The sequence below is a fragment of the Bradyrhizobium sp. 930_D9_N1_4 genome, from assembly GCF_052076015.1.
Lineage (GTDB): Bacteria > Pseudomonadota > Alphaproteobacteria > Rhizobiales > Xanthobacteraceae > Bradyrhizobium.
The window spans coordinates 3,483,590-3,593,131 of record NZ_CP197236.1; the positions used below are offsets into that span (position 1 = coordinate 3,483,590).

A 109,542-nucleotide genomic window follows, 5' to 3' on the forward strand; every position below is an offset into this window, starting at 1 on the left:
CGGGCAGGACCAGCGTCGCGCCGAGCGCATAGGCTTGCGAAATGCCGACGTGAGACGTGTGCTCGAGCAGGAAGATTCGCTTCCTGGCTTTCGCCAGCTTGCCGGCGCGCTTCTTGATGGCGGCGATGTTGTCGACGTTACGCAACTCGGCGCGGATGACGATGGCGGACGGCACCTGCGCGAGCTTGGCGTCCGCGTCGAGCCGTTCGCCCGCGACGGTGAATTTCTCTTCGAGAATCGAGCGAACGCCCGACAGCTTGTCGGACGTGTCCGCCAGCACCTGCACGAGTGGGCGGGCCGCCTCTTTCTCCCGGATGCCGCCGTCGCGATTGACGGGGCTCTGCATGGTTCGCGCGTTCTGCACTGGATTACACTGTACTGGAGTTCAATGCGTGGGTTGGATCCGGATCTACTTGCTCTGCTCGGCCACAGCCTGCACTTTCGGCCTCTTCTTGCCGTCCGCGCTGATGAAATGAACGCCGGCCATGGTGCCGTCGATCCACACCAGCTCGCAGCGCCGGTAGGCAAGGCCCGTCGACGACAGCACCAGGAAGAACTCCTTGGCCTGGAGCACGTCGAGAGTGCCCTCGACCTCGATCTTGGCACCGCTTTGCGATACGTCGAGCAGGACGCAGCTGCGTCGCCATGTGCCGTCCGAGCCCATGAGATTGACAGACTGCCTGTGGTCCATCTTCACGCGAGATGTTTTTCGACCATCGAACTTCATCGGCTAACCCCCATTTTCGCGCCGCGATGTCCCTGATCGCTTGTGTTGGCGCTTGCGATTTCCCCCCAGCGCACCGTCCATTGGCTGGTCGACAGAAGCAGTGTCTCGAAGATGTGTTGGGCGCGTTCGCGCTCGACAAAGGAGAGCCGCGTGCCGCTACGATTGCTCAGGATCGCGAGTGTGGTCTGCCAGTTCAGCCGCGACGCGCGGCAGGCCATCACCAGGCCTTCGCAATCCTGATCGGTCATGATGTGCTCAGCGATCTCGATCGGCGCGCCCGAGAGCACCGACAGTGCCGTGAACAGATTGGCGGTCTCGCCGCGGATCGCGAAGCGGTTCACCGTGGAATCGTTGAGCTTGCCGACGCGATTGAGCGCGACGATCTCCGGCCGGGCGCTCGCATAGTCGGCCGCGCAAGGTCGCGCTGGCGGCGCGGGCTCCGCGGCCTGTGCAGGCGGAAGAGCGGGTGCATTGGGCTTGGCCGGGCTCCGTTCGCGGGGCGAGGCGGAGAGCAGCTGTCGCACGACCAAATCAGGCGTGCCGGGCCGCAACGCCAGGGCCTTCATGATCTCGCCGTCCTGCGCGGCCCTGGCGACCAGCGCGGCATAGGCCGCGTCGGAGAACTGGGCGCCCGGGTTCCTGATCAGCGCCAGGCAGATCGGGTCGCCGCGCGCGATCAGCTCCTCGGTCACAACGGGTTCGATCGCGCTGCGCGCGGCGATCGCCCTTTGATGCCGCTCGCCGCACGAGGCCGCGATCGCGGCAAGATCGGTCGCAGGCAGTGCCTGGGATTTGAGCAAGACGGGACAAGCCACGTCCGGATTGTCATGCGAGGCGAGACGCCGCAATGTCTCCGGCGGAGCCACGCCAAGCCCGGCCAGCGCGGTGCCGAGTTGGATCAGCGCACCGGTCTCGACCCGCTCCGTCAATCGCAGCAGAACGCCGTCGACGGCATTGCAGAGCAATTGCGGCGACCGGTCGCGGCTGCCGGCGAGCAGCTGCACGATGCCTTCGAGGATGCGGGCGCAGCGGTCCAGCGGACAGGTTGCGACCGCGTCTTCCAGTTCAATCAGAATATCGGCAGGCGAATTTGCCATCATGGCAGGGGCCTGTACTCAAAATGAATTTCAACTAAGCAACGCCCTTCATTCCGCCCCAGAGGCGTTAATTTGAAATTTAGACCGCACTGCGCCGGGTATGAATGCACCTCCGACATCGCTGGAAACGATATCGAAATTTGGCGAGGCTTGATGCGGCGTCTTGTCCTTTGAACGGGACGCCCGCCAACTGATTGACACGAACCAGGATGATTCTTTCGGTCTAACGGGACACCGAAAGGGGGGAATCGGACCGGCATCGCCGCCGGACGCGCGTCCGTTTCGACGCGACGTTTCACATTGCCATGAACAGTATTGATGACGCGCCCGCCTTGGCGCCCAAAGTATTTCGCTTCTCCGACGTCGATGAATTTCGAAATGCCATACGCGGCCTGAACTTCGAATTCACGCCTTTCGTACGGAGGATTTCGGCTGAGCAGACCATTCTGTCGCTGCCCGGCTGCGATGTGAATGTGACGCGCGCGTTTCCCCGCGTGGTCGACGCGCAGCTCGTCGAGAACTGCACCGCCGTCGGATTCACGATGGACGATCTCAACGTGCCGATCCGCTTCAATGGCTCGCAGCGCGCCCGTCCTGTCATCGTCATCGGCAGCGGTGGCGCCGCTTACACCACGATCGAGGAGGTGCAGCGACAAATTGCCTCGGTGGTGTTCAGGCCGGAGGTGATGATCGCGGTTGGCCGCACGCGGTATCGAGCTTCAAGATTTTTGAAACGACGGCGGCGGGCCTGAACAGGCTGCGCAGCGTGGTCCGGGAAGTATTGGCTGCTGCGTCGGAACCCGTCGGTGGGCCGGACCTGTCGTTGAAGGCTGCGGCCATGAAGGAGTCCTTGCTGGGCGCCGTCGACGCGGCATTTGAAGGCGTGGTTCCCGCGCGCTGGACCCTGCGGCCCAACGACGAGCGGAATTTCAAGATCTTCCAGGAGGTCCGCGCACTTCTCGCCGACGATCTCTCGCAGCCGATCTACAGCGAGGAGATCGCGCGCAAGCTCGGTCTGTCCGTCCGCACCATGCACGACGTCGTCCGCCGCTATCGCGGCATGAGCCTGCATCGTTACTTGCGGCTGCGCCGCTTGTGGCTGGTGCGCCGGCGCTTGCTGGCCGGCGCCGACAGCGTCAAGGCCGTCGCGCTGGCGTTTGGTTTCTGGCATCTCAGCGATTTCTCCAGGAGCTATCGCGATCAGTTCGGCGAAACACCGTCGCAGACGCTGGAGCGTGGCCGGGGCCGCTAGCGAAGGGATGGGGCCGAGCCCTCGTTTCGTGCTAGCCTGCCGGCCATGAGCAATCGCATCCTCGTCCTCTACGGATCCTACCGGTCCGACCGCATGGGCATCCGCCTTGCCGATTTCGTCATCAATCGCTTGCGCTCGCGCGGCGAGGAGGTCGAGTTCATCGACGCCAAGGCAATCGGCCTGCCGATGCTGGATCGCATGTACAAGGAATATCCCAAGGGCACCGCGCCCGAGGCGCTGGAGAAGCTGGCGGGACAGATCCGCGGCGCCGACGGTTTCGTGTTCGTCACGGGCGAATACAATTGGGGCATCCAGCCGGGCTTGAAGAACCTTACCGACCACTTTCTGGAAGAATGGTTCTGGCGGCCGGCCGCGATCGTGAGTTACTCCGCCGGCCGCCTCTCCGGTGCGCGGGCTTCGACGGCGTGGCACGGCACGCTGTCGGAGATGGGCATGGTCGTGGTGTCCAGCACCATCGGCGTCGGCCCGATCGCGCAGACGCTGTCGGAGGCCGGCGAGCCGACCGGTGACGGCGGCAAGGCGCTGGAGCGGTCGTTCCCGCGCTTCGCCGATGATCTCAATTGGTGGATCGAGGCCGCGAAAGAGCAGCGGGCGCGCAAGGCGCCGCCTTACTGAGTGCTTTCACCGCACCCGTAGCCCCGGATTGCGCTGCGCTACATCCGGGCTACGAAGCAGGGTAAAGTTACGCCGCCCTGACTTCGCCGAGGAAGCGGTCGAACTGTCCGGCGAGGTCGCGCGACTGGTTCGAGAGCTGCTCGGCTGCGCCCAGCACTTCCCTTGCGGCCGTGCCAGTGTCATCGGCGGCGCGCTGCACGCCTGAAATGTTGGTGTTGACCTCCTGGGTGCCGCGGGCGGCTTCCTGGACGCTGCGGGCGATCTCCTTGGTGGCGGAGCCCTGTTCCTCGATCGCGGCGGCAATCGCGGTGCCGATCTGGTCGATCTCGCCGATGACGTCGGCGACGTTGCGGATCGCGGTCACGGTCTCGTCGCTGGCGGCCTGGATGGCGGTGATCTGCTCGGAGATTTCGGTGGTGGCCTTGGCGGTCTGGCCGGCCAGTGATTTCACTTCCGATGCGACGACCGCAAAGCCGCGGCCGGCGTCGCCGGCGCGGGCGGCTTCGATGGTCGCGTTCAGCGCCAGCAAATTGGTCTGCTCGGCAATGCTCTGGATCAGCGTGACGACGTCGCCGATCTTCTGGGCGCCCTCGGCGAGCGCGCGTGCGGTGTCGCCGGTGCGGCGGGCGTTGTCGACGGCGCGGGCCGCGATCTCGGTCGACTGTGCGACCTGACGGCCGATCTCGGCGATCGAGGAGGTCAGCTCTTCCGTCGCGCTGGCGACCGTCTGCACGTTGGTCGAGGTCTGCTGCGAGGCGGCGGCGACGACCGCGGCCTGGCTGTTGGTCTGGGCTGCCGTCGAGGTCATCGACTGCGCCGTGCTTTCCATGGTGGAGGAGGCGCTCGACAGGCCGCCGACCAGTTCGGTGACCTTGGCCTCGAAGGAGCGGGTGAGGCCGTCGAGCGCTTGGGCGCGGCGCATCTTGCCGTCGTTCTCGGCCTGTTTCTCGGCTGCGAGGCGGTCGGCGCGGATCATGTTGTCCTTGAACACCTGGACGGCGGCCGCCATCGCGCCGATCTCATCGGAGCGCTCGGCGCCGGGGATCTCTTGGGCAACGTCGCCGTCGGCCAGCCGCGACATCCGGCTCGTCAGATTGACGATCGGGGCGCAGACGCGGCGGCGCACCATGACGATGAGGCCGGCGCTGGCGACCAGCACCGCGAGGAGGCCTGCGAGTGCGATGGTGAAGCTGGTGCGCGCGGCGGAGGAGGCGCCGGCGAGAATCTGCTCGGCGTTGTCATAGAGCGCGTCGCGAACGCCGATGATGGAGCCGAGCCCCTTCTGCGATGCCGCATAGTAGGTATCGACGTCGTGCTCATACTTGCCGCTGACGGCACCGTCCTTGACCATCTTGAGCTCGCGGCCGAACTCCTCGACGTAACGTGAATTCATCGTTTCCAGCGCGGCGCCGACATTGGCCGGGGTGGCGGGATTGCCGCGCATCTCCATCAGCGACATCACGATCTGGTCGCTACGGCCCTGCATGCGGGCGACGTCGGCCTTCTCGGCATCCGTCCCCACTTTCTTGCCGCCGACGAGGTTCTTGTGCACGCTGGCATTGAGGCCGCCGATGTCGCGCAGCGTCATGGCGATATTGGCGTTGTTGGCCTGGCGGTAAGCATCGCCGTTCAGGATGGCCATGCGGCGGACCTGCTCGTTGAGCAGCGCGGTGACGCCGGCGTTGAGCACGGCATTGTCGGCGACGACCTTCCTGGCGGCATCCTTGCGGGCATCCGCAGGTCCTGCGATCGCCTTGTCGATGGCCTCGCGGAGAGCGGTGAATTTCGCATTGATGGCATCGATGTTGCTGCCGATGGTGTTGCCGTCATCGAGCGAGCCGGGCAGCTCCTTGCGCAGCGCGTTCATCTTGTCGCGGGCGCCGTCGGTCTGCTTGCGCAGCTTGTCGTGCTCGGTGAGCTGCGCCGGATCGACGGTTGCGGGCCCATAGAGGATGTTGGTGGCGAAGCCGCGCTCGGGATTGAGGTAGCGCGGGATGTCGCTGGCGGCGCGGACAATCGCGAGCCGGCCCTGCGCCTCGCTGATCCGGTCCATGGTCTGGTACCTCGTGACGGCGACGTAAACGGCGAGGCCGCCGCCGACGGTCGAGAGCGAGACGATGGCGGTGGTCAGCAGCGTACCGATTTTCATGATCTGTCCGGCAATTGCATGGAGAAAGATATTCTCCGGACGATATGGAGCCGGTGTTAATCCGGGGTTTACGCTGCCGGCCGCCATGCCCTTCCTGCATGCGTCCATTCGTCTAGGCGTAGGTCGAAGCTAGCACGTCGCCTGATCGAGCCTGGCCAAAATCTCCAGCGTCGCGCCATCGCGCTCGCCGGCGAAATAGCGGTCGAGTGCCTCGCCGAAAACGGGCTTGTCGGAGACCGCGCCGAACAGCGTCATCGACGAGCGGAATTTGGCATCGTCGGGCGCGCCGAGGATGGCGTTGATGGTCCGTCCCTCGAGGGCGAGCACGAGCTTCGTGCATTCGATCAGGCGCGGGCCGAGGACGGGGTGGGCGAGGTAGGCCTCGGCCTCCGCCCTTGAGCCGATGGCATAGCGCTGCGACATGGCGCTGAGGCCGAGGCCGGCGATCTGCGGGAAGACGAACCACATCCAGTGAGTCTGCTTCCGGCCCCGGGCCAGCTCCCCCTCGACGGCGCGAAAAACCGGATTTTGGGCGTGGACGAACCGGTCTAGGTCGAAAGGATCGGTCATTTGATACCTCGGCGGGGCTTTCCGGACCCTTGCCGGCCGCGATTATGCCTAACTTTTGGCTCCCAATGTGGTTTCTGGTATAGAGTCTCCGGGTGGGGGTTGGGTACCCCCGGGGGTCGATTTTGGGGATCTGATGGTTTCCGACCGCGCACGCGCCGAGAGGCTGTTGTCGCGCCGCCGTATCGGGCGAGCGGAAACGATTCTGCTGTCCTTGGCGGCCTTCGCCTTGGCGTTGGGCGCTGCCGCCTGGGTCACCGATATGGGCGACTCGGCTCCCCTGGTCACGGCTGCACTGCCGCCGGCCAATTCCCCGTCATTCGACGATCGCTTCGCTTCGACATCCGGCAACCCGCCCGCCCGCGAGCTTGGCCTGCGGACGATGGAGCGCTCCGCACTGAGCGCGGTGCAGCTCAAGCTGCGCGACGCCAAGGCGATGCTGGCCGAGAAACTCCAGGGCAACGAGTGGCGCTCGACGCTGACCGATGACGACCGGCATGTGGTCGACGAGACCAGACCCGCGCAGCGCGCCGACGGCATCCCCATGCCGCGCTCGCGCCCGGCGCAGGCGGACTTCTCCGCCCAGATCGCGTCCAGCCAGGCCTATGCCGAGACCAACCCGCGGGTCGACAACCGCAACTTCTTCGAGAAATTCACCGACAAGATCAAGCTGGCCTCGCTGACGCCTGGCGACGGCCTGCTTGGCAGGGGGCCTGATCTCATGGCCCTCGGCTACGATTCGCGCACGGCGGTCTACGACATCAAGGCCAAGGCGCTTTACCTGCCGAGCGGTGTCGCGCTGGAGGCCCATTCGGGCATGGGCGCGCTGATGGACGACCCTGATCATGTCGACCAGCGCATGGTCGGTGCGACCCCGCCCGCGACCTACGATCTGAAGCCGCGCGAAAGACTGTTCCACGGCGTCCGCGCACTGCGCCTGACGCCCACGGATGGCACCAGCGCGCTCGGCCGCGTCGGTCTTCTCACCCACAATTACATGCTCGGGCCGCGCGGCGATTCCAACGGCTGCGTCTCGATCAAGGATTATGATCGCTTCCTCAAGTCCTGGGACAATGGCGAGTTCAACCGCCTCGTCGTGGTGCCGAGCCTGAGCGGATCGGCGATTGCCGCGCAGCGCGCGAGCACCGATTCCTGATATTTGCCGAACGGCGGGGCTGCCGTTTTCCCTTCGTTAAGCCGTCGTCGTCCAGAAGCAGCCCATGAGTGATCCCCAAAGCTCCGAGACCCCGCTCCGCACGACGTTCAAGATCAAGCTGAACGGTGACACGCTGGCGATTGCGACCGTCGGTCAGGCCTATCAATTCCTCACCAACTTCAAATCCGTCGAGTGGATGGAATTCCGCTCGCTGCACGAGGACGCGGTCGCGGCGCTCGAGGGCGCGGCCGACAATGCCATGCTCGCGGTGCAGGCGACCAACGCCGTGCGCGCGCTGTTCGTGAGCGCGAAGCTGCTCTGACGGGCTACGGACTCATCAACGGCTTCGAACCCGTTCGGATGCGGCCGCGACCAAGCTTGGCGCGTTTGGCGCCGAGGAGCAGGATCGCATGGACATTGCGGAATTCATCTCAGGCGTTGATCGCGCCGGCACGAAACAACCGACCGAAGCTGCGCTCGAGGCCTTCGAAAAATCCATCGGCTGCCGATTGCCGGACGCGTATCGCCGATTCCTGCTGACCTGCGCCGGCGGCTATCATCAGGGTTCGGCCGAATTCAACTGGCCGCAAGGGCACTGGGCCGGTGCGATCCAGGAGGTGCTGGGATTGCGCGGCGACGTCTGCTCACTGGTGCAGACGCGCAAGACGCCGCAATGGCCGACGGTCGATGAGCTGCTGTGGATCATGAGCGACCACGGCGGCAACCCGATCTGCATGACGATCGAGCAGACGCATTTCGGCAAGATCTGGTTCGTCGACCACGAGGTCGCCGAGTACGAGAAGCCCTGGACGCTCGCTGAGGCGATGTCGGACCAATGGGGCTATGTCCTGCCGCTTGCGCCGACGTTCAGCGATTTCATCGCCGGCGTCTACGAGGAAGCCGCGGCCGCGTGAGCGGGGCTGGCGATCATTTGCCGGGGTATCCCTCCTTTATCCTGGCTTGAACTGAATGGCAGGAACGGGCAAACGGTCCGGGACGACCGTGGCCGCGGTCAATTGATCCCGCCACCCATTTCAAGCCTGACTCAAGGGAGAGATACATGAAACGCCGTACATTCCTCAAAGGCGGCGCGGTCGCCGGGGCGACCACGCTGGTTGCTGCACCTGCAATTGCGCAAGCCGCACCCGAGATCAAATGGCGCCTGACATCGAGCTTTCCGAAGTCGCTCGACACCATCTACGGCACCGCGCAGACCTTCGCGAAATACGTGGCTGAAGCCACTGACAACAAATTCCAGATCCAGACTTTTGCGGCCGGCGAGCTTGTCCCGGGCCTGCAGGCGCTCGATGCCGTCAGCGTCGCCACCGTCGAGATGGCGCAGACGCCGCTCTATTTCTACATCGGCAAGGAGCCGGCGCTGGCTTACGCCACCGGCGCGCCGTTCGGCATGAACCATCGTCACCAGGAATCCTGGTGGCATTTCGGCGGCGGCGCCGACCTCACCAACGAGGCGCTGAAGCCGTTCAAGACGCACGCCATCCTGTGCGGCAATTCCGGCACCCAGATGGGCGGCTGGTTCCGCAAGGAGATCAAGACCGTCGACGATCTCAAGGGCCTCAAATTCCGTATCGCCGGCATGGGCGGCCACGTGCTCGCCAAGCTCGGCATCGTGCCGCAGCAGCTCGCCGGCGGCGACGTCTATGCGGCGCTGGAGAAGGGGTCGATCGACGCCGCGGAGTTCGTCGGTCCCTATGACGACGAGAAGCTCGGCTTCCAGAAGGTCGCCAAATACTATTACTTCCCCGGCTGGTGGGAGGGCGGCGCCATGCTGCACATGATCGTCAACGACGAGAAATGGGCGAGCCTGCCGAAGCAGTACCAGGCGATCGTCAACCAGGCCGCGTCCGCGGCCGGCGCCTGGATGCTGGAAAAGTACGACAGCGTGAATCCGGCGGCGTTGAAGCGGCTGATCGCCAACGGCGCGGAACTGAAGGCGTTCCCGCAGCCGGTGATGGAAGCCTGCTACAACGCGACACAGGAGCATCTGAACGAGCTCGCCGCCAAGAGCGACCTGTTCAAGCGCACCAAGGAAAGCCACGATGCCTATATGAAGGAGCTGCTGTTCTACACGCAGATCGCGGAAAATTATTACGACAACTATCTGCTCAGCAAGATGCGTAACAAGACCTGATTGTGAGGAGGGCGCGGTGTCACGCCGCGCCCCGCTTCATCCGGGCTACGGGACTGCCAGCGATGCATCGCGGCAACAGCCTGCCGGAAAAAGATAAGCAGATGCGGCGCGCCATGCTTCTTCAACCGTACGGTTGATGTGCGCTTCCCCCCATTCCTCCAGACCTTGCAGCAAGCAGGGAATGGAGTCGAAAATGACCTTACTGAACAGCATTTTGAAGGCCGCTGACGGGAACGCTCGCCCGATCGCGCCCCTTTTGGCCCTTTTCCTCGCGACCACATTCCTCCACACCGGTTCCGCGCTGGCCGCCGACTATTCGGCCGGCGGTGGCGTCAACAACGCGCCATCCGGCTTTGCCACCGCGGTGGGACCGACCGCGACGACACAGGGTGTCTTCGCCTCTGCCTATGGCTACTCGTCCGACGCAAACGGCAATGCTGCGGTTGCGATAGGCGCCTTGTCCGGCGCGACCGGCGACCAGGCGATCGCGATCGGCAACGGCACGACCGCCACCGGCCTGTCGGCCAGCGCGTTCGGTGACAATGCAACTGCCACCGGTCTGGGCGCCACGGCAACTGGCTCACACGCGACCGCCAATGGTGCCAGCGCGACTGCCACCGGCCAATCGTCGTTCGCGAGCGGGGCGACCGCCACTGCTGTGGGCGCGAGCAGCCTCGCCTCCGGCACGGCCGCGACCGCAACAGGCGCGAACGCCACCGCCGCCGGCAACAATGCAACTGCGACCGGTGCCAACAGTTTTGCCAGCGGTGATTTCGCGACCGCCACCGGACAGGACAGCCGGGCGAACGGTCAGTTCGCAACCGCGACCGGTGCCGGCAGCCGCGCGACCGGTGCCGCTGCGACGGCCTACGGTCAGGGCAGCAACGCAAATGGCGCCAACGCCGCGGCCATCGGTGCCAGCAGCGCCGCCACAGGTAATTTGGCGACCGCGATTGGCAACAACGCAGGGGCCACCGGCACCGCCGCGACCGCGGTCGGCACCTTCGCCTTTGCGACCGGTGAGGGGACCGTCTCGCTCGGAACGTCCGCCAACGCAAATGCGACCAACGCGACCGCGCTCGGCGCGGGCGCGACCGTATCGGGAACCAATTCGGTCGCGATCGGCGCAGGCTCGGTCGCAACCGCTGCCAACACCGTGTCGTTCGGCTCGGCCGGCAACGAGCGGCGTCTCACCAATGTCGCGGCGGGCGTCAACCCGACCGATGCCGTCAACGTGAGCCAGCTTACCGGCATCACCTCCGGGTTCCAGTCGCAGATCGGCTCGCTCCAGGCGCAGATCGGCAACAACCAGACCGAGGCGCGGCGCGGTATCGCCGCCGCAGTCGCAGCGGCCAGCGCGCCGATGCCGTCCGCGCCGGGCAAGACCACCTGGCAGGTGCGCGGCTCGGCCTTCCGTGGTGAAGGCGGCTTCGGTGTCGGCTTTGCGCATCGGCTTAACACCGCGATGCCGCTCACCGTCGTCGGCGGTTACGGCAATGGCGGCGGCACCGAGCACACGGCCTATGTCGGCGTCGGCGGCGAGTTTTGAGCGCGCGTCACGCTGTGGTTCTGTAGGGTGGGCAAAGGCGCTCTTGCGCCGTGCCCACGTCTTTTCCAGCCGTTGGCCAACGTGGGCACGCTTCGCTTTGCCCACCCTACGAGACCTACGAACTCAGTCCCAGCTTGGCATAGATCCGCCGTGCATAGGCGCCGAATGCGTCCGTGGTCTTGAGCGGCAGGTCGCGCGGGAAGGGCAGGTCGATCGGGAAATAGTCGGCCATCTTTGCGGGGCCCGCGGTGAGCACGGCGCAGTGCGAGGACAGGAAGACGGCTTCTTGGATCGAATGCGTGACGAAGATGATGGTCTTGCCGCTCTCGCGCCAGATCCGCAGCATCTCCAGATTCATCTGCTCGCGGGTCAGCGCGTCTAGCGCGCCGAACGGCTCGTCCATCAGGATCAGTTTTGGATCGTGAATGAAGGCGCGCGCGATGGCGGTGCGCTGCTGCATGCCGCCGGAGAGTTCCCGCGGATATTTCTGCTCGTAGCCGGCAAGGCCGACGAGCTTGAGCAGGTCGCGCGCCCGCTCGCGTGCGGCCTTCATCGGCATGCCGACGATCTCGGCTGGCAGCAGCACGTTGTCCAGGATGGTGCGCCACTTCAACAGCAGCGCCTGCTGGAACACCATGCCGATGTCGCGGGAGGGATCGAACGGGCTTTCGGCGTTGCCGATCTTCACCGTGCCGCCGTCGGCGCCGTGTAACCCCGCAAGAATCTTCATCACCGTGGTCTTGCCGCAGCCGGACGGGCCGACCAGCGAGACCAGCTCGCCTTCCTGCACGTCCATGGTGACGTCGGACACCGCGAGAAATTCGGCGCCACCGCTGCGATAGACTTTTCGGACACCTTGCAGGCTGATGAAGGGTTTTGCGCTCATGCCAGCCATTTGCTCAAGTTGGCGGCGACGAAGGTATCGTCGCTGAGGTCGGCGTGCTCGCGCGTGACGCGGTCGATCTCCTCTTTCTGGCCGGGGCTGAGGCCCTCGTTCGGATCGAGGCACCACAGGCCCTTCATCAGGCCCTGGCGCCGGAGGATCTCGTGGCAGCCGGCGATGCAGCCGTGGAAATTGTTGGCGACGTCGAAGAAGGCGCTGTTGCAATCGGTGACGCGAGCATCGAGCGCGAGCAGATCGGCCGGCACGCTGTCCTGGTGACGCGCTTGCTTGCAGCGCTCGAATTGCTTGATGGCGCTCGCCGTCCACACCGACCAGTGGCCGAGCAGGCCGCCTTTGAAGTAGGTGCGCGTGGTGACGCCCTGGTCGCGCAGGTCGAACGGCAGCACCAAATCGAGCAGGATGTGATCGTCATTGCCGGTGTAGATGGCGACGCGGTCGAGCGCGCCGGCCGCCGCGACGCCACGCAGGACGTCGAGCGTCCTGTAGCGGTTGAACGGCGCGATCTTGATCGCGATGACATTGTCGATCGAGGCAAAGCGCTGCCAGAACCGGCTCGACAGGATGACGCCGCCCACGGCCGGCTGGAGATAGAAGCCGACCAGCGGGATCTCGGCGGCCACCGCCGTGCAGTGCGCGATGATCTCGTCCTCGGAGGCGCTCTTCATCGCGGCGAGGCTGAGGAGGCCTGCGTGATACCCGATGTCGCGCGCGGTGCGGGCCTCACGCGTTGCCTGCTGGGTCGGGCCGGCAAGGCCCGCGACCATCGCCAGCGGACGTTTTGTCCAGCTCGCCGCGGTCTCGGCAGCGAGCTCGAGCACCGGCCGATACAAGCCGACGTCGCGGATCGCGAATTGCGTGGTGTGGACGCCAACCGCAAGGCCGCCCGAGCCTGCGTCGATGTAATAGCGCGTCAGCGCGCGCTGATGCTGTTTGTCGAGCTGGCGCTCGGCGGTGAGGGCGAGGGGATGCGCCGGAATGACGGTGCCCTCAGTGATCAGCTTGCGGATGTCGGCGTCGATCTGGCTGTGGTGCATGATGTCCTATCCGAATTCGGGGCCGGCGACGGCGAAGGGCGTTTCCTCGGCCGCGGCGGTGGCGGGGCCGAACCGCATGCGCTGGAACGGCCGTTCGATGGTCCAGCCGGACGTCGTCAATCCTTCCAGGAACGCAGCCTGCGAGGCGACGGCGTCGAGCAGCAGAGGGCCGGTCTCGGAGTGCGCGATCGTATCAACCATGGCCAGCGCTGCCGCGGCATTGTCGGCGAGCAACGGGCCGATATGGCGGGCGGTCCGGCCGTCGCGAACCAGCGCGATGGCGCCGCTCGCGGAAACGATGCGCGAGCCGAAGCGCTGTGCGAAGGCGGAGAGCAGCGCGGTCCGGTCGAAGCCGGTCGCGCGCCGGTCCCGCGCACGAAGCGCAGCGATGCTCGCGGATGAGGAGGGTGGCGCGTCGGCTCGCGCGGGCCTCACCAGCCTGAGCCGGCGCAATTGCAGCGTCGGCGTGAAGCCGAGCGGGCCGTAGACGGCGACACCGTCGGGCGTGGCATCGAGCCAGCTCGTCAGGCCGTTCTTGCGCGCGGTCTCCAGGCAGGCATCGACCAGGCGCGTGGCGAGGCCGCGGCGGCGGTGCGTGCCTGACACCAGCACCATGCTGATCCAGGCGTTGTTGCCGGAGTAGGGGAGCAGGGCTGCGGTCGCGACCAGCCGCATGCCGTCGCGGATGCCGAACACGATTCCGTCGTGCAGGAAGATGCGCCAGTCCTCTTCGGTCTGGTTCCAGTGCGCCTCGGTCGACAGCACGAGGCCTGCGATCGCATCCTCGACGCCGAGCTTGAGGATCGGCGGGCCGTCAGTAGCGTCCATCGCGCACCTCGTATTTGGTGGGCTTGCCGAGGCTCGGCATGGAACGGGAGACCCAGTCCGCTGTCCAGGCGATCAGCTGCTCGGTATCGACGATTGGCAGGCCGAACAGCTCGACGGCTCTGGACGTGTCGGTAAGCCACGCCGTGGGCTGTTCCTCGCCTGATAGCACCGGCGCGCGGCCGAAACGGGCGCCGAATTTTTGCGCGAGATCGCGAACGGCGAGAATTTCGTGGCCGCTGACATTGATCGGCGCGGTCGGGGCCGTGCAATGCGCCAGGCACCGCAGTGCCTGCGCGGAGGCGTCGCCCTGCCAGATGAAATTGACGTGACTGATGCTGACGTCGATCGGCTTGCCCGTGAGCACTTTCGTGGCGATGTCGTGCAGGACGCCGTAGCGCATGTCGATCGCGTAGTTGAGGCGGAACAGGCGGCCGGGCGTTTCGAACTTGCGCGAAAAATACTCGAACATGCGCTCGCGGCCGACGCAGGACTGGGCGTATTCGCCGGGCGGGTTCGGCGCCATGTCCTCGGTCGCGCCGTTGCCGTCGACGGGCACGAACGGGTAGATGCAGCCGGTCGAGAACGCCACGATGCGCGACGAGGGGAAGGCCTGCGCGACCAGCGCGGGGACATGCGCGTTCATCGCCCAGGTCAGCGACAGATCGCCTTCGGCGCCGAACTTGCGGCCGGCCATGAAGATGATGTTCGGAGCTTTCGGCAGCGACTGAATGGCGGTCTCGTCCATCAGGTCGCAATTGATGGTCTCGACGCCGCGCGCGTGGAGCCATTCCTTGACACCGGCTTCGCTGAAGCGGGCGACGCCGATGACGCGGCGATCCGGCACGGCGGCTTTCGCCAGCCCCGCCAGCGTCGGGCCCATCTTGCCGCCGACGCCGAGGATCATGATGTCGCCCTCGACCGTGGCGAGGTCGTCGATCAGCGCCTGCGTCGGGCGGCACAGCAGATCGTCGAGCGCTGCGATATCCGGAATGGTCTTCGGCAGGTTCTGGCGGGAGAGCAGCATGGAGCGGTCCTTGGTTTTGCGGTCTCTAGGTCTCTCTGGCGTCGCCGACCACGAACATGCGTTCGAGGACGAGGACCAGGCCGTAGAGAGCGACGCCGAGCAGCGTCAGCAGCACGACGGCCATCACCATCGCAGGCGTGTCGAGCGAGGACTGCACCTGGATCATGAGGTAGCCGAGGCCGCGCTCGGAGGCGATGAACTCGCCGACGATGGCGCCGGCGACCGCGAGGATGGCGCCGACCTTCATGCCGGAGAACACGTAAGGCAGCGATCCCGGCAGTTGGATCTTGCGGAACAGCGTCCAGCGCGAGCCGCGCAGCGATTTGACGAGGTCGAGCAGGTCAGGCTCGACCTCGCGCAGGCCGCGCGCTGTCGTAAGCAGGATCGGGAAGAAGCAGATGCTGAAGGCGATCAGAATGTTCGGCACGATGCCGTAGGAAAACCAGACGATCAGCAGCGGGCCGAGCGCGACCTTCGGGATCATGTTCATTGTGACGAACAGCGGCAGCAGCGCCATGCTCAGCAGCGGCGCCCAGCTGAAGATGACGGCGAGCGCAACGCCGACGACCGCGCCGAGCGCGAAACCGCCGAGGATCTCGATGGCGGTGACCAGCGTATTGGATCCCCAGGAATAGCTCGCGGTGCCCAGCGTCTGCACGGTCGCGAGCGGAGAGGGCAGGATGAATTTCGGCACGTGGAAGGCGTCGACCGCGACCTGCCACAACACGAGCACGGCGAGGTGCACGATCAGGATGATCGCAAAGCTGCGCGAGGTGCGGGCTGCGTCTCCTGTCACCATTTGCTCCCTGTTGCCGGCAGCCGCCTTGCCGCCGGCGTTCAGCTTAACCGTCCTCGCGGGAAGTTTCAACCAGTTGGTTGATTAGGGCCGGAGCGAATGCAGCAGGAGGTCGGCGACGTGCCGGCGGCGGGCGCGCCGCGCGGCCCGGCTCGACAGGTCCTTGCCGAAGATCGCCGACAGTGTCGGCGTGTTGGACAGATAGAAATAGCTGAGGCCGGCGATGGAGATATAGAGCTGGATCGGGTCGATCCCCTTGCGGAACACGCCGGCGCGGACACCCTCGTGCAGGATGTGGGAGACGCTCTTCACCAGCGGCGAGTGCATCGCCTCCAGCCGCGTCGAGCCGCGGACATGGCGGGCGCCGCCGCGGTTCTCGTCGTTCAGGAGTACGATGAAATCAGGGTTGGTGGCGAGGTAATCGAACGAGGACTCGATCAGCTTGCGGATCGCCTTTTCCGGCGGCAGACCCTCGAGATTGAGCTGGCGCTCCTGTTCGCGGATGTCGGCGTAAACCCATTCGAGCACGGCAAGATAGAGCGCGTCCTTGTCGCCGAAGTAATGGTAGACGAGCTGCTTGTTGACGCCGGCCCGCTCGGCGATCTCGTCGACGCGGGCACCGGCAAAGCCGTGCTTCGCGAACTCCAGGCGCGCCGCGGTCAACAGCTTCTTGCGGGTGGCGACGGGGTCGCGCCGCTGCGGCACGGTGTCGCCTGAACGTTTTGCGGGCATTTCCAACCAAACAGTTGACAAGTGGAAGGCGGGCTTGTTGCATTGGTATCCTCACACGGGGAGAGCGACAAGCCGGGTCGCTGGCATAGGGAGAGATGCGATGAAGCGTTTGCAGGCGGCTGTTGTGGCTCTGGGGCTCGGTTTCGCGGCGCCGGCGAGCGCGGGCGAGGCGGTCAATCTGATCCTGAACTGGACGCCGACGGCCGACCATTCGCCGTTCTATTACGCCAAGGCGCAGGGCTGGTACGAGAAGGCGGGCATCGACCTGACCATCGAGGTCGGCAAGGGCTCGGGCGTCTCCGCCGCCAAGGTCGGCGCCGGCGGCTCGGCCTTCGGCATCGCCGATCTCGCCACCATGCTGGTCGCCAAGAGCAAAGGCGCCGACGACGTCGCGCTGATGAGCATCTACGCCAACACCGGCCAGACGTTCTACTGGCTGAAGAGCTACGGCGTGAACGGGGTGAAGGATTTCCCGAACCACAAGATCGGCAACCCGCCCGGCGATGCCTCGCGCGTGATGTGGCCGGCGTTTGCCAAGGCCGCAGGTATCGCGCCTGATGCCGTCAGCTTCGTCAATATCGGGCCGACCGCAAAGATCGCAGGCCTCAAGAGCCACACCGTCGACATCATCAGCGATTTCTACAACGAGCACGATCTCAAGGTGATCGAGTTCGGTCCCGACCTCGGCTACGTCAACTGGAAGGACATCGGGCTCAATCCCTACGGCAATTCGCTGATCGTCAACGGCGCCTACCTCCAGAAGAACCCCAAGATCGCCGAGGAGTTCGTCCGCATCTCGCAAAAGGCGTTTGCAGCCTGCGTCGCCGACGCCGAGCCCTGCCTGAAGGCGCTGCTCGACCAGGTCTCCGGCCTCGACAAGGCGAACCAGGAGCGCCAGTGGGAGCGCATCAAATATCTGATGACCGACGAGTTCACCACGACCAAAGGTCTCGGCTGGATCGACGGCGAGCGGATGAAGAAGGACTACGAGCTGGTCCAGACCTATCTCGGCATGGAGAAGCCGTTCGATGTCTCGACGGCGTTCACGACCAAGATGCTGGATCCCGCGATCAAGATGGATGCGAGCAAGGTGAAGAAGTAGGGGCGCTCTTTCACGCCGTCATTGCGAGCGCAGCGAAGCAATCCAGAGTCGTCCCGCGGCGGCAGACTGGATTGCTTCGCTGCGCTCGCAATGACGGTGTTGATGCAGTGGCGCACCAATCCATCTCCGTCACCCTGAGGTGGCCGCTTCTTTAGCTGCCCTCGAAGGGCGACGGCCCGGCTCCTTCCGCGCGGCTCGCTGTTCGGCCGTGCATCCTTCGAGGCTCCCGGCGCGATGCATTTGCATCGCGCCACTCGCGCCTCAGGATCACGGGGTGAGATGGGTGCCCGGCGGGTGCAGGCCCCGCCGAGCCACCCACCCCCACGTAACCCACGGAGAAATTAACCAGCCATTAACCATATCGGCGGCATCGTTAACCATTCAATAACAGGGAACGAGTCGGCCGCTATGGAGGCTGCAGCAAAAGTCCAACGCCAAATGGTGCGCCTGCGCGGGCGCTCCTATGTGGCCTTCGTGTTCGTACCGACGGTTCCGATCCAGGATTGGCTCCAGGAAATCGACACCACCATCGCCCGCTCGCCGGGCTTCTTTGCCGGCCGGCCCGTGGTGATCGACCTGTCCTCGGTCGATCTCAGCCAGTCCGGCATCGGCCATCTGCTGACCAGTCTTCAGGACCGCAACATCCGCGTGCTCGGCATCGAGGGTGTGGACGAGGGCCGTCTGACCCCGATGATGCCGCCGCTGCTCTCGGGCGGGCGCAGCTGCGTGGTCGAGCCGACGGCGCCGAAAAAGGCTGAGGCGAAGGTCGAGGCCAAGCCGACCTCGCTGCTGCTCGAGACCCCCGTGCGCTCCGGCCAGACCGTGATCTTCCCGGAGGGCGACGTCACCATTCTCGGTTCGGTCGGGTCCGGCGCGGAAGTCGTCGCCGGCGGCTCCATCCATATTTACGGCGCGCTGCGCGGCCGCGCCATGGCGGGCGTGAACGGTCACACCAGCGCACGCATCTATTGCCAGAAGATCGAGGCCGAACTGCTTGCGATCGATGGGTTTTACCAGACCGCCGACGATATCGACGCGGCCTTGCGCGGCAAGCCGGCCCAGGCCTGGCTGCAAGGCAACACCATGCGAATTACTGCGCTGAACTGACCAGAAGGAGATATTTGAGATGGCCAAGGTACTGGTCGTGACATCAGGCAAGGGGGGCGTCGGCAAGACGACGACGACCGCCGCACTGGGGGCTGCGCTGGCGCAACGCGGCGACAAGGTCGTCGTCGTGGATTTCGACGTCGGCTTGCGCAACCTCGACCTCGTGATGGGAGCCGAACGCCGCGTCGTGTTCGACCTCATCAACGTGGTGCAGGGCGTCGCGAAACTCCCGCAGGCCCTGATCAAGGACAAGCGGCTTGAGAATCTCTGGCTGCTGCCGGCCTCGCAAACCCGCGACAAGGACGCGCTGACCGAAGAGGGCGTGGGCAAGGTTATCGACGATCTGCGCAGCCGTTTCGACTGGGTGATCTGCGACAGCCCGGCCGGCATCGAGCGCGGCGCCTCCATGGCGATGCGCTTTGCCGACGAGGCCGTGATCGTCACCAATCCCGAAGTGTCCTCGGTGCGCGATTCCGACCGCATCATCGGCATGCTCGATTCCAAGACCGTGCGGGCCGAGAAGGGCGAGCGCGTCGAGAAGCACATTCTCATCACCCGCTATGATCCGTCGCGCGCCGCGCGCGGCGAGATGCTGACGATCGAAGACATCCTCGAAATCCTCGCAACGCCTCTGCTCGGCATCATCCCCGAGAGTCAGGACGTGCTGCGCGCCTCCAACGTCGGCACGCCGGTGACGCTGTCGAACGCGGAAGGCGCACCTGCGCGGGCCTATATCGACGCGGCGCGCCGGCTGTGCGGCGACACCGTGCCGATGCAGGTGCCGACTGAGCGCAAGGGCTTCATGGATCGTCTGCTGCGACGGAGGGCTGCATGAGCATGGGTCTGCTTCGGCTTCTCCGCGGCAACAAGGCGTCCGCACCCGTCGCTCGCGAACGGTTGCAGATCCTGCTGGCCCATGAGCGCGGCATGCGCGGCCAGCCTGATCTGCTGAGTGTGCTGCGCGAGGAAATTCTCGCGGTCGTGTCCAGGCACGTCACGCTGGACCCGACCAAGGTCATCGTGCGGCTCGACCGCGGCGACGAGGTCTCGACCCTCGAGGTCGACATCGAGGTGCCGAACGATTTCGAGCGCAAGAAAGCGGCGGTCGCGTAGGGGACGCGACTGACGACATCCAGCTTTGGGGTGGGTGAGAAGGCGGTCCGCCGGGCACGGCGGGCCGCCTTCATCGTTTGGGGGCTGGTTCCTGAAGCCCGATGTGATCGGCGCAGGCGGAACGGGGCGCGCAGCGAGATCGTTGTCCGGGAGCCGCGGAGCGCCGAGCCGGGCGCCGCGGTTTCCTTCAAAATGGGAGAGCGCCCATGATGTCCGAGGTTCAGGTCCACACCGTCGCGCGGCAGATGCTGGAACAACACGGCTTTGCGGCAATCGCGAAGGCTGCGGAACAGGCGCAGGCCTGCGAGGGCCGCGGCGAGGCCGACGAGGCCAAGGAATGGCGTCACCTCGCGGATGCCATGAAGATCATGCGCGGGCCGGGCCACAGCTGACGCGCTTCAACTCCGCCCGGTTCCATCCTTGATCATGTCGAGGACGCGGCTTGCCAGCGTCTCGACCACGAATGGTTTTGTCAGCACCTGCATGCCGGGCGAGAGCTGGCCGTTGCCGATGATGGCGTTCTCGGCATAGCCGGTGATGAACAGGACCTTCAACGCGGGCCGCGTGATGCGTGCGGCGTCGGCGAGCTGGCGGCCGTTCATGCCGTTGGGCAGGCCGACATCCGTCACGAGCAGTTCGATGGTGGCGTCCGACTGAAGAATCTTCAGGCCGGTGGGGCCATCGTGCGCTTCCCGCACGCTGAAACCCATCTCCTCCAGCGCGTCCGTCAGCAGCATGCGGATCGAGGGCTCGTCGTCGACGACGAGGATGGTGTGATCCGCCTGCGGGCGTGCTGCCGCTTTGGTCGCGACGGCCGCAGGCTTGTCAGCGTCCTTGCCATAATGGCGCGGCAGATAGAGGCACATCGTCGTGCCCTGGTTGACCTCGGAATAGATGCGGACCTGTCCGCCGGACTGACGGACGAAGCCGTAGACCATGGAGAGGCCGAGGCCGGTGCCCTGGCCGATCGGCTTGGTGGTGAAAAACGGATCGAAGGCGCGTTCGACCACCTCGGGCGTCATGCCAGTGCCGGTGTCGGTGACGCAGAGCGAGACGTACTGGCCGGGCGTGAGATCGCGCTCGCCAGCGGCGTGCTCGTCGAGCCAGCGGTTGGCGGTCTCGATCGTGATGCGTCCGCCCTTTGGCATCGCGTCGCGGGCGTTGATGCAGAGGTTGAGGAGGGCGTTCTCGAGCTGGGAGGCATCGATCAGCGTCGGCCACAAGCCGCCGGCCGTGACCACCTCGACCGCGATCTCCGGACCGACGGTGCGACGCACCAGCTCCTCCATGCCCATGACGAGCCTGTTCAGATCAATCGGCCTGGGATCGAGCGTCTGCCGCCGCGAGAAGGCCAGCAGCCGGTGCGTCAACGCTGCCGCGCGCCTGGCGGCGCCCTGCGCCACCGTCACGTAGCGGTCGATCTCCTTGACCCGGCCCTGGCCGAGTCGCGTCTGCAGCAATTCCAGCGAGCCCATGATGCCGGTGAGCAGATTGTTGAAGTCGTGGGCAATGCCGCCGGTGAGCTGGCCGACGGCCTCCATCTTCTGCGACTGGCGCAGCGCTTCCTCGGCCTCGCGCAGCCGATCCTGCTCCCGCAGGCGCTCGGTGACGTCATAGGAATATTGATAGGCACCGAGGAGCTTGCCGTTGCCGTCGCGCAGGCCATTGAACCGCATCTCGTAGGAGCGGCGGGTGCGCCCGGGCTCGCCGAACGCGGCAATTTCGACGAACACCTCCCCGGCAAGGGCCCGGGACCAGACCGCCCGGACGGCGTCGCGATGCTCCGGTTGACCTTCAAGCAGCTCCAGCATGTTGTCACCGACCTTCGGCAAGATGCCGTAGATGCGGTGAAATTCCCGGGCCGACGCGCCGTTGATGGCGAGCCAGCGGAAGTCGGGACCGACGACCTGGACGAAGGCATCGGTGCCCTCGACGAGATCGGCAAACACGTTGCGCTCGGCCACGGCCGCGGCCACGCGTGCCTCCAGCGTCTCATTGAGGCGCTGGAGCTCCCGTTCGGTGCGCTTGCGCGCCGTGATGTCCTGGAACAGCACCGCGACCTGGTTGCGGCTGGCGGGCTCGACGCGGAAGGCGGCGAGCTCGAGGTAGCGGCCGGTCGCGACCAGCTCGCGCTCGAAGCGGATCGGCTGGCCGGTGCGCAGCACGCCGCCATAGAGCTCGACCCAGCCGTCGGCCTCATCAGGGACCATCTCGCGGAGTTTCTGGCCGACGACGTCAGGGATGCCGGCGTGCTGGGTGTAGGCGGGATTGGCTTCAACGTGGACGTAGTCGCTGAGCGGCCCGTGCGGGCCGTCGAAGAATTCGATGATGCAGAAGCCTTCGTCGATCGAGTTGAACAGCGTCCGGTAACGCTCCTCGCTTTCGGCCAGCGCGGATTCCGCCCGCCGGCTACGCTCAGCGAGATCGGCGATCCCGAGCGCCTTGAGGCGTGCGTTTTCCTGCTCCAGCGCCTTCAGGCGGCGTTGAAGATCCTCGAACTCGTTCGAATCCACAAAGGCTCGCGGAGTTGGCGTTGGCTGGCGCGGTCGTCTTCCGCCCTGCCAGCGGGCCTATATACCCGCGATAAGGCGCGCGGATCAACGCCGTGGGAACTCGCGGGTTCCCGTCATGGGTGCGGTTCAGCGCTCGCCCTGATCGGCGCCCTGCGTGCCTGATTTATGCTGGGTCTGCGGCTGGCCTCGTTCGCCGGTCTCCTTGCAGGGGAGCTGTTCCCACGATCCATCAGGTGCCTGCTGATAGGCGCTGCATGACGATGGTGAGGTCGATTTGTCCTCGCCCTTCTGGGCGTCGGCGTTCTTCGCCAGTGCGGGGGCGGTCAGTATGGCGCCGGTCGCGAGCACGCCGGCGAAAACGAGATGGACAATCCGCATGGGGGTCTCCTGTTCTTGGAGAACCGCATGCTGGCGAGGAATGTGACGGATATTTGCCGCAAGGCCGGTTCCGTCGCGGTGTGCTTTAGGCCGAAAGCTAGCCGCCCTTGGCGCGGATCAGGCCGGCGAGGTTGACCTTCTGGGCTTCGCACCAGCTGGGCATGCCGAGACGGCGCTGGTTGAGATCGGTCGCCTGGGTGGCCACCGCGACCTCGGCCATCAGATCGTCGTCCTGCTTCTCGCCCATCTTGCCGCCGGTGTGCATCCAGGCAATCGCCTTGCGCACCTTCTCGGTGGTGCCTTCGGGAAGCTGCATCTGCTCCGCTTTCTGCACCAGATCCTGGTAGGCGACGTCCGTGCCCGGACATTCGACCTTGGTGGCGAAGGCCTGCAAGACCAGCGTGACATAGGTCGAACGTCGATGGTCCTCGGCCTGGGCCGATGATGTGGCGACCAGCAACAGGCCTGCCATCAGGAAATGGGTGCGCATCCTTGGGTAACCTCCTCGTTTTTTGAGAGGCTAGCGTCAGCCGCGCCGCTTCGCAATGGTGCCGGGAGCCATTTGTCGCTTCGCGCCGCGCTGGGCTATCGTGGCCGCTGTTCAGCCCCGGAGCGCGACATGAGCCTGTTCAGCACGCCGTTCGATCCCGCAACCGACACGGCGCTCGTCACCGGCGCGGGCAACGGTATCGGGCGCGCGATCGCGCAGGCGCTGGTCGGCGAGGGCGTCCGGACCGTGTTCGCCGATATCAGTGCGGAGCGCGTCAGCGCCGCGATCGGCGCGAGCAGCAAGCCCGAGCTGGCGGTGCCGTGGGTCGGCGATCTCGCGCGGCTGGAGGCTTGCGACGAGCTGCTGGCGGCCGCACATGCTGCGCTCGGTGATGTCTCTCATTTCGTGCACAGCGCCTCGCCGCCGCGGCGCGAGGCCGATCATGCGCTCGCGGTCGATCGCAGGACCTGGCAGGAGATGCACGCCGTCAATCTCGACGCCGGATTTCATCTGTCACGCGAGATCGCGAAACGGCTGATCGCTTCGAAGCGCCCCGGCTCGTTCCTGTTTCTGACGTCGCTGCACGCGGGCACGCCGCGCAACCTGCCGCATTATTCGACGGCGAAGGCTGGAATGGCGATGCTGGTGAAGGAGTTGGCGAAGACGTTCGGGCGTCACGGCATCCGCGTCAACGCGCTGGTGCCCGGCGCGATCGCCGCCGGCGGCTTCGTCGCGGATGCTTCGCTGGCGAAGCACATTCCGCTTGGGCGTCTCGGCGTGGCCGACGATCTCGCGCCGATGGCGCTTGCGGTGCTGTCGAACAAGATCTCGGGCTACGTCACCGGCGCAGCCTTCGTCGTCGACGGCGGGCTGTCGCTGACGAACTGGTTCGAAGCGCCGATATTAGGCGAGTAGCTTAGCGCTGCCAGGCCGGCACGGGATCGAGCGGCGTGCGATAGACCTCGTTCTCATCGCGATCCGTGACGCGCACTGCGCAACCCTTCTGTTGCAGCTCCGGCTTCACCTGCGACAGCTCGGTGGCCAGTTGAACGGCGCGATCGGAAGCGACCTCGATGTCTTCGAGGATGATTCCACCCTGGTTCTTGAACTCTTCACCAACCACGAGATCGAAGGAGTAGTAAGGCATCCGAATTCCCCGGTGTGACGACCAAATTTCTAAGAGAAGCCTTCAACACGAAGTCTTCAAAACATGAGGGATCATACCACCGAGTCGATATCTATCCGATGAACAGACCGCGCAATCTCTGTGCTTATGGCGCAGAAATGATGTGCAGCGTGCGGACGCCTTAAGGTTTTATTAAATATGTCGGCCTGATCATAAGGCATGGAATTGCAGCAGAACCGGACTCCGGGAACCGGCAGCTGCAAGAGAAGGCCGGCGGCATAGATCCCGACGGCCTTTTCTCTTGGGAAGCCGATCGACGGATCGCTTGCCCGTAGTAGCCCGGACTCTGCACATCACATCGACTCGGGACAACTTGCGCGACGTTGCGACAGCGATGCTGTGTTGTTGCTCTAGCGCAGCGGCATCGGCGGACGCACGACGGGTCCGTCGTCGTCGGCAACCGCTTGCGTCGTCGTCACGGGCGCTGCTGGCGGCGGCACCGCGGCCGCCTGTGAAGGCGGCGGAGGTGCAAGCGGCGCGGGCGAATAAGCCGGCACGTAAGTGTGCGACACGACCGGCTTCGGCTTGCGAACCGGCGGCGGTGCCGGCACGCCTGCGCGCTGCGCGAGCCCGGACACGCGCCCGCGCGGATCGATCGGCGGCTTCGCGTCGACGACCGGCTTCGGCGCAGGGGGCTTCGCCATCTCGCGCGCCATCTGCTCCTGTCCGGCCTTCAGTTCGGCGATGTTGGCCTTGAGCGCTTCGATCTGCTGCGCCATCAAACCGAGATCGCGCGTCAACGATTGCACGGTATCGGGTTGCGTTGCTGCGGGTGCGGCGGCCACCTGAACTGGAGGCGGTGTCGCGGGCTGAGCGGTCGCTTGCACCGCAGGCTGATCGACCGGCTGATCCGTTGCTGCTTGCTGCGTGGGCGGTGCTGCCTGTGCGGCGGCAACCGGTGCGGTCTGCGATGCCGCAGGCAGCAGCGCGGCCAATGCCGGCGTCCATTGCGCAAGCATCGGCTTGACGGTGTCGCCGTGCTTCTCCCAGGCGATCGTCGCAGCCGCGCTGCCACCCGCAAACAGGAACGTGACGAACGCACCGCGCAACCACTTGCCTGCGGCAGATCGCTTCGGCCTGACGGGACCATCGCTGGCCGCGACGCGCACGGCGGTGTCGACCGAGGGCGTTGCCGCCTGCGGCTCCGCGACCGCACTGAACTTCGGCTCCGGATTGATCTCCGGTTTGATCTCCGTTTTGATCTTGGACTCGGGTGCGAATTTCGGCTCCGGACGTGCCGTGATCTCAGGTGCCAGCGCAGGCGCAACGCTGATCGGGCGCGAGGCCAGCACCATGTCGGGCGATATCTGCACGGCGTCGTGCGGGTCGTTGTCCCTGACCGTGTCCTTCACGATCGCATCGACGATTTGACTGCTGTTCAGCGTCGCGAGCATCGCAGCTCCTTAAGTCTCATCGTCCGCATTGCCGCGAGCCGATCTGTTGAAGTGAGGCCCGTCCAAAATCCGACGGGCAAGTCCCATGTCGCACGAGTCCAGCCGGGTTTGACCAAAGCAAGGCGAGGGGATGGAGATGATGCGACGCTTGTCCGCCGTTTGTGGTGATGGAACCTGTTTCCGCCCTACACGCGGTCGTGTTCCAAATTGCCTTGCTTTCAGCACGATTTGGGCAACATGTCGCGTTGCTGGGGGCGCTGCCATTCGCTATCGGGGGCCGGTGGTGCCAAGATTCTTATTTGCCTTATTCGTCGTTGCTCTGCTGCCGCTCGGGGGCTGCATGCAGACGACGCTTTCGCCATCGACGGATGCGAGCATGACGGCGCGCGACCGTCAGTTGCTGGCGCATGCGCCTTACGCGAAGGCCGAAGTGCCTGAGCAGTTTCTCCGCCACGTTGTCGATTATCCGCGCAAGGAGCAGCCGGGCACGATCCTGGTCGATACCGATGCGCGCTATCTCTATTTCGTGCTGCCGGACGGCAAGGCGATCCGCTACGGCGTCGCGGTCGGCGAGGAAGCGATGGCGTTCTCCGGCGTGGCGCGCGTCGGCCGTCTGGCGGAATGGCCGGACTGGGTTCCGACCGCCGACATCCAGGCGCGGCTCGGGCCGTATCCGGCACGCGTGACCGGCGGCCCTGCCAATCCGCTGGGTGCGCGCGGCATATATCTCTACACCGGCAACAAGGACACGCTGTACCGTATCCACGGCACCAACCAGCCCGAATATATCGGGCAGGCGATCTCGTCGGGCTGCATCCGGATGCGCAACGAGGACGTGATCGATCTCTACGACCGCGTGAAGGTCAACTCGATGGTCGTGGTGCTGCCGCCCGGTCAGAGCGCGCGAGTCGACGCGGGGTCGAGCTGGCGCGGGTAAAGGCGCTCGGGCGTGAATTGCCCGGCGCGCTTGTCGACAATTCGATCTGTTGACTTGCGCCGACGCGGTCCGTTCTCGACTTACTCCGCGGGCTGGGCAACGCGCCATTGCAGCGTCATGGCGGTGCCGTTGACATCGCCCGGCGCCTTGTCGGCGGGTGAGGTGTAGAGCGGGCGGTAGCGATAGGCCCACATCTTGCTGCCGTCGTCGCGGTTGATCACGGTGAAGTCGCCAACGGCCCTGGCGTCGGCTGTTGCGGCCAGCGGGATCCAGCTCTCGGCGCACTTGCCGTTGCAGCTCGACGTCTTCCCGGTGGTGTCGCGCTCGTAATAATAGAGCGTCATTCCCTTGAGATCGACGAGCTTGGGACCTTTTTTGGTCAGGACCACCTTTGCCGGTGCGACCGGAGCCTCAACCTTCGGCGGTGCGGGTTCGCCGCCGCCATGGCCGTTCGCGAATGCAGGCACAGTCGAGAGCGCGATGACCGCTGCGACAATCATGAACCTGGACATTCGAAACTCCCGAACCGGCAAAGGTTAATCGCGCGTTAAGCGCAGAATGTCGGCGAGGCTAGCAGCCGAAGGTTAGTTCCAGGTTTCGCAGCTCAGCGAAACATACCGATAGAACTACGGGGATACGGGGTCTTGTCCGATGCGTTTTCCTGATGCTCGAAAACGCTTCAGGCCTCGCGCAGGGGAGCGCGGCTGAGCTCGTTGCCGGCGGCAATGGCCTTGCGCAACAGCCGCATCAGCTCCTCGCCTTCCTTTGCGGTGAGACCGCGCAGCATGGTGCGCTGGGCCGTCTCCACGGCCGGTGTGACCTTGCGGAGCGTGCGCCGGCCCTCGTCGGTGATCTCGAGCTCGCGGGCGCGGCGATCGCGGCTCGAGGCGCGGCGCTCGATGAGGCTCTTCTGGACGAGACGATCGATCACGCCGGTGATGGTGGTGCGGTCGTACGCGATCAGGCCTGCGAGGGTCACCTGATCGAGCCCCGGATTGGCCTTGATGGTCGCGAGTGCGGCATATTGCACCGGCGTGAGGTCAAAGCCGGCGTCGTCCACCTCGGCCAGAAACACCGCCACCGCGATCTGCTGGAACCGGCGCGCCAGATGGCCGGGCATGTCGTTGGGGTCGCTCACCGAATTCTCCTTTGGGGAAAGGGAGGGGCGTGATCGTTGACAAGTATACTGATAGTCAGCATACTGATCAATATCAAAGCAAGACGTTAACGGGAGAGCTGCGCATGCAATTCCATCTCAATGGATTCCAGCCGGGCGATCCTGAAATCGCCGATCCCGCCGAACGCGTTCAGGCATCGGGTGCAGCCGGCGCCGTGCCTGCGAAGGTCGACGTTCTCATCGTCGGCTGCGGGCCGGCCGGCCTCACGCTTGCAGCCCAGCTTGCACAATTCCCTGACATCAAGACCTGCATCGTCGAGCAGAAGCCGGGCCGCCTGCTGGTTGGCCAGGCCGACGGCATTGCCTGCCGCACCATGGAGATGTTTCACGCTTTTGGCTTCAGCGAGCGCGTGCTGAAGGAGGCCTGTTGGGTCAACGAGACGACGTTCTGGAAGCCGGACGAGCGGGCGCCGGACAAGATCGTCCGCAGCGGCCGGGTGCAGGACGTCGAGGACGGGCTGTCGGAGTTCCCGCATGTCATCCTCAACCAGGCGCGCATCCATGACGGCTTTCTCGATGTCATGCGCAAATCCCCGACGAAGCTCGAGCCCCATTACAGCCGCCGCCTGCTGGACCTCGAGGTCGATCCTGCCGCAGGGCCTTTCGATCATGCCGTGACTGTGCGCCTCGAACGCGGCGATGCCGGCAACGAGGGCAAGGTCGAAACGGTGCGGGCGCGCTATGTCGTCGGTTGCGATGGCGCGCGCAGCGCGGTGCGCAAATCGATCGGCCGTGAGCTCCATGGCGATTCCGCCAACCACGCCTGGGGCGTGATGGACGTGCTGGCGGTGACCGACTTTCCCGACATCCGCTTCAAGGCCCTGATCCAGTCGGCAAAGGACGGCAGCCTGCTGATCATTCCGCGTGAAGGCGGCTACATGGTGCGCCTCTATGTCGAACTGGCAAAGCTCGATGTCGGCGAGCGCGTCGCCAACCGCAACATCACGGCCGAGGACGTCATTGCGAAAGCGCAGCGGATTTTGGCGCCGCATACGCTTGATGTGAAGGAGATCGCGTGGTGGTCGGTGTACGAGATCGGCCAGCGCCTGACCGACAAGTTCGACGACGTGCCGGAGGCCGAGATCGCCTCGCGGCTGCCGCGCATCTTCATCGCCGGCGACGCCTGTCATACCCACAGCCCGAAGGCAGGGCAGGGCATGAACGTGTCGATGCAGGATGCCTTCAATCTGGGCTGGAAGCTCGCGGCCGTGCTGCGCAAGCAGTGCGCGCCGGGCCTGCTGCATTCCTATTCGGCCGAGCGACAGGCGGTGGCGAAAGAGCTGATCGATTTCGATCGCGAATGGGCGGGAATCCTGGCGTCCGCCGCAAAAGCCGGCGGGGCCGATGCCGCGAAGACGCAGGATTATTTCGTCCGGCACGGGCGCTATACGGCAGGCACGGCGACGCATTATGCCGGCCCATCGGTCCTCACCGGCGCGACGTCGCATCAGCATCTCGCCGAAGGCCTGGTCATCGGCACGCGTTTCCATTCCGCGCCGGTTATTCGGCTTGGGGACGCCAAGCCGGTTCATCTCGGCCACGCGTCGCAGGCCGACGGCCGCTTCCGCATCTACGCGTTCTCGCCCGCGGAAGATCCAACGGCCTCCGGCTCGGCCATTCGCCTACTTTGCAATTTCCTCGCTGAAGCCGGGGAGTCACCGATCCGCCGATATACGCCGAGACAGGGCGACATCGACGGCGTGATCGATCTGCGCGCGATCTTCCAGCAGGATCATCGCGAGCTTGCGATCGAGGCGATGCCGCCGGTGCTGCTTCCGTCCAAGGGCCGTTACGGGCTGTACGACTACGAGAAAATGTTCTGTCCGGACCTCAAGAGCGGCCAGGACGTGTTTGCGATGCGCGGCATCGATCGCAAGGCGGGCTGCATGGTTGTGGTGCGGCCCGACCAGTACGTCGCGACCGTGCTGCCACTCAACGATTACGCTGCGCTTGCGTCGTACTTCGACGGCTTCATGCTGCAGGTGAAATGACGAGCCCCTACGCTGGCGCGTGTGGAAACGTCTTCTGAGTTCTCGAGAGTTCCCGGCGCGTCCAATTTGAGAAAGTTCTTCGCGGGCAGATTTCATCGATCGTAATATGTCTACTCAAAGCTGTAAGCATTCACTCGGGGCAGCGGGGCTACGGGAGGATGAGATGAGACAGAGCCAGGCGGACTCGCGCCGCCAAAATGTCGCGAAGCGGTCGATGACCAAAGAGGCGAAACAGCTGTCCGGCCTGATTGCCGGACTACGCAGATCCCTCGACGGGATTCACAAGGAGCGGACGGCTACGAAACTCACCGGTGCCGAGATGGGCATTCTCGACGAGCGCCGCAACAATCTGCTGCTCACCATCGCAGCCCTGGACGATCGCCTCTCCGCGGTTCAGGGGCTGATCGATCTCGGCCGTCCGCACGTCATCCGCGTGCACTAGGCCCAGGTGCTAGCGGTTCCGTCGCGGCGGCGATGGACCCGGGCCCGGCTGGCGGCTCTGCATGGCATAGGGGTTGGCGTAGCACACGGCGGATTGCCCGGATGCGCTCGCGGCGCACTGCGCCATCGTCGTAAAGCTGCAATCGATGTTGCTGCCGTCGATGCTGTAGACCTCGATGCAGACGGGGTAGCGCGGATCGTACGTCTGCGCTCGCGCAGGTACGGCGAAAATCAGCGCCACACCAAGCAAGCCCGCGACAAGCAGAATCGCATTCTTGATGCGTTGCACGTTCAATCTCCTTCGCTCGGCCGGAACCAAAGCACAATGCTGCCGCGGATGGCACCAAATTGCCGCACTCCCGGCGAATTGCCGCCAAAGCCCGCTGCCACGAGGGGAATGGGTGCAGGCAACGCAAGGGGACGCGCATTGGCCTATAAGATGATCGCAGAACGCGACAATGAAAAGTGCAGTTTTGCCCGCGAGAGCCGGTTGCTCATCGTGGCGAAGGCAAAGGTGTGGGCGAGCGAGGGGTGGCAGGTCGTCATCACCGACCAGGACGGCAAGGCCTACACGCCGCCCGAGTTCGATCAGTTGCTGGCGGCGTGACCGCGCGACTGCCTTAGGGACGAGATTTGATCTAGCTGTTTGGTTGGGGCGCGATGGCATCGCGCCCCTGATGATTCCCGCAGCCGCTGAGGCGCGCGACGATCAAAGGCGCGTCCATCATTTCAATCATGAATAGAATGATTGTCGAGGCCGCCTTCAGGTGGTATTAAACTTGAAGTAGTTATATTTCGACAGGCAACCGAGGCGTCCCGTCGGGCAGCTCTCGATTTGGTCGCACATCATATTTTGAGCTCAGGCGAGGGCGGGGCGGTTGAGCTCGCATCCGGTGAGGACCTCCCATGAAGCACTGGCAGTTTTTGGCCGTGATGCCGCTGGCGTTCGCCGCGGCGATGCTGGCAGCGCCGTCACGGCCGGGCGCGCAGGCGCAAACGCCGCAATCGCAAGTGGCCGCACCTCCTTATATTCCGCAGGCGAAGTTCTGCGCCAATGGCACCAGCGGGCTGTGCTCGATCGTGCCGGCCTATATCGGGCCCGATCCCGGCCTGAAGCAAACCCAGGGCTATAACGGCCTCTACGGCCAGCCGCCCCAGAACGAGACGGCGGACGTGCAATCGCCGTTCGACAACATGTCCTGGCAGATGTTCGTGGCGCTCAACTGGGTGGCTGGTGGCGTCAAGGAGCCGGCGGCGCAGGGATTGACGCAGCCGGGCCGGCGCGTCTGGCAGACCTATCCGACGGTGTCCTCGCTGTTCGGCAATGCGCCCGTCATCGCCGGCTGCACCCAGGCGCTGGCTTTGCCGATCTTCCATATCGGCTCGGACGGCAAGGGCCAGCCGAAGCCGAACAACGAGGAATATCTGCAGGCCGCGACCAACAAGCCGCTGATCGACGTCAACGGCAACTGGACGCTGTTCGAGCGGCGTGTCAACGAAATCGAGGCGCAATATCTGCGTGCGCCCGGCGGCCAGAAATCGCAGACGCTGACCACGAAAGCCGGTCAGCTCAACTTCATCAAGAACAATCCCGGTGGCGCCGCATTTACGTCGTCGGCCACGGTGCCTGACGGCGCCAATGGGGCGATCGAGATCAAGGCGTCCTGGCGCATCCTCGACTCCTCGAAGGACAATCCGTCGAAATTCTTCACGCAGAACATCCTGCTTGCGGTGTCAGGCGATCTCGTGCGCGACGGCCGGCCGTTCTGCCGCAGCGAGCGGGTGGGGCTCGTCGGCATGCACATCCTCCAGCGCAATCCGGTGGACAAGGCCAATCCGGCGCTGCGACCGCAATGGATCTGGTCGACGTTCGAGCATGTCGACAACGCGCCGCTGGCAAAGGCTCCGTGCAACGTCGCGGATGGCTGCGGCACCGACAAGGCCACGGACTGGATCAACCAGCCGAGCTGCGGACCGGCAACGCCGGCGCCCGGATCGCATTTCGTTCTTCAACAGCGGCGCGCCGTCGACCCTCGGCACCAATATCGCGCCGCAATCGCCCGGCATCGGCAAGACGACATTCCCGTGGAATTCGCGCAAGCCCTATGCGCTGGGCGGCACGACCAGTGCGACGGCGCAGCCGCAAGCGGTGCGCTGCTGGCGAATCTACCCGACCACGAGCACCCTCAACGAGCAATGGCGGATGGCGCTGGGTTCGCTCAAGAGCGTATTCCAGAACTACATGCTGGTCGGCACCCAATGGGGCGGCAATGTCGAACCGCCGACTCCGCCCAATCCGGTTCCGTCCAACGCCGTGCCGGGCATGCTCTCCAACATGACGCTTGAAACCTACATCCAGAACTATCTGAGCAATGGCGCCGCAGGTCCCGGCTCATGTGTGAGTTGCCACGCCTTCGCGACGCTCGCGGACGGCAAGACCTCGGCGAATTTCAGCTTCCTGCCCGGTATCGTGGATTCGAATTCGCTGCGCGCCAAGATCAAGACGGCGCCGTAGTTCGTAGCCCGGATGGAGCGCAGCGACTCCGGGCTACGAAACACCGGGCAACGACCTATCGCCGGTAAGTCTGCGCAATCAGCCGCGCGTGCACGGCGCGCAGATCCGCACTCATGCGCGTCTGTCCTGTCGTGACAAAGGACAGCCAGGCGCCGTCGGCGGCGAGGCGCACGATATGAAGCTCGGGCGCCGCGTCGCTGGCACGATGGCGCTTCAGGCGCGCCTTCATCCAGTCGTTCCAGAGCCGGCGCAGTGACGTATCGGTGACCACGACCATGCTGAGCGCCGCCCACGGCGTGGCGAAGCCGAAGGCCTTGCCGGTGAACACCGCATTCACATAGGCGCGTGTGAAGCTGCCGCGTGGCTTGGGATCGGCCTCGATGGCGGCGTCGATCTCGGCATCGACGCGGGCGAGCAGATCGGCGAACAGGCCTTCGATCAGCGCCTGCTTGCTGCCGAAATGATGAAACAGCCCGCCCTTGGTGACGCCGGCCGCCGCGGCAACCGCCTGCACCGTGACGCCTGATACGCCGTGGTCCATCGCGATCGCCGCAGCATGGTCGAGCAGGGCGCGCCGCACCTGCGCGGGCTGCTTGGCGCGGGTATAGGCATTGGCCGGCATCAGTGTGCCGTCGTCTGCGAGAACAGGTTGATGACCACGACCCCGGATACGATCAGCCCGATCCCGACGAAGGCCGCGGCGTCCAGCATCTGGCGGAACAGCACGAAGGAGACGGTCGCGGTCAGGATGATGCCGACCCCACCCCAGATCGCATAGGCAATGCTCAGGGGAATGACCCGGATCGCCACCGACAGCGCGTAGAACGAGGCGACATAGAACAGCACCATGGCGAGCGTCGGCCACGGCCGCGTGAATTGCGCGGATTGCTGGAGGAACGCGGACGCCGTCACCTCGAGAACGATGGCGAGGGCAAGCGCGGCGTAGGCATTGAAGGCGGAGGTCATGGCAAGCTCGGGCACGATGCGCGAAGATACCGCGCGGTAGGTATGTTTAGCATACGGAGTATGGCTTTTGCCGGGAGGAGATATCACGTGTGAGTGACGAGCCTGCGACAGGGCGGAACCGGCTACCATGGATTGCCGAGGTTTCGCGGTGCCGGCAACACAAAGCTGCCGCGCGATGACACGCGCGGCGGCTTCGTCTTGCAACGGTTCGATGGCTTTAGTTGATCCGCACGGACAGTTCGACGTCCTCGGCAAAGGGCGTCGACATGTAGCCGCTTCCAGGCGCGCGTACGCGCGCAAGATAGTCGGGGCTGTCGTCCGCATTGTCGGCGATGATGACGGCCCCCGGCCTGAGATGACCCTCGACCAGATCCAGGATCTCCGGGTACAGAGCCTTGGCGCCGTCGAGCAGCACGAGATCGATCTGATCGGGCAGGTCGGCGCTGAGCGTTTTCAGTGCATCACCCTCGCGGATGTCGACGAGATCGATCAGTCCGCCGGCCGAGAGGTTCTCCCGCGCCCGCGCCGCCTTGGACGGCTCGAACTCGCTGGTGATGAGGCGGCCGCCGCCATTGTCGCGCAGGCCTGCCGCAAGGTGCAGGGTCGAGATGCCGAACGACGTCCCGAACTCGACGATCGCCTTGGCCCGCGAGCTGCGCGTCAGCATGTAGAGCAGATGACCGGTCTCGCGCGAGACCGCGAGCGGTGCGTCCTTCAGGCGGCCATAGAGGTCGCGGTAGTCGGTCTTGCTCCGCATCATCCGCGCGCGATCGGCATCGGACAGGTCGGCGACGGCGGCGTGCGTTGCGCTCCATGATGCTTCCGCCTCGACGAACAGGCGATCCAGAAGCGGCGCAAGCGATGTGATGGTCGGGGTGGTCATATGTCAGGTCTCCAGGCTTCGCGGCAAAGCGCCGTACTTGCGTGCGGAGTGAAATACGACTAATTCGTCGCATTTCCTATTCGCGTTCCCGGGATGCGTCATGGCCGACCGCCGAAGCCGTTCAGTTTCCTCACGAAAACACCCCAAGCAGGCTCGCTCCAGCGATCTGGTGGCGGCCATTCTGGATGCCGCTGTTCAGGTTCTGGCGACGGAAGGAGCGCAGCGTTTCACCACGGCACGGGTGGCGGAACGGGCCGGCGTGAGCGTCGGATCGCTCTACCAGTATTTTCCGAACAAGGCCGCGATCCTGTTTCGTCTCCAGAGCGACGAGTGGCGGCGCACGAGCGAACTGTTGCGCGGCATTCTCGAGAACCAGGCGGAGCCGCCTCTGGCGAGGCTGCGCGCGCTGGTCCATGCGTTCATTCGCTCCGAGTGCGAGGAGGCTGCGATCCGCGGAGCGCTCGACGACGCTGCGCCGCTCTATCGTGACGCGCCCGAAGCGCAGGATGCGCGCGCGGCCGGCGAGGGGATCATTGCGGCCTTCATGCGGGAAGTATTGCCGAAAGCCTCGGATGCAACGCGCGACCTCGCCGGCGAGCTGATCACGACGACGCTGAGTGAGGTCGGCAAGAGTTATTCGGAGGAGCCGCGGAGCGTAGTGGAGATTGCAGCCTATGCCGATGCCATGGCCGACATGTTCTGCGCCTATCTTGCGAGGCTGGCGCGGCGCTGAGGCATTGCTGACATCGGCGTTTGCAAGCCGATTGTCCTTCAGGTTTCGCCGGATCATGGGTTAGCCTTCGCTCGCCGTCCCGTATCCAGCCATCGAGCGCCGCGCCATGCATGTCCTTCGACCGCAGTTTCAGATCGAGGAGCAGCGCGCGCTGGAATTTGCCGGGCGTCGCGGCTTTGGCGTGATCGTGGCGGCGGATGATCGCGGCCCGCGGGCCTCTCACGTGCCGTTCGTGTTGAGCGAGCGCGATGGCCGCACTGTCGTGCAGATCCATTTCACGGCCAAGAACCCGCTCGTTGCGCTCGCGGATGGCGCGCGGCGCTTTCTGCTGATCGTTGCCGGCGACGATGCCTACATCTCGAACGACTGGTATTCCTCGCGCGATAACGTCTCGACCTGGCTCTACGAGGCCGTGCATCTGTCGGGCGTGGCGCAGCTGCGCGAGCTGGACGAGAACCGCAGGCACGGGGATGAGCTGCTCGCGGTCTCCGAGGCGCGGTTGCCGAAACGGCCCTGGGACCTTGCGCAGATGGAGGCCGCCAAGCGTGAAAGCATGCTGGCTGCGATCCGTGTCGTCGATCTCGTGGTGGATAATGTCGAGGGACAGGCCAAGCTCAATCAGCACAAGAGCGATGCCGACCATGTTGCGGTGGCCGGCAAGCTGGCGCGGTCGGACGAGAGCGGGCACCGGCGGTTGGCGCGGAAGATGCAGGCGCTGCGGCCGGGGCTGGGGTATGAAACCTTCTGATCTCGGCTACGCTTGCCACACCTGACGTTTGACCTTACGGACCTCCGCATGCTCGTCATCTCCATTCAAAGCCAGGTGGTCCACGGCCATGTCGGCAACAGCGCGGCCGCCTATGCCATGCAAGCGGAGGGGGTAAACGTCGCGGCGGTACCGACGACGCTGCTGTCAAATCATCCGCGCTATCCGACGTTGCGCGGGCGGGTGCTGGAGACCGAGCTCGTCGCCGATCTGCTGAGGGGCGTCGAGGAGCGCGGTCTCGTCGACGAGGCAACCGTGCTCGTCACCGGCTATCTCGGCTCGCCCGGCAATGCCGCCGTAATTGCCGATTTCGTCGAGCGGGCGCTGACGCGGAATTCGAAGCTGGTCTATCTCTGCGATCCCGTGATCGGCGATGACGGCCGCGTCTATGTCGCCGAGGGCATTCTGGACGTGGTCCGGCACCGGCTGCTGCCGGCCGCGAACCTGACCACGCCGAACCAGTTCGAGCTCGAGCTGCTCTCCGGCGTCACGATCGTGGACACGCAGGGCTTGCGCGCGGCGTGCGCGGCACTGGCGGGCCCCGGCCGCATCGATGTCGTCGCGACCGGCTGCACGCTTGCCGATACGGCCGAGGGGCAGGTGGAAACGATCCTCTGCGCTGATGGACAGTTGTCACGCTTCGCGACGCCGCGCTTGCCGATCCGACCCTCAGGCACCGGCGATCTCCTCACCGGCCTGATCGCGGCGCACTTGGCCAAGGGCAAGGCGATGGAGGCGGCGGTGCGGCTCGCGGTCGAGACCATCTTCGCGGTGCTGGTGCGCACGCAGGAGGCAGGATCGGCCGAGATGCGTCTCGTGCCGTTGCCGGAGCGGAACGCGTAACCGATCAGGTCGCGCGCTTGGCGGCCGATTGCGCCGACTTCTGCGGCTTTGACAAAACCTTGTGCTCCCGCGCGGCCTGCACCTTCGCGGGCTTTGCGTGAGCCGCGGCCCGCACCGCCTTTTTGGACTTCACGCTCGCGACGTCCCTGCGGTCTCCCGTGCCACGCTTCGAGACATATTCCGGACCGTCGACCGGGCCGACATGCGGCGGATCGCGGCCGAGATAGGGCCGGCCGATGCCGAGCGGCTTGCCGTTGGCGTCGACCCACTTCCACAGGATCTCGGTCGAGACCCAGCGCTGTGCGCGGTTGTTGCCCTGGGTGCTGACGATGTCGGCCGCCATGCCGTGGCCGTAGCCGCCGCGCGTGCTGCCGCCGTGATAGGAGCGGTCGGAGGCGGCCTTCAGGCCGCTCGCGATCGACTGGCGATAGTCGTCGCGGAACGCACTGGTGATGCCCGGCGAGAGGCCGGCGGCTTCGGCGGCGAGCAGCGTGCGAAACAGTTTTCTCTTGAAGCTCTTGTCCATGCCGCCGATGACGTAATCCATCATCGACATGCCGGCGCGCTCGGCCGCTTTCGGATCCTTCCAGCCAAAATCCTGGTCGACCAGCTTTGTGAAACTGCGCATCACCGTGACCATCTTGCCCTTGCGCTTGATGGTGACGGCGCGGCGCTCCTCGACCTTGAGCGAGTCTTCCTTGGCCGTGCGCTGGTAAAGCGCCCAAAGATAGCGGTCGATGCAGGCGTCCATGACGAAGCACTCGTCGAGCACGGCAACCGTGTCGGCCGGCGGCGAGGCCTTGCTCGGGGCAGGCGCGGGGCCGGTCGCGATCGCTGCAGGCGAGAGCTCATCGGTGACCACGATCTCGGAGGGGTCGGCGGATGCGAGTTTGACCGGCTCCGGCGCCGGTGCGGCTTCTGCCGGAGCAGCTTCGCTCACGGCGGGTGTGAGCGCAGGTGAAATTGGCAGCGCGAACGGCGCTTCCGTCGGCAAGATCAGCGCCGGATCGGCCGAAGCGAGCTTGATCGCAGGAGCGGGCTGCTCGGGCGTTGCAGCTTCGGCCGCCATGAGCGGCGGAGTTGCAGCGACAGCCGCCGCGATGTCGGCGGTCAAGGTCACGCCGTCCTCGATCGTCGCGGCGCGCGGGACGTCGGCGAGCTCGAGGCGGCTGACGTCTTTCGCACGCGAGACGGCAGCGGCATTGGCGCCGCTGTTCTCGATGAGAGCGGGAGCATAGGCGGAGAGGGAGAGCGCCAGCCAGCCGGCCATGACAGCCGAGGGGCACGAGACCGCCACCAGAAGAGACCGCCGATCGTTCATGATCCCTGCCTCCAAACGGTTCTGTTCGAACCAATCTTGTCGGACCAGATTTGCACAGCCAGGCACGCAGCACGTCAATTGTTCGGAGGACGGTGTGGCGGCGCAATGGCGCAATTCAACGAAAAAGGGCTTTTCGGGCGGGTGTTGCCGGAGCGCAACGCGAGTTCCCGGGCGGTTCCAGTGGCCTGCCGAGGCCTGCAATGCAACATTGATTGTCGTCAAATTCAGGGCCGTGAATTTACTCAATCTTGGATTGCGATGGTGCATTCCTCCCGCACCGGCAACGTCCGGTAGAGTTGGGAAGGACACGATCGTGACATTGAAACGCCTGCTGGCCGAATTCGCCGCCGATGAATCCGGCGCCACGGCAATCGAATACGGCCTGATCGCAGCGGCCATCGCGCTCGCCATCATCGAAGTGATTTACGCGCTCGGCACCAATCTCGTCGCCAAGCTGCAGGCGCTGGCGACAGCCCTGAAATAGGGCGTTTATCGGTCCGCTGATGCTCCGGACGCGCTGCAACGCCCCTGCGTTGCAGGAGCGTCCGCGAATCGTTGTGACAGTTAACCATCGCGTCCATGCGTGGCACGCGATGTTGCGATGCAGCAATGCATATCGCAATGCAGCAAATCAGCATTAGATGTGCTCCGAACCATCCTCCAGGAGCATCACCAATGAACAAGAAGACTTTGTCGATCGCAGCCGCCCTCGTCATCGCGGGCACGACTGCCACTTTCGCCGCCGAGCTGCCGGCCTATCAGGCGGACGGCATTCCGGCCTCGCCCATGCAGGTCCGCGTGCTCGGTGCCGCCCATGTCGAGCAGCAGGTGACGGCGCCCGCGACCAGCCTGACGGCGCTTCAGGCCAGCGTGCTGACGCCGCGCAAGATGAAGACCGCGACCGTGACCACGGGCTCCGCCCGCTAACATCGAGCCTCAAGCGACGGTCACGATGACGTGTGCATCGTGCCTATCGCAGGATTCGGGTTTTTAGAAGTCCTCGTTTCGCATTCGAGCCGCGTTCCCTCCGGGGAGCGCGGCTTTTTTTGTCGCCCGTGCGCGGATCGAGAAGCAGATACCGAAAAAGAATCGCTTGGGACCTTCGTTGTGTACCGCCGTTCAAGACGAGTGTGATCTCTTTAATAGTTGCTTTGCAGATCGCGGCGCTTGATGCGGGCGCCGCTCATCGCGGCCAATAATCGTTTTCATAATGGAGGGCCGTCATGCCCGTTGCGCAAAAAACTGTTGTCGTCGCCACCTCGCCGCGTGACTTCATCGTTCGTCATCTCGCGATGTTCGCAGCCGCCGCGTTGTTCGTGTTCGTGTTGAGCCTGACCTACGGGCTCGATCTCAGCCCCGGATTTTTCTGAGCTCCACACGCTTCGATGAGCGCAGGCTCGAGGGCGATCTTCCGTAGAGCTCGGCGAACGCGGCGTTGAATCGGCGCAGGCTGCCGAAGCCTGACTGGAACGCGATGTCCGTCATGGTGTGATCGCCGGCATCGAGCAGGCGCTTTGCGCGCTGGACGCGCAGCGTTTTCGCAAGCTGCTGGGGCGTGGCGCCGACATGGCGCTCGAACAAGCGCGCCAGATGGCGCGAGGAGATGCCGAGCCGCATCGCAAGCGTCACCACGGACCCCTCGTCGAGCGCGCCGTCATTGATCAGCTTGACCGCGCGCGCGACCGTCGAGCGCGTGCCGTTCCAGGCCGGGCAGAACGGCGCGGTCTCGGGGCGGCAGCGCAGACACGGCCGGAAGCCCGCCGCTTCGGCCGCGGCTGCCGTCGGATGATAGACGACGTTGCGCGTCAGCGGCTGCTTGGCCGGACAGACCGGGCGGCAATAGATCCCCGTGGTCCTCACCGCCGTGAAGAAACGGCCGTCATAGCGGGGATCCCGGCGTAGCCGCGCGGCGTTGCAAGTCTCGAAGCTCAAAGTCTCGAAGCTGAGCATGGCGAGATGATAGCGCATGTCGTCGCGAACGGAAGGCCTGCGGGATGACCGAGTCCGATTGTGGCGAGCAGCACACGCGCCGCGCGGCCTAGAACACGCCTCCCCATTCCACGCCGGAGAGCGCATCGTGACCAGCCCGAAAGACATCGTCCTCAACGCCTGGAAAACCTTCGCATCGCGCGATGCGGACCGCATCGCGGCGCTGTTCACGGACGATGCCGAATGGATCGCCCCGAAGGGCAATGCCACCGCGGTCGCGCTCGATCACACCGATCACATGGTGGGATCGCAAGCGATCGCGCGCTTCATCGCGCAGGAGATGCAGAAACTGTTTTCAGAGGTCGAGATCACCTTTCGCGGCGTCCATGCCGACGGCGATGTCGTGATCGTGGAGGAGCGGATGCGCGCGACGCTTCCCGGCGGCAAGCCCTACGAGAACGACTATTGCTTCGTGTTCACGGTCGCCGGCGATAAAATCCGCGAGGTCCGGGAATACATGGATACGCGCAAGGGATGGCGCATGGTGTTCGGCGAGGAGGCACGTTGAGCCGGCGCGTGCCAGCCCTGCACCCAAATGGGTTGAGCCTCCGCGCACGCTGACATAGAGCATTTCCCATGGATCAGCGAACGAGCGGCGCTGACGCTCTCACCCAAAAGAACGACGCGGCACCGGCGCTTCTCGGCGTCGTCTGCGGGCTGTCGGCGGCGCTGTTCTGGGCGCTCGGCTTTGCCGCCACGCGGCATGGCCTGAAGGCCGGCTTCACGCCGGTCGATCTGCTGGTGCATCGCTATGTCTGGTCGGGGATCGCGTTCCTGCCGCTGGTGATGCGTGCGGGGATCTCCGATCTCTGCGGCATCGGCTGGGGCAGGGGCCTCGTGCTGATGGTGCTCGGCGGCCCCGTGATGTCGCTGATCTCCTACATCGGCTTCCTGTTCGTGCCGCTCGGCCATGGCAGCGTGATCCAGCCGTCCTGCGCGACGCTCGGCGGCCTGCTGCTCGCAGCTCTCGTGCTGAAGGAACACATCTCGGCCTCGCGGCTTGCCGGCGCCATCGTCATCGTCGGCGGGCTCTGCGTGATCGGTGCGGAATCGATCGGCCATATCGGCGCTGACGGTGTGCAGGGCGATCTGATCTTCGTGCTGACAGGATTCATGTTCGCCGGCTTCGGCGCGGCGCTCCGCCATTGGCGCGTTTCCGCGGTGTCGGCCGCGCTCGTCATCAACGTGCTGTCGCTGCTGCTGCTGCCGGCTTATCTCGCGACCGTGGGTCTTGGCCATGTCGCGGCGCTCGGCTGGCACGAGAACGCCCTTCAGGCGCTGGCGCAGGGCGTGCTCGCCGGTCCCGCCGCGCTTTATCTGTTCGCCGTCTCGGTGCAGCGCCTCGGCGTCGCCCGCGCCGCGGTGTTCCCGGCCTGCGTGCCGGCGCTGACGCTGCTCACCGGCTGGCTGCTGCTCGGCGAGCAGCCGACGCTGTTGCAGGCGGCGGGATTGGTGACGGTGCTGTGCGGGTTTTATCTGGCGCAACGGCAGCGGTGATGTCGCTGCAGGACCGTGGTTCCATCCCTATATGATCGGGATGTCAGAACAGCTCAACAAATCCGCCGCACCGATGCTCGTGCGCCCGCGTCGCGCGGCGCCGGTTTTGGTGTGCAAAAAATGCCTCAAGCGCAGCGACGAAGGGCGCGATGTCAGGCGCGCGCTGAAGTCGGAATTGAAGGCGGCGAGGCGCGAAGGAACAAAGCCCGCGAAGCTGGTGATGACCGGCTGCTTGGGCCTGTGTCCGAAAAAATCGATCGTGCTCGCGAGCGGTGCGAGCCTCAAGCGACAGGAATATGTGCTGGTCGAGGCAAGCGATCAGGTCCCGCGGGCACTGGAAATGTTGGCGGACGAGTGACCCCGGGTGCGGCACCATCCCGGATTGCGCTTCGCGCCGTCCGGACTACGCTGCCCTTCATGTCAGTCCTGCTCAACATCGACGTTCCCGACGTCGCCGCCGCCACCACCTTCTACACATCAGCATTCGGCCTCACGGTCGGGCGCCGCTTCGGCACGGACTTCGTCGAGCTGCTCGGCTGGCCCGCGCCGGTGTATCTGCTGACCAAGCAGGCCGGCACGGTGGGCGCGGGCGAAGACCGCCGCCGCTATCAGCGGCACTGGACGCCGCTGCATCTCGACGTCGTCGTCGACGATGTCGATGCCGCGGTCACGCGGGCACTTGCCGCCGGCGCGGTGCTCGAGATGCTGGCGCGCGATGCGCCATATGGGCGGATCGCGATGCTGGCCGATCCGTTCGGGCACGGCTTCTGTCTGCTGGCGTTCAGCGCGAAGGGGTATGACGCGCTGCTCGGTGCGTAGGGCGGATTAGCGTAGCGTAATCCGCCACCTTGCCGCGCCGTTGGTGGATTACGCCTGCGGCTAATCCACCCTACGAAGCTTCGCTTGGCTCACGCCTTCTTCACGAACTCCGACTTCAAATTCATCGCGCCGATCCCGTCGATCTTGCAGGCGATGTTGTGGCCGTCGGTGGCGTCCTGGAGGCGGATGTTGCGGACCTTGGTGCCGCCCTTGACGACCGATGACGAGCCCTTGACCTTGAGGTCCTTCATCACGATGACGCTGTCGCCATCAGCGAGCGCATTGCCATGGGCGTCGCGCACGCCGGCCTCCTGCGCCACCGGCGCGGCCGCATCGCCAGCCGCGCTCCATTCATGGGCGCATTCCGGGCAGATCCAGAGATCGCGGTCCTGGTAGGCGTGTTCGGATTGGCAGTTCGGGCATGTCATCGGTTCGGTCATCGCTCGCCTGGTTTTGGAGCAAATCCTTTACCATGGCGGCCGGTCCCGTTTGAAGCGCTGGAACCTTAGCAATTCGGGAAAAATTCCGCGGTATCCATGTCCTGACATCAGGGAGCGTACGAGCATGAGCGATCATCGCGCAGCCGCCAGGCATCACACGTTGCGGACCGGCATCGTCGCGTTCGACAACGGCACCGGCAGCACCATCAGCGTGCCCTGCACGATCCGCGACGTCTCGGCGTCAGGCGCGCGGCTTCAGCTCAACAGCTCGGCCTGGGTGCCGGAACAGTTTGCGGTGATCTTCGGAAGCGGCCTGCGCAAGGACTGCCGGCTGGCCTGGCGCCGGGAGAGACTGATCGGCGGCGCGTTCGCGGACGGCTATGCCAGCGCGGAGGAGCAGGCCGCGATGATGACCGCGGACGAGCAGTCGCGACATCGGCTCGGCATTGGTGCCCGCGTCAAGGCCGCGCGCGAGAGCCGCGGCTATACCGAGACGCAGCTCGCCGAGCGCATCGGCGTCACGTCCGGCTTCGTGGCGCAGGCCGAGCAGGGCGAGGCGGACATTCCGCTGTACCAACTCATGCACATCGCCGATTTGCTGATGGTCGGTCTCGACGGGCTCGTGGCGGGGCCGGTGCCGGAGGACGTCGACGCGGCGTAGGGGACTGCAAAAACAAAAAAGTCGAAAACAACCCCATGCACAGTAGAAATCGCGTGCGATTTCAATGGTTCTGTAAAACCGAAGTGTGACTTGCGCCGTCGGGCAAAACAGGAGTAGGGTGGCATCATCGGCAGGCGTCGGTTTCGAGGGCCGGTGGCCCGCCGGCCAAACCTATTTCTGCACCATTGTCTGTGCGCCTGAGGAGGCCGGGGCAGGCTCCCATGGTGCCGGCAGGATCACGCGCACCGGGCGCGCCTCGCCGCTCGTGCTCACGGCGACCCTCGCGGGCTGGTCCTGCGCGCCTTCGGCGGCCGCCACGGCGATGGACGCCAGGATGAAACTCGCCGCGATCACCGCGGCCCGCAAATCAAACACCATCGTCGCGGTCCTCCATTGCTACAGAGAACGACCGATCGCCGAGAAAGTTCAGGGAAAAAGGTGCAATAAAATTGTCCGCGATCGCGCGGTGGCCGCAGGCGCCCGGAGCCGACAGCGGTCATTCAAGCAAGGCTAGCGCGAATTTGGCTTGCCTTGGCTTGAGTCCTTTTGCACTCTTCCAGCAAAGGAGATCAACGCATGAAGATCATGACCGTCGCATGTGCGCTTGGAACCGCGCTGGTGCTGTCCGGCCTCGGGACGTCGGGTGCCGACGCCCGGCCGCGGAGGGCGCAGGTCGTTGCGCAGGATCGGCTCATCGTCACGGCGCCCGTGCTCCGGCCGACGCCGTGGGATTACAACGTCGTTCCCCGCTATCGCTATCGCCCCGAAGACGACCGCGTCGATCCCTACGCCCCGCCGCCGGTGCCGTCCTATGTGCGCTACGAGGGATGGCGTTGGCCGTATTGGTGGTAGCGGTTGACAACGCGTAGGGTGGGCAAAGCGACAGCGTGCCCACGCATCATTCGTGATCGAGAGAAGTGGTGGGCACGGCGCAAGTGCGCCTTTGCCCACCCTACGGCCTTGCGGATCATCCCCGGCAAGCGGCACGAACTGTCGCTTCATCGCGTTAGCTGAGCGATCGATCGGGCGCATCCGGTTGCGCCAGTTATGGCGGGCCGTCGGACGCGGCTAAAAAAACGCCGCAGCGCTCAAATTCCCTTCAGAGATGCCCGCTTTTCATGAGATCTCGGGACCTGATTGCCTAGAAGACAGTATTGAATTTTTGTCTGAATACCGGAATAGTTCGGACATGGATCAGATACGTGCGGCGATGGCAGTTGCGACCGATGGGTTGAGCGGGTTCGCTGCGAAGGCAGCGCCATGACGCTGAATCTTGCGGGCGATGAACTGCTGTATTTGTCGCAGGCGGATGTCGTCGCATGCGATGCGCAGGTCGGCGAGTTGGAGGCCGCCCTCCGGCATGCCTTCCTTCGCCGCGCGGAAGGCGGGGTCTGGTCGCATCCCAAGGTCACCATCAGCGCAGGCGGGGCCAACATCTTCCGCGGCAAAGGCGCGGTGATGGATCGCCCGGGCTATGCGGCTTTCAAATGGTTCGGCTATTTCCCCGGCAACAGCAATGGTGTGCCGGACTTCATGCCGCTGATCGTTCTCAACGAGATCGAGACCGGACGGCCGGTGGCCATCATGGACGGGGTCTGGATTTCGGCGATCCGCACCGCGCTCATCTCGCTCGTCGCGGCGCGCGCCATGGCGCGCTCTGACGCGGGCACGATCGGTTTTCTTGCGTGTGGCGCCCAGGCGCGAAGCCATCTCGACATGTTTGCCGCGGCGTTTCCCTTGACCAAGGTCGTTGCGTTCAGCCGCCGCCTCGAGACGGCGGAGGCATTCGCCGCCAAAGCCCGCGAGAAAGGCCTGCAAGCTCGCGCCGTGTCCGATCCGCGCGCGGCGATCAAAGGCTGCGACATCGTCATCAGCTCCATTCCGCATGGTTCGGCAGACAACAGACAACTCGACGCCAACTGGGTCGAGCCGGGCACCTTCGTGTCTTCGGTGGATCTCGGCTTCGGCTGGAAGCGCGACACTCTTGCCGCCTTCGATCGCACCGTGACCGATGACCGCGAGCAGAGCACCGCCGGCCCAAACGGAGTCCTGAATTACGACGGACCGTTCGCCGGCGATATCGCCGATCTCGTGTCCGGTCGCATCGCCGGGCGCACCAGTCGCGACGAGCGCAATGCATTGATCTTTTCGGGCGCGGGCCTCGCGGATCTCGCCGCTGCGGCTTTCATCTATGAAGCGGCACGCGCCAAGGGCTTAGGCACGAGATTGCCGCGTTGAACTGATATCGACGCGTGTCGCACGCGTCACGGAATGGAGCGTAGGATGAGCAAGAAATCGTCGCCTGGACAGCAGATACAATCTGTCAATTCCCAGAAGACCATGATCGGCCGCCGACGGTTCATAGGGCTCGTCGGTGGCTCCGCGGCGCTCTTGGCAGCGCCGCGGATCGCATCGGCGCAGGCCTATCCTGATCGTCCGGTTCGCGCCATCGTCACCTTCGCGCCCGGCGGCACCGCCGATGTCTATGCGCGCCTGGCCTGCCAGTATCTTTCGGAAAAGCTTGGGCAGCGCTTCGTGGTGGAGAACATTGCGGGGGCGACCGGCAACCGCGGAACGGTCCAGGCTGCGCGGTCGACGCCTGACGGCTACACGATCCTGTTCGCGCTGAGCACGCACGCGGTCAACGCGTCGGTCTTCAGCAACATCCCATATGATCCGATCGCGGATTTCGTCGCTATCAACCTGTCGGTCTCCTCGACGCACGTGGTCTCCGTCAATCCCTCGATAGCAGTCAAGGATGCGAAGGAACTGGTGGCTTACCTGAAAGCGCGGTCCAATCAGAATTATGCGCATGGCGGGGTCGGTACCCAGGCGCATCTTCTCGCGGAGCGATTCAGGGTGACGCAGAAGCTCGATATCGTCGGCGTGCCGTTTCCAGGCGCAGGCCCGGCGGTTCAGGCCGTGGTCGGCAACCATGTGCCGATCGGGTGGAGCACCATGGCATCCGCCGGACCGATGATTGCGGGGCGGCAACTCAACGCGCTCGCGGTCACCGGAAAGACGCGCTCGAAACTGCTGCCCGATGTTCCGACGATGATCGAGCAGGGCTTCCCGGAGATCCAGGGTGACACCTGGGTCGGCGTCATGGCGCCGAAGGGGACGCCGGACAGCGTGGTCGGGATCATCAACACTGCGATCAGCGAGTTCCTGCAACAGCCGGCGGCGCAGCAGCGCCTTGCCGAGGTCGGCTTCGACGTCGTGAACAAGGGCCCGGCCGAATTTTCCCGCATCCTGGTCGAAGAGACCGGGTTCTGGAAAAAAATTGTGGAAGAGACGGGTGTGAAGGTCGAATAGGTCATCGATGGGCCCGGCCGTATTGGTTGGTAGAGGCCAACGGCGGACGCGGGATAAAGTCTTGTAGGATGGGTAGAGCGAAGCGAAACCCATCAACGCCCGTCGTGGAATGATGGGTTTCGCTTCGCTCTACCCATCCTACGCGCTGGCACCGAGATTCCGGAGCCGACAATCAATAGCGGCCGCCGCTGCCCTTTTGCTGCGTGATCCAATCCGACAATGATTGCCGTGCCGATCCCGCAGTCCGCCCCGGCGATGCCTTCGGAGTGTCGCGAACGCCTTTCGTCGGACGGGTGCGCGCCGCTTCCGTTGCGCCAGCGCTCTTCAAGGCTGCCGTCGATGCCTCCGCGGCTTCCTTCTCCAGGCGCAACTGCTTCAATCGCGCCATCTTGACGCGCTCCGCCTCGACTTCAGGTCGTTCGGCGAGCTGCGGCTTGGGTTGAGCAAGCTCGGCCGGGACCAAGACGCCGAGAATGGTGGTCTCGCCGAGCGCCTTGCAGGCCTCTAACCGATGCAGTCCCTCGACCAGAACGAGGCGGTCGCCGTCGAGCCGAACGGAAATGGGCTCCTGTTGCCCGATGTCCAGCATACTTTCCGCGATCTCCGCGACGGTCTCGGGCTTGATGGCCTTCTTCTGCTTCGTGGGAACGAAGATCTTCTCGATCGGGAAGCTTTCCGGTTTGGGCATAACTCGACTCTGGTTCTAGCGGGCCCGTCGGAACCCATGCCGGTGGGGTTGGGAGTTTAGGAGGGAAGGGCGCGACTGCAAAGGTAATTCAGCTCGTGGGATGGGTTGAGCTCTTGCGAAACCCATCATGTTTGTTGATTAGTTGGTGATGAGTATCGGTTCGCTCCGCCCAAGGAGGCGAGAAATGTCCAAATATGATCCGCTTAAAAGCCGATTGACCGCATTCCGGGAAGACTCACTGGCTCTATCGTTCGAGGAAATCGAAGGCTTGATTGGGCAACCGCTTCCGCCCTCTTCTCGTGACTATGACGAGTGGTGGAGCAACGAAGATCCTAAGAAAACGACTCACTCGCAAAGCAAGGCCTGGGTAACCGCCGGTTTCACTGCAGAGGTCGATCGATTGCGCAGACATGTAACATTCCGGCGCAAATAGCGAGCGAGTGATGACGCGCACGGTTAAGCCATCGGTTGAGGCCTATAGCGAGGCGCCGGTGTAGAGAGAAAGTCTCTCGCGAGTTGATCTCCATGCTCGTCAACGATCGCTCGAGCGGCGGGGATAAGTTCCGTGAGAGATCTACGGAAGTCATTAAGGGCAATCGGTTCGGCTGGGAATGGCGGATCGATGCGCCGAACGGCCGCTGGGCTCAGTAGAAGTCGTGCTTGGTTGGTCGCAGACAAGGATTGCAAGCGCATCGCTGCGAAGATCACATCGTTCCAGGCTAGTTTACCACCTGAATTCAGTTGTGCTTCTGAGACAATGTATGGGTCGTCGCCGCAACCTATGCTCAGCACATCGATCTGATCGCGTTCAAGATTAAAGCAAATCAGAGCCTCAACAACCGCCAGCATAATGGGATTGTTAGCCCACACACCTCCGTCTACGAGCGTGTAGCCCTCGTGCTCTAAGGGGCGAAAGAAGGTAGGTGCAGCGGAGGTTGCTAGGGCAACCTTCACCATAGGCTCTAAGCGATCTACCCTATAGTCGGCGTGGTGTGGTGTCTTGAATACGAAGACTTCGCTGTCCCTCCCTTCAAAAGCGGGAATGCAAAGACGGACAATTGAATCTCCAAGGAGCTTCGCCCCCAAAACATCCAGTAGAACGTTCTCCAAGGCATTTCGTTCATAGTAATAGTGAACAAGATTTCGCAACGCTTGCAGAGTTTTGCGAACGCTGCCGCGTTCCGGAAAAATCTCGGCGCCGCGGTGTGAGTACATTTCGGCGAGTTCTGACGCCCTCAGGCCGGCTCCAAGGCCGAGCGCGATAATTCCCCCGGTCGACGTGCCGGTCACCAAATCAAAATGCTTGGTGATTGGCTGGCCGCCCAGAAACCGCTGTTCGAGCTCGGAGAGAACAGTCGCAGAGAACAGGCCTTTAATGCCGCCCCCATCCAGAGATAAGATCCGAAAACGCCGACCTTTCGGCCAATCCTGTGGAATTCGCCGTTGCGGAATCGCGCCCTTCGAGCGTGGGTCTCCGGGTCCGAATAAGTGGGCAGGTTTAGGCATTCTTTACGTCTCCTCGGCGGGTGTCGGCCAGGCCCCAAGAATTCGCCGGATATCTGCCAGTACTCGAAAAACAGCAACCATTCCGAGGTCCACGGGATGATCGTCTTCGCGATGGACATCTCCGGCGTCCAGAACATCTCAGCCGGATCCCACAAGCACAGCGCTGGCCAAGCAGGATTGCGATCATTCCAATAAATGTGCGGCAGAAGCTTCTCGTTCGCCAACATCTCCGCGCCGATGAGGGGATCGACCACGTGGACGGTCACGTAGTCGTTTGCGAGAATCCATCCGGTGAAGATCGTCCTCCTAAAGTGGACGATGCGGACGCGGTAGCTCTTCGAGGCCGGTTTGAGCGGCCCTTCCCATACGGCGATCCAATCGGCATGTGCAGTCAGCCGGAAGTCGGGAAAGACGCGCCGGATCTCGCCGTCTTGCTCATTGATGCTTCGGTAAGTCATCGGGGTGATCGCCGAAGAATCGGTGCGGCGGCGCCGACAAGGCGACGCTCGGTGCCGCTGCGCCGCCGGCCACGGCGGCTGAGATAGTCGCCTTGCCCGGCATGAAGCGGCTGCCGCTCGAGCCGACGTCCTTGCCGACGCGCAAAACGTGGTCCTTCACCGCCGATCGCGCTGGCTTCTCGCCGAACAGATCCTCAAGGATTTGCTGCATCTCGGGCAGGCCGATTTCGCCGCTGAGCCGTCGTAGCTTGACGGTGAGGTCGCCTAGTTCGCGAATGAAGATAGCTTGGTCGCTCAGGTCGGCGGGCCAGCGGTCCGTGAGGATGTCAGCGTTACACATCGGGTTGCTGGCGAAGACCTTCTCGCCGCGGTCGTGCGCCTTCCCAACGATGGCCAGCATGCTCTCGGCCTGGAAACTGAGCTCCTCCACCAGCGACTTCGCCCGATTGGCATGATTGGCCACGTAATAGGCGAGCAACACCGAAGGCGGCAGCCGCCGATTCGGGTGCCGCTTGTCGTAGGCCAGGTTGCGCCAGCGTTTGATTAACTGCAGCGCGATGACGGCACGCGACTTCTGGTATGCCGGACACTGCTCTGGCACGGGGTCCGCGTCTGCGCGCTTTGAAAGGATCGCGCGCTCGCGATCGTAGTCCAGTGACCGTCGCTCGAAGAAGTTGCCGAAATCCTGATCCGGCGGGGTCCTGGACATGAACCACTGCGCGAAACCATGCGGGTTCGCGAACAGGGACTTCTTCGCCCACGGCTCCTCAGGCTTCGAGTGGAAGATAAGTCCCGTCTTTTCGATAGTGCCCGGGAGGCGAACGGTGGGGGTCACGTCGAGATGCATGCCGTCGTAATTGACGGTGCTACAGCGAGTCTTCCGGTCGGTCTTGAGGTAGTAGCGAGAGCCAAGCTCGCCGCGGATTGCATCGTGGAGGATCGCTAGCGCATCTTCAGGATCGACGTCGACGCGGTAAGCAAGGTCGGCCATAACGTCGATGTCAAATTCGTCGTCGCTAGAGTGGCGCGCGACAGTGGCGCCGATCGCGAAGCCACCCTGCGTGTAGAAGTCGCGAATGTAGCCCTTGAGTGGGCTATCCTCGCGCTCAAGCCAATCGTTGATGGCGTGGTAGTGGTCGACGGCTAACTGGTAGTCGGTCGGACTAAGCTGAATCCGGATCGCGACGTCGGCTAGCATGACATCAATTGTGGAGTAGCTCGCGATCTGACGCAGATAGCGATCGGAATAGTTCATATCGACGCTCCTCTACAACTCTAGCTTCAATTCCCGTTTCGTTCCTTCCACCATTTTCCGGCGGTCGTTGGCGACCGCCGGAAATATGCCTTTAGTGTTGAAATGCGCAGCCTACCGTTGTGTCATCTTACTCGGAATTATCAACTACACCCCGTCGTGCTGCCGCACGTATCGCACTTCATACAGGTCCCATTCCGCACCAGCGTGAAGTTGCCGCACTCCGAGCACATCTCGCCTTCGTAGCCTTTTGCTTTCGCTTCCGCGCGGCGTTCGGCCTTGGAGGGCACCAGGGTTTGGGCTGAGCCCGACTTGCTCCACTGGAGGGCTTCGAGCTTCTCCGTGGGGGAGAGGTCGTGGGCCACTTCCTGCTTCAGCGCGACCGCGCCTTCCAGGACATCGCCGACCCGTGCGCTGGCGCCGTGCCCGGCGAGAGCGGTGACCTTGCTGCCGCCGGTCGGTGCGCTGTCATTGCCCTGGGCGACCGCGGCCGAGCCGCCGCGCATCACCACGAGGTTGTCGGTGCGGGAGCGGGTGAGGCCGCGGGACACCAGCTTGGAGGCGCGGTGGCCGTGATCATCAGGCTCCTTGCCTTCCTCGACGCCCTTGCCGAGCACGTCGAACCCGGTCTCGCTGGGATCGACATGGGCGAGGTCGAAGCGGCTGAGGTAGCTCACCGCCAGTTCGCGGAAGACGTAGTCGAGGATCGAGGTCGCGTACTTGATGCTGTCGTTGCCCTGCACGGGGCCCGCCGGCTCGAAGCGGGTGAAGGTGAAGGCGTCGACATATTCGTCGAGCGGCACGCCGTATTGCAGACCGAGGGAGACCGCGATCGCAAAATTGTTGATGAAGGAGCGGAGCGCGGCGCCTTCCTTGTGCATGTCGATGAAGATCTCGCCGATGCGGCCGTCGTCATACTCGCCGGTGCGCAGATACACCTTATGCCCGCCGACGACCGCCTTCTGGGTGTAGCCCTTGCGTCGGTCCGGCATCTTCTCGCGCTCGCGCATCACGATGATGCGCTCGACCAGCTTCTCGACGATCTTTTCCGAGACCTGGGCGGTGCGCGCCGCCATCGGCTTGTCGTAGAGGCTCTCGACCGCATCGTCCTCGTCCTCATCATCGCTGATGAGCTGCGAGTTGAGCGGCTGGCTGAGCTTGGAGCCGTCGCGATAGAGCGCGTTGGCCTTCAGCGCCAGCTTCCACGACAGCATGTAGGCGGACTTGCAGTCCTCCACCGTGGCGTCGTTCGGCATGTTGATGGTCTTGGAGATCGCACCCGAGATGAAGGGCTGCGCCGCCGCCATCATGCGGATGTGGCTCTCGACCGACAAATAGCGCTTGCCGATCTTGCCGCAGGGATTGGCGCAATCGAACACGGAGTAATGTTCCGCCTTCAGATGCGGGGCACCTTCGACAGTCATCGCGCCGCAGATGTGGACGTTGGCCGCCTCGATCTCGCGTTTTGTAAATCCGACCGCCTGGAGGAGGTCGAAGCCCGGCGCGGCAATGGCTTCAGCGCCGATTCCCAACTGGTCGCGAATAAAATCCTCGCCAAAGGTCCACTTGTTGAAGGCGAACTTGATGTCGAAGGCGGTCGGCAGGGCTTTCTCGACCTTGGCAATCGCCTCGTCCGTAAAACCCTTGGACTTCAGGGTCGAGGCGTTGATGCCGGGGGCGTTGGAGAGCGAGCCGTGGCCGACGGCGTAGGCTTCGATCTCCGCGATATCGGCTTCGCGATAGCCGAGCGCGCGAAGTGCTGCGGGGACCGCGCGGTTGATGATCTTGAAGTAGCCGCCGCCGGCAAGCTTCTTGAACTTCACCAGCGCGAAGTCAGGCTCGATGCCGGTGGTGTCGCAATCCATGACGAGGCCGATCGTGCCGGTCGGCGCGATCACCGTGGTCTGGGCGTTGCGATAGCCGTGCTTCTCGCCGAGCTCGAGCGCCGCATCCCAGGCCGCCTGGGCGTGGGTGACGAGGTCTCCCTGCGGGCACGACACGAGATCCATCGGCACCGGGTTGACGCTGAGCGCCTCGTAGCCGGAGGTCTCGCCATGCGCGGCGCGGCGGTGGTTGCGGATGACGCGCAGCATGTGCGCGGCGTTCTTCTTGTAGCCGGGGAAGGTGCCGAGCTCGGCCGCCATCTCCGCCGAGGTCTTGTAGGTGATGCCGGTCATCACGGCGGTCAGCGCGCCGGCGATCGCACGGCCTTCCTTCGAGTCATACGACAGACCCATGGTCATCAGCAGGCCGCCGATATTGGCATAGCCGAGGCCGAGCGTGCGGAACTCATAGGAGAGCTCGGCGATCGACCTCGACGGGAACTGCGCCATCATCACGGAGATTTCGAGCACGATGGTCCAGAGCCGGCAGAGGTGCTCGTAGCCCTCGACGTCGAACCGCCTGGTCTCGGTGTTGTAGAAGGTCAGCAGGTTCGCCGAGGCGAGGTTGCAGGCCGTGTCGTCCAGGAACATGTATTCCGAGCACGGATTGGACGCGCGGATGTCGCCGGACGCCTTGCAGGTGTGCCAGTCGTTCATGGTGGTGTTGAAGTGCAGGCCCGGGTCGGCCGACGCCCAGGCGGCGTAGCCGATTTTCTCCCAGAGGTCGCGCGCCTTCAGGGTCTTGGTCACCTTTTTGGTGGTGCGGCCGATCAGATTCCAGTCGCCATCGGTTTCGACCGAGCGCAGGAAGTCGTCCTTGAGCGAGACCGAGTTGTTGGAGTTCTGGCCGGAGACCGTGAGATAGGCTTCGCTGTCCCAGTCGGTGTCGTAGATGTCGAACTGGATGTCCTTGTAGCCCTGCTTCGCAAACTGGATCACGCGCTTGATGTAATTGTCAGGCACGAGGCTGCGGCGCGCGAGCTTGATCTCGCGGCGCAGCGCCGGGTTCTTCTCGGGGTCGAAGCAATCGTCGCCGGAGCCTTCGCAATTCACGCAGGCTTTCAGCACCGCCTTGAGGTGCTTCTGGTTGATCTTGGATCCCGTGACGAGGGCCGCGACCTTCTGCTCCTCCTTCACCTTCCAGTCGATATAGGTCTCGATATCGGGATGGTCGGCGTCGACGACGACCATCTTGGCCGCGCGGCGCGTGGTGCCGCCGCTCTTGATGGCGCCCGCCGCGCGGTCGCCGATCTTGAGGAAGCTCATCAGGCCGGACGAGCGGCCGCCGCCGGACAGGCGCTCGCCTTCGCCGCGCAGGCGCGAGAAGTTGGAGCCGGTGCCGGAGCCGTATTTGAACAGGCGGGCTTCGCGGACCCAGAGGTCCATGATGCCGCCTTCGTTGACGAGGTCGTCACCGACGCCCTGGATGAAGCAGGCGTGCGGCTGCGGATGCTCGTAGGAGGACTTCGAGCGGGTCAGCTTGGCCGTGAAGGGGTCGACGTAATAATGGCCCTGGCCGGGACCGTCGATGCCATAGGCCCAATGCAGGCCGGTGTTGAACCATTGCGGCGAGTTCGGCGCGACCATCTGCATGGTCAGCATGTAGCGGAGCTCGTCGTAGAAGGTCTGCGCGTCCTCGTCGGAGGAGAAGTACTTGCCCTTCCAGCCCCAATAGGTCCAGCAGCCGGCGAGACGGTCGAACACCTGCTTGGCCGAGAGCTCGCTGACATAGCGCTCCTTCTCGGGCAGGAGGGCGAGCGCCTCGGTGTCGGGCACGGAGCGCCACAGGAAGGAGGGGACGGATTCTTCCTCAACCTTCTTCAGGCGCGCGGCGACGCCCGCTTTACGGAAATACTTCTGGGCGAGCACGTCGGAGGCGACCTGCGACCATTCGGTCGGGACCTCGACGCCGTCCAGTTTGAACACGACCGAGCCGTCGGGATTGCGAATCTCCGACGTGGTCTGCCGGAATTCAATCCCAGCGTAAGGTGACTGTCCTGCCGTGGTGTGGCGCCGCTCAATCCGCATGGTCTTGCCCCGTCCTTTTTATGCCGGACTGCCTCCGCAAGGCGCCCGGGTCGCTATTTCATTTCGCGAATCCGTCCGGCCGGCTGGCCTTGAGGCTTCGCAGTTCAGGCCGGTGGATCCGGCTCAGTGTCTCCCGGCGGTGGTTCGGTGCGAACACCTTCACCGTCCGGCATGCCCAGACCCATCCGCCCCCAAGGGGATGAGCCCGACATGCGTTCAACGCCCCACAACGCCACTTCAACCAATTGCCATCCGAGCCTGTTGCCGGCCCGTTCTGGCGCCCTGGAAGTCCGCGTCACCGGGCAGACAAGCCCTCATCCCGCTGCCTTCGTCTGGCTTGGCGGAGTGCAGTTTTGCGAGACCCTTTGGGGGAGTGCCGGCGGGACGCAAACTCACTCGCGCCGAACGGATCGAAAACTAGGACTCTCCATTGCGCCCGTCAAGAACTAGTGCGAGTTCCTGAATCAAATACTAAATATGGTGGATTGCGGGGGATAACAGGGGGCATGCCCGCGCCTGTTGTGGGGCCAAGTATCAGTGAGTCCTCAGGGATTCCCAACCGAAAAAATTTGTATCCCGTGGTGTTCCGGAGGCTTCATCCCGCTGTTCACAGGGCAGGTATATTTTTGACCGCCGGGCTTGCGCGGGCGGGACTCACGTAGGGGTACGGAAGGTGAGGGCAGGCATGCCCGCCGGGGTGGTGGTGGGGGAGCCGAATCCGCGCCAAGCTGAGCCCGATTTTGCCGGATACCCACATGCTTGATTCGACTCGGCCGGTGCAGCGACCGCGCATCGCCCCGGCCGGCCTGATGTTCCTCGCGATCACCTCGATCGGCTGGGGCTTCAATTGGCCGGTGACCAAATTCCTGCTCTCCGAGCTGCCGCCGCTGACGCTCCGCGGGGTGACCGGCGTGCTGGGCGCTCTGCTGCTCGCCGCGCTGGCACTGATCAGCCGGCAGAGCCTGAAGGTGCAGCCGGGTATCTGGCCGCGCCTGATCATCGCCGCCATGCTCAACGTCACCGGCTGGATGGTGCTGATGGGCCTGGCGCTACTGTGGCTGCCGGCCAGCGAGGCGGCGCTGATCGCCTACACCATGCCGGTCTGGGCCTCGCTGATTGCCTGGCCGGTGCTGGGCGAGCGGCCGACGCTGCTGCGCACGCTGGGGCTGGTGATGGCCTTTGTCGGGCTCGGCTCGATCATGGGCGGCAACGGCATCGCCGCCAGCGCCGAGAAGCTGCCCGGCATCGTCATGGCGCTGGGCGGCGCCATCGGCTTTGCCGTCGGCACCGTGTTCTCGAAGAAATACCCGATCCATCTGCCGCCGATCACGGCCGCGGCCTGGCAGATCGGGATCGGCTGCCTGCCGATCTCGATCATCGGCCTGCTGGTCGAGACCACGCATCTGGACAAGGTGACGCCGGTCGGCTGGTGGCTGCTGGTCTATTCGACCGTGGTGCAGTTCTGCATCGCCTATGTCAGCTGGTTCGCAGCGCTGGCTCGCCTGCCGGCGTCCGTGGCCGCGATCGGGACGATGGCCGTGCCGGTGATCGGTGTCGTGGCGTCAGCGCTGGCGCTGGGCGAGCCGCTCGGACCGGGCCAGATCGCCGCGCTGGTGTTCACGCTCGCGGCCGTGGTGCTGGCGACGCGCTAGCTCTCGGTCCCGCCGCCATTCAGCGCCTTCCGGATCATCTCCGCGAGCCGGTTGCGCCGGTATGGCTTGGTCAGCAGCAGCACGCCGTCATCCAGCTTGCCGTGGTGGACGATGGCGTTGTCGGTGTAGCCGGAGGTGTAGAGCACCTTGAGGCCCGGCCGCAGCTTCGCCACCTCGTCGGCGAGCTCGCGCCCGCTCATGCCGCCGGGGATGACGACGTCGGTGAACAGCAGGTCGAAGGCCTGGCCGGCCCCGATCAATTGCAGCGCGGCGCGGCTGTCGGCGGCGGCAACGGTGTTGTAACCGAGGCTCTGGAGCTGCGCGGTGACGAAGTTGCGCACTAGCGTGTCGTCCTCGACCACGAAAATGGTCTCGGCGCCGCCTTCGGCCTGCGGTGTCGTGGGGGCGGCCGCCTCGGCCATGCCTTCGCCCGGCGGCAGATAGAGCTTGATCGTGGTGCCGTGGCCTTGCTCGCTGTAGATCTTGATATGGCCGCCGGACTGCTTGACGAAGCCGTAGACCATGGAGAGGCCGAGGCCCGAGCCCTTGCCAACCTCCTTGGTGGTGAAGAACGGCTCGAACGCCTTCTGCTGGATGTCCGCCGACATGCCGGTGCCGGTGTCGCTGACCGCGAGCATCACGTAGGGACCCGGCCGCACCTCCGCATTGGCCTGCGCATAGGCTTCATCCAGCACCACGCGATGGGTCTCAAGCAGCAGCTTGCCGCCGTTGGGCATCGCATCGCGCGCGTTGATCGCCATGTTGAGCACGGCGTTGGTGAGGGTGGACGGATCGATATGCGCCGTCATCGGTCCCTGTTCGAGCACGGTCTCGATCTGGATCTGCTCGCCGAGGGTGGGGCGTAGCAGTTTTGCGACGTCGGCGATCGCGCCGTTGATCTCGACATTGCGCGGCCGGAGCGGTTGCTTGCGCGCGAAGGCGAGCAGATGCTGGATCAGCTCGGCGCAGCGCTCGGCGGCCTCGTCGATCAGGCGTGCCACGCGCTGGAGCTCGGGCTGCTGCTTGAGGCTTGCGACCAGCGTCTCGGTGTTGCCGGAGATCACGGTCAGCATGTTGTTGAAGTCGTGCGCGACGCCGCCGGTGAGCTTGCCGATCGCATCGAGCTTTTGCGACTGGTGCAACTGCCGCTCGGTGTCCCGCGACACGGTCGCGTCGTGATAGACCAGCACCGCGCCGGAGACGGCACCTTGCGCATCGCGCATCGGCCGGCCGCTGATCATGAGATGGCGCGGAGGGCCGCCGCTGTGCGGGCGGACGATCATCTCCAGGTTTTCGAACTGCTCACCGCGCAGCACGCGCACCGAAGGCATCTCGTCGGCCTTGAGCGGCGTCGCGCCGTCGCCGTGAAATACGTCGGACAGCGTGCGCAGATTGCGCAGGCTCATGCCTGTCCGGTGCAGCAGCATGCGCTCCGCCGCCGGATTGGACAGCAGGACCGTGCCCTCGGAATCGATGACGAGCACCGCCTCGGCCATGCTGTGGAACGTGCTCTGGAGCACGTTGACCGACAGCCGCAGCTCGTCATGGGCGTTGACGAGATGCTCGGTGCGCTCGGCCACCGCGGCCTCGAGCTGATGTTTCTCCGCCGTGGTCTCCAGCAGCGTGCTTTTCAGTGCGACCTGGGTGCGCTGGCTCTCGCGCATCGTCATCAACACCAGCAGCAGGATCACCAGCGCGCCGGCGACGTCGATGCCGAGCAGGACGATGCCGGTGCGGCGCGAATCCTGCGAGCGCGCGGCGAGCTGGCGTTCCTCCTCCGAACTCAAACGATCGAGATTGCCCATCACCTTGTCCATCAGGCCGCGGCCTTCGCCCTTGCCCTGGAGCGCGGCAATGCCGTCCGGGTCGTTGGCGGCGCGCAGGCGCATCGCCTCCGCGGCGATCTCGAGCCGGCGCAGCGCCAGCGGCTCGGTGCCCTCCAGCAACGCGACCTGATCCGGACTATCGCCCACGCGTCGCTTGAGATCGGCAAGCGCTGGCGCGATCTCGGCCTGCATCGCATGGAATTCGTCGTTGAAGGCCGGGCTGCGGTAGATCTCGTAGCCGCGCGCGGCGCTCTCGGCCCGGCGCAACAGCACCCGCAGATCGGAGATCTTCTTCAGCACCTGGACGGTGTGGTTGACCCATGCCGTATCGGACCGCGACTTGACGTCGAGGCCGATCGAGGCTGCCGTGATGATCAGGAGGATGGCAAGTCCAGCACCGAGAATGACGCGCTGCGTTGGGATCAAGGTGCTTCTTTCTTGTCCTTCGGCATTGCGTCCTCGCCGAGGCATTCCCGGATCGTGGTCAGCAGCGCGTCCGGCGTGAATGGCTTGCGCAGGCAGCGCGTCGCCCCGAGCTCCAGCGCCATGCGGAGGAAATCGGGGGAGGGCGAAGCGGACGAGGCAAACGCGTAGCCGGACATCGCGATCAGCGGGATCGCCGGCGCACGCTCGTGAAAGATGCGGATGGATTCGAAGCCGCGCATGTGCGGCATGAAGATGTCGACCAGCATTGCGTCAAAGGTCTGCGCCTCAAGCGCAGCCAGCCCCGTTTCTCCGCCATCGGCCATCGTGACATCGAAGCCCTGACGTTGGAGGAGGACTTCGATGGTCGCGCCGACCATCGGATCGTCGTCTACCACGAGGATACGCGGCATGACATTTCCCAGTAATCGAAGTCCCCACACCGGTGATATAGGCGAATCGCGCGATGGGTCAATTTGGGATTGGATCATTGTAGATATGCACGGTGTAGTGAATTCGGGTCCATTTGCGCTCAAATTGTAAAGATGTCGCAAGCGATGCGCGCGGCACGTGCGAAACGGGCGGTGAACGCGTGACAAACGAAAGAGGCGCCACATCGCTGCGACGCCTCCTTCTTCAAACCTTGCCGATCGGCTTACGGACAGGGATGACGCTGGCCGTCATAGCCGAGATACGTACCCGAGGCCGGGTCGTATGACTTGAAGCGCTGCGCGCAATAGCCCGACGAGTCGCCGCCGCCGTCTTGCACGACCGCGACCGAAGGCTCGTCATAATAGCTGTCGTCGCCATAGTAGTACGGGTCGTTGTAATATCCGCCACCGTAATAGGCGTACGAGCCGAGGCCGCCGATCGCGGCGCCCGCCGCGACGCCCGGCCAGAAGCCGCCACCGTGACGGCGACCGCCGCCGTGCCAGTGACCGCCGCCGCCACGCCAGTTGTTACCCGCGGCTGCGAAGTCGCGGCCACCGCCGCCGCCAAATGCCGCTCCGCCACCCGGACGCATTGCTGGGCCGGCTGCGAAGTTGCGGCCACCGCCGCCGTTGAAGGCGGCTCCGCCGCCCGGACGCACCGCCGCGCCGGCCGCGAAGTTGCCGCCGCCACCGCCCATCCGTGCGCCGCCGCCGAATCCGCCGCCACCCATGCGCGGGCCACCGCCGCCGCCGCCGATATGGGCACCGCCGCCACCGCCGCCGCCATGCCCACCGCCGCCGCGGCCGCCAGGGCCCTGCGCAAAGCTCGGGGTTGTCAACGGAAGAACCAGCGCCACGGCTGCAACGGCGCCTAAAACTCTCAGACTTTTCATGATCAAACTCCTTTTCCCGGAAGCAAACCCTTTGAAAGGCATGCAGTTCCTGGGTTCACGCGGCTGTGCGCGCGTGCGGTGAGATTTCCACGCAGCCGCTGTACCCGGCATGAACGGATCGCGCCCGATTTGCGGCGGCGTTCGCGAGGTGAGGGCACATTTGCGTGGGGCACGGCCGCACCCGCCGAACTGGACATTTCGCCGCCCGGATGGCATCAGGGCCTCACGAAGCAGGGCCCTTGCCGCATGAAACAATTCTTCCTCAAGTTCTTCACCTGGTGGAGTGGCCAGACGTTTGGCACCCAGCTCTGGACCAAGCGCTACGGCGAGCTGGTCGGCCAGGACGAGCAGGGCAACCTCTATTATCGCACCCGCGGCGGGGCGATCGATCCGACGCTGGGTTTCGAGCGGCGCTGGGTCATCTATAACGGCTATGCTGAAGCGAGCCGCATCCCGCCGTCCTGGCACGGGTGGATGCATCACACCGTCGACGTGCCGCCGACCGAGGACAACTACCGGCCGCGCGAGTGGGAAAAGCCGCACCAGCCGAATCTCACAGGTACGGCCAACGCCTATCGCCCCTCCGGCTCGACGCTCGCCAGCGGCAAGCGTCCGAAGGCGACGGGCGACTATCAGCCCTGGACGCCTGGCTAGGCCTGCTGCGAGACCCTCATGGTGAGGAGCGCGGAACGCGCGTCTCGAACCATGAAAGCCCGGCTTCAACCGCGCATCCTTCGAGACGCCCGCTTCGCGGGCCCTCAGGCTGAGGTCGGAGTGTGTTGATGCACCCGCATCCGCCTCATGCTGCTGTGGACAACGGGAACAGCGGGGATGATTCCTGCGCGGGCGTTGCCTTCGCGTGAGCGATGCGGCTCAATGGTCCCATCTTACGGAGATGGGAGACCATCGCGTTCGGTTCGGGCAACAGTTCGCGACTGTCCCGAGATGCAGCGGCCGCCGACCAGGACTCGATCGGGAGATAGGCCCCCGGTCTGGAAGCTCCGAAATCGCCCGATGAAATGTGCAGCCGCCGTAAGACAGGAAAGGCCGCTCGGGAAACCGGGCGGCCTTTTTCTTTTGTGTGATGCTGAATGTCTCGTGCCCCGGACGCTGCGCAGCGCTTCTTCAGCGATGCGCTGCAGAGCCGGGGTCCATGCTGCAGCGATCCATGCGGCCTCCTGGGTTCCGGCTCAGCGCAGCAGCGTTGCACGCTGCAGCGCGTCCGGGACACGGGAGTGGGGTCTGCCCCTCCACATTCCGTCATTGCGAGCGCAGCGAAGCAATCCAGACTGCCACCGCGGAAAGATTCTGGATTGCTTCGCTGCGCTCGCAATGACGGTGTTGATGTAGCTCGCGTCAAACGCCGATCTCGCGCTCCGGCGCGGCCCAGCGTTGCACGCTGCACCGCGTCCGGGACGCGAGCTACGCCATCCTCTCTGCCGCGCGCTTCACCGCCTCCAGCCGCCGCGCCTGATTTTGCGCGCCGCGCTCCCTGAGCAGCGCCAGCACCTCGGCCGGCGCGGTGTCGGGCGAGCCTGAATTGAACGGCGGGGCCGGGTTGTATTCCATCTGGAGCTGGATCGCCTCCGCCGTCGTGCGATCGACCATGATCGACACCAGCGTCAGCGCGAAATCGATCCCTGCGGTGACGCCGCCGCCGGTGATGCGGTTGCGGTCGACGCAGACGCGCGTCCTGGTCGGCGTCGCACCGAACTGGCTGAGCATCTCCATCGCGCTCCAATGGGTCGCGGCGCGATAGCCTTTGAGAAGGCCGGCAGCGCCGAGCGCCAGCGAACCCGTGCAAACGGAGGTGACGTACTTCGCGCCGTCCGCCTGCTTGCGCAGGAAATCCAGCACTTCCTCGTCGTTGAGCAGATCGTTGGTGCCGCCGCCGCCGGGCACGCAAAGCACGTCGAGCTGCGGGCAGTCGGCGAATGTCGTGGTCGGCGTCAGCGTCATCACGGAATCGCTCGGCACCGGCTCGATCCGCTTCCAGATCAGGTGCAGCTTTGCGCCGGGAAGCATGGCGAACACCTGCAAGGGGCCGGTGAAGTCGAGCTGGGTGACGCGCGGAAACACCAACAGACCGATCTGGAGCGGTGACGACATGAGCAGGTCCTCCGAAGATGAGCTTGCAAAGATAAGCTTGACGAAGGCAGCCTGTCATGATGCCCTTCCGTCCAAAATGGCGTATTTCCCTCACTTTCGGACATGACCATGATCGGCATCCTGATCTTCCCTGATTTCCAATTGCTCGATGCGGCCGGCCCGATCTCGGTGTTCGAGGTCGCGGCGCGCTGCGCGGGCAAGACCACGACCGGAATCCGCGTGCTCGCGCTCAACGCGGGGCCCGTGCGCAGCTCGTCCGGCGTGGAAATGATAGCGCGCGATTTCAAGTCGGCGAATGCGATCACCACGCTGGTCATCGCGGGCGGCGCCGGCGTGACGGACGCCGCGCGCTGCGAGGTCACGCGCGCCTTCGTGCAGCGGCTGGCGCGGCGCGGCGTCAGGATCGCCAGCGTCTGCTCGGGCGCCTATGTGCTGGCCGAGGCGGGCCTGCTCGACGGCCGCCGCGCCACCACGCATTGGGGCCGGACGCGCGATTTCGTCGCGCGCTATCCCAAGGTGAAGTTCGAGCCGGACCAGATCTTCACGCATGACGGCAACGTCTGGACGTCGGCGGGCATCACCGCCGGCATCGACCTCGCGCTCGCGATGGTGACCGAGGACCATGGCGAGGAGATCGCGCAACAGGCGGCGCGGCAGCTCGTGCTCTATCATCGCCGCAGCGGCGGCCAGTCGCAGTTTTCCTCGCTGCTGGAACTGAAGACGCCGAACGGCCGGTTCGGCGCGCTGCTGTCCTGGGCACGTGAAAATCTCGACGCCCGATTGACGGTCGAAGATCTCGCCGATCGCGCCGGCATGAGCGCACGGCACTTTGCCCGCGCCTTTGCCGCCGAGACCGGCACGACGCCGTCGAAAGCCATCGAGCGGCTGCGCATCGAGGTCGCGCGCGAGCGCGTGCAGTCCTCGCGCGAGGCGATCGAGCTCGTCGCAGAGGCGACCGGCTTCGGTGATCCCGAGCGCATGCGGCGCGCCTTCATCCGCGCCTTCGGCCAGCCGCCGCAGGCGCTGCGGCGTGCGGCGCGTGCCGGCTAGGGGGTATGCGTCAAACCGGCGCGCGCTCGTGGAAGGGCGAGATCTGCGCGGCTTCATCGAACGCATGAGCGAGTGTCAGCCGCGATGGTTCCCGCCAGGAACCGCAATAAACCCCTCGCTACCGGGCGGATTAAGGCGCACTGTGGCACTGCCACCGAGCGGCCCCCAGCATCTATCGGTGGTGTGAACGCGCGTAGCGCTCCCGCTCAACACTGCAGCGGAGCATGAACATGACGGCTCGACGACCCCCCGAACCATCAGAGACGTTCGAATATCGCCTGGCGCAAGAGGCGATCCATTTGCGCCAACAGGCGAAAGAAATGCCCGTGGGTGTGCGCCGCACGGAGCTTCTGCAAAAAGCGCGACAGATCGACGTTGCCGGCGAGGTCAGCAAATGGCTGACGTCGCCCGGATTGCAGCCGCCATCCTGAACCCGGGTGGGGCGTCTCGACGGATAACGAAACCTGTCCGATGTGACGATTGGCGTGCGGTCGGCCGCTGGTTTGCGAGCCCGTGCCGTGCGGGCGAGGAACGCGCATCATGCGGCGGCGTTGTCGAGCATGATACGCGTCAGCGCGCTTGAGGAATCCTTCGACATCGCCTGGAGCTTTCTGGAGAAGTCCGGCGAGTTGAGAGAGGCGGCGGAGTCCGCGAACATCATACTGGATTGCATAGAGCAGCAGGTGCTTGCGGGCGAGCGACGGACGCTCATGCTCGCCAACAGAGCCATTTCCGCCTATCGGGCGCACGTTAGCAAAGCCCCTGCCGGGGATCATTCTGTCGCGGCAGTTCGCAAGGAATTGAACAGGTGAAGCCGGGCCGGAGCGCTACTGTCGGGCTGCTCGTCGGCCTGGCGACGAAAATTTCAAAGCCTTCCCGCGGCCGTGTCGCGCAGCGGGAAGATGCACAGCCCCCGGAGGTCATATGATCAAGACCGACGCAAATGCCCGCCGCATGCGGGAAGCCAACAATGCCTTCAAGTCCGTCAGCAACGTCAAGCCAATGACCGACTATGCGAAAGCGGAGAAATCCATCCAGGACAATCGCGAGCGCTTGAAAGCAGAGCGTCTGGCACGAGAAGCCGATGCGAAGGAGTCCTCGGAGTAGGCCCGTTATCTTCGGCCCGCCTCGTATTTCCGGGGCCGGATTCTACAGCATCGAGAGCATGACGATTCCGTCTTCGAGCTCTCCCGAGGCAAGGCGCGCCCGCGCGATCCGCTCGAACTCCGTCCGATATCTGTGAAGATAGCTGAAGGCCTGCTTGTCGGTCGCAAACGTCGTCGTAAGCCGGCAGATCTGTCGCGCGGCGCCGAGTGCGAGCGTGAAGGTGATCGTTCCGCCGCCGTCTGATTTCGCTCTGGGCACGATCGACACTTTCCGGGTTGTGACTCGGTCCTCGACGGATACAACGTCGGTCGTTGGCACTCGCTATTGCGGCGCCTTTCGTGTTCGCTTCTTTGGTGCAGGCGGCGGCAGGGTTGCTGCGAGAGCCGCGTCCGCGACTTCCTTGGCCTTACGCAACTCGCGCAGCCGCGCCATGTTCTTGCGGACCTCGACCGCCTGCCGCTCGACATCCGCGATCGCCCGTACGCCTTCTTCGGCAGCCAGGCGCTGACGATCGGCGCGCGCGATCGCTTCAGCTGACGGTACTGCCGATTTCCTGGCGCTCATCCTTCACCCCGTTCGCAACAGACAAAACCCGCTCAATCCTTGGATCGAGCGGGCAGCATAGCCGTTCCAGTACATCCGTGAAACGGCGCTACGAGATCAGGCCAGCGAGAGGTTCTCTGCGCTGACTTTACCGCGCATCTTGTCGGTCTTGAGCTCGTAATTGACCTTCTGGCCCTCGGCCAGACCGGAAAGACCGGCGCGCTCGACCGCACTGATGTGAACGAACACATCGCTGCTGCCATCGTTCGGCTGGATGAATCCAAAGCCCTTTTGGCCATTGAACCACTTCACGGTACCTGTCGTCATTGTCTTCTCCAAAGCGCGCAAGCGCATACCGCGCGAGAAATCACGCGCTGATTTCAACTTCGTCGATGTCTTTGGAAAAGGAGCCCGCGGGCGCGTTCAACAAGGCACAGCGGCTAATCGAATAAAGTCAATATACACAATCCTCGTTGTTTTACAAGGAAGGCGGCCATTTGTTTTGGGCGCGACGATTTTGGCGCACGGCTCCGCGCGCAGTTCCAGATGCGATGCAGGCGCCGGCGAGGGCCTTTATCGATTGACTTGGCCGGGCGGCGGTGGTCACGTCGCCTCCACTGAACCGCATTGCCGTGACGAGCCGAGCTTGCTCGTTCGAAGCCGGTAAACAAAGATCCGGTTCCCTCATTTTCCCTCATGCAACGAGTCTCCTGCGCAACTGGCAGCGTGCAGGACCGCCGCATTTCGCAGCCCAGCGAGGAGTTTCAATTGCAGGTTCTTGTTCGCGACAACAATGTCGATCAGGCGCTTCGCGTCCTCAAGAAGAAGATGCAGCGCGAAGGCGTGTTCCGCGAGATGAAGCAGCGTCGCGCCTATGAAAAGCCTTCGGAGAAGAAGGCGCGTGAAAAGTCCGAAGCCATTCGCCGGGCCCGCAAGCTCGCTCGCAAGCAGGCGATCAGGGAAGGCTTGCTGCCGGCGCCCCCGAAGAAGAAGCTTCCGGAACGCAAGCCGGGCTTGCCGCAGGCCGCTCGGCCCGCGGGCTGACCGGCAGGACGTCGCGGTCGAAGTGCGGACCGGGACCAGGCCGTGTTTCAGGCCGCGATGATTTTCAGCAGCTGCAGACCGGCGCAGTGAATCCGACGAAGCTTGCGTTGGCAGGCTCGCCCCGGATCGCGCCGCCCGCGATTGTCGCGGACGCGTCCGCGCGCCGTCGCCTGCATGTGTATCCCTTGATCTACATCAACCCTGAAGTGTGCGGCTGCATTCTGTCTGGGCCTCGGACATGATCGAGTTGTCATTCGACATGTCAGCACGTCTGTCATTGTAGCAGCGAGGCTCTCATCATGAAGATCACCAAGGCGCTGTTCCTGCTTACGACCATATCCGTTGCGGCCATGACCTCCGCACCGGTGGTCGCGCAACAGCAGCAAAGACCCAACATCGTGATCATCTGGGGCGATGATATCGGACAGTCGAATGTCAGCGCTTATTCACGTGGGATGATGGGCTATCAAACGCCCAATATCGACCGCCTCGCAAACGAAGGCGTGATGTTCACGGACTACTACGCGGAACAAAGTTGTACCGCCGGACGGTGCTCGTTCCTCACGGGCCAGTCCGGCTTGCGGACCGGGATGACCAAGGTCGGGCTGCCTGGCGCCACGCTTGGGCTTCAGAAGGAAGATCCGACCGTAGCCGAGTTGCTCAAGCCGCTCGGCTACGTCACCGGCCAGTTCGGCAAGAACCACCTCGGCGACCGCAACGAATTCCTGCCGACAGTGCACGGCTTCGACGAATTCTACGGCAATCTCTACCACCTGAATGCCGAGGAGGAGCCGGAGTTGCCCGACTATCCGAAGGATCCAGCCTTCAAGGCCAAATATGGGCCACGGGGCGTTCTGGATTGCAAAGCCTCGGACATGGACGATGCGACCATCGACCCGCGCTTCGGCAAGGTCGGCAAGCAGGTGTGCAAAGACACCGGCCCGTTGACCAAGAAGCGGATGGAGACCGTCGACGACGATATCGCGGATCGCGCCACGGATTTCATCAAGCGGCAGAAAAGTGCGAACAAGCCGTTCTTCGTCTGGGTAAACTTCACCCACATGCACACGCGTACGCACACGAAGCCTGAAAGCCTCGGCCAGGCTGGCCGTTGGCAGAGCCCTTATCACGACGCGATGATGGATCACGACAAGAACGTGGGGACGGTTCTCAAGGCGCTGGACGATCTCGGCATCGCCCAGGACACCTTCGTCATGTATGGGACCGACAACGGCCCGCACATGAATACCTGGCCGGATGCCGGAATGACGCCGTTCCGCAGCGAAAAGAACACGAACTGGGAAGGCGCTTACCGGGTGCCTGCGATCCTACGATGGCCCGGCAAGATCAAGGCGGGCCAGGTGTCGAACGAGATCACCGCGCACCACGACATGCTTCCGACCATTCTGGGCGTCGCCGGCGAACCCCAGGTGACGGAAAAGCTGAGCGCCGGTCACAAGATTGGTGACATGACCTACAAGGTACATCTCGATGGATACAATCTCGTCCCGTACCTGACCGGGCAGGTTGCGAAGAGTCCGCGACAGTCGTTCCTCTATGTCAACGACGACCAGCAATTGGTTGCATTGCGCTATGACAATTGGAAGGTCGTGTTCATGGAGCAGCGCGCCAATGGGCAGTTTCTGCTTTGGGCCAATCCCTTCACCACCCTGCGCGTTCCAAAGATATTCAACCTCCGCACCGATCCCTATGAGCGGGCGGACGTCACCTCGAACACGTACTACGACTGGTTGTTCGATCACGTGTATCTGTTCGTGCCGGCGCAGGACTATGTCGGCCAATTCCTGGCAACGTTCAAGGACTACCCGCAGCGGCAGAAAGCTGCGAGCTTCAACCTGGACGAAGTCATGGAGAAGCTGAAAGAGCCGAAGTAACCGGTCGCCTCATTCTCTACGGGCCGACGATCGCGCGCCATCGTCGGCCCGTAATCGCGTATTTCGCCTTGAGGTCCTTGCGCGTGCGCGACTAGCTCGTGCTGTTCGCGGCTGCGGTCGATGTCTGCGCGCGCGCGGTGAAGCGCCGCGCGATTGGCGTCAGCATGTACGGCGCGAGGTGGATCGGAAACTGCGTCATGGCGAAATAGAGCCAGGTGGTCGCCGGCAGCGCGCCGGCGGTCGCGGCCAGCATCAGGCCGAGATTACGCTGCGACACCATCAGCCCGAGCGCCAGCGCGCGCTCGTAGCCGATGCGGCGGAACAGCAGCGTGGTGATCGCGAGCAGCGTGAAATAGATCGCGAAAGAGAGCGCCGCGAGGCTGATGGTGAACACCGGCTGCGCCAGCAGGTCGCTCACGACGTCGCCCATGATCGCGGCTGCGAAGATCAGCAGGATGACGATGTTGAAGCCGTCGATCGGTTGCTTGTGACGCTGGATCGCAGCGGCGCCGAAGACCCATCGGATGACCGTCGCCGCCAGCAGTGATGCGGCGAGGATGCCGAGCAGCTTCAGGCCGAGCGTGGCCGGCGCGACGCTGAGCATGCCGTCGAGGAAGAGGCTTGCGAACAGGGACGCCGTAAAGGGCACCAGCGCGGTCGAGGTCACCAGCGTGACCAGCACCAGCGTGGCATCGAGGCCCATCAGCGCGGCGAGGGCCGGCGAGGCCATCATCGGCGAGGCCATGCTCTGGAGCATCAAGGCGAGTGACAGCCCGGGTGAGTGCGCCGTGAGCCCGGTTGCGTGGACAATCAGCCCGACGATCAACGGCACGCCGATCGTGGTCCAGGCCGTGGCGGTCGCGACCAGTGCCGGGCGGCGCAGATGGCTGTAGAGCGCGGCCAGATCGACCCGCATGAAGGAGATGCAGAGCAACCCGAAGATCGCCTCGGTGACGTAGGGCCGCAGCAGCAGGCCGAGCGGCGGCACCGCGGCCGCGATGAACACCACGGCGGCCACCGCACGCGTGCCCTGGCTGCCGAGCCAGGTCAGTGCGCGCAGGGGGAGGGCGAAGAGGTTTTGGAGAGCGGGAGCCATGCGGGAGGATGCGCGTCAGCCCAATTCCTTCAGCCACGCGCCGATCTCGCGCACGGCGACGTTGGCCTGCTGGAGCAATTTGCCCATCGTGAAGAAGCCGTGGAATTGGCCGGGATAGTGCTTGTACGCCACGGGCACGCCGGCCTGCTTCAGGCGCGCGGCATATTCGTCGCCTTCGTCGCGCAGCGGATCGGCGCCGGCAGTCAGCACGTAGGCCGGCGGCAGGCCGGCGAGATGTGTCGCGCGCGCGGGCGAGGCGCGCCAGTCGTGGATGTCGGCGGCGGCATTGAGATAATGGTCGCGAAACCAGCGGATCACCGTATGCGTCAGCAGCACGCTGGTCTCGGGCTCACTGTGCGAGCCGTGCGTCATGGCGAAATCGGTCGCGGGATAGATCAGCACCTGGCCAGCGATTTTTGGACCGTTGCCGTCGCGCGCCGCGAGCGCGACCACAGCGGTGAGATTGCCGCCGGCGCTGTCGCCGCCGATGCAGAGACGCGAGGCGTCGATGCCGAGCTCGCTTGCGTTTGCGGCAATCCATTTGGTCGCGGCAATCGCGTCGTCGATGGCGGCGGGAAACTTGTGCTCGGGCGCGAGGCGGTAGTCGACCGAGATCACGATCAGGGCTCCGGCGTCGGCAAGCTGGCGGCAGGCGACATCGTGGGAGTCGAGGTCGCCGATCACCCAGCCGCCGCCATGGAAGAACACCAGAGCAGGCGACAGCCCGTTCCGGAGGCGCGGCTGCTTCGGAACGTAAATGCGGGCGGGGATCGTCCCGTGCGGCGCCGGGATCGTGAGCGGCGCGACGCGCGCCAGTTCCGGCGGCTCGGGGTTGGTCGCAAAGCGCGCCTGTGCGTAATAGGCGCGGGCCTCCGGCGCGGTCAGGCTCTCGTAAGCGGGGCGGCCAGCCTCCTGGAAGGCCTTGTAGACGGCGGCGGCATCGGGATCGAGCACGACGGGCATGGGGCGGGACCCTTGGGGTTCTGGTTCTTGGAGTTCTGGTTCTTGGGGTTCTGGTTATCGTTGGAAGGTATTTTCGAGGGCGATGCCCGCTTCGGCCCGGGGAAAGCCTCCAACTATCCCATTCGGACGCCGGCCTGTCACGCTGGCGCCGGGCAGGGCAGGAATGCCGCCCTTTCCCCGCCGTATTCGGCGTGTTAACCGGATGGCCTGCGAGCGGCGGTATCCCCTGTAGAATGTCCAACAAGCCCGATTCGCTGTTGAAGCCGCGCGAGATGTTCAAAACCTTTTCCCTGACAGGCCTTGCGGTGCTGCTGGCCGCTACCGCGCTGACGGTCGCGACGCCCGCGCAGGCGCAGATCGGCACGATCTTCTCCGATCCGCCGCCGCGGCCGCCGGGGGCTATCCCGCGCGGCCAGCCGCAGCCGCAGATGCCCGACGACGACGACGAGGAAGTGCCCGCGCTGCCGCCGCAGGGTCGCGTGCTGCCGTCGCGCCCGATGCCGCCGCCGCAAGGCCGGCAGGGTAACGTGATGCCGGGACCGGTCGAGAGCCAGCCCTTGGCGCCCCCGCCGGGCTCGCCTGCCGCGCCGCCGAACCAGCCGCCGCCGGTGGCGGCCGTCCCGCCCAATCAGCCGGGCGCGCCCGGTCAGCGCCAGCCGCAGCAGAAGGGCGGCCCCGTCCCGCAGACGCCGGCGAGCCTCCAGCCGGGCGACGAGGTCGTCACCGAGCCGCCGGCCCAGAAGATCGTGAACAAGAAGGCGACCTTCTCGGGTCTCGACAAGATCACCGGGCGCATCATCAATTTCGACGAGGAGATCGGCGAGACCGTCCAGTTCGGTGCGCTCAGGGTCAAGACCAACGCCTGCTACACGCGGCCGGCGACGGAAGCCACCAACACCGACGCCTTCGTCGAGGTCGACGAGATCACCTTGCAGGGCGAGGTGAAGCGCATCTTCTCGGGCTGGATGTATGCGGCAAGCCCCGGCCTGCACGGCGTCGAGCATCCGATCTACGATATCTGGCTGACCGACTGCAAAGAGCCGCAGCAGACCATTGCGACCGCCGCACCGGATCCCGCGAGCAAGCCGGCCGCGCCGCCGCCGGCCGCGCAGAAGAAGGCCGCGCCAAAACAGGTGCAGCAGCGCCCGCCGCAGCCTCTGCCGCCGATCCAGCAGCAGCAACCGGCGCCGCCACCTCCGCCGCCGCCACAGCAGCAGCCGGGTCTGTTCGGGATTCCGGGGTTTGGGCGTTAGACCAAATCCCCCGGGTTCGGCCGGCAATAGATCTGCTTATTGCTTCGAGCCGATGATCTCGAGCGCGCGTGCGCCCGGGATCGCGTTGCCGGGTGACAGCCTCAGGAAATCGCCGGGGTCGCCGGCCAGCGCCTTGTCGAGCAGCGCGGTGTAGCGCCGCCGCGAAATCTCGACCGCGCCGAAGCTCTTCAGATGCTCGGTGACATATTGCGTATCGAGCAGCTCGAAGCCGCCATGGATCAGGCGCGCGACCAGATGCACCAGCGCGACCTTCGAGGCGTCGCGCGCGGTGTGAAACATGCTCTCGCCGAAGAAGGCGCGTCCCAGGCTCACGCCGTAGAGGCCGCCGACGAGATCGTCGCCCTGCCAGGCCTCGACGCTGTGGCAATGGCCGAGCTCGTGGAGGCCGCCATAGAGGTCGCGGATGCGCTTGTTGATCCAGGTGTCCTCGCGCCCTTCCTGCGGCGCGGCGCAGCCGGCGATGGTCGCCTTGAACGCGGTGTTGACGGTAATGCGAAGGGCGTCCGAACGCACGGTGCGCGCGAGGCGCGAGGTCACGCGAAAACCTTCGAGCGGGATGACGCCGCGCAGTTCCGGCTCGACCCAGAACAGGGTCGGGTCGTCGGCACTCTCGGCCATCGGAAAGATGCCGCAGGCATAGGCGCGCAGCAGTACGGCCGGCGTGATTTCAGACGAAGCGGAGTCGCGCGAAGTCATGGTTCGCAACAATAGCAGGATCACGATGCGCGTGCGATGGGGAGAAGGCCCCGTGCAATCGCGGGTCAGCCCGCGGCAGCGCTGTTGGCGTTGCCGGGCGCGGCAGGGACGCGGCGGAACCTCAGCATGATCCGCGTTCCGGAATGGGTGGGATCGCGCTCGACGGTGGCGTCCAGCTTGGTCGCCATCGCCGCGACGATGCGCTGGCCCATGCCGGTGGAGCGCGGATCCGCCTTGACCTTGTCGCCGACACCATCGTCGCTGATCGCCAGCAGGAGATCGTCGCCTTTCGAGGTCAGCTCGACATGGATGGGACCTGCGCCATCGGGGTAGGCGTACTTCACCGCGTTCATCACCAGCTCGTTGACGATGATGCCGACGGCGACGGCGCGGTCGGGATCGATCTCGATGGCTTCCGCCTTCACCGTCAGGCGCGACATCCGGTTGCCTTCGGCCGAGCGGCGGAGATCCTCGAGCAGCGAGTCCAGATACTGGTTCAGCACCACGCTCTTGAGGTCCTGCGAGGTGTAGAGGCGGCGGTGCACCTGCGCGACCGCGGCGACGCGGCCCATTGCATTGGTCAGCGCCGCCTTGACCTCTTCCTCGCTGGCGGAGCTCGCCTGGAGATGCAGCAGCGAGGCGATGATCTGGAGCGAGTTGCCGACGCGGTGATTGACCTCGCGCAGCAACAGCTCACGCTCGGCGGCAAGCGCCGCATAGCGGTCGCGCGAGGCGTGGATCTCGGCCTCGGCCTCCTCGCGCGCCTTCTGCAATGCGGCCTGCCGCAGCGCGCCGTCGGCGGCGACGTGGAGCAGCGGGATGAAGTCGCCCTTGACGTCCTTGACGAGATAATCGGCCGCGCCTGCTTTCAGCGCGGTGACGGCGATGCTGGAATCCTGCGACGCGGTGACGAACACCACGGGCGGCGCGCCCGGGATCGCCATGATCTGCTCGAGCGTCTCCAGCCCGTCGAGGCCGGGCATGTACTGGTCAAGCGCCACGACGTCGATGCCGCCGTCGGTCTTCGCACGACGGATGCGCTCCAGGCCTTCCTCGCCGCTCGCGGCATGAACGACCCTGTAGCCGCGCCGCGTCAGGCCGCGATCGACCAGGCGTGCGAGGCCTGCGTCATCGTCGATGTAGAGCAGTGTTGGCGTGTGCTGGTTCATGAGGCGGCAGGCGGGACCTGGATGACCGAGAAGAACAGGCCGAGCTGCCGGATGGCGTTGGCGAAATTCTCGTAGTTGACGGGCTTGGTGATGTAGACGTTGCAGCCGAGCTCGTAGCAGCGCTTGATTTCCTGGCTGTCGTCGGTGGTCGTCAGCACCACCACCGGCGAGGCCTTCAGATATTTGTTTTCCTTGATCTGCTTCAGGATATCGATCCCGGTCATGTCGGGCAGGTTGAGATCGAGCAGGATCAGCAGCGCGTTGCCCTTCTGCGCAAGGCCGGAGCCGTCGGCCCCGAACAGGTGCTTCATCGCATCCGTGCCGTTGGTGAAGGAAATGATTTCGTTGTTGACGCCGGAACGGCGGATGTTGCGCTCGATCAGCCGCGCATGTCCCTCGTCGTCCTCGATCATGATAATGCTGACAGGCAAAGTCATTTGTCCGAATTCCGGTTACTGGCGTTCCAGGTGATGGGCAGCGTGACGGTGAAGGTGCTGCCCGCGTTCAGTTCCGATGATACCGACATCGTGCCTCCGAGGCGGCGCACAAGTGCACGCACATGCGCAAGACCTATGCCCTGACCCTGCTTGTCCTGGGTTCCCGCGCGGCGGAACAGGTCGAAAATCCGCTGGTGATCCCGAGCGTCGATACCACGGCCGTTATCGCTGATCTCGAAGATAGCGTATCCGAGCTTGGTGCGCCCGCGGATTTTGATTTCGCCCGGAACACCGGTTTTGAGATACTTAACCGCGTTATCGATCAGATTGGAGAAGATCTGCTCCAGCGCAAGGCGGTCGCTGACGATATCCGGCAGCGGTTCGACGTGGATTTCGGCCTGCGCTTCGGCGGCCTGATGCGCCAGCGTCGACACGATGGTCTCGACGAACTCGCGGGTGTCGATCTTCACCGGCACGAATTCGCGCCGGCCTTCGCGGGTGAGGTTGAGGATCGCCGAGATCAGGCGATCCATCTTGGCAATCGAGGATTTGATGAAGCCGAGGGCTTCGGAAAAATCCGCCGACAGCTGCTGGTCGGGACCTTCGAGCGCGATCTCGCCGGCCGCCGGCGGCGGTCCGCCTGCGGCTTCGTGGGTCAGGCTGCCGATACGGCGAAACATGTCGCCGCTGAGTTCCTCGAGCTCGCTGGTAAAGCCCATGATGTTCACCAATGGCGAACGCAGATCGTGGCTGACGATATAGGCAAAGCGCTGGATCTCGTCGTTGGCTTCGCGCAGGTCTGCCGTGCGCTCGTCGACCGTGGCCTCGAGGTTGAGGTTGGCGTCGCGCAGCCGGTTTTCGGCCAGGTCCCGGGCCCGCGAGGACTGGCGAACCAGCAGGACCGAGCCGAAGGCCAGCGCCAGGACCATCCCCGAGCCCGCAATGGTCACGGAGGAGGCGAGCTTCTGGGTCCGGTCTGCGGTCTCGGTCCGCTCCCTGAACAGACGATCCTCTTCGGTCCGCATGTCGCGGCCCACCTGGCCGATGGTCTCGACCGCTCCCGTCGAGGTGCCGTTGCGCAGCGCGGTCACGGCGGTCGCGACATCGTTGTTCGTCACGCGGTCGACGCCACGGGCAAATTCCGACAGGCGCTGCTCGACCGCCTTGCGCAGCCTGGCGGCGTTGGCGACCTGTGCCGGATTGTCCCGGGTCAGTTTTTCCAGATGATCCAGGGCCGGCAGGATACCGCTGGCGGCGGCCTGGTATTCGGTCAGGAATTGCGGGGCGGCGGACAGCAGATAGGCCCGGGTCGCGCTTTCCGCGCGGCGGATCTCGAGCAGGACGGTTGAGATCTGGTTCTCGGCCTCGACCGAGTGCACGACCCAGGAATTGTCCTCGCGGGATTTATTAACCAGCAGGACCGAGGCCGCGCTGATCGCGACCAGAACCAGAAAGCCCGCCGAGAGCAGCAGGGTCTGCAACATCGCGCGCCGGCGCTGTGCGTCAGCGGTCACGATGGCTCACCTTTGGCACGCGGAGTGGAGTTACGCTGAGTGAAGTGCAAAATAGCCCCTTGGAACAAGTCCCCAACCGTCCAGAACGCGATAGGGGCCAAGGGGTTCCACGGGGCAGGCGAATTATTTCCCCGCCGGTTCCGTCTTACCAGCGAGATACTGTTCCAGCCAGTGGATGTGGTAGTCGCCGTTGATGATGTCGTCCTGGCGTACGAGGTCGCGGAACAGCGGCAGCGTCGTCTCGATGCCCTCGACCACCATTTCGTCCAGCGCGCGGCGCAAGCGCATCAGGCACTCGGCGCGGGTCTTGCCGTGCACGATCAGCTTGCCGACCAGTGAGTCGTAATAAGGCGGGATCGTGTAGCCCTGATACACTGCGGAATCGATGCGGACGCCGAGGCCGCCGGGCGGATGGTACTGCGTGATGCGGCCGGGTGAGGGCCGGAAGGTCTGCGGGTTCTCCGCGTTGATCCGGCACTCGATGGCGTGGCCGATGATCTGCACCTCGCTCTGCTTCGCCGGCAGTTCGCCGCCGGCGGCGATCCGGATCTGCTCCAGCACGAGGTCGATGTCGGTGATGCTCTCGGTGACGGGGTGCTCGACCTGGATGCGGGTGTTCATCTCGATGAAGTAGAACTCGCCGTCCTCGAACAGGAATTCGATGGTGCCGACGCCGAGATATTTCATCTCGCGCATCGCTTTCGCACAGGTCTCGCCGATTTTGGCGCGCGCAGCGGCAGCGAGGACGGGCGAGGGACCTTCCTCCCAGACCTTCTGGTGGCGGCGTTGCAGCGAGCAGTCGCGCTCGCCGAGATGAATCGCGCCGCCGCGGCCGTCGCCGAGAATCTGAATCTCGATGTGGCGCGGCTTCTGGAGGTATTTTTCGAGATAAACGGACGCGTCGCCAAAGGCCGACTTGGCTTCGTTGGCGGCCGTCGACAGCGCGATCTGGAGGTCAGCCTCGCTCTGCGCGACCTTCATGCCGCGGCCACCGCCGCCGGCTGCCGCCTTCACCAGCACGGGGAAGCCGATCTGCTTCGCGATCGCCATCGCGTCGTCCTCGGGGCCGACCCCGCCGTCGGAGCCGGGCACCACGGGGATGCCGAGCCGCTTCGCGGTCTTCTTGGCCTCGATCTTGTCGCCCATCAGGCGGATGTGCTCGGCCTTGGGGCCGATGAAATGCAGATTGTGCTCACCGAGGATTTCCGCGAAGCGCGCATTCTCGGACAGGAATCCGTAGCCGGGATGCACGGCATCCGCGCCGGTGATCTCGCAGGCCGCGAGCAGCGCGGGCACGTTGAGATAGCTGTCCTTGGACGGCGGCGGCCCGATGCAGACGCTCTCGTCCGACAGGCGCACATGCATGGCGTCGGCGTCGGCGGTGGAGTGCACGGCGACGGTCGCGATCCCCAGCTCCTTGCAGGCGCGCAGGATGCGAAGGGCGATCTCGCCGCGATTGGCTATGAGGATCTTGTCGAACATGGTGTCCTTTGGGGACTGGCGCGCGAAAATCGGGGAGGGCGGGCTGGCCGCCTCAACCGTTACTCAATGATGACAAGCGGCTCCCCGAACTCGACCGGCTGGCCGTCTTCGATCAGGATCTGTGTCACAGTGCCGGCGCGCGGCGAGGGGATCTGGTTCATGGTCTTCATGGCTTCGATGATCAGCAGCGTCTGGCCGACCGAGACCTTGGCTCCGACCTCGATGAACGGCTTGGCGCCGGGCTCCGGCGACCAATAGGCGGTGCCGACCATCGGCGAGGTCACCGCACCCGGATGCTTCGACAGGTCCGGAGCGGCCGCCGCAGGTGCGGCGGCGGCAATGGCGACCGGCGCGTGGGCCGCATGCGCCATCGCCACCGGCATGGTCGCGGCGACGCTGATGTTGCGGGCGACCCGCAGGCGCAGGCCGGCGCGTTCGATCTCGATCTCGGTCAGGCTGGTCTCATCGAGCAGCAGAGCGAGCTCGCGGACGAGCGCGGAATCCTCGCTGGAAAACTTTGCGGCTGCTTTGTCGTCTGGCTGGCGCGCCATGTTCTTTGATCCGAATGTTCTGTGTGAAGAGGGAGCGTCAGGCTTTGGGCTTGATGCCGAGCTTGGCGGCAAGGCCCTGGATGGCGAGGCGGTAGCCCTCGATGCCGAAACCGCAGAGCGAGGCGAAGGCCGCGCGTGCGGTGTAGGAGTGGTGACGAAAATTCTCGCGGGCGTGGATGTTGGTCACGTGCACTTCGACCGTCGGGATCTGCGCCGCGAGCAGCGCGTCGTGGAGCGCGATCGAGGTGTGCGAATAGCCGCCGGCATTGATGATGATGCCCTTCATCTTGCGCCCATGCGCCTCGTGGATGAAGTCGATCAGCTCGCCTTCGCGGTTGGACTGTCGGCAGTCGGCCTTGAGGCCGAAGCTCGCCGCCGTCTCCCGGCACAGGGTCTCGACGTCGGCCAGCGTGGCGTGGCCGTACTTCTCGGGCTCGCGCGTCCCCAACATGTTGAGGTTCGGCCCGTTGAGAACGAGGATCGTGTCGGTTGCTGGTTCGGCCATTCCTATCCCGGGCAGGTGTTTCGGCGTGGCGGGGTTATAGGTAACAAAGCGCGTGAGGGGAAGCCTTGAAGGACTTCCCAAGGGGCCTCAGGTCCCTCATCCGGGATGCAAAAACCTGTGCGGAAGCTACGGAAATTGCTTGTTAACCAGGTCTAATCGTGGCTGCCGGACGGGATGGGTAGGAGAGACCCCCTCAACAGGCGAAAAGCCCCTGCCGATCTCTCGGCAAGGGCTCATTCGGGCTTCAGCGAGGCGGCTTAGCCTTCGATGATGTAGACGATCTCGCGCGTCTGCGGACGCACGATGACGTACTGGCCGCGGACGAAGATCACTTCATAACCGCGCCACTGCGGGTAGATCTCGACGATCCGGGGCGGCAGCGGGTGGAAGTGGACGGACGCCGGGATCGAGGTGCCGACCGAGATATTGAAGTTGACGTTCGTGGTCTCCTGGATCTTGGTCGACTTGATCGCCGTCGAGATCTCGGTCCGCTTCTCGGCAGGCGGTGCGGAAGCGGTCGCAGAGGCGTTGCCGGTCGTGGTCTGGGACTTGGTGTCGGTGCTGCCGGGACGGTTTTCGGCATTGTTGCTCTTTGCGGCATCGCCGGCCTTGTTGTCCTCGGCCTTCATGTCCTTCGCGCCGGACTTGGTGGAGTCAGGCTTGGCGGTTGAATCCGAGCTCATGCTCTTCGACTTGTCCTGAGCGGACTTGTCTTGAGCGGACTTGTCCTGGGTGCCCTTCGCGCCCGCCTTGTCGTCAGCAGCGTTCTTGTTCATCGCGCCGGACTTGTCCATTCCGCCGGATTTTTCCGCAGCGCCGGATTTTTCCATCGCGCCGGACGACTTGTCGGCGGCACCGCCAGCCTGGCCCATCGTGCCCTTCTCGGGCGCTGCCGATTCGCGGCCCATCGAGCCGCCGCGCTCAGCGGCGCCGCCGGAGGGCTGCGAGTTCTGCATCTGCGCGCCACCGGCGCTGCCGCCGCCGTCGCGGCCCGTACCCTGTGCGTTTGCAAGACCGGTGCCGGCGATGAGTGCGACCGCGGCGACCGAGATCATAAAGCGGTTAGACATTGAATCTCTCCTCAGGTGTTTATTTGCGTCATTGCCCGCGCCGACAACGAGAGGAGATGTCAGGAGTTCCGGAACATTGGAGGTTCCGGGGGATTTGTTTGTTGAACGCCAGATGAATGCGCGCGCCTGATTTCGGCCAACGAAAAAGGCCGGCTTTTCAGCCGGCCTTCGAAGCATGCGTGAGATGTGGGTTGCGCGATCAGCAAGTCGCTTTGCCGCAACGGGCAACGCCGATCTTTTCCTTGAGGCCCTCGACGCCGACGGCGCCGATCACGATCTGCTTGCCGATCACGTAGCTCGGCGTGCCATTCATGCCCATGGCCTCCGCAAGCTTGAAGTTCTCTTCGATGGTGGCGCGCACCTCGGGGCTGCCGATGTCCTTCTCGATCCTGGCGGTGTCCAGGCCGGCTTCCTTGGCCGCGGCAAGCGCGCGCGCCTTGTCGGCGGCGCCGCGGCCGCCGAGCAGCTTCTGGTGGAAGTCGAGATACTTCTTGCCGGTGGGATCCTGCATGCGCACGGCAACTGCGACCTGGGCGGCTTCGACCGAACCCTGGCTCAGCACCGGAAACTCCTTCAGCACGACCTTCAGCTTCGGATCGCCCTTCATCAGGGTGAGCATGTCGTCCATCGCGCGTTTGCAGTAGCCGCAATTGTAGTCGAAGAACTCGACGAAGGTGACGTCGCCGTCCTTGTTGCCGAGCACGACCTGGCGCGGCGAGTTGAAGATCGCATCGGAATTCTGCGCGATGCTGGCCTCGTGCTTCTGCGTTTCGGCGGCGGCCTGGCGCTTGGTGAGCTCGGCCATCGCCTCCTCGAGCACCTCGGGATGGCTGATGAGGTAGTTCTTGACGATCGCCTCGATGTCGGTGCGCTGGGCATCGGAGAAGCTGTCGGCCGACGCGGGCACGGTTGCGCCGAACATGGCGAGCGCGATCAGCGCGGGAGCAAGCAGGCGCAGCGAAGGCATAGGCAAATCCTCTTATCCAAAGCAGGTTTCGGAAAACGTCCCGGCGGACTCAAATCTCGGTGTCGTGACGTCGTGGTATCAGGCGTCCTCTTGTCGCGTTCGTTGCCTGGTCGATCTAGTTACGCGACGGCTTGGCCGCCACGATGTCGTCGGCCTTGACCCATCCGGGCGTGCCGACGGCGAAACGTGTTTTCGCGCGCGTCGCAAGCTCGCGGGCGGTCTTGTTGTCGCCGCGCAGATAAGCGGCCTGCGCCGAAGCCAGATCCGCCTCGGCATAGTCGCCCTTCCGGCCATAGGCCATCGCGAGCTGCATGTAACCGAGCGCGGCCTCCGGTTCCCGCGCCACCGCGGCCCGGAGAATCCGAACGGCATCGTCCGTGTAGGCCTTATTATCGGATCCAACCATAGCCTGCCCAAGTAACATCTCGATGAGGGGCGCGTTGTTCGAGAGTGCGACAGCCTTGCGCAGGGCAGGGATCGCCTCGGCCGGCTTGCCGCCCTCGAGCAGGGCCTGGCCACGCACCTCGTAAAAATACGGGTTGTTGGGCTGGACCTGGATCAGCGCGTCGATCTGGGCGAGCGCGCTGCGCAGATCGCCGTGCAGATAGGTGCTGATGGCGCGGGCATAGCGCGCCGGCAGGCTGTCGTTGGTCTGGGGATAGCGGCGGTAGACCGTCTCCTGCCGCTCCATGAACGCGGAAATCTTGGCGCGCACCATGTCGTGGCGGAGCTGGAGCGCGGGATCGTCCTTCTTGTCCCAATAAGGACTGGCGCTGGCGAACTCCTGAAGGGAGGCGACGCGCTCGGCGGGCATCGGGTGGGACTGGAGATAGGGATCGGCGCCGCGGGCCGCGAATAGGCTCTCGCTGGTGAAGCGCTTGAAGGTCTCGTACATGCCTTTCGGCGATTGCTGGGTCGCGGTCAGGAATTTCACGCCGGCGCGGTCGGCGTTCTCCTCCTGCTGGCGCTGATACGACAACAGCGTGCGGCGGATCATCTCCTGCGGTCCGGCGATGGCGGCAGCGCCGGCATTGGCGAGCCCGTTGTTGCCGGCGCTGTTGCTGCCGCGGGTGCTGCCGACGGCGATCGCGCCGGCGCCGAGCAGCATCGCGATGATCATCTGGGTCTGGGCGTTGGCGAGTTGTTCGCGCAGTTTGGACAGATGGCCGCCGGCCAGATGCCCGGTCTCGTGTGCGAGCACGCCGATGATCTGGTTCGGCGTCTCCGACTGGAGGATCGCGCCGTAATTGACGAAGATGCGACGGCCGTCCGCGACGAAGGCGTTGAACGAGCCCTCGTTGACGATCACCATCTGGATGTTCTGCTTTTCCAGACCGGCGGCGCGCAGGATCGGGCGGGTATATTCGCGCAGCAACTGCTCGGTCTCGGTGTCGCGCAGGACCGGCGGGCCCTTGCCCTGCGCCTGCGCGACCGGCATCGGCAACAGCGCGACTGCCGCCGCCGTGACGAGGGCGGTGAGGGCTGAGGCCGTCTTGCGCAATGCGATCTGGAGCAACATCAGGCGGTCTTGGTCAACAAAGGGCTTGGTCAAACGGTCTTGATCAAGCAGTTTCGTGATTGGTTTTTGGCGATTGGCGGCGGACCGGATACGCGATATGCCCTTGTAATCCGTACCCCTTATGAGCCGTACAATGCGGCCAGTCTGGGGCGCAAGAGCCCCGTTTCCCGGACCGGACGGCTTGGTCCGCCAGCGAATAGCAGAAATCGATGAACGATGCGACATTGAGGAACCGGTTGGGGCAGTGGCTCGAGCCCTCCCGCCGCAGCGATGTTCCCCCGTTCATGGTGATGGACGTGATGGCCGCGGCGGCCCGAATCGAGGCGGCCGGCGGCCACGTCATCCACATGGAGGTCGGCCAGCCCGCCACCGGCGCCCCCAGGACCGCGATTGCGACCGCCCATGCGGCGCTGGAAGCCGGGCGGATCGACTATACGTCGGCACTCGGCATCCCCAGTTTGCGCGAACGCATCGCGCGCCACTATCGCGACGCCTATGGCTGCGACGTCAGCCCCGAGCGGATCGTGGTGACGACCGGCTCCTCCGGCGGCTTCATCCTGGCCTTCCTGTCGATGTTCGAGCCCGGCGACCGCGTCGCCGTGACGGTGCCGGGTTATCCGCCGTACCGTCACATCCTCACCGCGCTCGGTTGCGAGCCGGTGCTGATCGAGACCACCAACGACACGCGCCATGCGCTGACCGGCGAAGCGCTGCTTGCGGCGCATCGAAAGGCGCCGCTGAAGGGCGTGCTGGTCGGCAGCCCCGCCAATCCAACGGGAACGATGATGTCCCGCGAGGCGCTCGCAGGCCTGATCGCGGCGGCGGAAGATGCCGGCATCCGCTTCATCTCGGACGAAATCTACCACGGGCTCGACTACGCGTTTCCGGCGGTGACGGCCGCGTCGCTCTCCGAGCACGCACTCGTGATCAACTCATTCTCGAAATATTTTTGCATGACAGGCTGGCGCGTCGGCTGGATGGTCGTGCCCGAGGCGCTGGTGCGGCCGATCGAACGGCTGCAGCAGAACCTCTCGATCTCGGTGCCGTCGCTGTCGCAGATCGCAGCCGAAGCCGCCTTCGACGGCGCGGCGGAGATGGAGGAGATCAAGCACGGCTATCAGGAAAACCGGCGCATTCTGATCGAGGGATTGCCGAAAGCAGGCCTCAGCAAGTTCCTGCCGGCCGATGGTGCATTCTATCTCTATGCCGACGTCTCGGACTTCACGTCCGACAGTTTCGAGTTCGCCAAGCAGATGCTGGAGCAGGCGCATGTTGCGGCGACGCCCGGCCTCGATTTCGATCCCATCCACGGCCGCTCGTTCATACGGCTCTCCTATGCGCGTTCGGCAGCGGAGATGCGGGAAGCAGTTGACCGGATCGCTCACTGGCTTAAATAGCCGCCAGTTTTCGACAGAAATCTGGAGTGCAACTTTGTCTGACCGTTCCGTCCCCGCCACCGCCACGCATTCTCCTCTCGCCGCATTGATGTGGCCCACCCGGCCCGGTGAAACCGTAGGTGCCTTGCGCGCTGTCGTTCTCGTTGCGCTCGGCACCGCCTTGATGGCGCTATCAGCCAAAGTGAACCTGCCGCTGCCCTACGTGCCCATGACGTTGCAGACGCTGGTCGTGCTGATGATCGGCGCCGCCTATGGCTGGCGTCTTGGCAGCGCAACCATGATTGCCTACCTCGCCGAGGGCGCGATGGGCCTGCCGGTGTTCGCAGGTCCCGTCGGTGGAATTGCACCGCTGGTTGGCCCGACCGCGGGCTATCTGTTCGGCTTCGTCGGCGCCGCCTTCGTCACCGGCTGGCTCGCAGAACGCGGCTGGGATCGCAGCGTGGTGCTGTTGTTTGCGGCCATGGCCATCGGCCATTTCGTCATTCTCGCCGCCGGCTTCGGCTGGCTTGCCTTCGGTGTCGGTCTTGGCATGACCAAGGCCTGGCAGGTCGGCCTTGCGCCGTTCATCGCGGCCTCGCTGGTCAAGAACGCGCTTGGCGCGACGCTGATGCCGGCGGCCCGCCGGATCGTCGATCGCCGCGGGTAAAGCGCGCAACAACGAGCAGTTCCAATTGACAGAGCCGGCCAAGTTGATCTTGGCTGGCTCTGAGTTTGAGGGGGAGTGAAACAATGACGACGACAACGATGGTGGGGGCGCCGGTCGCGCCGCCCGCAGCAAAGCCGTGGTATAAAGTTCTCTACATCCAGGTTCTGATCGCCATCGTGCTCGGCGCCATCGTCGGTTGGCTGTGGCCAGATCTTGCCAAGAACGAATGGATCAAGGCGCTCGGTGACGGCTTCATCAAGCTGATCAAGATGGTGATCGCGCCGATCATCTTCTGCACCGTGGTGTCGGGCATCGCCCATATCCAGGATGCAAAGAAGGTCGGCCGCATCGGTGTCAAGGCGCTGATCTATTTCGAGATCGTCTCCACCTTCGCCCTGGTGATCGGGCTCGCCGTCGGCAATCTCGTCAAGCCGGGCGCGGGCTTCGGCAACGCCGCGGCCAATGCCCAGGCCGTCGCCAAGTTCGCTGATCAGGCCAAGGCCCAGAAGAGCGTCGACTTCGTTCTGCACATCATTCCCGACACCGTGGTGGGCGCGTTCGCGCAAGGCGAGATCCTCCAGGTCCTGCTGTTCGCCGTGCTGTTCGGATTTGCGCTCATGGGGCTCGGCGAACGCGGCCACACCATCCGCAGCTTCATCGACGATGCCGCGCATGCGGTGTTCGGCGTCATCTCGATCGTGATGCGCGCAGCGCCGATCGGAGCGTTCGGTGCGATGGCCTATACGATCGGCGTGTACGGACCGACAGCACTCGGCAACCTCCTCGGGTTGATCGCGACCTTCTACGTCACCGCCGCGCTGTTCGTGTTCGTCGTTCTCGGCACCATCGCCCGGATGGCCGGCTTCTCGATCTTCAAGTTCCTGGCCTACATCAAGGACGAGTTGCTGATCGTGCTCGGCACCTCGTCCTCGGAGAGCGCGCTGCCGTCCCTGATGGAAAAGCTGGAGCGGCTCGGCTGCTCGAAGTCGGTGGTCGGTCTCGTGGTGCCCACGGGCTACTCGTTCAATCTCGACGGCACCAACATCTACATGACGCTGGCGACGCTGTTCATCGCGCAGGCGCTCGGCGTCGATCTCTCCTTCGGCCAGCAGCTCACGATCCTGGTCGTGGCGATGCTGACCTCGAAGGGGGCCTCCGGCATCACCGGCGCGGGCTTCATCACGCTGGCCGCGACGCTCGCCGTGGTCGATCCGCGGCTCGTGCCGGGCATGGCGATCGTGCTCGGCATCGACAAGTTCATGAGCGAGTGCCGTGCGCTGACCAATCTCTGCGGCAACGGCGTGGCCTGCGTGATCGTCGCCTGGTGGGAAGGCGAGCTCGACCGCGACAAGCTCAACGCCGCTCTTGCCAGGCAGATCGATCCGACGGACATGGAAACCGCCGTCACGACGGACTGATCTGCGTGCTGCCTGGTGGCGCCGTGCGCCGTCAGGCCTCGAAATAACAGGGCTGGTCGATGTCCTCGATCAGCCCTTTTTCTTTCGGCTCCCAGCCGAGGAGGGCGCGCGTCTTCGCGCTCGAGGTCGGGACGTCGACGGCGGCAAATCGCGCGAACCAGCCGAAATGCGCCTCGGCTTCATCCGGCGATTTCGAGACCACGGGCACGCCGAGCCTTTTGCCGATTACCTCCGCGATCGCCTTGAACGGCACGCCTTCCTCGGCGATCGCGTGATAGTGCTTCATCGTTGCGCCTTGCTCCAGTGCGAGCCGGTAGACGCGTGCGGCGTCGGTGCGGTGCGCGGCCGGCCAGCGGTTGCTGCCGTCGCCGATATAGGCGGCTACACCTTTCTCGCGCGCGATCGCGATCAGGCGCGGCACAAAACCATGATCGCCTTCGCCATGCGTAGACGGCGGAAGCCGAACCGCGGCGGCGCGCACGCCGGCGAGCGACAGCGCGGCCGATTCCGAGACGCGCGGGAAATGGTGCGCAGCCTCATCGTCCTCGGTCGCGAGGCGACCGGGCGCGAGCAGGGCGACGCCTGACGTGACGATGAGCGGACGCTCGGAGCCCTTCAGCTCCTCGCCGAGCGCCAGGATGGCGCGGCGGTCGAGCTCGCAATTGTCCAGGAATTTCGAGAAGTCGTGGTTGAAGCCGAGGTGCAGCACGCCGTCGGATGCGGCCGCGCCGCTGCGCAAGGAGGCGTGGTCCTCCAGCGAACCGCGATGGACCTCGGCACCCATTGCGGTAAGCGCTGCGGCGCCGGCGTCGGAGCGGGCGAGGCCGGTGACGCGGTGGCCGGCGGCGATCAGGTCGGCAACGACCGCGGAGCCGACGAAGCCGGTGGCGCCGGTGACGAAAACACGCATGAGCAATCTCCTTGGGGTTGGTGGAGACGAGCATCTGCGCTAGGATTATCCGGGTAAAGTAGTGATTTTATCAGGGTATAATAGCTAACAGGATGAGCGAGACCGCTTCAGCCGAAAACCTGCTCGGCACCTATCTGAAGGATCGCCGGACCCGGCTCGACGCCGCTGCGTTCGGCCTTGCCGGCAGCCGCAGGCGCACGCCCGGACTGCGCCGCGAGGAGGTGGCCCAGCGCGCCAATATCAGCCCGACCTGGTACACGTGGCTGGAGCAGGGCCGCGGCGGCGCGCCGTCAGCCGACGTGCTCGACCGCATCGCGCGTGCGCTGATGCTGACCGATGTCGAGCGTGAGCATCTGTTCCTGATCGGCCTCGGCCGTCCGCCCGAGGTGCGCTATCAGGCCACCGAAGGCGTCTCGCCGCGGCTGCAGCGTGTGCTGGACGCGCTCGCCTTCAGCCCCGCGCTGGTGCGGACCGCGACTTGGGACGTGGTCGCCTGGAATCGGGCCGCAAGCGTCGTGCTGACCGACTACGGCGCGATCCCGCCGGACAAGCGCAACATCCTGCGCTTCATCTTCTGCGATCCGCGCGTGCGCGCCGCGCAATATGACTGGGACAGCGTCGCGCGCTTCGTGGTGGCAGCATTCCGGGCGGACGCCGCGCGCGCGGGCGCGGTCTCGCACGTCGCCGATTTCGTCGACGAGCTCTGCCGCGCCAGCCCCGAGTTCGAGGCACTCTGGCGCGACAATGACGTGCGCCATCATGGCGACGGCACCAAGCGGCTGCGCCATCCCGTCCACGGCACCATGTCGTTCGAATATTCGAGCTTCAATGTCGAGGGCCGCTCCGATCTCAGCATGATCGTCTACAACCCTGCGACGCCTGAAGACGCCGAACGGATCAGAAAATTGCTGGCCGAGCGAACCGACTGACGGATTTTGCCGCCTCGCGCGTTTAACCCGCATCTGAGTTGGATGGGGCGGGCATTATCGTGGGCAAGGCGGTCGAGCGGATTGTGTTGCAGGCGGCGGAGCATTTTGCGGCGGGACGGCCGAATGAGGCCGACGCGCTCTGTGCGGAGGTGCTGAGCGCCGAGCCGGATCATCTGCCGGCGCTGCATCTTGCGGCCGTGGCTGCCTTCGTCACCGACCGCGCGACTGAGGGCGCGGCGCTGCTCGGCCGCGTCTTCAACATCGATCCGGAGCATGCACCGGCCCTCGTCACGCTCGGCGATGCGCTGGCCGTGAAGGGCGAGCAGGAGGGAGCTGTGACCGCGTTCCGGCGCGCGCTGATCCAGCGTCCCGACGATGCCGGCCTGCACAACAAGCTCGGCGTGGCGCTCGGCGAGCTTTCGCGTTTCGACGAGGCGGAAGCCGCCTACCGCCGCGCGCTGGCGCTCGATGCGCATCTGACGCGAGCCTGCTTCAACCTTGCCGTCGTGCTCGCGGAGCAGGGGCGGCTGACCGAAGCGGAGGAAGCCTACCGCGCGGTCATCGCGCGGCAGCCGGATTATCGCGGTGTCTGGCTCAATCTCGGCAATCTCCTGATGGACCGGATGCGGATCGGCGAGGCGGAGGCCGCTTATCGACGAGCCCTCGCCACCGATCCGGATGATCCGGCGCTGCTCTGCAATCTCGGCGCCGCGCTCTATCGGCAGGGATTGCTTGACGACGCCATCGTCCAGTACCGCCGCGCGATCGCGCTCGCGCCGGACAATGGTCTGGCGCTGCGTCTGCTCGGCCTCATCTTGCACGAGGCCGGCCATCTGCTGGAAGCCGCCGGAATCTACAGGCGGACTTTTGCGCGCGATGCCTCGGATCATGTGATTGCAAGCAACCTCGGCGCATGTCTCTCGGACCTCGGCGCGTTGGACGAGGCCGTTGCCGCCTGCGAGCAGGTGCTCCTGCTGAAGCCGGATCACGCCCCGGCATGGACCAATCTCGGCATCATTTTCGAGAAGCAGGAGCGCGTCGATGACGCGGTCGCGGCGCATCGCTGTGCGGTCGCAGCCGATTCCGCCTATGCGAGGGGGCACGCCAATCTCGCCGTCGCGCTGCGCAATAGCGGCGAGATCGACGAGGCGCTCGCGGTTTCGCATCGCGCGATCGCGCTCGATCCGGAGCAGCCGCTGGCGCAGTACAACCACGCGCATTTCCTGCTGATGAACGGCGACTTCGCCAACGGGTTCGAAGCCTATCGCTGGCGACGCAAATGCAAGACGCTGTCGGATGGCGATGCCGATTTCAGCGAGGCGGAATGGCAGGGCGAGCCGCTCGACGGCCGCACGCTGCTGCTGTTCGCCGAATACGGCCTCGGCGACGCCCTGCATTTCGTGCGCTATGTTCCGCTCGCGGCGGCAATGGGCGGCAGGATCATCCTCCAGGTTCAGCCTGCGCTGGTCTCGCTGCTGCGGCAGCTCCCCGACGTCACCGTGATCGCGCGCGGCGAAGCGCTGCCGCCATTCGATCTGCAATTGCCGCTGATGAGCCTGCCGCGCGTGTTCGGCACGACGCTCGACACCATCCCGGCCGATGTGCCGTATCTGCATCCGGATCCCGCAAGACTGTCACGCTGGCGCGCGGCGCTTGCGGACGTGACCGCGCTGAAAGTCGGAATGGTCTGGGCCGGCAATCCCGGCCATAAGGGCGACCGGCAGCGGTCGTTGCCGACCGGCGCCCTGCTGCCGCGTCTGGTGATGCCGGGCGTGCAGCTCTACTCCCTGCAAAAGGAGCCGCGTCCCGAAGACGCCGAGGTGCTGGCGGCGCTTGGCGACGACATCGTCGATCTCGCGCCCGCGCTCGGTGATTTCGCCGATACCGCGGCGGCGATCGCCGCGCTCGATCTCGTCATCGCCGTCGACACGTCGGTTGCCCATCTCGCCGGCGCGCTGGGACGTCCGGTATGGATGCTGACGCCTTACGCCCTCGACTGGCGCTGGCTGCGCGAGCGAGAGGACAGTCCGTGGTATCCGACCATGCGTCTGTTCCGCCAGCGCAGCCCCCGCGAATGGGACGATCCGCTGCTGCGCGTGTCGGCCGCGCTCGCGGTGCTTGCGGCGAAGACCGGGAGCTAGAACCGCTCCGGCCGGTACGGCGCGGGATCGATCGCCGGTGTCTCGCCGCTCATCATCTCGGCGAGCAGGCGTCCGGTGGCGGGTCCGAGCGTGAAGCCCTGGTGACCGTGGCCGAAATTCATCCAGAGGCCGGGATGATTTGGGGCGCGGCCGAGCACCGGCAGCATGTCGGGCGTGCAGGGCCGGGTACCGAACCAGGGATCGGGCTCGGCGCGCTTGCCGAGGTCGATCAGCTCGCGTGCGGAGGCCTCCGCACTGGCGAGCTGCACCGGCGTTGCGAGCGCATCGGGACCGGTCAGCTCCGCGCCGGTGGTGATGCGGATGCCCTTGGCCATCGGCCCCATGGCGTAACCGTTGCCCTTGTCGACCAGCGGCAGATCGAGCGACGCGCCGCCGCTGTAATGCATGTGGTAGCCGCGCTTGCGCACCAGCGGGATGCGATAACCGAATTTCTGCAGCAGATCGGGTGACCACGGGCCGAGCGTCACGACGGCGTGGGCGGCGTCGATGCGGCCCTGGTCCGTGTTGACGGCCCAGCCGGTCGCGGTCTGTTGCAGCGACTGCGCGTCGCCGAGCACGACCGCGCCGCCCGAGCGCTCGAACAGCTCAGCGTAGGCCGTGACCAGCGCACCGGGATCGGACACGGTCCAGGTGTCGAGCCAGTGGATCGCGCCGGGAAGATCGTCGCGCAGGATCGGCTCGGCCCTGGTGAGCTCGCTGCCCGACAGCACGCGAAAGTTCACGCCGAACTCGCGCTGGTCCTGTTCCGCGTCCTTGATCGAGTGCTCCAGGGCGGCGGCGTCGCGATACAGCGCGCGGTAGCCGGCGCGGCGGATCAGATTGTCGGCATGGGCTTCGCGAATGAGAACGTCGTGCTCGCCCGTTGCGTAGCCGATCAGGCGCGACCATGCCTCGATCGCTTCGCGATGCCGCTTCGGCGCCGAATGCCACCAATAGCGGAGCAGGGGCTCGATATGCAGGTGAAGCGTCGACAGGCTGTAGCGCACGTCGTTGGTGCGGCCGGTCGCGATCTTGAGCAATGTGGCGAGGTCGCGCGGCATCGGATAGGGGCGCACGGCTTCGGCCTGGATCATCCCGGCATTGCCGTAACTGGTCTCGCGGCCCGGCTCCCTGCGATCGACGAGGGTGACGGACCAGCCGCGTCGCTGCAAATGCAGCGCGGCGCCCACGCCCACCATTCCGCCGCCGAGAATAATCGCACTTCGCATCGACACTGACCTCACCAAATCAAAACCGCCCGGTTTGACCGGGCGGTTTCAACTGTCTTGTTCGTTCTACTCGCCGCCGCCGAACCGCCGCGACCACCAGCCGGCACGACGCGGTGCGCCTGGCGTTTCGCTCGCCGCTTCCGGCGCGGGCTCGGTCACCGGCGGGGCGACAGGCTCGGCCGCCTGCGCGACCGGCGCTGCGGGCTCGCTTGGGATGCTCGACGTGAAGCTCACCTTTTCCCGGACCGTGGAGCGGCGACGCGCAGCCTTGTCGTCGGAGGGGTCTTCTTCCGCCGCAACTGCAGCCGGAGTGGGCTCAGGCTGGGCGGGCGTCTCGATCCGCAATTCGGCGCGCGGCTCGGGCTGGGTGAACTGCGGCTCGGCAATATGCTCGGCCTGCGCGATCGAGGGGGCAGGCTCGCCACCGGCGCCGTCGAAATCGGCGACCGCGTCGCTGGCTTCCGGCGGCGCATTGGCTGCGAGCTCGTCGCCGATGGACCCGGCGAGACCTTCCTCATTGCCACCACGCCGACGGCGTCCGCCACGGCGGCCACGCCGACGTCTGCGATCTCCAGCGCCTTCCTGATCGCCGCGACCCTGACCTGCCTGGTCGGTGGCTTCCTCTCCATCCTGCTCGGACTCGGATTCCTCGTCGCCTTCGCCGGCCGCTACGGCCGCGTCTGGAGAGGTGGGAGCGCCATCCTCGCGCGGCTCGCCGTCGCGCTGGCCACCGCGGCCACGCCGACGGCGGCGGCGCTTGCCACGGCGCTGGCCATCCTGCTCGGACGCGGCATCGCCTGCGGCCTGCTCCTCGGTGAGGCCTTCGGTTTCATCGGTCTCGACCTCGGATTCGGTCTCCGGATCGAATTCCTCGTCGTCATAGGCTTCTTCGGCCAGGGGCGGCGGGCTTGCAGCAGCCTGCGCCACGAGCAGCGCCTTGGCGGCTTCGAGCGTGTGCACCTGTTCGCCGCGGTCGATCAGATAGGCCTGCGGACCGCTGACACTGGGGTCGGCGATGACCGACAGCGTGACCTTGAAACCGTTCTCGAGGTCGCGCAGATGGCCGCGCTTGTGGTTCAGCACATAGAGCGCGACGTCGGTGCGGGTGCGGACCACGAGATTGTGGGTCGCGCCCTTCATCAGGATTTCTTCGAGGCCGCGCAGCAGCTGGAGCGCCACCGAGGACACCGAGCGAACGTGGCCGGTGCCGCCGCAATGCGGGCAGGGATCGGTCGAGGATTCCAGCACGCTGGCGCGGATGCGCTGGCGCGACATCTCGAGCAGGCCGAAATGCGAGATGCGGCCGACCTGGATGCGCGCGCGATCCTGCCGCAGGCAGTCGGACAGTTTGCGCTCGACCGCACGGTTGTTGCGCTTCTCGTCCATGTCGATGAAGTCGATGACGATCAGGCCGGCGAGGTCGCGCAGGCGAAGCTGGCGGGCGACCTCTTCGGACGCTTCCAGATTGGTCTTGAGCGCGGTGTCCTCGATATGGTGCTCGCGGGTCGATCGTCCGGAGTTGACGTCGATCGAGACCAGCGCTTCGGTCTGGTTGATCACGATGTAGCCGCCGGAGCGCAGTTGCACGGTCGGCGAGAACATCGCGTCGAGCTGGCTCTCGACGCCCATGCGCGAGAACAGCGGCTGGCCGTCGCGATACTGCTTCACCGCGCTGACATTGGCGGGCATCAGCATCTTCATGAAGTCGCGTGCTTCGCGGTGGCCGGCTTCACCGGCAACCTGAATCTCGTCGATCTCCTTGTTGTAGAGGTCGCGCAGCGAGCGCTTGATCAGCGAGCCTTCCTCGTAGACGAGGGTCGGAGCCTGCGAATTCAGCGTCAGGTCGCGCACCGTCTCCCACATCCGGATCAGGTACTCGAAGTCGCGCTTGATCTCGGGCTTGGTGCGGGCGGCGCCTGCGGTGCGCAGGATGATGCCCATGCCCTCGGGGACGTCGAGATCCTGCACCACTTCCTTCAGGCGGGAGCGGTCCTGCGCGCTGGTGATCTTGCGGCTGATGCCGCCGCCACGCGCGGTGTTGGGCATCAACACGGCATAGCGGCCGGCGAGCGAGAGGTAGGTCGTCAGCGCCGCGCCCTTGTTGCCGCGCTCTTCCTTGACGACCTGCACCAGCATCACCTGGCGGCGCTTGATGACTTCCTGGATCTTGTATTGGCGGCGCGGCCGGAAGGTGCGCTCCGGCACTTCCTCGAGCACGTCGTCGCCGCCGACGGATTCGACGACTTCCTCTTCGGCTTCCTCGTCGTCCTCGTCATCTTCCTCGTCGTCTTCACCCGCGGCTTCCGCAGCCTCGGCGTGCGGCGCATCAGTGCTCTCGCCATACACGGCGTCAGCCGGCTCAGCGGCTGCGGTCACGGCTTCGGCGAGATCCTCGGCGTGCGGTTCGGAGGCGAGAGCCTCATGAGGCTCGGCAGCGGTCGCGGTCGCGACCACGGGCTCGGCGCCGACGGCTGCGACAGGCGCGGGCGTCTCGCCGGCATGACCATGGTCGTGATGATCGTGCTGGTGATCATGATCGTGTGCGTGATCGTCAGCATGGGCGTGATGATGGTCGTCATGACCATGTGCTTCGTGGTCATGATCGTGGTGATCATGATCGCCATGGTCGTGATGTTCGTGGCCGTCGTGATGCTCCGCATCGGCGTGCAGATGCTCGCCCTCGTGCGGTGCACCCTCGGTGTGCAGGGCCTCGCCCTCGACCGGTTGGGCCGCGGGATCGGCGCCTTCGACGATGTCGCTGCGGACGCGTTCGCCCTGACTGCGGCGGCGGGAATTGCGGTGGCGCGAGCGACGGCGGCCGTGGGAGCGGTTCTCGCTCTCTTCCTCGGCCTCGCGATGGGCCTGTTCCTCGGCCTCGATCAGCGCCTGCCGGTCGGCGACCGGGATCTGGTAGTAGTCGGGATGGATTTCGCTGAAGGCGAGGAAGCCGTGGCGGTTGCCGCCATATTCGACGAAGGCGGCCTGGAGCGAGGGTTCGACCCTTGTGACCTTGGCGAGGTAGATATTCCCGCGCAGTTGCTTGCGTTGCGCGGTCTCGAAATCAAACTCTTCGACGCGATTGCCGCGGACCACGACGACCCGGGTCTCTTCCGGGTGGGTGGCATCGATCAACATCTTGTTGGGCATGTCTTAACTCTTGGCGGCGGCGGGCGCGATTCACCGTGGGCGCGAAGAGCGCTGCCGGGTGACGCGACGGTCCACCTGATTCGGGGGTGAGGGGAAGGCCGAAACGCCGTCTCTCGCGCCTTGCCGAATCGGAAGCTTCAGGACCGAAGCGGCGCGCGGGATTGTCTCTCCGCAGCGTCGCGAATGGTCCTTCAGAATTCGTCGGCACAGTCTGGCGCATCAAGCGTCGGCCCGTATGAAACATTGGGCGGCAGGGGGCCGCCCCTCAATCAGTTGCTGCTGGCCAGGCATGGCGCGAGCGCGCTCGCCTTGGGATTACGAACCGCTCCCTTGGGATTAAGGAACCGGGTAACGAGTTACGCCGCTGTCAGAACAGTCCCGGACACGCGAGTGGTAACCGGAAACCGTCCGCCGCCGGGGCTTGACCCGTTCCACCTCGCTGCCGCGCACCGCGCTGGTCTTAGAGGAGAACGGAAAACGCTGGAATTCCCAAACCTTGAGAGTTCCGGCGCTGCACCGGGAGGCTGAATGCGACACAACCGGAAATATCGGCCGTCAGCACTCCGTACATACGTGGAATGGACCAACCGTGCAAGGAGCGTCGCACGCCGGTCACAGTCAGCGAGTTTCGTGCGTCCGTCATTAAGGATCGTTTAACCCTGTGGTTCTATTGCGTTAAAAAGGCTGCTCGGAGGCACGGAATCGGTGGCGAGCCGCAGAAATCAACGGGTTTTGCTGGGATGCGCGTTGCTGTGCACCGCGGCGTTGCCATGTGCTGATTCCTCGCGTCTGAGCGCGGCGGAAGGTCAGCCGCAACCCTCTGTTGCGGCGACTAATTTCCCGATTGCCTCGGCCGCGCGGCTGGCCGGCGACGGCAAGCACACCCGCTTCATCCTCGACCTCGATCAGACCGTCACCTTCCGCGCAGGCACGCTCGGCGACCCCTACCGGGTCGTGGTTGATGTGCCCCAGCTCAATTTTCAGCTTCCCGCGGGCACCGGGGCCGGGCGGGGACTGGTCAAGGCCTTCCGTTATGGGCTGGTCATGCCCGGCGGCTCGCGAATCGTGTTCGATCTGGCGGGACCAGCCAAGATCGCCAAATCCTATGTGCTGGAAGCCGCCAACAACCAGCCGGCCCGGCTCGTGCTCGAGCTCGAGGAGGTCGAACGCACCGCCTTCGTGCCGACGCTCGCTCCGGAAAATCGCCCCGAACTGCGGCCCGCGATCGCGGACGCGCCGCCGGCAACGGTTCCGGCCGCGACCACTCCCGAGACCGCACAGCAGAAGGCCGACGGCCGTCCGATCGTCGTGATCGATCCCGGGCATGGCGGCATCGACAACGGCACGCAGTCGAGCGGCGAGAGCGAGAAGAATTTGGTGCTGGCCTTTGGCCGCGCGCTGCGCGAACGGCTGGAGAAGGCCGGCAAATACCGTGTGGTGATGACGCGGGACGACGACACCTTCATCCCCCTCAATGACCGGGTCAAGGTCGCCCGCAACCTCAAGGCCGCGCTGTTCGTCTCGATCCATGCCGACGCGCTGCCGAAAGCCGAGGGCGATGCGCAGGGCGCGACGATCTACACGCTGTCCGACAAGGCCTCCGACGCCGAGGCGCAGCGATTGGCCGATGCCGAAAACCGGGCGGACGCCATTGCCGGCTTCAACCTCGCGGAGGAGCCGACCGATGTCGCGGACATCCTGATCGACCTCACCCAGCGAGAAACCCGCACTTTTTCAAGCCGTTTTGCCCGCATCTTGATGGGTGAAATGAAGTCGACGGTGCGGATGCACAAGCATCCCCTGAAGTCGGCCGGTTTCCGGGTGCTGAAGGCGCCTGACGTGCCGTCGGTGCTGGTCGAAATCGGCTACGTCTCCAACAAGGGCGACCTTGAGCATCTGGTGTCCGAGGGCTGGCGGTCCAAAGCCGTGGGCTCGATGGCGCAGGCGATCGATGGGTTCCTGACCAAGCGGATGGCGACTGCGGGATCGTCGAATTGACGACCCGGGGGGCGTCGAATTAAGAGGATTTTCCGTCCCGCCGCAAAAGCCCTAGTTTGGCCACAGCGGGCGCTTTATAAAAATGCCGCAGGGGGTTCCGGAATCGGCGAGAATCCCGTTCGGCAAGCGTCTTAGGTCCGGCACTGACAGTATTGAGTAGACCGGTGAATTCGCGACGTGAGGTTGGCGCCAGTTTGAGGTGCCGGTTTTTAGGTCCTATGGGGCTGAAACTGGGCTGATCCAGAGTTTGAACGGATAAACACATAATGCGCTTGCTTGTGCGGTTCATGGGCTTCCTGTTCGCCGCGGGAACGGTGGTGTTCCTTGTCGGTGTCGGGGCCGTGGCAGGCCTGATCTGGCATTTCTCCAAGGACTTGCCTGATTACTCTCAGCTTCAGGATTACGAACCGCCGGTGATGACCCGCGTGCACGCGGTCGACGGATCGCTGCTCGGCGAATACGCCAAGGAGCGGCGGCTGTACCTGCCGATCCAGGCGGTGCCGAAGCTCGTGATCAACGCCTTCCTCGCGGCCGAGGACAAGAATTTCTACGAGCATGGCGGCATCGACTACACCGGCATGGCGCGCGCCGGCGTGCTCTTCATCCAGAACTACGGTTCGAACCGCCGCCCGCAGGGTGCTTCCACGATCACCCAGCAGGTCGCCAAGAACTTCCTGCTGACCAACGAGGTCTCCTTCGCCCGCAAGATCAAGGAAGCCTTGCTGGCGATGCGGATCGAGAAGACCTACTCGAAGGACAAGATCCTCGAGCTGTATCTGAACGAAATCTATCTGGGCCTGGGTGCGTACGGCATCGCGGCCGCCTCGCTGGTCTATTTCGACAAGTCGGTGAACGAGCTGACGGTGGCGGAAGCGTCCTATCTGGCCGCGCTGCCGAAGATGCCCGCGACGCTGCATCCGGTCCGTAACCGCGACCGCGCCATCGAGCGCCGCAATTACGTGATCGACCGCCTGGTCGAGAACGGCTGGGTCAAGCAGGCCGACGCCGACAAGGCGCGCAAGGAGCCGCTGGCCGTTACCAGCCGCTCCAACGGTGCTCACACATTCGCCGGCGAATATTTCGCCGAGGAAGTCCGCCGCGACATCTTCGAGCGCTATGGCGAGAAGAAGCTTTACGAGGGCGGTCTCTCCGTCCGCACCACGCTCGATCCGAAGATCCAGGTCATGGCGCGCAAGGCCATGGTGACCGGCCTCGTGAACTATGACGAGCAGCAGGGCTATCGCGGCGCCATGAGCAAGCTCGATATTTCGGGCGATTGGGGCGTGAAGCTCGCCGAGCTCAAGGCGCTCTCCGACATCTCGCCATGGCGCATGGCCGTGGTGCTGGAGACCAGCGACCAGTCCGCACGCATCGGCTTCCAGCCGAGCCGCGAGCTCGGCGGTGCCGTCAGCAAGCAGCGCGAGACCGGCCTCGTCACGCTCGACGGCGTGCGCTGGGCGAGGGCGGCCCAGGGCAATGCCAAAGGCAAGACCCCGACCTCCGTGGCGCAGGTGTTGCAGCCCGGCGACGTGATCTACGCCGATCCGCTCTACTCCAAGGAGGGACAGCAGGTCGAAGGCCAGTACCGCCTGCGCCAGATTCCGGAAGTGTCCGGCGCGATGGTGGCGATGGATCCCTGGACCGGCCGCGTGCTCGCGATGGTCGGCGGCTTCTCGTTCGACCAGAGCCAGTTCAACCGCGCCACGCAGGCCTACCGGCAGCCGGGTTCGTCGTTCAAGCCGATCGTCTATTCGGCCGCACTCGACAACGGCTATACGCCGTCGACCGTGGTGCTCGACGCGCCCATCGAAATCGACCAGGGCCAAGGCGCCGGCGTGTGGCGGCCTGAGAACTTCTCGTCGGGCAAGTTCCAGGGACCGGTGACGCTGCGCAACGCGCTGCGGCAGTCGCTCAACACCGTGACCGTGCGCCTCGCGCAGGACATCGGCATGCCCCTGATCGGCGAATATGCGCGTCGCTTCGGCGTCTATGACGAGCTGCCGAACTATCTCTCCTACGCACTCGGCGCCGGCGAGACGACGGCGATGCGCATGGTCACCGCCTATTCGATGCTCGCCAATGGCGGCCGCCGGGTGAAGCCGACCCTGATCGACCGTATCCAAGACCGTTACGGCCGCACCATCTTCAAGCACGACCAACGCGAATGCCGCGGCTGCGACGCGCCGGGCGGCTGGAAGAACCAGGCCGAGCCGCAGCTGATCGACCGCCGCGAGCAGGTGCTGGATTCCATGACCGCCTATCAGATCACCGAGCTGATGGAAGGCGTGGTCCAGGCCGGCACCGCGACCGTGGTCAAGGCGGTCGGCAAGCCGATCGCCGGCAAGACCGGCACCACCAACGAGGCCAAGGACGCCTGGTTCGTCGGCTTCTCGCCCGACGTCGCCGTCGCGATCTATATGGGCTACGACAAGCCGCGTCCGCTTGGTAAGGGCAACGCCGCGACCGGCGGCCATCTGGCAGCCCCCATCGCGCGCGACTTCCTCCAGCTCGCGCTCGCCGACAAGCCCGCGGTTCCGTTCAAGGTGCCGGCCGGCATCAAGCTCGTCCGCGTCGTCGCCAAGACCGGCATGCGCGCCGGCCCCGGCGAGACCGGCGGAACCATCCTCGAAGCCTTCAAGCCGGGCACGGCGCCGCCGGACAATTACTCGGTCATCGGCGTTGCCGACGCCGACGGCCGCATGCCGGCCTCGCAGCAGCAGCAGCCTGACACTGGCTTCTTCATGCGGCCGGGCACCGGCGGGCTGTACTAGGGCCGCGGATAAGAAGGACGATCGCGGTTCCGGCGGTTGCGCTTTGCAGCCGCCGCCGCTACATCCCGATCAAGCGCGATGATCATCGCGCTTTGAGTTTTTATTGCGCATGATCTTTTCGGGAAACCGCTACACACTTTCCCGGATCATGCGCGCCACGCGGCCAATTCCGCGAGATCAGAGAACGACATGCGCGCCGAAATCGAACGGTTGGTAGAAGAGATCAAGCAGTCAGTCGGGCTGCTGAGGAGGCATCTTTGACGTCGATCAATCGACGGCGCGCCTCGCTGAGCTGAACAAGCTCGCAGAAGATCCCAACCTCTGGAACGATCCCCAGAAAGCCCAGAAGCTGATGCAGGAGCGGACCTCGCTCGAGGATTCGCTCTCCGGCATCGGCAAGGTCGAGCGGGAGCTCGAAGACGACATCGGCATGATCGAGCTCGGCGAAGCCGAGGGTGATGCGGGCGTCGTCACTGAGGCCGAAAACGCGCTGAAGGCTCTGAAGAAGGAAGTTGCCCGGCGCGAGCTCGAGGCGCTGCTCTCGGGCGAGGCTGACCGTTTCGATTCCTATCTTGAAGTCCACGCCGGCGCCGGTGGCACCGAGAGCCAGGACTGGGCGCAGATGCTCCTGCGGATGTACACGCGCTGGGCCGAAACCCACGGCTTCAAGGTCGAATTCCTTGAAGAGTCCGAGGGCGAAGAGGCCGGCATCAAGTCGGCGACCATCCAGGTCTCCGGTCACAATGCCTATGGCTGGCTGAAGACCGAGGCGGGCGTGCATCGCCTGGTCCGCATCTCACCGTTCGATTCCAACGCGCGGCGGCACACCTCGTTCTCGAGCGTGCAGGTCTTCCCCGTCATCGACGACAGCATCAAGATCGAGATCAAGGAATCCGACGTCCGCACCGACACCATGCGCTCGGGCGGCGCCGGCGGCCAGCACGTCAACAAGACCGAATCCGCGGTGCGCCTGACGCACATTCCGACCGGTGTTGCCGTGGTCTGTCAGGCCGGCCGCTCCCAGCACAAGAACCGCGCGCAGGCGTGGGACATGCTGCGCGCGCGGCTCTACCAGATGGAGCTGAAGCGGCGCGAGGAGAAGGCCGCCGCCGACCAGGCCGCCAAGACGGATATCGGCTGGGGTCACCAGATCCGCTCCTACGTGCTCCAGCCCTACCAGATGGTGAAGGATCTGCGCACGGGTGTGCAGACCTCCGATACCTCGGGCGTCCTCAACGGCGAGCTCGACGACTTCATGGCCGCAACGCTGGCGCAGCGCGCCTTCGGCACCACCGGCGCCGACATCGAGGACGTCGACTGATATGACACGCGTCGCCTTCATCGGGCTTGGGCGGATGGGCCATGGCATGGCCGGCCGCTATCTCGATGCCGGCTTCACGGTGACGCTGTGGAATCGCAGCAAGGCCAAGGCGGACGATTTGATCGCCCGCGGTGCGCATTGGGCAACGTCTCCTGAAGATGCCGCGATTGATGCCGATGCCGTCGTGACCATGGTCGCCGACGACGAGGCCTCGCGTGCGGTCTGGCTCGGCCCCGAAGGTGCGGCCAAGACGGCGAAAGCAGGCACCATCGCGATCGAGTGCTCCACCGTCTCCTATGACCATGCCCGCGAGATGGGCCGCGAGCTCAACGCGCGCGGGCTGATCTACATCGACTGTCCCGTGACGGGATTGCCGGATGCCGCAGCCAGCGGAAAGCTGACGCTGCTGGCCGGCGCAGATAGCGCCGATCTCGAACGCGCCCGCCCGTTCCTCGCGCCGATCGGCTCGACCATCCGCCATTTCGGCGCGGTCGGCTCCGGGACGGTCTACAAGCTCATCAACAATCTCATGGGCGCGATCCAGATCGCCGGCCTCGCCGAAGGCCTCGCCATCGCCGAGCAAGCCGGGCTCGACATGAACCTCGTGCTGGAGTCGATCCAGGCGGGCGTCGCCGCAAGCCCGCAGGTACAGCGTCACTCCAAGCGCATGGTCGCCCGCGATTTCAGCGGCGCGACGTTTACAGCGGCGCTGCGGCACAAGGATGCCGCCTACGCCGTCAAGCTGGCCGAGAGCCTGCTGGCCGACAAGCCGCTCGTCTCCCGCGCCGCGGTCGAGTCCTACGCCCAAGCCAAAGCCGCGATGCCGGACGACGACGAAGGCAAGATGATCGAGCTGGTGTCGCGGCCGAAGAAGCCGGCGTAGCCAGGCCGCGTCGATATGGGGCAGCCTCGATCGGAACGCGGTCTCGGTATTGCCCTCGTCGTTGCCGCGGCGGTTGCCTGGAGCACGGCGCCGTTCTTCATCCGCCTGCTGCCGTTCGATCCCTGGACCATCCTGTTCTGGCGCGGCCTGTTCGGCGGCAGCCTGATGACGGTCTTTCTCGTCGTGACGCAGGGCCGCGCTGCCCTCTGGCAATTGGTGATGCCGGGGAGGGGTGGCCTGCTGGTCGCGTCATTGTCCGCGATCGGCATGATCTCGTTCATTCCCGCGCTTCAGATGACGAACGTCATGAACGTCGCGGTGCTGATCGCGACCCAGCCTTTCGTCGCGGCTGCGCTGGCATGGCTGTGGCTCGGCGAGGCCGCGACACGGCGCACGCTGATCGCGAGTCTGACCGCCTTTGCCGGCGTCGTCATCACGGTCGGCGGCGTGCGGGCCGGCGCAGATCTTGGCGGCGTGGCGCTGAGCTGCCTGATGGTGCTCGCTATCTCCACCATGACGGTCGTGGTCCGGCGCCATCGCGAGACCTCGATGGTGGCGGCGGCTGCGCTGTCGAATTTCGTTGGCAGCCTCGTCAGCCTTCCGTTTGCCCACGACATCGCCCGCGTCGGCGGCAACGGCCTTGCCATTCTCACGATGTTCGGCTGCCTTCAGGTCGCGCTCGGCCTGACGTTCTACATGCTCGGCTCGCGCCAGCTGCCGTCGGGGCAAGCCTCGCTCATCGCAACGCTCGAGACGCCGCTGATGCCGTTCTGGATCTGGGCGGCCTTTGGTGAAGTGCCGGCCGTGCATGCGCTCATCGGCGGCGCGCTCGTGATCGGAGCGGTGGTCGCCGATATCGTGGGAGCCACGCGAAAGCAGCAACCCTCATGAGCAAATTTGTCGGAAACCGGGTGGCGCCGCCCGCCGCGCTGTCCTAGCCGGCAGGCTTTGCCACCAAGGTGAGACGCATGCCCCCGAACGACAACCGTATGGACACGCGAGACTGGTCGCTGCTCGCGGTGCTGTCGGTCCTATGGGGCGGCTCGTTCTTCTTCAATGGCGCGGCGTTGCTGGAATTGCCGCCGCTGACGCTGGTGTTTTTGCGCGTGGCGCTGGGCGCGGCCATTCTGCTGCCGTTGCTGCGCATCCAGGGGATCGGCTTTCCCAAGGGCATGAGGGGCTGGACGCCGTTCGTTGCGATCGGGCTGCTCAACAATGTCATTCCGTTCTCGCTGATCGTGATCGGCCAGACGTTTATCCCGAGCGGGTTGGCGTCGATCCTGAACGCGACCACGCCGCTGTTCACGGTGTTGGTGATGGCCGCGGTGGGTGAAGAGGCCTTGCAGGCGCGGCGCGTGGCTGGCGTGGCGCTGGGCCTTCTCGGCGTGATCATCCTGCGCGGATGGGGGATCGAGACGCGGACCGGGCAGGGGCTTGGCATTCTGCTCTGCCTCGGTGGCGCGCTCAGCTATGGATTTGCGGCACTCGCCGCGCGGCGGCTGTTGAAGGACTCGCCTCCATTGGGCACGGCGACATTTCAACTGATGGCGTCGACGGTGATGATGGCGCTCGTCGCCGGCGCGGTTGAGCAGCCATGGCATCTGCCCGTTCCGGGTCTGACGGCCTGGCTCGCGGTGTTGGGCCTCGCCGGTCTGTCGACAGCGCTCGCCTACATCGTCTTCTTCCAGATCATACGGCGCTCGGGCGCGACCAATGTGATGCTGGTGACCCTGCTCATTCCCATCACGGCCATTCTCTTGGGCTGGCTGGTGCTGGGCGAGCCAATGTCTGCGCGCGAAATCATCGGCGCAATCGTCATCGGCAGCGCACTGCTCGTGATCGACGGCCGCGCGCTGAGACTGCTGCGACGCGGCACGTAAGTTCCGGACCATGCGTTTCACGTCGCGGAAAAACGCGGCGCTTGCCAGCGGCGAACGACCTTGCGACACTCTCCACAAAACAAGACTACAAAACAGGGGAGAGAACGATGCCGGGTCGTCGCCAGAACCTTGCTGCCTTCGCCATGCTTGCTGCCGGAGTATTGGCCGCAACATCTGCCCTGGCGCAGAAGAAGTACGATCCCGGAGCCACCGACACCGAAATAAAGCTCGGCAACATCATGCCCTATAGCGGGCCTGCGTCGTCCTATGGCGTGATCGGCAAGACCGAGGCCGCCTTCTTCAAGATGATCAACGACCAGGGCGGCATCAACGGGCGAAAGATCAATTTCATCAGCTATGACGACGCCTATTCGCCGCCGAAGGCGATCGAGCAGGCGCGCAAGCTGGTCGAGAGCGACGAGGTGCTGTTGCTGTTTCAGCCGCTCGGCACGCCCTCGAACTCCGCGATCATGAAATACATGAACGCCAAGAAGGTGCCGCAACTGTTCGTCGCCTCCGGCGGCACCAAGTTCGGCGACCCCAGGAATTTCCCGTGGACGATGGGCTTCCAGCCGAACTACCAGAGCGAGGGGCGGATCTACGCAAAATACATCCGCGACAATTTCCCGAACGGCAAGATCGCGGTGCTCTGGCAGAACGACGACGCCGGCAAGGACCAGTTCAAGGGCCTGAAGGACGGGCTCGGCGACAAGGTCGGCATGATCATCGCCGACAAATCCTACGAGGTCAGCGATCCCTCGATCGACTCGCAGATCGTCGCACTGCACGATTCCGGCGCCGATATCTTCTTCTCATGGGCCGCGCCGAAGGGGTCGGCGCAGGCGATCCGCAAGGTCGGCGAGATCGGCTGGAAGCCGAAATTCTTCCTCGCCAACACGGCGACGTCGATCGCCTCGGTGCTGAAGCCCGCCGGGCTCGAATACTCCAAGGACATCATCTCGACCGCGTATCTGAAGGACCCGACCGATCCGACCTGGGACAAGGATCCCGCGGTGATCAAATGGCGCGAGTTCATGGACAAATATTATCCGGATGGCGACAAGGCCAATGCCAACAACCTCTACGGCTACGTCCAGGCAGAGGCGATGGCGCAAGTCCTGAAGCAATGCGGCGACAATCTCACCCGCGAGAACGCCATGAAGCAGGCCACCAGCCTGAAGAATTTTCACACCGACCTGATGTTGCCCGGCATCATGGTGAATACCTCGGCGGACGATTATTTTCCGATCGAGCAGATGCAGTTGATGCGCTTCAACGGGCAGGCCTGGGAGCTGTTCGGCGACGTCATTACCGGCGAGGTCGGCCGCGAACGCGGCCAATAGTCAGGTCTGGCTGGCGGCTTTCGCCTTGAGCACCATGCCGCCGGCGATGCCGACGGTGAGGACGTACATCCAGCCCTCGTGAAAATCGAACAGATGCGAGTTCAGCAATGAGCTCGCGATGTTCTGGACGACGGCAACAAGGCCGATCCAGGCCGCAAGACTCCCGCCCAGGAACAGGCGGAGATGCGCGATCCACATCGCGTAGAGCAGGACGACACCCAAAAGGCCCCACTGCATCGCGACATTGAGGGTCTGGTTGTGCGGATTGCTGACGATCTCCGCATCGAGATTGCTTCCGCTTGTTGAGGCGCGCTCGAACTGGCGCTTGATCGATCCGGTGCCATGGCCGATCAGCGGGGCGTCAGCGATGGCGTGAAGCGCCTTGCGCCAATAGGTCAGCCGCTGCGCGGTCGAGGCACGGCTGATGTCCTCATGGCCGTGGCGGTATTCGACGGCGATGTCGGTGATGCGCTGGCGCAGATAAAGCGAGGTCGTCCAGGCCAGTGCGCTCGCGGCGACCGCGCCCGCCAGCAAGAGCAGCGCTGCGCGCCGGCTCAGATGTTTCCAGGCGAACAGCGCGAGCAGCACCGCGATGCAGAGCAGCGCGGTGCGGGCGGAGGCGACGAACACCATGTTGGTGACGAACAGCAGGATCAAGGCCAGACAGGTCGCCGTTGCGACCACGCTTCCGCGGCGCCAGAACATCAGCGCCAGCGCATAGGCGCAGAGCGTGAACTCCTGGCTCTGGTCGATGTAGTTCTTGACGGGAACGCCTGCCGACGCCGTCGCCGTGATTTTCCAGGCGGGATCGAGCAGCACGATCCAAGAATAGACCGCAAGCAGCGCGCAGGACACTAGAAAGGCGAGACAAACCCAATAGCCGCGCTCCGACCGGCTGAAATGGTAGAGCAGCGCCGGGACCAGCACGAGTTTTGCGACCGGCTTGATCGCATGCAGCCGGTCCGCCCACGCGCCGTCCGACCACAGCATACCCAGAAGCGCGAGCAGCAGGAAGGCAAACGGCAGCGCGAAGGCAGGTGTTGTCAGTTTCCGCCCATAGTCGCGCCAGTCGATGGTGGGCGTCACCACGAGCAGCCAGAGCCCGACGAAGATCGAGGGCGCCGATGTCGACCAGGGCAGCGACGCCGCGATCAGGGCCGCGAGCACGTCGGCGGTCCGGATCAGCGCGGGCGATTGGCCCAGGGCCTGCCATCGCGCGCGCAAGGCGGGTGAACGGGCTGGACCGGGCAATGTCGCGGAGTCAGCAATCATGCGCAGTGACGCTTATTGTGCGGCGACCAGGCTTTCCCGGGGCTTCTCACGCCCGAGGAAATCGCGCGCCTGGGTCTCGTAGCCGAACCGCTCGGCGAGTTCCTGGCGCCGCGCGCGTATGCGGCCACGCCATTCCTCCTGCCGCGTCAGCACACGGGTGACGGAGGCTGCGATCGCATCGGTCGAGAAAGGGTCGAAATAGTCGGCGAGTTCGCCGGCGACCTCGCGGAACACCGCGATGTCGGAGCACAGCACCGGTGTGTTGGCGGCCAGCGCCTCGATGATCGGCACGCCAAAGCCCTCGGCGAGGCTCGGCATGATCAGCCCATGCGCGTTCGCGATCAGGGCCGCCTTCTCGTGCTCGTCGACATAGCCGGCGAAGCGGATGTTTGGCGGCAGATTGCGCATCCGGCCGGTCTCGCCGGCATAGCCGATCACGACGAGATCGGCCTGCGGCACGTTGCGGAAAGCGCGGATGACGGTGGCGATGTTCTTGCGCGGTTCGTTCGAGACGATGACGACAAAGCTCGGGCGCCCCGGACGCCCCGACGGGGCTGGCAGGTGCAGGACATCCGGGGCGTCGAACCGGGTGCGGGGATACACGACCCGCGCCGGCAGGTGCGCAAATTGCGGCAACAGTTCCCTGAACCGCATCATGCTATAGTTTGAAACGAAGGCGAGTTCGTCGGCCTGCCGCAGGCTGGTGCGGATCCGCGCCAGGAACTGCCGCGTGGCGATGTCGCTGAGCTTGAGGTCGGTGAGCGGCAACAAATCGTGGATGACGCAGATCACCTTGGCACCGGGCTTGCGCCTGATCGCCACCCGTGTCGGGGTGTCAACGACGATGAGGTCGTAGTCGCGCGCGTCGATCCGTGGCGGCGGCAGCAGGAAGAAAGCCGAGGAGTCCTGATAATTGAAGAATCCGGGCTCGAGCTGGAATTCGCTGAACAGTTCCAGATGGCGTATATCCGGCGGAATATATTCGAGCGCGGCGGTCCGGTTCTCGATCAGCCGGGCACGCAGGCCAAGCAGGCCGATCGCGCGCAGCAGGCAGAGGACATTGTCCCGCGACAGCAGCATGGTGGCCTTGTGGCGGAGCCAGTCGAACCTGCGACGCGCGCCGCTGAGCATCACCGGTCCACTCACATTGACTTCGTCGAGGAAGCGATAGAGGGCGAGCAGCTCGATGTTGCGCGACTGCGCCGGAAACAGCTTCGTGCGTCGCTCGCGCCGGCACAGCTTGCGATAGCGCTTCGAGGTTTCCACCAGCAGCGTGAGCTCGTGGCCCTCAGCGGCGAGGGAGCGGACCAATTCCCGGGTGAAGTGGAAGATGCCGCGCTTGTGGTTGGGTTGCCCGAGCGACTCGGACACGACGAGGATGTTCTGTTTCATGCGCGTTTCTCGCGGAGCTCGAAGGCGTGCGTGACCGGCGGCTCGACTGCGATGGTCGAGGCGACGCGGCCGTGATCGAGGTTGACGATGCTGGAGCAGGTGCGGCGCAGCAGCGGCTGGTCGTGTGAGGCGATGATCACGATCGCCGCCTGCGAGACCAGGTTTTGCAGCCGCCGTTCGGCCTTCTCCGCAAAGTGCTCGTCGACGACACTGAGCCATTCGTCGAGCAGCAGGATGTCGGCCGGGAAGGCGGTCGCGGTCGCGAACAGCACGCGCATCAGCATGCCCGAGGAGAACATCCGCAGCGGCACCCGCTGCATCCGCGTCTCGAGCTCGGTGAAGGCCCAGATCTCGTCGATTACGCTGCGGGTCGGCTTGCGGCCGCTGATCCGCAGCAGCAGCGCGATGTTGTCCTCGGCGATGAAGTCCAGATTGACGCCGGCATTGAGGCCGAGCAGGGGCATGACGTTGCCTCTGATGGTGACCTTCCCGCTGCTCGGCGGGTAGACACCGGCAATCAGCCGCAGCAGCGTCGACTTGCCGGAGCCGTTGGGCCCGGCAAGCCCGATACGGGCGCCGGCTTCGGCCTCGATCGTGACATTGTCGACGGCGCGGATGATCCGCATCTCGCCCGGCTCGCGGATGAGATGGCCGAGCAGCCGCCGCTTGAGCGAGAAGTCATAGGCGCCATAGAGCGGATAATCGAGGCAGGCGTTGCGCAGGCTGATCGAGACCATGCGTCAGATCCAGAATGCGGCTTTGCGCAGATGCACGAGCGTCAGCACGCTCGCAAAGATCAGCAGTGCCAGCGTGATCAGCACGTAGACGATGCTGATGGGGTCGATCGGGACGCCTGCAAGCGGCTCGCGCCACACCGCGAACAGATGCGTCACCGGATTGAACCGCATCACCGCCGAGCGGTGGTTGATGATGTCCGACGACCAGATCACGGGCGAGGCGAGGAAGGCGAGCATCAAGGTCGATTCGATGATCGGCTTGAGGTCGCGATAGCGCGTGGCCGTCGCACCGAGCACGAGACTGAGGGCGAAGGTGTAGGCGACGAACAGCAGGAGGCCGGGCAGGGCCGCCAGCCCGTGAGAGAGATCGTGCGGCGACAGGACGAGCCACAACACCAGCGGCACGCAGGCGTTATGCAGCGCGAACAGCGCCTGGCGGAAGCTGCATTGCAGCAGGAAGATCACCGGCGGCAGCGCCCGGTCGCGGATCAGGCTCGCGGAGTTCTGGAGCGCGGTGGTGGAATCGAGCACGACGCCGTTGAGGAAGGTCCAGGCCGTCATCGACAGCGCCAGCATCGGCAGCCGCGCAACCATGTCGACGTTCGACATCTGGCCGATCACCGAGCCCAGCACCGCAACCACGATCGCCATCTGGAGCGACATCCAGAACGGTCCGAGCAGCGAACGCACATAACGGTGGCGCATGTCGGACCAGGCCAGCGCCGCCGCGATCCGAACGTTCTCAAGCCAGCCTGTCGTCTGCGGTCGCTCGGCGGCGGCTGACGGCGCCTCGCAAGAGGCGGTGACGGCGTTGCGATAGACGGTCTCCATGCCCTCTCTGAAGGCCGTGGCGGAATAGCGGGTGAGGGCGCGCGTCCGGGCCGACAGCCCCATGCGGCGGCGGCGCTCGGGATCGCTGATCAGCGTGTCGATGGCATCGCCGAGTTCGTCAGCATCGCCCGGCGGCACCGTGATCGCCTCCATGCCGTGGCGGGCAACGCGCGGCACCGCGGTGTCGAGCGCCGTGTTGACCACGGGGCGGCCGGCGGCCATGGCCTCAAGCTGGACGAGGCCGAAGGTCTCGGCATTGGTCACCGACGGCATCGCGAAGACGTCGGACAGGCACATCAGCTTGATGCGCTCGCTGTCGTTGACCGAGCCGAGCAGGCGGACGCGGTCACCGACACCGAGTTCGCGGATCAGCTGCTCCAGTCGCGGCCGCTCGGTGCCTTCGCCGATGATCCAGACCTCGAACTTGCGGTTGACGGCGGCGCGGATCAGCACGTCGAAGCCCTTGTAGGGCACGAGCCGGCCGCAGGCGAGCACGAGCCGGCCGCGGTCGTTGACGTGGTGCGGCTCGATCTTCGGCCAGTCGTAAGTCGAGGTGTCGATGCCGAACGGCACGACGTGGCACTTGTCGTCGAATTCCCGCAGCAGCGGCGTGTTCTCGACCAGCACGTGGTCCGAGACGATGATCGCCTTGGCGCGCCGCAGGGTCCGCCGCATCAAGGGCTCAATGAACCAGCGCAGGCCGGCATGAGTCACGATATCGGCGTGCCAGTGCACCACCAGCGGCCGGTTACGTCCGAGGCCGAAGGCGAAGACGAGGTCGGCGAGCGGAAAGGGCGCATGCAGCGCGAGCAGATCATGTTCGGTGATCTTGCGCCACAAGCGCCAGGGATAGGTGGGGGCGGTCGGCAGCGAGAAGAGATTGCCGAACGAGCGCACGCGCTCGACCGGGACGTCGTTGACCACGATCCGGCGCCGCTCGGCCGATTGCGAGCAGACCAGCACGGCGGGGGCGAAGGCGTCTTTCAGACTCGCGCAGATGTCGCGGATCACCGTCAGCGTGCCGCCGAACAGGTCGGGGTAATAGATCTTGAAGATGTGCAGCACCGACGGGCGGCGCGGAGTTTCTTGCGAAGTTTCCTGGATGTGATGCGTCATGGTGGTCAGCCTGCAAGAAGAGCTGCGATGAACGGTGCGGCCAGCACCGAGATGAACACCACCCCGCGCAGCAGCGCCGGCAGCATCGGCTCGATCGCGCCATGCCCTCGGTCGGGAACAGGCAGCGCACGCAGTGAAACGGAATTGCGGACCAAGCGGTCAGCCATGGATGAGAATCCCTTTACGTCGCGCCCCTCAGTGGCATCTCGTATATGTGGGAAATTTTACCACGTCAATCGCAAATCGGGAAAATGTGGGATTGTGTCCCACGTGTGGCGCGGGTACACTCCAGACATGAATGCCAAGTCCGGGTCCAAGGCAGCGGCTCCGTCACCGAATGCCGCCGCGAAGCTGCACGCGCCGCTGGCGCGGCTGCTGCGCCCGCTCGTGCGGCTCTGCATCCGCAGCGGCATGACCTTTCCGGCACTGGCGCAATTGCTTCGCGAGCTGTTCGTCAACGTCGCCGAGCACGATTTCGCGCTTGAAGGGAAAGAGCAGACCGACAGCCGTGTCAGCCTGCTCACCGGCATTCATCGCAAGGAGGTAGCGCGGCTGCGCGGCGCCGGCGCGCCCGTGAACGAGACGCCGGCGGCGGTGTCGTTGACGAGCGCCGTGATCGCGCGCTGGCTGGCCGCGCCGGAATTTACCGATGCGAAGGGCGAGCCGCTGCCGCTGCCGCGCACGTCGGAGGGCGATGCGCCCTCATTCGAGCAGCTCGTCGCCTCCGTCACCAAGGACGTGCGCCCGCGCGCCGTGCTCGACGAATGGATCGACCGCAAGCTCGTCACCATCAATGAGGCCGACGAGATCGAGCTGGTCGAGGCCGCCTTCGTCCCATCAGGCGGGGACGACAGCAAGTGGCACTATCTCGGCCGCAATCTGCACGACCACATCGCGGCCGCCGAGCGAAACGTCTCGGGCGTCGCGCCGCGCTTCCTCGAACGCGCGGTGCACTACAACAACATCTCGC

111 protein-coding genes and 1 pseudogene (2 of these 112 only partly in view) are annotated in these 109,542 nt (G+C 64.9%); 54 read left to right on the forward strand and 58 right to left on the reverse strand.

All coding sequences use genetic code 11. From position 1 onward, the window contains the following. The 3 genes in view from AB7532_RS16295 to AB7532_RS16305 are tightly spaced (at most 45 nt apart) and all read right to left on the reverse strand, a layout consistent with a single transcriptional unit that may run on beyond the window. Window positions 1-364, reverse strand: partial view of an HD-GYP domain-containing protein gene (locus tag AB7532_RS16295; protein WP_441235792.1) — the 5' end (the start) only. 758 nt of this gene lie to the left of the window's left edge; only the first 364 of its 1,122 coding nucleotides appear in the window; the start codon lies at window positions 362-364; its stop codon lies beyond the left edge, outside the window. A 45-nt stretch (window positions 365-409) separates the two neighbouring features. After that, the gene (locus tag AB7532_RS16300) at window positions 410-727 is read right to left on the reverse strand and encodes a PilZ domain-containing protein (RefSeq protein ID WP_441235793.1); all 318 of its coding nucleotides are present in this window, start codon (window positions 725-727) and stop codon (window positions 410-412) included. Beyond that, window positions 724-1,827, reverse strand: coding sequence for a DUF2336 domain-containing protein (locus tag AB7532_RS16305; RefSeq protein WP_441235794.1), 1,104 nt, complete (start codon window positions 1,825-1,827; stop codon window positions 724-726). Before AB7532_RS16305 ends, AB7532_RS16300 begins: the two co-directional genes overlap by 4 nt. 302 nt (window positions 1,828-2,129) lie before the next feature. Between AB7532_RS16305 and AB7532_RS16310 the strand changes: the two are divergent. Further along, window positions 2,130-3,076: pseudogene (locus AB7532_RS16310) on the forward strand (helix-turn-helix domain-containing protein). Window positions 3,077-3,121: 45 nt separating this feature from the next. Beyond that, window positions 3,122-3,712 (forward strand): NADPH-dependent FMN reductase, encoded by a 591-nt coding sequence (locus tag AB7532_RS16315; protein ID WP_441235795.1) that lies wholly within the window; start codon window positions 3,122-3,124, stop codon window positions 3,710-3,712. A gap of 67 nt (window positions 3,713-3,779) precedes the next feature. Here the strand turns inward: AB7532_RS16315 and AB7532_RS16320 are convergent, their stop codons facing one another. Both AB7532_RS16320 and AB7532_RS16325 read right to left on the reverse strand, forming a co-directional pair. Beyond that, on the reverse strand, window positions 3,780-5,861 hold the full coding sequence (locus AB7532_RS16320) for a methyl-accepting chemotaxis protein (protein WP_441235796.1): 2,082 nt from the start codon (window positions 5,859-5,861) through the stop codon (window positions 3,780-3,782). Between the two features lie 129 nt (window positions 5,862-5,990). Next, entirely contained in the window at window positions 5,991-6,431 is a 441-nt protein-coding gene (locus AB7532_RS16325; protein ID WP_441235797.1) for a DUF1810 domain-containing protein, read from the reverse strand. A gap of 202 nt (window positions 6,432-6,633) precedes the next feature. Here AB7532_RS16325 and AB7532_RS16330 point away from each other — a divergent pair, with 202 nt between their 5' ends. From AB7532_RS16330 to AB7532_RS16350, 5 genes are all read left to right on the forward strand, one after another. After that, on the forward strand, window positions 6,634-7,584 hold the full coding sequence (locus tag AB7532_RS16330; protein ID WP_441239291.1) for a DUF2778 domain-containing protein: 951 nt from the start codon (window positions 6,634-6,636) through the stop codon (window positions 7,582-7,584). A 64-nt stretch (window positions 7,585-7,648) separates the two neighbouring features. Next, on the forward strand, window positions 7,649-7,906 hold the full coding sequence (locus tag AB7532_RS16335) for a hypothetical protein (protein WP_441235798.1): 258 nt from the start codon (window positions 7,649-7,651) through the stop codon (window positions 7,904-7,906). An 88-nt stretch (window positions 7,907-7,994) separates the two neighbouring features. Beyond that, window positions 7,995-8,498 (forward strand): SMI1/KNR4 family protein, encoded by a 504-nt coding sequence (locus AB7532_RS16340; RefSeq protein ID WP_441235799.1) that lies wholly within the window; start codon window positions 7,995-7,997, stop codon window positions 8,496-8,498. 146 nt (window positions 8,499-8,644) lie between these two features. Beyond that, window positions 8,645-9,736 carry a TRAP transporter substrate-binding protein gene (locus AB7532_RS16345; RefSeq protein WP_441235800.1) on the forward strand — a complete coding sequence of 364 codons (1,092 nt, stop codon included), beginning with the start codon at window positions 8,645-8,647 and terminating at the stop codon, window positions 9,734-9,736. Window positions 9,737-9,929: 193 nt separating this feature from the next. After that, a complete protein-coding gene (locus AB7532_RS16350) occupies window positions 9,930-11,285 on the forward strand; it encodes a YadA family autotransporter adhesin (protein WP_441235801.1) in 1,356 nt (451 codons plus the stop codon). A 115-nt stretch (window positions 11,286-11,400) separates the two neighbouring features. On the opposite strand, the gene AB7532_RS16355 is transcribed toward AB7532_RS16350, so the two are convergent. From AB7532_RS16355 to AB7532_RS16380, 6 genes are all read right to left on the reverse strand, one after another. Next, the gene (locus tag AB7532_RS16355; RefSeq protein WP_441235802.1) at window positions 11,401-12,180 is read right to left on the reverse strand and encodes an ABC transporter ATP-binding protein; all 780 of its coding nucleotides are present in this window, start codon (window positions 12,178-12,180) and stop codon (window positions 11,401-11,403) included. Then, entirely contained in the window at window positions 12,168-13,223 is a 1,056-nt protein-coding gene (locus AB7532_RS16360) for a dihydrodipicolinate synthase family protein (RefSeq protein WP_441235803.1), read from the reverse strand. Before AB7532_RS16360 ends, AB7532_RS16355 begins: the two co-directional genes overlap by 13 nt. A gap of 6 nt (window positions 13,224-13,229) precedes the next feature. Continuing rightward, complete coding sequence (locus AB7532_RS16365; protein ID WP_441235804.1) at window positions 13,230-14,051, reverse strand: GNAT family N-acetyltransferase; 822 nt, start codon at window positions 14,049-14,051, stop codon at window positions 13,230-13,232. Beyond that, the gene (locus tag AB7532_RS16370; RefSeq protein WP_441235805.1) at window positions 14,038-15,075 is read right to left on the reverse strand and encodes an NAD-dependent epimerase/dehydratase family protein; all 1,038 of its coding nucleotides are present in this window, start codon (window positions 15,073-15,075) and stop codon (window positions 14,038-14,040) included. The genes AB7532_RS16365 and AB7532_RS16370 overlap by 14 nt, the downstream gene beginning before the upstream one ends. A gap of 25 nt (window positions 15,076-15,100) precedes the next feature. Then, window positions 15,101-15,871 carry an ABC transporter permease gene (locus tag AB7532_RS16375; protein WP_441239292.1) on the reverse strand — a complete coding sequence of 257 codons (771 nt, stop codon included), beginning with the start codon at window positions 15,869-15,871 and terminating at the stop codon, window positions 15,101-15,103. An 84-nt stretch (window positions 15,872-15,955) separates the two neighbouring features. Beyond that, entirely contained in the window at window positions 15,956-16,603 is a 648-nt protein-coding gene (locus AB7532_RS16380) for a TetR/AcrR family transcriptional regulator (RefSeq protein ID WP_441235806.1), read from the reverse strand. Between the two features lie 100 nt (window positions 16,604-16,703). Here AB7532_RS16380 and AB7532_RS16385 point away from each other — a divergent pair, with 100 nt between their 5' ends. The 5 genes from AB7532_RS16385 to AB7532_RS16405 all read left to right on the forward strand — a co-directional run bounded on the left by AB7532_RS16385 (window position 16,704) and on the right by AB7532_RS16405 (window position 20,317). Next, window positions 16,704-17,705, forward strand: coding sequence for an ABC transporter substrate-binding protein (locus tag AB7532_RS16385; protein WP_441235807.1), 1,002 nt, complete (start codon window positions 16,704-16,706; stop codon window positions 17,703-17,705). Between the two features lie 408 nt (window positions 17,706-18,113). Further along, complete coding sequence (gene minC, locus AB7532_RS16390) at window positions 18,114-18,812, forward strand: septum site-determining protein MinC (RefSeq protein ID WP_441235808.1); 699 nt, start codon at window positions 18,114-18,116, stop codon at window positions 18,810-18,812. 19 nt (window positions 18,813-18,831) lie between these two features. Next, window positions 18,832-19,647 (forward strand): septum site-determining protein MinD, encoded by an 816-nt coding sequence (gene minD, locus AB7532_RS16395; RefSeq protein ID WP_270171643.1) that lies wholly within the window; start codon window positions 18,832-18,834, stop codon window positions 19,645-19,647. Then, the gene (minE, locus tag AB7532_RS16400; RefSeq protein WP_441235809.1) at window positions 19,644-19,925 is read left to right on the forward strand and encodes a cell division topological specificity factor MinE; all 282 of its coding nucleotides are present in this window, start codon (window positions 19,644-19,646) and stop codon (window positions 19,923-19,925) included. The genes minD and minE overlap by 4 nt, the downstream gene beginning before the upstream one ends. 206 nt (window positions 19,926-20,131) lie before the next feature. Beyond that, window positions 20,132-20,317 (forward strand): hypothetical protein, encoded by a 186-nt coding sequence (locus AB7532_RS16405; protein ID WP_441235810.1) that lies wholly within the window; start codon window positions 20,132-20,134, stop codon window positions 20,315-20,317. A gap of 6 nt (window positions 20,318-20,323) precedes the next feature. On the opposite strand, the gene AB7532_RS16410 is transcribed toward AB7532_RS16405, so the two are convergent. From AB7532_RS16410 to AB7532_RS16420, 3 genes are all read right to left on the reverse strand, one after another. After that, window positions 20,324-22,438 carry an ATP-binding protein gene (locus tag AB7532_RS16410; RefSeq protein WP_441235811.1) on the reverse strand — a complete coding sequence of 705 codons (2,115 nt, stop codon included), beginning with the start codon at window positions 22,436-22,438 and terminating at the stop codon, window positions 20,324-20,326. 126 nt (window positions 22,439-22,564) lie between these two features. Beyond that, the gene (locus AB7532_RS16415; protein ID WP_441235812.1) at window positions 22,565-22,816 is read right to left on the reverse strand and encodes a hypothetical protein; all 252 of its coding nucleotides are present in this window, start codon (window positions 22,814-22,816) and stop codon (window positions 22,565-22,567) included. Between the two features lie 97 nt (window positions 22,817-22,913). Next, window positions 22,914-23,306 carry a hypothetical protein gene (locus tag AB7532_RS16420; RefSeq protein WP_441235813.1) on the reverse strand — a complete coding sequence of 131 codons (393 nt, stop codon included), beginning with the start codon at window positions 23,304-23,306 and terminating at the stop codon, window positions 22,914-22,916. Window positions 23,307-23,435: 129 nt separating this feature from the next. On the opposite strand from AB7532_RS16420, the gene AB7532_RS16425 reads away from it, so the two are divergent. Beyond that, the gene (locus tag AB7532_RS16425) at window positions 23,436-24,221 is read left to right on the forward strand and encodes an SDR family NAD(P)-dependent oxidoreductase (RefSeq protein WP_441235814.1); all 786 of its coding nucleotides are present in this window, start codon (window positions 23,436-23,438) and stop codon (window positions 24,219-24,221) included. Window position 24,222: 1 nt separating this feature from the next. Here the strand turns inward: AB7532_RS16425 and AB7532_RS16430 are convergent, their stop codons facing one another. Continuing rightward, window positions 24,223-24,453 (reverse strand): DUF6894 family protein, encoded by a 231-nt coding sequence (locus AB7532_RS16430; protein WP_441235815.1) that lies wholly within the window; start codon window positions 24,451-24,453, stop codon window positions 24,223-24,225. 389 nt (window positions 24,454-24,842) lie between these two features. Then, window positions 24,843-25,886: a hypothetical protein gene (locus AB7532_RS16435; RefSeq protein WP_441235816.1), complete on the reverse strand. Its 1,044-nt coding sequence runs from the start codon at window positions 25,884-25,886 to the stop codon at window positions 24,843-24,845. Between the two features lie 340 nt (window positions 25,887-26,226). On the opposite strand from AB7532_RS16435, the gene AB7532_RS16440 reads away from it, so the two are divergent. After that, window positions 26,227-26,823, forward strand: a complete 597-nt coding sequence (locus AB7532_RS16440; protein WP_441235817.1) for a L,D-transpeptidase — start codon at window positions 26,227-26,229, stop codon at window positions 26,821-26,823. A gap of 80 nt (window positions 26,824-26,903) precedes the next feature. Here the strand turns inward: AB7532_RS16440 and AB7532_RS16445 are convergent, their stop codons facing one another. Together AB7532_RS16445 and AB7532_RS16450 are read right to left on the reverse strand one after the other, a co-directional pair. Next, window positions 26,904-27,335: a COG4315 family predicted lipoprotein gene (locus AB7532_RS16445; protein ID WP_441235818.1), complete on the reverse strand. Its 432-nt coding sequence runs from the start codon at window positions 27,333-27,335 to the stop codon at window positions 26,904-26,906. A 167-nt stretch (window positions 27,336-27,502) separates the two neighbouring features. Continuing rightward, entirely contained in the window at window positions 27,503-27,961 is a 459-nt protein-coding gene (locus AB7532_RS16450) for a MarR family winged helix-turn-helix transcriptional regulator (RefSeq protein WP_441235819.1), read from the reverse strand. Between the two features lie 104 nt (window positions 27,962-28,065). Between AB7532_RS16450 and AB7532_RS16455 the strand changes: the two genes are divergently transcribed. Together AB7532_RS16455 and AB7532_RS16460 are read left to right on the forward strand one after the other, a co-directional pair. Then, on the forward strand, window positions 28,066-29,991 hold the full coding sequence (locus AB7532_RS16455; protein ID WP_441235820.1) for an FAD-binding monooxygenase: 1,926 nt from the start codon (window positions 28,066-28,068) through the stop codon (window positions 29,989-29,991). Window positions 29,992-30,154: 163 nt separating this feature from the next. After that, window positions 30,155-30,433 carry a hypothetical protein gene (locus AB7532_RS16460; protein ID WP_441235821.1) on the forward strand — a complete coding sequence of 93 codons (279 nt, stop codon included), beginning with the start codon at window positions 30,155-30,157 and terminating at the stop codon, window positions 30,431-30,433. A gap of 9 nt (window positions 30,434-30,442) precedes the next feature. Here AB7532_RS16460 and AB7532_RS16465 read toward each other — a convergent pair whose 3' ends face one another. Beyond that, complete coding sequence (locus tag AB7532_RS16465) at window positions 30,443-30,721, reverse strand: DUF3551 domain-containing protein (RefSeq protein ID WP_441235822.1); 279 nt, start codon at window positions 30,719-30,721, stop codon at window positions 30,443-30,445. Between the two features lie 108 nt (window positions 30,722-30,829). Here AB7532_RS16465 and AB7532_RS16470 point away from each other — a divergent pair, with 108 nt between their 5' ends. The 3 genes from AB7532_RS16470 to AB7532_RS16480 all read left to right on the forward strand — a co-directional run bounded on the left by AB7532_RS16470 (window position 30,830) and on the right by AB7532_RS16480 (window position 32,947). Further along, window positions 30,830-31,039, forward strand: a complete 210-nt coding sequence (locus tag AB7532_RS16470; protein WP_441235823.1) for a hypothetical protein — start codon at window positions 30,830-30,832, stop codon at window positions 31,037-31,039. Window positions 31,040-31,338: 299 nt separating this feature from the next. Next, complete coding sequence (locus tag AB7532_RS16475; RefSeq protein WP_441235824.1) at window positions 31,339-32,778, forward strand: hypothetical protein; 1,440 nt, start codon at window positions 31,339-31,341, stop codon at window positions 32,776-32,778. After that, window positions 32,768-32,947, forward strand: coding sequence for a hypothetical protein (locus tag AB7532_RS16480; RefSeq protein WP_441235825.1), 180 nt, complete (start codon window positions 32,768-32,770; stop codon window positions 32,945-32,947). Before AB7532_RS16475 ends, AB7532_RS16480 begins: the two co-directional genes overlap by 11 nt. A 55-nt stretch (window positions 32,948-33,002) precedes the next feature. Here the strand turns inward: AB7532_RS16480 and AB7532_RS16485 are convergent, their stop codons facing one another. From AB7532_RS16485 to AB7532_RS16495, 3 genes are all read right to left on the reverse strand, one after another. Further along, complete coding sequence (locus AB7532_RS16485; protein ID WP_441235826.1) at window positions 33,003-33,569, reverse strand: TetR family transcriptional regulator; 567 nt, start codon at window positions 33,567-33,569, stop codon at window positions 33,003-33,005. Continuing rightward, window positions 33,569-33,913, reverse strand: a complete 345-nt coding sequence (locus tag AB7532_RS16490; protein WP_063683827.1) for a DMT family transporter — start codon at window positions 33,911-33,913, stop codon at window positions 33,569-33,571. Before AB7532_RS16490 ends, AB7532_RS16485 begins: the two co-directional genes overlap by 1 nt. 217 nt (window positions 33,914-34,130) lie before the next feature. After that, window positions 34,131-34,796, reverse strand: coding sequence for an O-methyltransferase (locus AB7532_RS16495; protein WP_441235827.1), 666 nt, complete (start codon window positions 34,794-34,796; stop codon window positions 34,131-34,133). Between the two features lie 100 nt (window positions 34,797-34,896). Here AB7532_RS16495 and AB7532_RS16500 point away from each other — a divergent pair, with 100 nt between their 5' ends. From AB7532_RS16500 to pdxY, 3 genes are all read left to right on the forward strand, one after another. Continuing rightward, the gene (locus AB7532_RS16500; protein ID WP_441235828.1) at window positions 34,897-35,529 is read left to right on the forward strand and encodes a TetR family transcriptional regulator; all 633 of its coding nucleotides are present in this window, start codon (window positions 34,897-34,899) and stop codon (window positions 35,527-35,529) included. 106 nt (window positions 35,530-35,635) lie between these two features. Beyond that, window positions 35,636-36,277, forward strand: coding sequence for an FMN-binding negative transcriptional regulator (locus tag AB7532_RS16505; protein ID WP_441235829.1), 642 nt, complete (start codon window positions 35,636-35,638; stop codon window positions 36,275-36,277). 48 nt (window positions 36,278-36,325) lie between these two features. After that, the gene (gene pdxY / locus AB7532_RS16510) at window positions 36,326-37,138 is read left to right on the forward strand and encodes a pyridoxal kinase (RefSeq protein WP_441235830.1); all 813 of its coding nucleotides are present in this window, start codon (window positions 36,326-36,328) and stop codon (window positions 37,136-37,138) included. Between the two features lie 4 nt (window positions 37,139-37,142). On the opposite strand, the gene AB7532_RS16515 is transcribed toward pdxY, so the two are convergent. Then, window positions 37,143-38,459, reverse strand: a complete 1,317-nt coding sequence (locus tag AB7532_RS16515; RefSeq protein WP_441235831.1) for a hypothetical protein — start codon at window positions 38,457-38,459, stop codon at window positions 37,143-37,145. A 319-nt stretch (window positions 38,460-38,778) separates the two neighbouring features. Here AB7532_RS16515 and AB7532_RS16520 point away from each other — a divergent pair, with 319 nt between their 5' ends. The 3 genes from AB7532_RS16520 to AB7532_RS16530 all read left to right on the forward strand — a co-directional run bounded on the left by AB7532_RS16520 (window position 38,779) and on the right by AB7532_RS16530 (window position 39,829). Further along, the gene (locus AB7532_RS16520; protein WP_441239293.1) at window positions 38,779-38,943 is read left to right on the forward strand and encodes a Flp family type IVb pilin; all 165 of its coding nucleotides are present in this window, start codon (window positions 38,779-38,781) and stop codon (window positions 38,941-38,943) included. Window positions 38,944-39,134: 191 nt separating this feature from the next. Then, window positions 39,135-39,386: a hypothetical protein gene (locus AB7532_RS16525; protein ID WP_441235832.1), complete on the forward strand. Its 252-nt coding sequence runs from the start codon at window positions 39,135-39,137 to the stop codon at window positions 39,384-39,386. Window positions 39,387-39,682: 296 nt separating this feature from the next. Beyond that, complete coding sequence (locus AB7532_RS16530) at window positions 39,683-39,829, forward strand: hypothetical protein (protein WP_441235833.1); 147 nt, start codon at window positions 39,683-39,685, stop codon at window positions 39,827-39,829. On the opposite strand, the gene AB7532_RS16535 is transcribed toward AB7532_RS16530, so the two are convergent. Next, window positions 39,810-40,427: a bifunctional transcriptional activator/DNA repair enzyme AdaA gene (locus tag AB7532_RS16535; RefSeq protein ID WP_441235834.1), complete on the reverse strand. Its 618-nt coding sequence runs from the start codon at window positions 40,425-40,427 to the stop codon at window positions 39,810-39,812. The two genes, AB7532_RS16530 and AB7532_RS16535, sit on opposite strands and share 20 nt — an antisense overlap. A gap of 109 nt (window positions 40,428-40,536) precedes the next feature. On the opposite strand from AB7532_RS16535, the gene AB7532_RS16540 reads away from it, so the two are divergent. From AB7532_RS16540 to AB7532_RS16555, 4 genes are all read left to right on the forward strand, one after another. Then, the gene (locus AB7532_RS16540; RefSeq protein ID WP_441235835.1) at window positions 40,537-40,956 is read left to right on the forward strand and encodes a nuclear transport factor 2 family protein; all 420 of its coding nucleotides are present in this window, start codon (window positions 40,537-40,539) and stop codon (window positions 40,954-40,956) included. Window positions 40,957-41,024: 68 nt separating this feature from the next. Next, window positions 41,025-41,945, forward strand: a complete 921-nt coding sequence (locus tag AB7532_RS16545) for a DMT family transporter (RefSeq protein WP_441235836.1) — start codon at window positions 41,025-41,027, stop codon at window positions 41,943-41,945. A gap of 40 nt (window positions 41,946-41,985) precedes the next feature. Continuing rightward, entirely contained in the window at window positions 41,986-42,303 is a 318-nt protein-coding gene (locus AB7532_RS16550; protein WP_441235837.1) for a hypothetical protein, read from the forward strand. A gap of 59 nt (window positions 42,304-42,362) precedes the next feature. Further along, window positions 42,363-42,764 (forward strand): VOC family protein, encoded by a 402-nt coding sequence (locus AB7532_RS16555; protein ID WP_441235838.1) that lies wholly within the window; start codon window positions 42,363-42,365, stop codon window positions 42,762-42,764. 89 nt (window positions 42,765-42,853) lie between these two features. Here AB7532_RS16555 and AB7532_RS16560 read toward each other — a convergent pair whose 3' ends face one another. Beyond that, a complete protein-coding gene (locus AB7532_RS16560) occupies window positions 42,854-43,204 on the reverse strand; it encodes a zinc ribbon domain-containing protein YjdM (protein WP_441235839.1) in 351 nt (116 codons plus the stop codon). 124 nt (window positions 43,205-43,328) lie between these two features. Between AB7532_RS16560 and AB7532_RS16565 the strand changes: the two genes are divergently transcribed. Continuing rightward, complete coding sequence (locus AB7532_RS16565) at window positions 43,329-43,865, forward strand: helix-turn-helix domain-containing protein (protein WP_441235840.1); 537 nt, start codon at window positions 43,329-43,331, stop codon at window positions 43,863-43,865. A gap of 171 nt (window positions 43,866-44,036) precedes the next feature. Here AB7532_RS16565 and AB7532_RS16570 read toward each other — a convergent pair whose 3' ends face one another. Beyond that, window positions 44,037-44,243 (reverse strand): hypothetical protein, encoded by a 207-nt coding sequence (locus AB7532_RS16570; RefSeq protein WP_441235841.1) that lies wholly within the window; start codon window positions 44,241-44,243, stop codon window positions 44,037-44,039. A gap of 198 nt (window positions 44,244-44,441) precedes the next feature. Between AB7532_RS16570 and AB7532_RS16575 the strand changes: the two genes are divergently transcribed. From AB7532_RS16575 to AB7532_RS16585, 3 genes are all read left to right on the forward strand, one after another. After that, entirely contained in the window at window positions 44,442-44,717 is a 276-nt protein-coding gene (locus AB7532_RS16575) for a hypothetical protein (RefSeq protein WP_441235842.1), read from the forward strand. A gap of 408 nt (window positions 44,718-45,125) precedes the next feature. After that, the gene (locus AB7532_RS16580; RefSeq protein WP_441235843.1) at window positions 45,126-46,103 is read left to right on the forward strand and encodes an ornithine cyclodeaminase family protein; all 978 of its coding nucleotides are present in this window, start codon (window positions 45,126-45,128) and stop codon (window positions 46,101-46,103) included. A gap of 45 nt (window positions 46,104-46,148) precedes the next feature. Further along, window positions 46,149-47,180, forward strand: coding sequence for a Bug family tripartite tricarboxylate transporter substrate binding protein (locus AB7532_RS16585; protein ID WP_441235844.1), 1,032 nt, complete (start codon window positions 46,149-46,151; stop codon window positions 47,178-47,180). Window positions 47,181-47,352: 172 nt separating this feature from the next. On the opposite strand, the gene AB7532_RS16590 is transcribed toward AB7532_RS16585, so the two are convergent. After that, window positions 47,353-47,868 (reverse strand): ParB N-terminal domain-containing protein, encoded by a 516-nt coding sequence (locus tag AB7532_RS16590; protein ID WP_441235845.1) that lies wholly within the window; start codon window positions 47,866-47,868, stop codon window positions 47,353-47,355. A gap of 184 nt (window positions 47,869-48,052) precedes the next feature. Here AB7532_RS16590 and AB7532_RS16595 point away from each other — a divergent pair, with 184 nt between their 5' ends. Next, complete coding sequence (locus AB7532_RS16595) at window positions 48,053-48,301, forward strand: DUF7662 domain-containing protein (RefSeq protein ID WP_441235846.1); 249 nt, start codon at window positions 48,053-48,055, stop codon at window positions 48,299-48,301. Window positions 48,302-48,324: 23 nt separating this feature from the next. Here the strand turns inward: AB7532_RS16595 and AB7532_RS16600 are convergent, their stop codons facing one another. From AB7532_RS16600 to AB7532_RS16610, 3 genes are all read right to left on the reverse strand, one after another. Beyond that, window positions 48,325-49,374, reverse strand: coding sequence for a CBASS cGAMP-activated phospholipase (locus AB7532_RS16600; protein ID WP_441235847.1), 1,050 nt, complete (start codon window positions 49,372-49,374; stop codon window positions 48,325-48,327). A gap of 435 nt (window positions 49,375-49,809) precedes the next feature. After that, on the reverse strand, window positions 49,810-51,087 hold the full coding sequence (locus tag AB7532_RS16605; protein WP_441235848.1) for a nucleotidyltransferase domain-containing protein: 1,278 nt from the start codon (window positions 51,085-51,087) through the stop codon (window positions 49,810-49,812). 140 nt (window positions 51,088-51,227) lie between these two features. After that, a complete protein-coding gene (locus tag AB7532_RS16610) occupies window positions 51,228-54,995 on the reverse strand; it encodes a vitamin B12-dependent ribonucleotide reductase (protein WP_441235849.1) in 3,768 nt (1,255 codons plus the stop codon). A 755-nt stretch (window positions 54,996-55,750) separates the two neighbouring features. On the opposite strand from AB7532_RS16610, the gene AB7532_RS16615 reads away from it, so the two are divergent. After that, on the forward strand, window positions 55,751-56,647 hold the full coding sequence (locus AB7532_RS16615) for a DMT family transporter (RefSeq protein ID WP_441235850.1): 897 nt from the start codon (window positions 55,751-55,753) through the stop codon (window positions 56,645-56,647). Here the strand turns inward: AB7532_RS16615 and AB7532_RS16620 are convergent. From AB7532_RS16620 to AB7532_RS16630, 3 genes are all read right to left on the reverse strand, one after another. Next, window positions 56,644-58,899, reverse strand: coding sequence for a CHASE3 domain-containing protein (locus AB7532_RS16620; RefSeq protein ID WP_441235851.1), 2,256 nt, complete (start codon window positions 58,897-58,899; stop codon window positions 56,644-56,646). The two genes, AB7532_RS16615 and AB7532_RS16620, sit on opposite strands and share 4 nt — an antisense overlap. Continuing rightward, on the reverse strand, window positions 58,896-59,309 hold the full coding sequence (locus AB7532_RS16625) for a response regulator (protein ID WP_441239294.1): 414 nt from the start codon (window positions 59,307-59,309) through the stop codon (window positions 58,896-58,898). The genes AB7532_RS16620 and AB7532_RS16625 overlap by 4 nt, the downstream gene beginning before the upstream one ends. A 242-nt stretch (window positions 59,310-59,551) precedes the next feature. Next, a complete protein-coding gene (locus AB7532_RS16630) occupies window positions 59,552-60,220 on the reverse strand; it encodes a BA14K family protein (protein ID WP_441235852.1) in 669 nt (222 codons plus the stop codon). A gap of 246 nt (window positions 60,221-60,466) precedes the next feature. Here AB7532_RS16630 and AB7532_RS16635 point away from each other — a divergent pair, with 246 nt between their 5' ends. After that, the gene (locus AB7532_RS16635; protein WP_441235853.1) at window positions 60,467-60,874 is read left to right on the forward strand and encodes an NADH:ubiquinone oxidoreductase subunit NDUFA12; all 408 of its coding nucleotides are present in this window, start codon (window positions 60,467-60,469) and stop codon (window positions 60,872-60,874) included. A 768-nt stretch (window positions 60,875-61,642) separates the two neighbouring features. Here the strand turns inward: AB7532_RS16635 and AB7532_RS16640 are convergent. Further along, complete coding sequence (locus AB7532_RS16640; protein WP_441235854.1) at window positions 61,643-62,329, reverse strand: DJ-1/PfpI family protein; 687 nt, start codon at window positions 62,327-62,329, stop codon at window positions 61,643-61,645. A 108-nt stretch (window positions 62,330-62,437) separates the two neighbouring features. Between AB7532_RS16640 and AB7532_RS16645 the strand changes: the two genes are divergently transcribed. Beyond that, window positions 62,438-63,379: a GlxA family transcriptional regulator gene (locus AB7532_RS16645; protein ID WP_441235855.1), complete on the forward strand. Its 942-nt coding sequence runs from the start codon at window positions 62,438-62,440 to the stop codon at window positions 63,377-63,379. A gap of 257 nt (window positions 63,380-63,636) precedes the next feature. Here the strand turns inward: AB7532_RS16645 and AB7532_RS16650 are convergent, their stop codons facing one another. Next, the gene (locus AB7532_RS16650) at window positions 63,637-64,155 is read right to left on the reverse strand and encodes a hypothetical protein (RefSeq protein ID WP_441235856.1); all 519 of its coding nucleotides are present in this window, start codon (window positions 64,153-64,155) and stop codon (window positions 63,637-63,639) included. A 148-nt stretch (window positions 64,156-64,303) separates the two neighbouring features. Here AB7532_RS16650 and AB7532_RS16655 point away from each other — a divergent pair, with 148 nt between their 5' ends. Further along, on the forward strand, window positions 64,304-64,486 hold the full coding sequence (locus AB7532_RS16655) for a hypothetical protein (RefSeq protein ID WP_441235857.1): 183 nt from the start codon (window positions 64,304-64,306) through the stop codon (window positions 64,484-64,486). 42 nt (window positions 64,487-64,528) lie between these two features. On the opposite strand, the gene AB7532_RS16660 is transcribed toward AB7532_RS16655, so the two are convergent. The 3 genes from AB7532_RS16660 to AB7532_RS16670 all read right to left on the reverse strand — a co-directional run bounded on the left by AB7532_RS16660 (window position 64,529) and on the right by AB7532_RS16670 (window position 65,356). Beyond that, window positions 64,529-64,753 (reverse strand): hypothetical protein, encoded by a 225-nt coding sequence (locus tag AB7532_RS16660; RefSeq protein WP_441235858.1) that lies wholly within the window; start codon window positions 64,751-64,753, stop codon window positions 64,529-64,531. 54 nt (window positions 64,754-64,807) lie between these two features. Further along, a complete protein-coding gene (locus AB7532_RS16665) occupies window positions 64,808-65,050 on the reverse strand; it encodes a transcriptional regulator (protein ID WP_441235859.1) in 243 nt (80 codons plus the stop codon). Between the two features lie 96 nt (window positions 65,051-65,146). Next, a complete protein-coding gene (locus tag AB7532_RS16670) occupies window positions 65,147-65,356 on the reverse strand; it encodes a cold-shock protein (protein WP_195804097.1) in 210 nt (69 codons plus the stop codon). Window positions 65,357-65,797: 441 nt separating this feature from the next. Between AB7532_RS16670 and rpsU the strand changes: the two genes are divergently transcribed. Further along, complete coding sequence (gene rpsU, locus AB7532_RS16675; RefSeq protein WP_441235860.1) at window positions 65,798-66,073, forward strand: 30S ribosomal protein S21; 276 nt, start codon at window positions 65,798-65,800, stop codon at window positions 66,071-66,073. 299 nt (window positions 66,074-66,372) lie between these two features. Continuing rightward, window positions 66,373-67,968, forward strand: a complete 1,596-nt coding sequence (locus AB7532_RS16680) for an arylsulfatase (protein ID WP_441235861.1) — start codon at window positions 66,373-66,375, stop codon at window positions 67,966-67,968. Between the two features lie 91 nt (window positions 67,969-68,059). Here the strand turns inward: AB7532_RS16680 and AB7532_RS16685 are convergent, their stop codons facing one another. Together AB7532_RS16685 and AB7532_RS16690 are read right to left on the reverse strand one after the other, a co-directional pair. Next, window positions 68,060-69,064, reverse strand: coding sequence for a Na+-dependent transporter (locus AB7532_RS16685; protein WP_441235862.1), 1,005 nt, complete (start codon window positions 69,062-69,064; stop codon window positions 68,060-68,062). A gap of 15 nt (window positions 69,065-69,079) precedes the next feature. Continuing rightward, window positions 69,080-70,027, reverse strand: coding sequence for an alpha/beta hydrolase (locus AB7532_RS16690; protein ID WP_441235863.1), 948 nt, complete (start codon window positions 70,025-70,027; stop codon window positions 69,080-69,082). A 233-nt stretch (window positions 70,028-70,260) separates the two neighbouring features. On the opposite strand from AB7532_RS16690, the gene AB7532_RS16695 reads away from it, so the two are divergent. Continuing rightward, window positions 70,261-71,280 (forward strand): DUF2155 domain-containing protein, encoded by a 1,020-nt coding sequence (locus AB7532_RS16695; protein WP_441235864.1) that lies wholly within the window; start codon window positions 70,261-70,263, stop codon window positions 71,278-71,280. Between the two features lie 36 nt (window positions 71,281-71,316). Here AB7532_RS16695 and aat read toward each other — a convergent pair whose 3' ends face one another. From aat to AB7532_RS16745, 10 genes are all read right to left on the reverse strand, one after another. Next, window positions 71,317-71,997, reverse strand: coding sequence for a leucyl/phenylalanyl-tRNA--protein transferase (gene aat, locus AB7532_RS16700; protein WP_441235865.1), 681 nt, complete (start codon window positions 71,995-71,997; stop codon window positions 71,317-71,319). Between the two features lie 65 nt (window positions 71,998-72,062). Then, complete coding sequence (locus tag AB7532_RS16705) at window positions 72,063-73,166, reverse strand: sensor histidine kinase (protein ID WP_441235866.1); 1,104 nt, start codon at window positions 73,164-73,166, stop codon at window positions 72,063-72,065. Then, window positions 73,163-73,603: a response regulator gene (locus AB7532_RS16710; RefSeq protein WP_441235867.1), complete on the reverse strand. Its 441-nt coding sequence runs from the start codon at window positions 73,601-73,603 to the stop codon at window positions 73,163-73,165. The genes AB7532_RS16705 and AB7532_RS16710 overlap by 4 nt, the downstream gene beginning before the upstream one ends. Next, window positions 73,600-75,087 carry a sensor histidine kinase gene (locus tag AB7532_RS16715; protein WP_441239295.1) on the reverse strand — a complete coding sequence of 496 codons (1,488 nt, stop codon included), beginning with the start codon at window positions 75,085-75,087 and terminating at the stop codon, window positions 73,600-73,602. The genes AB7532_RS16710 and AB7532_RS16715 overlap by 4 nt, the downstream gene beginning before the upstream one ends. 153 nt (window positions 75,088-75,240) lie before the next feature. Next, window positions 75,241-76,599: an acetyl-CoA carboxylase biotin carboxylase subunit gene (gene accC / locus AB7532_RS16720; protein WP_441235868.1), complete on the reverse strand. Its 1,359-nt coding sequence runs from the start codon at window positions 76,597-76,599 to the stop codon at window positions 75,241-75,243. Window positions 76,600-76,658: 59 nt separating this feature from the next. After that, window positions 76,659-77,150, reverse strand: a complete 492-nt coding sequence (gene accB, locus AB7532_RS16725; RefSeq protein ID WP_441235869.1) for an acetyl-CoA carboxylase biotin carboxyl carrier protein — start codon at window positions 77,148-77,150, stop codon at window positions 76,659-76,661. Between the two features lie 37 nt (window positions 77,151-77,187). After that, entirely contained in the window at window positions 77,188-77,655 is a 468-nt protein-coding gene (gene aroQ / locus AB7532_RS16730; RefSeq protein WP_441235870.1) for a type II 3-dehydroquinate dehydratase, read from the reverse strand. 257 nt (window positions 77,656-77,912) lie between these two features. Next, complete coding sequence (locus AB7532_RS16735) at window positions 77,913-78,725, reverse strand: DUF1236 domain-containing protein (RefSeq protein ID WP_441235871.1); 813 nt, start codon at window positions 78,723-78,725, stop codon at window positions 77,913-77,915. A 199-nt stretch (window positions 78,726-78,924) separates the two neighbouring features. Further along, entirely contained in the window at window positions 78,925-79,692 is a 768-nt protein-coding gene (locus AB7532_RS16740) for a DsbA family protein (protein ID WP_441235872.1), read from the reverse strand. A 115-nt stretch (window positions 79,693-79,807) separates the two neighbouring features. Then, complete coding sequence (locus tag AB7532_RS16745) at window positions 79,808-81,211, reverse strand: M48 family metalloprotease (protein ID WP_441235873.1); 1,404 nt, start codon at window positions 81,209-81,211, stop codon at window positions 79,808-79,810. A gap of 209 nt (window positions 81,212-81,420) precedes the next feature. On the opposite strand from AB7532_RS16745, the gene AB7532_RS16750 reads away from it, so the two are divergent. The 3 genes from AB7532_RS16750 (at window position 81,421) to AB7532_RS16760 (ending at window position 84,672) form a co-directional block, all read left to right on the forward strand. Next, complete coding sequence (locus AB7532_RS16750) at window positions 81,421-82,608, forward strand: pyridoxal phosphate-dependent aminotransferase (protein WP_441235874.1); 1,188 nt, start codon at window positions 81,421-81,423, stop codon at window positions 82,606-82,608. An 88-nt stretch (window positions 82,609-82,696) separates the two neighbouring features. Next, on the forward strand, window positions 82,697-83,254 hold the full coding sequence (locus AB7532_RS16755; protein ID WP_441239296.1) for a biotin transporter BioY: 558 nt from the start codon (window positions 82,697-82,699) through the stop codon (window positions 83,252-83,254). 83 nt (window positions 83,255-83,337) lie between these two features. Next, window positions 83,338-84,672, forward strand: coding sequence for a dicarboxylate/amino acid:cation symporter (locus AB7532_RS16760; protein WP_441235875.1), 1,335 nt, complete (start codon window positions 83,338-83,340; stop codon window positions 84,670-84,672). Between the two features lie 31 nt (window positions 84,673-84,703). On the opposite strand, the gene AB7532_RS16765 is transcribed toward AB7532_RS16760, so the two are convergent. Beyond that, complete coding sequence (locus tag AB7532_RS16765; RefSeq protein WP_441235876.1) at window positions 84,704-85,582, reverse strand: SDR family oxidoreductase; 879 nt, start codon at window positions 85,580-85,582, stop codon at window positions 84,704-84,706. Window positions 85,583-85,674: 92 nt separating this feature from the next. On the opposite strand from AB7532_RS16765, the gene AB7532_RS16770 reads away from it, so the two are divergent. Next, the gene (locus AB7532_RS16770) at window positions 85,675-86,511 is read left to right on the forward strand and encodes a helix-turn-helix transcriptional regulator (RefSeq protein ID WP_441235877.1); all 837 of its coding nucleotides are present in this window, start codon (window positions 85,675-85,677) and stop codon (window positions 86,509-86,511) included. A gap of 56 nt (window positions 86,512-86,567) precedes the next feature. After that, window positions 86,568-88,652, forward strand: coding sequence for a tetratricopeptide repeat protein (locus tag AB7532_RS16775; RefSeq protein ID WP_441239297.1), 2,085 nt, complete (start codon window positions 86,568-86,570; stop codon window positions 88,650-88,652). Here AB7532_RS16775 and AB7532_RS16780 read toward each other — a convergent pair. Both AB7532_RS16780 and AB7532_RS16785 read right to left on the reverse strand, forming a co-directional pair. Further along, window positions 88,649-89,881: an NAD(P)/FAD-dependent oxidoreductase gene (locus tag AB7532_RS16780; protein ID WP_441235878.1), complete on the reverse strand. Its 1,233-nt coding sequence runs from the start codon at window positions 89,879-89,881 to the stop codon at window positions 88,649-88,651. The two genes, AB7532_RS16775 and AB7532_RS16780, sit on opposite strands and share 4 nt — an antisense overlap. Before the next feature lie 66 nt (window positions 89,882-89,947). Continuing rightward, window positions 89,948-93,028 carry an Rne/Rng family ribonuclease gene (locus tag AB7532_RS16785; RefSeq protein ID WP_441235879.1) on the reverse strand — a complete coding sequence of 1,027 codons (3,081 nt, stop codon included), beginning with the start codon at window positions 93,026-93,028 and terminating at the stop codon, window positions 89,948-89,950. Window positions 93,029-93,733: 705 nt separating this feature from the next. Between AB7532_RS16785 and AB7532_RS16790 the strand changes: the two genes are divergently transcribed. The 7 genes from AB7532_RS16790 to AB7532_RS16820 all read left to right on the forward strand — a co-directional run bounded on the left by AB7532_RS16790 (window position 93,734) and on the right by AB7532_RS16820 (window position 103,224). Further along, on the forward strand, window positions 93,734-95,026 hold the full coding sequence (locus tag AB7532_RS16790; protein ID WP_441235880.1) for an N-acetylmuramoyl-L-alanine amidase: 1,293 nt from the start codon (window positions 93,734-93,736) through the stop codon (window positions 95,024-95,026). Between the two features lie 266 nt (window positions 95,027-95,292). Beyond that, window positions 95,293-97,797, forward strand: a complete 2,505-nt coding sequence (locus AB7532_RS16795) for a penicillin-binding protein 1A (RefSeq protein ID WP_441235881.1) — start codon at window positions 95,293-95,295, stop codon at window positions 97,795-97,797. A gap of 189 nt (window positions 97,798-97,986) precedes the next feature. Next, a protein-coding gene (prfB, locus tag AB7532_RS16800) for a peptide chain release factor 2 (protein WP_441235882.1) occupies window positions 97,987-99,118 on the forward strand; the annotation gives its coding sequence in 2 pieces (ribosomal slippage) (window positions 97,987-98,055 and window positions 98,057-99,118; 1,131 coding nt in all). Between the two features lies 1 nt (window position 99,119). Continuing rightward, a complete protein-coding gene (locus AB7532_RS16805; protein ID WP_441235883.1) occupies window positions 99,120-100,001 on the forward strand; it encodes an NAD(P)-dependent oxidoreductase in 882 nt (293 codons plus the stop codon). Between the two features lie 15 nt (window positions 100,002-100,016). Next, window positions 100,017-100,892: a DMT family transporter gene (locus AB7532_RS16810; RefSeq protein WP_441235884.1), complete on the forward strand. Its 876-nt coding sequence runs from the start codon at window positions 100,017-100,019 to the stop codon at window positions 100,890-100,892. Window positions 100,893-100,969: 77 nt separating this feature from the next. Beyond that, complete coding sequence (locus tag AB7532_RS16815) at window positions 100,970-101,881, forward strand: DMT family transporter (protein WP_441235885.1); 912 nt, start codon at window positions 100,970-100,972, stop codon at window positions 101,879-101,881. Between the two features lie 107 nt (window positions 101,882-101,988). Continuing rightward, the gene (locus AB7532_RS16820; RefSeq protein ID WP_441235886.1) at window positions 101,989-103,224 is read left to right on the forward strand and encodes an ABC transporter substrate-binding protein; all 1,236 of its coding nucleotides are present in this window, start codon (window positions 101,989-101,991) and stop codon (window positions 103,222-103,224) included. On the opposite strand, the gene AB7532_RS16825 is transcribed toward AB7532_RS16820, so the two are convergent. The 5 genes from AB7532_RS16825 to AB7532_RS16845 are packed head-to-tail and all read right to left on the reverse strand — an operon-like array spanning window position 103,225 to window position 108,739. Further along, entirely contained in the window at window positions 103,225-104,496 is a 1,272-nt protein-coding gene (locus tag AB7532_RS16825; RefSeq protein ID WP_441235887.1) for an O-antigen ligase family protein, read from the reverse strand. Window positions 104,497-104,508: 12 nt separating this feature from the next. Continuing rightward, entirely contained in the window at window positions 104,509-105,888 is a 1,380-nt protein-coding gene (locus AB7532_RS16830; RefSeq protein ID WP_441235888.1) for a glycosyltransferase family 4 protein, read from the reverse strand. Continuing rightward, window positions 105,885-106,625 (reverse strand): ABC transporter ATP-binding protein, encoded by a 741-nt coding sequence (locus AB7532_RS16835; RefSeq protein WP_441235889.1) that lies wholly within the window; start codon window positions 106,623-106,625, stop codon window positions 105,885-105,887. Before AB7532_RS16835 ends, AB7532_RS16830 begins: the two co-directional genes overlap by 4 nt. A gap of 3 nt (window positions 106,626-106,628) precedes the next feature. Next, complete coding sequence (locus AB7532_RS16840) at window positions 106,629-108,572, reverse strand: glycosyltransferase (RefSeq protein ID WP_441235890.1); 1,944 nt, start codon at window positions 108,570-108,572, stop codon at window positions 106,629-106,631. A 5-nt stretch (window positions 108,573-108,577) separates the two neighbouring features. Then, complete coding sequence (locus tag AB7532_RS16845) at window positions 108,578-108,739, reverse strand: hypothetical protein (protein ID WP_441235891.1); 162 nt, start codon at window positions 108,737-108,739, stop codon at window positions 108,578-108,580. A gap of 127 nt (window positions 108,740-108,866) precedes the next feature. On the opposite strand from AB7532_RS16845, the gene AB7532_RS16850 reads away from it, so the two are divergent. Beyond that, window positions 108,867-109,542, forward strand: partial view of a DUF6502 family protein gene (locus AB7532_RS16850; RefSeq protein ID WP_441235892.1) — the 5' portion only. The gene runs 212 nt beyond the window's last position; only the first 676 of its 888 coding nucleotides appear in the window; it begins with the start codon at window positions 108,867-108,869; the stop codon falls past the right edge of the window.

What these genes read in the sequence shown, in the direction of transcription:
- AB7532_RS16300 (WP_441235793.1), bottom strand. Translation starts at nt 727, where the DNA reads ATGAAGTTCGATGGTCGAAAAACATCTCGCGTGAAGATGGACCACAGG.
- AB7532_RS16305 (WP_441235794.1), bottom strand. Translation starts at nt 1,827, where the DNA reads ATGATGGCAAATTCGCCTGCCGATATTCTGATTGAACTGGAAGACGCG.
- AB7532_RS16315 (WP_441235795.1), top strand. Translation starts at nt 3,122, where the DNA reads ATGAGCAATCGCATCCTCGTCCTCTACGGATCCTACCGGTCCGACCGC.
- AB7532_RS16320 (WP_441235796.1), bottom strand. Translation starts at nt 5,861, where the DNA reads ATGAAAATCGGTACGCTGCTGACCACCGCCATCGTCTCGCTCTCGACC.
- AB7532_RS16325 (WP_441235797.1), bottom strand. Translation starts at nt 6,431, where the DNA reads ATGACCGATCCTTTCGACCTAGACCGGTTCGTCCACGCCCAAAATCCG.
- AB7532_RS16335 (WP_441235798.1), top strand. Translation starts at nt 7,649, where the DNA reads ATGAGTGATCCCCAAAGCTCCGAGACCCCGCTCCGCACGACGTTCAAG.
- AB7532_RS16340 (WP_441235799.1), top strand. Translation starts at nt 7,995, where the DNA reads ATGGACATTGCGGAATTCATCTCAGGCGTTGATCGCGCCGGCACGAAA.
- AB7532_RS16345 (WP_441235800.1), top strand. Translation starts at nt 8,645, where the DNA reads ATGAAACGCCGTACATTCCTCAAAGGCGGCGCGGTCGCCGGGGCGACC.
- AB7532_RS16350 (WP_441235801.1), top strand. Translation starts at nt 9,930, where the DNA reads ATGACCTTACTGAACAGCATTTTGAAGGCCGCTGACGGGAACGCTCGC.
- AB7532_RS16355 (WP_441235802.1), bottom strand. Translation starts at nt 12,180, where the DNA reads ATGGCTGGCATGAGCGCAAAACCCTTCATCAGCCTGCAAGGTGTCCGA.
- AB7532_RS16360 (WP_441235803.1), bottom strand. Translation starts at nt 13,223, where the DNA reads ATGCACCACAGCCAGATCGACGCCGACATCCGCAAGCTGATCACTGAG.
- AB7532_RS16365 (WP_441235804.1), bottom strand. Translation starts at nt 14,051, where the DNA reads ATGGACGCTACTGACGGCCCGCCGATCCTCAAGCTCGGCGTCGAGGAT.
- AB7532_RS16370 (WP_441235805.1), bottom strand. Translation starts at nt 15,075, where the DNA reads ATGCTGCTCTCCCGCCAGAACCTGCCGAAGACCATTCCGGATATCGCA.
- AB7532_RS16380 (WP_441235806.1), bottom strand. Translation starts at nt 16,603, where the DNA reads ATGCCCGCAAAACGTTCAGGCGACACCGTGCCGCAGCGGCGCGACCCC.
- AB7532_RS16385 (WP_441235807.1), top strand. Translation starts at nt 16,704, where the DNA reads ATGAAGCGTTTGCAGGCGGCTGTTGTGGCTCTGGGGCTCGGTTTCGCG.
- minC (WP_441235808.1), top strand. Translation starts at nt 18,114, where the DNA reads ATGGAGGCTGCAGCAAAAGTCCAACGCCAAATGGTGCGCCTGCGCGGG.
- minD (WP_270171643.1), top strand. Translation starts at nt 18,832, where the DNA reads ATGGCCAAGGTACTGGTCGTGACATCAGGCAAGGGGGGCGTCGGCAAG.
- minE (WP_441235809.1), top strand. Translation starts at nt 19,644, where the DNA reads ATGAGCATGGGTCTGCTTCGGCTTCTCCGCGGCAACAAGGCGTCCGCA.
- AB7532_RS16405 (WP_441235810.1), top strand. Translation starts at nt 20,132, where the DNA reads ATGATGTCCGAGGTTCAGGTCCACACCGTCGCGCGGCAGATGCTGGAA.
- AB7532_RS16415 (WP_441235812.1), bottom strand. Translation starts at nt 22,816, where the DNA reads ATGCGGATTGTCCATCTCGTTTTCGCCGGCGTGCTCGCGACCGGCGCC.
- AB7532_RS16420 (WP_441235813.1), bottom strand. Translation starts at nt 23,306, where the DNA reads ATGCGCACCCATTTCCTGATGGCAGGCCTGTTGCTGGTCGCCACATCA.
- AB7532_RS16425 (WP_441235814.1), top strand. Translation starts at nt 23,436, where the DNA reads ATGAGCCTGTTCAGCACGCCGTTCGATCCCGCAACCGACACGGCGCTC.
- AB7532_RS16430 (WP_441235815.1), bottom strand. Translation starts at nt 24,453, where the DNA reads ATGCCTTACTACTCCTTCGATCTCGTGGTTGGTGAAGAGTTCAAGAAC.
- AB7532_RS16435 (WP_441235816.1), bottom strand. Translation starts at nt 25,886, where the DNA reads ATGCTCGCGACGCTGAACAGCAGTCAAATCGTCGATGCGATCGTGAAG.
- AB7532_RS16440 (WP_441235817.1), top strand. Translation starts at nt 26,227, where the DNA reads ATGCAGACGACGCTTTCGCCATCGACGGATGCGAGCATGACGGCGCGC.
- AB7532_RS16445 (WP_441235818.1), bottom strand. Translation starts at nt 27,335, where the DNA reads ATGTCCAGGTTCATGATTGTCGCAGCGGTCATCGCGCTCTCGACTGTG.
- AB7532_RS16455 (WP_441235820.1), top strand. Translation starts at nt 28,066, where the DNA reads ATGCAATTCCATCTCAATGGATTCCAGCCGGGCGATCCTGAAATCGCC.
- AB7532_RS16460 (WP_441235821.1), top strand. Translation starts at nt 30,155, where the DNA reads ATGAGACAGAGCCAGGCGGACTCGCGCCGCCAAAATGTCGCGAAGCGG.
- AB7532_RS16470 (WP_441235823.1), top strand. Translation starts at nt 30,830, where the DNA reads ATGGGTGCAGGCAACGCAAGGGGACGCGCATTGGCCTATAAGATGATC.
- AB7532_RS16475 (WP_441235824.1), top strand. Translation starts at nt 31,339, where the DNA reads ATGAAGCACTGGCAGTTTTTGGCCGTGATGCCGCTGGCGTTCGCCGCG.
- AB7532_RS16480 (WP_441235825.1), top strand. Translation starts at nt 32,768, where the DNA reads ATGACGCTTGAAACCTACATCCAGAACTATCTGAGCAATGGCGCCGCA.
- AB7532_RS16485 (WP_441235826.1), bottom strand. Translation starts at nt 33,569, where the DNA reads ATGCCGGCCAATGCCTATACCCGCGCCAAGCAGCCCGCGCAGGTGCGG.
- AB7532_RS16490 (WP_063683827.1), bottom strand. Translation starts at nt 33,913, where the DNA reads ATGACCTCCGCCTTCAATGCCTACGCCGCGCTTGCCCTCGCCATCGTT.
- AB7532_RS16495 (WP_441235827.1), bottom strand. Translation starts at nt 34,796, where the DNA reads ATGACCACCCCGACCATCACATCGCTTGCGCCGCTTCTGGATCGCCTG.
- AB7532_RS16500 (WP_441235828.1), top strand. Translation starts at nt 34,897, where the DNA reads ATGGCCGACCGCCGAAGCCGTTCAGTTTCCTCACGAAAACACCCCAAG.
- AB7532_RS16505 (WP_441235829.1), top strand. Translation starts at nt 35,636, where the DNA reads ATGCATGTCCTTCGACCGCAGTTTCAGATCGAGGAGCAGCGCGCGCTG.
- pdxY (WP_441235830.1), top strand. Translation starts at nt 36,326, where the DNA reads ATGCTCGTCATCTCCATTCAAAGCCAGGTGGTCCACGGCCATGTCGGC.
- AB7532_RS16515 (WP_441235831.1), bottom strand. Translation starts at nt 38,459, where the DNA reads ATGAACGATCGGCGGTCTCTTCTGGTGGCGGTCTCGTGCCCCTCGGCT.
- AB7532_RS16525 (WP_441235832.1), top strand. Translation starts at nt 39,135, where the DNA reads ATGAACAAGAAGACTTTGTCGATCGCAGCCGCCCTCGTCATCGCGGGC.
- AB7532_RS16530 (WP_441235833.1), top strand. Translation starts at nt 39,683, where the DNA reads ATGCCCGTTGCGCAAAAAACTGTTGTCGTCGCCACCTCGCCGCGTGAC.
- AB7532_RS16535 (WP_441235834.1), bottom strand. Translation starts at nt 40,427, where the DNA reads ATGCGCTATCATCTCGCCATGCTCAGCTTCGAGACTTTGAGCTTCGAG.
- AB7532_RS16545 (WP_441235836.1), top strand. Translation starts at nt 41,025, where the DNA reads ATGGATCAGCGAACGAGCGGCGCTGACGCTCTCACCCAAAAGAACGAC.
- AB7532_RS16550 (WP_441235837.1), top strand. Translation starts at nt 41,986, where the DNA reads ATGTCAGAACAGCTCAACAAATCCGCCGCACCGATGCTCGTGCGCCCG.
- AB7532_RS16555 (WP_441235838.1), top strand. Translation starts at nt 42,363, where the DNA reads ATGTCAGTCCTGCTCAACATCGACGTTCCCGACGTCGCCGCCGCCACC.
- AB7532_RS16560 (WP_441235839.1), bottom strand. Translation starts at nt 43,204, where the DNA reads ATGACCGAACCGATGACATGCCCGAACTGCCAATCCGAACACGCCTAC.
- AB7532_RS16565 (WP_441235840.1), top strand. Translation starts at nt 43,329, where the DNA reads ATGAGCGATCATCGCGCAGCCGCCAGGCATCACACGTTGCGGACCGGC.
- AB7532_RS16570 (WP_441235841.1), bottom strand. Translation starts at nt 44,243, where the DNA reads ATGGTGTTTGATTTGCGGGCCGCGGTGATCGCGGCGAGTTTCATCCTG.
- AB7532_RS16575 (WP_441235842.1), top strand. Translation starts at nt 44,442, where the DNA reads ATGAAGATCATGACCGTCGCATGTGCGCTTGGAACCGCGCTGGTGCTG.
- AB7532_RS16580 (WP_441235843.1), top strand. Translation starts at nt 45,126, where the DNA reads ATGACGCTGAATCTTGCGGGCGATGAACTGCTGTATTTGTCGCAGGCG.
- AB7532_RS16585 (WP_441235844.1), top strand. Translation starts at nt 46,149, where the DNA reads ATGAGCAAGAAATCGTCGCCTGGACAGCAGATACAATCTGTCAATTCC.
- AB7532_RS16590 (WP_441235845.1), bottom strand. Translation starts at nt 47,868, where the DNA reads ATGCCCAAACCGGAAAGCTTCCCGATCGAGAAGATCTTCGTTCCCACG.
- AB7532_RS16595 (WP_441235846.1), top strand. Translation starts at nt 48,053, where the DNA reads ATGTCCAAATATGATCCGCTTAAAAGCCGATTGACCGCATTCCGGGAA.
- AB7532_RS16600 (WP_441235847.1), bottom strand. Translation starts at nt 49,374, where the DNA reads ATGCCTAAACCTGCCCACTTATTCGGACCCGGAGACCCACGCTCGAAG.
- AB7532_RS16605 (WP_441235848.1), bottom strand. Translation starts at nt 51,087, where the DNA reads ATGAACTATTCCGATCGCTATCTGCGTCAGATCGCGAGCTACTCCACA.
- AB7532_RS16610 (WP_441235849.1), bottom strand. Translation starts at nt 54,995, where the DNA reads ATGCGGATTGAGCGGCGCCACACCACGGCAGGACAGTCACCTTACGCT.
- AB7532_RS16615 (WP_441235850.1), top strand. Translation starts at nt 55,751, where the DNA reads ATGCTTGATTCGACTCGGCCGGTGCAGCGACCGCGCATCGCCCCGGCC.
- AB7532_RS16625 (WP_441239294.1), bottom strand. Translation starts at nt 59,309, where the DNA reads ATGCCGCGTATCCTCGTGGTAGACGACGATCCGATGGTCGGCGCGACC.
- AB7532_RS16630 (WP_441235852.1), bottom strand. Translation starts at nt 60,220, where the DNA reads ATGAAAAGTCTGAGAGTTTTAGGCGCCGTTGCAGCCGTGGCGCTGGTT.
- AB7532_RS16635 (WP_441235853.1), top strand. Translation starts at nt 60,467, where the DNA reads ATGAAACAATTCTTCCTCAAGTTCTTCACCTGGTGGAGTGGCCAGACG.
- AB7532_RS16640 (WP_441235854.1), bottom strand. Translation starts at nt 62,329, where the DNA reads ATGTCGTCACCGCTCCAGATCGGTCTGTTGGTGTTTCCGCGCGTCACC.
- AB7532_RS16645 (WP_441235855.1), top strand. Translation starts at nt 62,438, where the DNA reads ATGATCGGCATCCTGATCTTCCCTGATTTCCAATTGCTCGATGCGGCC.
- AB7532_RS16650 (WP_441235856.1), bottom strand. Translation starts at nt 64,155, where the DNA reads ATGATCCCCGGCAGGGGCTTTGCTAACGTGCGCCCGATAGGCGGAAAT.
- AB7532_RS16655 (WP_441235857.1), top strand. Translation starts at nt 64,304, where the DNA reads ATGATCAAGACCGACGCAAATGCCCGCCGCATGCGGGAAGCCAACAAT.
- AB7532_RS16665 (WP_441235859.1), bottom strand. Translation starts at nt 65,050, where the DNA reads ATGAGCGCCAGGAAATCGGCAGTACCGTCAGCTGAAGCGATCGCGCGC.
- AB7532_RS16670 (WP_195804097.1), bottom strand. Translation starts at nt 65,356, where the DNA reads ATGACGACAGGTACCGTGAAGTGGTTCAATGGCCAAAAGGGCTTTGGA.
- AB7532_RS16680 (WP_441235861.1), top strand. Translation starts at nt 66,373, where the DNA reads ATGAAGATCACCAAGGCGCTGTTCCTGCTTACGACCATATCCGTTGCG.
- AB7532_RS16685 (WP_441235862.1), bottom strand. Translation starts at nt 69,064, where the DNA reads ATGGCTCCCGCTCTCCAAAACCTCTTCGCCCTCCCCCTGCGCGCACTG.
- AB7532_RS16690 (WP_441235863.1), bottom strand. Translation starts at nt 70,027, where the DNA reads ATGCCCGTCGTGCTCGATCCCGATGCCGCCGCCGTCTACAAGGCCTTC.
- AB7532_RS16695 (WP_441235864.1), top strand. Translation starts at nt 70,261, where the DNA reads ATGTCCAACAAGCCCGATTCGCTGTTGAAGCCGCGCGAGATGTTCAAA.
- aat (WP_441235865.1), bottom strand. Translation starts at nt 71,997, where the DNA reads ATGACTTCGCGCGACTCCGCTTCGTCTGAAATCACGCCGGCCGTACTG.
- AB7532_RS16705 (WP_441235866.1), bottom strand. Translation starts at nt 73,166, where the DNA reads ATGAACCAGCACACGCCAACACTGCTCTACATCGACGATGACGCAGGC.
- AB7532_RS16710 (WP_441235867.1), bottom strand. Translation starts at nt 73,603, where the DNA reads ATGACTTTGCCTGTCAGCATTATCATGATCGAGGACGACGAGGGACAT.
- AB7532_RS16715 (WP_441239295.1), bottom strand. Translation starts at nt 75,087, where the DNA reads ATGTTGCAGACCCTGCTGCTCTCGGCGGGCTTTCTGGTTCTGGTCGCG.
- accC (WP_441235868.1), bottom strand. Translation starts at nt 76,599, where the DNA reads ATGTTCGACAAGATCCTCATAGCCAATCGCGGCGAGATCGCCCTTCGC.
- accB (WP_441235869.1), bottom strand. Translation starts at nt 77,150, where the DNA reads ATGGCGCGCCAGCCAGACGACAAAGCAGCCGCAAAGTTTTCCAGCGAG.
- aroQ (WP_441235870.1), bottom strand. Translation starts at nt 77,655, where the DNA reads ATGGCCGAACCAGCAACCGACACGATCCTCGTTCTCAACGGGCCGAAC.
- AB7532_RS16735 (WP_441235871.1), bottom strand. Translation starts at nt 78,725, where the DNA reads ATGTCTAACCGCTTTATGATCTCGGTCGCCGCGGTCGCACTCATCGCC.
- AB7532_RS16740 (WP_441235872.1), bottom strand. Translation starts at nt 79,692, where the DNA reads ATGCCTTCGCTGCGCCTGCTTGCTCCCGCGCTGATCGCGCTCGCCATG.
- AB7532_RS16745 (WP_441235873.1), bottom strand. Translation starts at nt 81,211, where the DNA reads ATGTTGCTCCAGATCGCATTGCGCAAGACGGCCTCAGCCCTCACCGCC.
- AB7532_RS16750 (WP_441235874.1), top strand. Translation starts at nt 81,421, where the DNA reads ATGAACGATGCGACATTGAGGAACCGGTTGGGGCAGTGGCTCGAGCCC.
- AB7532_RS16755 (WP_441239296.1), top strand. Translation starts at nt 82,697, where the DNA reads ATGTGGCCCACCCGGCCCGGTGAAACCGTAGGTGCCTTGCGCGCTGTC.
- AB7532_RS16760 (WP_441235875.1), top strand. Translation starts at nt 83,338, where the DNA reads ATGACGACGACAACGATGGTGGGGGCGCCGGTCGCGCCGCCCGCAGCA.
- AB7532_RS16765 (WP_441235876.1), bottom strand. Translation starts at nt 85,582, where the DNA reads ATGCGTGTTTTCGTCACCGGCGCCACCGGCTTCGTCGGCTCCGCGGTC.
- AB7532_RS16770 (WP_441235877.1), top strand. Translation starts at nt 85,675, where the DNA reads ATGAGCGAGACCGCTTCAGCCGAAAACCTGCTCGGCACCTATCTGAAG.
- AB7532_RS16780 (WP_441235878.1), bottom strand. Translation starts at nt 89,881, where the DNA reads ATGCGAAGTGCGATTATTCTCGGCGGCGGAATGGTGGGCGTGGGCGCC.
- AB7532_RS16785 (WP_441235879.1), bottom strand. Translation starts at nt 93,028, where the DNA reads ATGCCCAACAAGATGTTGATCGATGCCACCCACCCGGAAGAGACCCGG.
- AB7532_RS16795 (WP_441235881.1), top strand. Translation starts at nt 95,293, where the DNA reads ATGCGCTTGCTTGTGCGGTTCATGGGCTTCCTGTTCGCCGCGGGAACG.
- AB7532_RS16805 (WP_441235883.1), top strand. Translation starts at nt 99,120, where the DNA reads ATGACACGCGTCGCCTTCATCGGGCTTGGGCGGATGGGCCATGGCATG.
- AB7532_RS16810 (WP_441235884.1), top strand. Translation starts at nt 100,017, where the DNA reads ATGGGGCAGCCTCGATCGGAACGCGGTCTCGGTATTGCCCTCGTCGTT.
- AB7532_RS16815 (WP_441235885.1), top strand. Translation starts at nt 100,970, where the DNA reads ATGCCCCCGAACGACAACCGTATGGACACGCGAGACTGGTCGCTGCTC.
- AB7532_RS16820 (WP_441235886.1), top strand. Translation starts at nt 101,989, where the DNA reads ATGCCGGGTCGTCGCCAGAACCTTGCTGCCTTCGCCATGCTTGCTGCC.
- AB7532_RS16825 (WP_441235887.1), bottom strand. Translation starts at nt 104,496, where the DNA reads ATGATTGCTGACTCCGCGACATTGCCCGGTCCAGCCCGTTCACCCGCC.
- AB7532_RS16830 (WP_441235888.1), bottom strand. Translation starts at nt 105,888, where the DNA reads ATGAAACAGAACATCCTCGTCGTGTCCGAGTCGCTCGGGCAACCCAAC.
- AB7532_RS16835 (WP_441235889.1), bottom strand. Translation starts at nt 106,625, where the DNA reads ATGGTCTCGATCAGCCTGCGCAACGCCTGCCTCGATTATCCGCTCTAT.
- AB7532_RS16840 (WP_441235890.1), bottom strand. Translation starts at nt 108,572, where the DNA reads ATGACGCATCACATCCAGGAAACTTCGCAAGAAACTCCGCGCCGCCCG.
- AB7532_RS16845 (WP_441235891.1), bottom strand. Translation starts at nt 108,739, where the DNA reads ATGGCTGACCGCTTGGTCCGCAATTCCGTTTCACTGCGTGCGCTGCCT.